This is a genomic window from Chromobacterium sp. CCUG 30098, assembly GCF_059916605.1.
The window spans coordinates 671,473-783,704 of record NZ_JAUCGS010000001.1 but is presented as its reverse complement, the minus strand read 5'-3'; the positions used below and the strand labels follow the sequence as shown (position 1 = coordinate 783,704).

Here is a 112,232-nt window from a genome sequence, read left to right as displayed (position 1 = left end):
GTCTATGCCCAACATCAATTGCCGCATGGCGTGCCGGCGGCGGCCCTCGTCCGGCAGCAGCTCCAGCACCTCGGCCTGCACTTTCAGCGCCGCCAGCGGCGTGCGCAGCTCGTGCGCGGCGTCGGCGGTGAAGCGGCGCTCGTGTTCCAGCGTGGCCGCGATGCGGGCGAACAAGGCGTTCAGCGCGTCCACCAGCGGCAGCACCTCCCGCGGCACCTCCCGCGACACCGGCTCGCTGTCGTCCGGCGCGCGCTGGGCGATGCCGGCAGCCAGGCGCTTGAGCGGCCCCAGCTCGCGGCGCACCGCCAGCAGGATCAGCAGCAGCATCACCGGCAGGCCCACCAGCCACGGCAGCAGTTGGGCGGACACCACCTTCAACACCATCTCGTGGCGCAAGCCCTGTTTCTGTCCCACCGCCACCAGCCGCGAACCGTCCGGCGCGGCCAGATAGATCAGCCGCCAGTTGTGATCGCTGTCCTTGCCGCGGTAATCGTAGAAGCCGCGCCGCTCCGGCTCGAAGTCGAAGCGACGGCCGCGGCCGTCGCTAAGCAAGAGATTGCCGCGACGGTCCCAGACCGCCAGGCCGAAATCGTCGTTTTCCAGCTGCCCCTTGTCGGCGTGCTTGAGCAGGTGCTTGAGCTTGGGCAGCTCGATCAGCGAATTCTCGCTGACCTCCACCAGCAACAGCTGGCGGGCGAACTGCCCCATCTGGGTGTCGAACAGCTCGTCCACCTCCTCGTGCGCCAGCCAGGCCGCGGTGGCGGAAGCCACCAGCCAGATGGCCGGCACGATCAGCAACAGCAGCAGCAATAGCCGCGCCTGCAGGCTGCGCGGTCCCCTCATGCCGGATCTCCCAGGGTGTAGCCCACGCCGCGCAGGGTGCGGATGAAGGCGCTGCCCAGCTTCTTGCGCAAATGGTGCACATGCACCTCCACCGCATTGCTTTCCAGCTCCTGGCCCCAGCCGTAGAGCTTGTCCTCGATCAGCTCGCGCGGCAGCACCCGCCCCTTGTGGCTGAGCAGCAACTCAAGCAGCGCCAGTTCGCGCGCGGTCAGCTCCAGCGGCGCGCCGTCCAGCGTGGCCGCGCGCGCCACCGGATCCAGACAAAGGCGGCCGTGCCGCCATTCCGGGTGGCTCTGGCCGTGGCGGCGCCTATGCAGCGCGCGCAGCCGCGCCGCCACCTCGCTCAGCGCGAACGGTTTGACCAGATAATCGTCGGCGCCGGCGTCCAGGCCGCCGACGCGGTCCGCCAGCGCGTCGCGCGCGGTCAACACCAGCACCGGCACGTCCTGGCCGCCGCGCCGCCAGGCGGACAGGATGTCCATGCCGTCCATGCCCGGCAGCCCCAGGTCCAGCACCACCGCGTCGTAGGGCGCGGCGCTCAGCGCCGCCAGCCCCTGCTTGCCGTCGCGAAACCAGTCCGCGACAAAACCCAGCTGCTCCAGGCCGATTTTCAACCCGTCGCCGATCTGAGCGTCGTCCTCCACCACCAAAACCCGCATATCCGTCTCCCCGTCGCCGGGCGTTCAAGGTCCCGGCAGCCTAGCGCGCTCTCGCCACCGTCACAAGCGCCGCCGCAAAGCCCGATTGCAACAGAGCGCGCTTAAGACAATCTTAAAGGCCCCGCTCAAGAAATTTCATCGCGTCGTCACCGAAATCTCACGCGACTGTCACCTGCCGCTGTCAGCATCGCCAGCAGTCCACAGGCCGACGGAGCCGCCATGCAGCCAGACCCCGCCCCCGACAGCGCCCGACAACTGCGCGCGATCTGGATTTCCGACGTCCACCTCGGCACCTCCGGCTGCCGCGCCGACCACCTGTTGGACTTCCTGCGCTGCCACGAATCCGAATACCTGTACCTGGTCGGCGACATCGTCGACGGCTGGCAGCTGAAAAAATCCTGGTACTGGAAGCAGAGCCACAACGACGTGGTGCAAAAAGTGCTGCGCAAGGCGCGCAAGGGCACCAAGGTGATCTACGTGCCCGGCAACCACGACGAGGCGGCGCGCCAGTACGCCGGGCTGGACTTCGGCGGCATCGCCATCCGTCAGGAGGCCGAGCACCGCACCGCCGACGGCAAGCGGCTGCTGATCCTGCACGGCGACGAATTCGACGGCGTGATCCAGTACGCCAAATGGCTGGCCTATGTCGGCGACACCCTCTACACCCTGATCCTGGAACTGAACCGCGGCTTCAACTGGGCGCGGCTGAAACTGGGCCTGCCGTACTGGTCGCTGTCGCAGTACCTGAAACACAAGGTCAAAAACGCGGTCAACTTCATCAGCAATTTCGAAACCATTCTCGCCGGCGAAGCGCGCCGGCGCGGCTACGACGGCGTGATCTGCGGCCACATCCACAAGGCCGAGGTGCGCGACATCGACGGCATTCTCTACGGCAACAGCGGCGACTGGGTGGAAAGCCTGTCCGCGCTGGTGGAACACGCCGACGGCCGGCTGGAAGTGCTGTACTGGACCCAAATGGGACAGCCGGCCGCCGCCTTGCAAGCCCAAACGGCGCAAGCCGACCACAAGGAGACGACATGCGCATCCTGATTGTCACCGACGCCTGGCTGCCCCAGGTCAACGGCGTGGTCCGTTCGCTGACCGAAACCGCGCGCGAACTGGCCGGCTTCGGACACCAGGTGGAAATGATCACCCCGCAGGCCTTCCGCACCCTGCCCTGCCCCACCTACCCCGACATCCGCCTGTCGCTGTTTCCCTACCGCAAAGTGGCCGACCGCATCGCCGCCTTCGCGCCGGACGCCATCCACATCGCCACCGAAGGGCCGCTGGGCCTGGCCGCGCGCCGTTATTGCCTGCGCCACGGCCTGGCTTTCTCCACCGCCTATCACACCCGCTTTCCGGAATACGTGCACGCCCGCTGCCGGCTGCCGCTGGCGCTCAGCTACGCCTGGATGCGCCGCTTCCACAACGCCGCCCATTGCGTGATGGTGCCCACCCAGTCCATCGCCGACGATCTGAGCGCCCGCGGCTTTCACAACGTCAAGCTGTGGAGCCGCGGCGTGGACACCGCGCTGTTCAGCCCCGGCCCGCGCGAGCGGCTGGACGGCACCGCGCCGCCGCGCTTCGTCTACATCGGCCGGGTGGCGGTGGAAAAGAACATCGAAGCCTTTCTCAAGCTGGAGCTGCCGGGCAGCAAATGGGTGGTGGGCGACGGCCCGCAGCTGGCGCGGCTGAAGCAGCACTATCAGGACGTCCACTTCGCCGGCATCTTTCCCCAGCACGAGCTGGCGCGCTTCTACCGCGCCGCCGACGTCTTCGTGTTTCCCAGCCTGACCGACACCTTCGGCCTGGTGCTGCTGGAGGCGATGGCCTGCGGCACGCCGGTGGCCGCCTACCCGGTGGCCGGGCCGCTGGACGTGGTGGGCGACAGCGGCGCCGGCGTGCTGGACGCCGACCTGCGCGTCGCCTGCCTGAAGGCGCTGGAACTGGACCGCGGCCATGTACGCGCCGTCGCCGAGCGCTACTCCTGGCAGGCCGCCAGCCGCCAGTTCGAACAACATCTGCGCCCCGCTCGGCTGGCGCTGGACGCGCCGCTGGCCGACCCTAAGGTCAGTTGAGGCCGCCGCCCGCCGGCTTGCATTGGGAACGGCAGCGTCTATAGTGGAATGGTCAACACGACAGGGAGGGTTCCGAATGCTTTCATGGCAGTATGCCGGCGGCCATCCAGTTTTCCACGCGTTGAGCATTGGCCAATAAACACGGCCAGCCAAATCGGCACAGTCCGCAACGCCAAGCCAGCCTCCAAGACGGAGCGCATGCAACACCGGCCAGGCCGGTCCGCCAAATCCAGAGTCAATAAACTTGTGATTACCGTTTGTCGATTTGCCCATTAAGAAAGAAGCGGTTGGTCTTTCTGTGATGTCCATCAAGGACACGGTGCGCGGCAAGCTGCCATGATGGCGGCGCCGCCACGACACGGCATCGTCGTAGCGCTGTCTTGTACAGCCCGCTCTTTGGTAACGGCCTTGCGGTAAAGCGGTGGTCGTGCGGTTCTGCAAGGGTAAAGCGCATAGTCTTTCTCTGTAAGTTGTCCGAGAGGGCGTCCCGCCACGGTGACGCCCTCTTTCATTGCGTCGCGGACAAATAACGCGCAGCGATAAACACATCAGAAAACAATCGTTCGGCGGCGACGGCAATGTCGGTTAACATGCTGTTCCAATTGAATTTAACGTCGATATCGCCGGCCTTGCCCAGTAAGAACAAGCGGCGAAGCGACAAACCGGTTAAAATCGGCCCCATACTTTTCGAGCTTCTACTTCATAAATTAGCGAGCAGCAAACCTTATGTCCTCTCCCAACCTGACCTCCGAAAAGGTCCTGTCCGTCCATCACTGGAACGACACCCTGTTCAGCTTCACCTGCACCCGCGACGCCGGCCTGCGCTTCATCAACGGCCAGTTCGTGATGATAGGTCTGGAAGTCAACGGCAAGCCGCTGATGCGCGCCTACTCCATCGTCAGCTCCAACTACGAAGAACACATGGAGTTCTACAGCATCAAGGTGCAGGACGGTCCGCTGACCTCCCGCCTGCAGCACCTGAAGGTGGGCGACACCGTGATGATCAGCAAGAAGCCCACCGGCACCCTGGTGCAGGACAATCTGCTGCCCGGCAAAAACCTCTATCTGCTGTCCACCGGCACCGGCCTCGCCCCCTTCATGTCCATCATCAAAGACCCGGACGTGTACGAGCGCTACGACAAAGTGATCCTGACCCACGGCGTGCGCTGGGTCAGCGAGCTGGGCTACCACGACTACATCACCAAAGAACTGCCGGAAAACGAATTCTTCGGCGAGATGGTGCGCGAGAAACTGATCTACTACCCGACCGTGACCCGCGAGCCCTTCCGCAATCAGGGCCGGCTGACCGACCTGATCACCAGCGGCAAGCTGTGCGCCGACATCGGCCTGCCGCAAATGAACCCGGAACACGACCGCGCGCTGATCTGCGGCAGCCCGTCCATGCTGCACGATCTGTGCGAGATCCTGAACGGCATGGGCTTCAAGGAATCCCCGCGCATGGGCGAACCGGCCGACTACGCGATCGAACGCGCCTTCGTCGAAAAATAAGCCGATCCGCCTCCCGCGGCAGCAAAAACGCCATCCTTCGCGGATGGCGTTTTTCATCTCCCGGCGGCGCGGCGCGCGCTGACTCGCGCCCGCCGGACACCGGCCGCGCTTACTTCAACACGCTCTCCAGCGCCTTCAGGCACAGCGCCACGTTCTCGCGGCGCGCACCGTAGCCCATCAGGCCGATGCGCCAGGCCTTGCCGGCCAGATCGCCCAGGCCGCCGCCTATCTCCAGGTTGTACTCCTGCAACAGACGATTGCGCGTGGCCGCGTCGTCTATGCCCTCGGGAATATAAACCGCGTTCAGCTGCGGCAAGCGCGCCGCGGCGTCCACCACGAACCTCAGCCCCAGCTTCTCCAGGCCGTCGCGCAGAATCAGATGCATGTCGCGGTGGCGCCGCCAAGCCGCCTCCAGGCCCTCGCCGGCCAGCTGGCGCAGCGATTCGTGCAGCGCGTACAAGGCGTTCACCGGCGCGGTGTGATGGTAGCTGCGCTTGCCGCCGCCCCAGTAGGCCATCACCAGGGTCTGGTCCAGGAACCAGCTGGGCACCGGGCTTTGCCGCGCCTGCAGCTTGTCCACCGCCGCCGGCGAAAAAGACAAGGGCGACAAGCCGGGCACGCAGGACAGACACTTCTGGCTGCCGGAATACACCGCGTCCACGCCCCATTCGTCCACGCGCAGCTCCACCCCGCCCAGCGAGGTCACCGCGTCGACGATGCTCAGGCAGCCGTGGCGTTTGGCCAGCGCGCACAGCGTCTTGGCGTCGGACAGCGCGCCGGTGGAAGTCTCGGCGTGAACGAAGGCCAGGAAGCGCGCGTCCGGATTGGCTTTCAAGGCGCTCTCCACCGCGTCCGGATCCACCGGCTGGCCCCAGGGGCTGTCCACCAGCACCGGCACCGCGCCCAGCCGCACCACGTTCTGGCGCATGCGCTCGCCGAACACGCCGTTGCGGCAGACGATGACCTTCTCGCCCGGCTCCACCAGGTTGACGAAGCAGGCTTCCATGCCGGCCGAACCCGGCGCCGACAGCGCCACCGTCATCGGGTTTGCGGTCTGGAACGCGTATTGCAGCAGGCTTTTCACCTCGTCCATCATGCCGACGAACAGCGGGTCCAGATGGCCGACGGTGGGGCGGGCCTGGGCGGCCAGCACTTCCGGATAAACGTCGGACGGGCCCGGCCCCATCAGAATGCGGCGCGGCGGCAGGAAGGCGGAAACTTGCGGGGCGGCTAGCATGGAAGCTCCTTAAGCGCGAAATCAATGGACGAAAGCGGTTTCAAGCCGGGGGCATGCGGCCGGCATCGAAGCGTTTGAGTGTAACAGCATAAGGCCGCCGGGCGCGCCTGTCCTGCCGGCGGTCCCGTTCAAAAAGAAAAAGGAGGCCGCGGCCTCCTTTGAGTCTTGGCCTCCCTGAGGGGCCTGTTTTTTTTAGCGAGCCAGACGCGAGGTCCGGTTTATTTGGCAGCCGATGCAGCGGCCTTCTTGGCCTTGCCGGCGTGCTTCTTGTGTTGAGCGGCCTTTTTCTCTACTTTCTTGGCCGGAGCGGAGGCCTCGGCCTTGGCGGCCTGGGCTTTCTGCGCCGGAGCGGAAGCGGCTTTTTTAGCGTGCTTGGCGTGCGGCTTTTTAGCGGCGTGCTTCTTGGCCGGAGCGGAAGCTTCAGCCTTGGCGGCCTGGGCTTTCTGGGCGGCGGCGGAAGCGGCCTTCTTCGCATGCTTGGCGTGCGGCTTCTTGGCGGCGTGCTTGGCCTTGGCCGGAGCGGACGCTTCAGCCTTGGCGGCCTGGGCTTTTTGCGCCGGAGCGGAAGCGGCTACCTTTTCGCCTTTCTTGGCGTGGTGGATCTTGGCCGGGTGCTTTTCAGCTTTCTTGGCGGCCGGAGCCATTTTGGCTGCCGGAGCGGAAGCGGCCGGCTTGGCGGTTTCGGCGGCGAAACCAGCGGCGGAGCTCAGGCCGAAAGCGGCGGTCAGGGCAAGCAGAGTCAGTTTGTTCATGATGCATCTCCAGTTTCAGGCTTGGGAGCCTTGGGCTCCCGTTCACCGATCACATCGCGCCGGATTCGGCGCTTCCTTGAGACGTATCCTAGCCCTGCCCCCGTCCCGGGTCTGTTAGTCGCTTGTAAGCCCGTGTAACGTCAAGTACGGCGCGCCCTCAAGGCTTCCTCTTCGCCGTCGTCACCTGGTACACCCCGCCGAACAGGGTGCGCTTGCTCCAGTCGAAGCCGTCCGCCTCTTGCGCGTAGTCGCGAATCTCATGGTTCCACAAGGCCTCGGCGAACGGCTCCAGCACGCGGTTCACCCATTTGAGCAGCCAGCCTATCGGCTGCCACGGCTTGGGCCTATGGTAGTCGACGAAGACCGCGCGGCCGCCGGCCGGCACCTGGGACAGCATATTGTCGACGATGGCGCGCTTCAGATGATCCGGCACCTCATGCAGCAGGAAGAAACTGCAGATCAAGTTGAAATCGTCGGACTCCAGCCGGTGATTGCCGGCGTTGGCGCGCACCACCGCGGCTTGGGGGCGATCGCGCAGCTTGCGCTCGGCGTGCTCTATCTGCACCGGCGTGATGTCGGTGAGCACGAAGCGCCCGTCCCCGCCCACCCGGTCCGCCGCGCGCTGCACCAGGTCGCCGTAGACATGGGCCACCTGCCACACCTTGTCGCCGGGGCGGATCTGCTCCAGATAGGCGCGCATCAGCCTTTGATCGTTGAAGAACAACAAGACGCGCACCACCAGGTTGCGATCCAGCCAGCCGGCCTTGCGCGGGTTGACGTAAGCCCAGTCGTACACCTGGGTCATGTATTCCGGTACGCCCTCGTAATACGGGTCTACCGGCAGTTTGGGGTGGTTTTGGGTCATCGCGCAGCCATCTGAAAGCAAGAAAGCTCCAGACTAGCAAAACCGGCCGGCGATATTTTTGAGGCAAGCCAAGAAAGCTGGCGGATAGGCCGGCCGCGGCCGGCCTTTAGGCTCAATCGGCCAGGGTCAGCACCACCGGAGTGTGGTCGGACGGACGCTCCCATTTGCGCGGCGCCTTGTCGATCACGCATTCCAGCGCGCGCGGCTTCAAGGCGTCGCTGACCAGGATGTGGTCGATACGCACGCCCTTGTTGCGACGGAACATCATCGCGCGGTAATCCCACCAGCTGTACTGTTTCTCCTCCTGATTGAACAGGCGGAAGCTGTCGCTCAGGCCCAGCGCGATCAGGCGGCGGAAGGATTCGCGTTCCGGCGTGCTGCACAACACTTGTTCGTGCCAGCTTTCCGGGTCGTACACATCGCGGTCTTCCGGCGCGATATTGTAATCGCCCAACAGCAGCAACTGCGGGTGGCGTTGCAGCTCCGCGGCGACATAGCGCTCCAGATTGGCCAGCCACTCCAGCTTGTACGGATACTTGGGCGAATCCACCGCCTCGCCGTTGACGAAATAGCCGCAGATCACGCGGATGCCGTTCACCGTGGCGGCGATCACCCGGCGCTGCTCGTCGCCGTAATCGGGGATGCCGAGCACCACGTCTTCCAGCTCCAGCGGCGCGCGCACCAGAATGGCCACGCCGTTGTAAGTTTTCTGGCCGAACCAGGCCGCGCGGTAGCCGGCCGCTTCGATCTCGGCCAAGGGAAACACGTCCTGATCCATTTTCAGCTCTTGCAGACAGAGCACGTCCACCGGGCTGTCCGACAGCCATTGGATCACCTGCGGCAGGCGGACCTTGAGGGAATTGACGTTCCAGGTGGCAAAACGCATCGACGGGCTCTCCAAATGTTTTTCATGCAAAGGCCGACACCATAACCGCAGCGCGCGGCACTGCCAAGCTTTGGGCGGCGACAGTCGATGGCGTCGATTATTTGATGCTTGATTAAACAAAAGTGTTTAAACAAATAAACAACAGCCGGACGACGGGAATTTGCCAAGGCCCGGAACCACGGCCTATGATCGAAAGCGTCGTCGTAACCGGAGCAAGTTCTTGACTATCAAGCACAAGCAGCACGACGCGCAACAGGCATTATGCCCGACGCGCAACCCCAACCGCCCTCGTCTGGCGCCGTTGACCCCGCCGTTCTCGATGCGGACCCCTACCTTCCAGCACCGCCACACCCTGCAGCCGCTGACGCCGCCCGCCAAACCAGAGCGGGACGACTGAATCTTTTTAGCCGCGCGATCCGCGGCAAAAAAAAAGGCGCCTCCGTCTACACGGAGGCGCGCAATAGACACTATATCAATCTACCCTGATATGCGTCTGGCTCGCTTGCTGCTCTGGAGATAACCCACTGAGCAAAAAATTAGAGCCGCGGCGCTTCACAAGAGTTCCGACAAAGCCCGGAATATTTTTCCCTCAGCATAAAACGGCCGTTTCAAACTGTTTCCACCATGCCGGAATGGCGCAGCAAGGCGTCGATCTGCGGATCGCGGCCGCGGAAGGCGCGGAAGGATTCCAGCGCCGGACGGCTGCCGCCCACCGCCAGGATTTCGTCCCAGAAGCGCTTGCCGGTGTCCGCATTGGCGCCGCCGGCCTCCTCGAAAGCCGCGTAGGCGTCCGCGGACAGCACTTCCGCCCACTTGTAGCTGTAATAGCCGGCCGAATAGCCGCCGGCGAAAATGTGGCTGAAGCTGTTGGGGAAGCGGTTGTAGGCCGGCGGGAAGTTCACCGCCACCTCGCCGCGCACCTCTTCCAACAGGGCCAGCCAATCGCCCTTGTCGGCGTCGAAAACGCTGTACAGCTGCAGGTCGAACAGCGCGAACTCCAGCTGGCGCACCGTGGCCATGCCGCTCTGGAAGTTCTTGGCCGCCAGCATCTTGTCGAACAGCTCGCGCGGCAAGGTCGCGCCGCTGTCCACATGACGGGTCATGCCCTGCACCACGTCCCATTCCCAGGCAAAGTTCTCCAGGAACTGGCTGGGCAGCTCCACCGCGTCCCATTCCACGCCGTTGATGCCGGCCACGCCCAGTTCGTCGACGCGGGTCAGCATATGATGCAGGCCATGGCCGAACTCGTGGAACAAGGTGATCACTTCGTCGTGGGTGAACAGCGCCGGCTTGTCGCCCACCGGGCGGGTGAAGTTGCAGGTCAGATAGGCGATCGGGGTCTGCACCTGGCCACTCTTGCGGCGGCGGCCGCGCGCGTCATCCATCCAGGCGCCGGAGCGCTTGCCGTCGCGGGCGTACAGGTCGAAATAAAAGCTGCCGACCAGTTGGCCGTCCTTGTGGATGTCGAAGAAGCGCACGTCCTGATGCCAGACCGGCGCGCTGCTAGGCCGCACCTCGATGCCGAACAGCGTGGACACCACGCCGAACAGGCCGGGCAGCACCTTGCTTTCCGGGAAGTACTGCTTCACTTCTTGCTCGGAGAAGGCGTAACGCGCCACCCGCAGCTTTTCCGCGGCGTAGGCCAGATCCCAGGCTTCCAGCTTGGCCAGGCCCAGTTCGGCGGCGGCGAAGGCCTCCAGCTCCTGGCGGTCCTTGACCGCGAACGGCTTGGCGCGCGCGGCCAGATCGCGCAGGAAGGCGATCACCTGTTCCGGGCTTTCCGCCATCTTGGTGAACAAGGACAGTTCGGCGAAGTTGGCGAAGCCCAGCAGCTGGGCCTCCTCGCGCGCCAGCTTCAGCTTTTCGCGGATGATGGGGCTGTTGTCGCGTTCGGCCGGGCCGAACTCCGACGCGCGCTGCACATTGGCCTGGTACAGCTTTTCGCGCAGCGCGCGGTTGTCCGCGTACTGCAGCACCGGGAAGTAGAACGGGAATTGCAGCGTGATCTTGTAGCCGCTCTTGTCGTCGCCGGCCGCGGCGGCGGCGAACAGTTCCAGCGAATCCTCGGGCACGCCGGACAGCTCGGCCTTGTCCTCGATATACAGGCTGAAGGCGTCGGTGGCGTCCAGCACGTTCTGCTCGAACTTGGCGGACAGCTCCGCCAGCCTCGTCTGGATGGCGGCGAAGCGCTCTTTTTCCGCCTGCGGCAATTCCGCGCCGGACAGGCGGAAATCGCGCAGATCGTTGGATACGATCTTCTTGCGCGCCGCGCTGTAGCCGGCGTGCTCCGGGCTGGCCGCCAGCGCCTTGAAGCGGGCGAACAGCTCCAGGTTCTGGCCCATCTCGGTCCAGAACTCGGAAATTCTCGGGATATTGCTGTTGTAGGCCTCGCGCAGCTCCGGCGTGTTCACCACCGCGTTCAGATGGCCCACCACGCCCCAGGCGCGGCCCAGATGCTCGGTGGCGTCGGTCAGCGGATCGACGAAGCTTTCCCAGCTGGGCGCGCCCTGCTCCGCGGTCAGCCGCGCCACCGCGGCGCGCGCGGCGGACAGCAATTCGTCGATGGCGGGGGAAATGTGCTCCGGCTTGATCTCCGCGAAACGGGTCAGTCCGGAAAAGTCCAGCAAGGGGTTCTGGCTCATATTGGCATCCTGTGGGGGTATGATAGGAACTTTACCCGATTTCAGATGAGGACAGACCGATGAAAAGCAATATCCGCCCTTATGACGGGCATCAGCCGCAGATCCACGACAGCTGCTACATCGACCCGGCTGCCGTGGTCATCGGCGAAGTCTCGTTGGCGGAGGGCGCGTCGGTCTGGCCCTGTGCGGTGATACGCGGCGACGTCAACGCCATCAGCATAGGCGAGAACTCCAACATCCAGGACTTCGCCATGCTGCACGTCAGCCACAGAAGCGCAGCGGACCCCGTCGGCGCGCCGCTGGTGATAGGCCGCAACGTCACCATCGGCCACCACGTCACCCTGCACGGCTGCACCATAGGCGACGAAGTGCTGGTCGGCATCGGCAGCATCGTGCTGGACCGCGCGCTGATAGAACCGCGAGTGCTGATCGGGGCCGGCAGCCTGGTGCCGCCGGGCAAGCGGCTGGAGTCCGGCTATCTTTATCTGGGCAACCCGGTCAAGCAGGCGCGGCCGCTGACCGACAAAGAGCTGGCCTATTTCCAATACTCCGCCGAACACTATCTGCGCGTGGCGGCCAAGCACAAACCCAATCTGGAGGATTGAAGATGCAAGACGGCGCGGAAGAACTGGAATACGTCGGCTTCTGGCTGCGGGTGCTGGCCAGCCTGATCGACACCCTGCTGCTGTGCCTGGCGCTGGCGCCGGCGATCTGGCTGCTGGCCGGCGGCGGCGGCGAAACCCGCCGCGTGGCGGAAAGCGGCGACGGCTGGATGATGCAGGCCTTCATGATGCAAGGCGGCTTCGAATTGAGCCCGCTGGCCGGCCTGATGGTCAACTGGGTGCTGCCGGCGGCGGCGGTGCTGGCTTTCTGGTGGTTCAAGAGCAGCACGCCGGGCAAGATGCTGCTGGGCGCGCGCATCGTGGACGCCAAAACCGGCGCGCCGATGACGCCGATGCAGGCGGCGCTGCGCTATCTCGGCTACTTCGTATCCTGCTTCCCCTTCTTGCTGGGCCTGATCTGGGTGGGCCTGGACGCGCGCAAACAGGGCTGGCACGACAAGATCGCCGGCACCGTGGTGGTGCGGGCCAAGCGCCTGGGCAAACAGCCTGTGCGCTTTGAGCAACAAGCCTGATTTTCCCTCGCACCGCCGGCCCCGGCGGCGCGCTTTCCTGCCCCTTCCCTCCCTAAGCCCGCGCGCAAGCCCCATCTCCTCTTTATTTCCAACTGCCATTAAGTACGGCAGAAAATAAAATCAAAGGTTATATAACTACAGGGCAGCAGCGGTTACCGCCGCGGCTCGCACATCGCCATTGGGCCTGGGCGTCCCACCGGGCGCTCCAACTTCTCTGATGTTATTGATCTCAAGGAGTCCAAACATGACTATCGATCGCGATCAAAAATCCGGCCTGTTCATCGTCAGCTACAACGTCAACAAACCCGGCCAGGCGGGCGGCCTGAACCTGCGGCTGGATCTGACCGTGTACACCCCGTCGCGCCATATCACCGGCCGCGCCACCATCACCCACGCCACGCTGCAGCCGCTGGTGTTCGAGCACCCGATCCAGGGCCGCTACGAAGAGCAGGGCCGCGATATCGAACTGCATCTGGTGGGCGCGCCGCGCCTGCACGAGCAGCACGCGCAAAACCAGGCCCACGCGGCCGGCCACGCGCTGCTGGAACAGTTCTTCTTCGACGGCCAACTGAAAGACGGCTGGCAAGCCGGCAACAACTCCAAGGCGCGCTACGCCTTCTTCCAGAACCAGCAATGGCACGAGCAGCTGGGTCAGGAAGTGCGCCTGGCGGATGAAATCAACAACGCGATCAAAGCGTTGAACCTGCGCTAAGCGCATGCGCCCGGCCCATGGCCGGGCCATCCATCAGTACCCGAAGCCCGCCCCCAGGCGGGCTTTGGGCGTCTTGACGCGGACTCAGGGACGAAGCGGCAAGCGGCAGCGCAGTCATGGCCGGGCCTCCTCAGAGTGCGGAGACGGCAAGGGGGACGGTAATAAGAAATGAGACAAATAGCGGATGAGCATGGGGCCTCCTTCTTCGAAAAGATCGGCCCGGCACCCGTTTCCACTCGGGTGGCGGGCAGGCGGCAGGGGTGGAAAACCGACAAGAAGGCAATCGGCAGGCGCTAGGCCTCCCTGCCACCCCCCGCCTTACAGACGTGGAATGGCTCAGACGCGCGCATACAACGCGTCTGCCTTCTTAACAGCAATACGGGTTTCCACTCCCGGTGCTGCTATGGCGGCAGCACGGCAAGGATTGTTGCTTGCCTGTCCATCAGGGTCAAGGCCATGGCGGCCACTGTTCCCGGCTAAGCAGCGAGAACTCCACCACACATGGGGAAAAACAGGCACGTGACAGGGTTAGCGAACCGGCGCACTGAGAACCGGCAGACCATCAAGGTCTCCCTGCCACTGCCTGCCATAGGAAACACAACTACGTTGCTTTAAATAGATGCGAGAAAACCACTCTCGACAAAGGAATCAATACATTTAGGGCGCCAAATCCGGTTCCGCCAATTGAACGACACGACCAAGATTGTACTTGCCGGTTCATCAGGGCCAAAGCCATGGCGATCAGCGTAAAAATAACACCCCGCCTGGGCGGGGTGTTGGCCTGCAATGGACGAAGGGGCGCGGGAGTCCTTTACCCGTCGCCCTCTTCCCGTCCATCCTCGACATCGTCCTGAGCCGGGAAGAACACATGCTTGAAGACGGCCAGCCGCACCGGGTCCAGCCGCCTTTCCGCGACGCCCAGCACCGCCTCGGGATCGAAGTCATCGCTGGCCTCGTAAACGAAAAACGGCTCCTCATCGTCAAGCTCGTACACCGCAATCCGCAAAACGCCGTTCGGGCGCAGTTCCAGCTTGAGTTGCGCCATGGGGATGGCGCTGCTCACCAAATCGCGTTCTTCCATTTCAAACCCGCTTTCCCACAACGCTCATGCCTCCCTCTCAGCATAGGCCAGAGGCGGCGGGACGCCATCCGCCGTCCAAGCGCGACCCGCCGCGCAAACGCCTCATCAGCGCTTTCTCGCCGCCCGGCCTTAAGGACTGGCATGCGGCGCTTGCTGATAGCCTCGCGCTCGCCTATCTTCACAATCCAAATGGCATTTAAAGACGAAAGATAATTGCCATTTGTATAAATAGGCGACATTTAAGCGCCATTTCACGACGCTAACGCCTCGCCGGCAAGGCCGCTCGCTTGCCGACGGTTCTCAACCATCACCCAAAGGAGCGCCATGCATCCCCCACTCAACTTCCTGTTCCGCCGCGTCGCGGCCTTGCTCGCCGTCAGCGCGCTGTCGCTGACCGCCGGCGGAGCGCTGGCAGCCAATATCAGCGGCAGCCTGCCCAATTACAAGGACAGCGGCATCACCTTCAACTATGTGGAGCAAAAAAGCGGCGGCTCCGGCCCCGGCGCGCGCGGCATTCGCATTTACATCGCCGGCGGCCGCGACCAGAGCTATAAGTTCAGCCCCAATCCCCACGACGATCCCTGGTACAACAAGAACCAGATCAAGTTCTACCGGCAAGCGGCCGAGGCGCTGGCGGACGCCTACCTCGCCAAGAAGCCGAACCCGGCCTTCCCGCGCTACGGCTTCAAGTCCACGATCAACGGCATCGAGTACAGCTACAACCAGCCGTGAGCGACGGCAATGCCCCCAGTTCATCAGCCTGTTTGAGATGACAAGCCATTGGTGGGTATCGCCTGCGGCTCCACCCACCCTACGCGCCGCTCGCCGTAGGGTGGGTGGAGCGAAGCGATACCCACGCGGAAACGCGCTCAACATCGCCGGCCTGTTTGATTACCGATCATTGGCGGGCATCGCCTACGGCTCCGCCCACCCTACGCGCCGCTCGCCGTAGGGTGGGCGGAGCGAAGCGATACCCACGCGGAAACATGCTCGACGCCGCCAGCCTGTTTGATCGCTGATCATTGGCGGGCATCGCCTGCAGCTCCGCCCACCCTACGCGCCGCTCGCCCTAGGGTGGGCGGAGCGAAGCGATACCCACGCGGAAACATGCTCAACGCCGCCGGCCTGTTTGATTGCTAATCATTGGCGGGTATCGCCTGCGGCTCCGCCGACCCCACGCACCGCTCGCCGTAGGGTGGGTGGAGCGAAGCGATACCCACGCGGAAACGCGCTCAACATCGCCAGCCTGTTTGATTGTGAATCATTGGCGGGCATCGCCTACGGCTCCTCCCTCCCTACGCGCCGCTCGCAGTGGCGAGGATGGAGCGCAATCGTACGGAAGCTGGGTCTATCTACTCACTCCTTGTGATCGAATCCCCTCGCTCCCCAAACTCGGCGCCCTCGCCATCTCCCCCGGCCCAATCTTCCGGCAACACGCCATGCCTCACGTAACGATGGAAGGAAGACCATGGCCAGTCCGCAAGTGCGGAGACGTAGCCATGTTTGAGCGGGTTGTTGTGGATGTAATCGATATGGCGGGCAAAGTCTTGCTCATCCCGCAAACGGTGCTCCCAATAACGCCGCTGCCAAACATGTCGCTCGCCCTTGCCACGGCGCGAAGCGGAGATCCGCTCTACCGCCGGCAATGATCGGGTAAACATGGTTTTGATCAAACGCCAACGCAGAGGGTAATCCACGTCAGCAGCCGGCAGAGTCCACACCGTATGCAGGTGGTCGGGCATGATCACGATGGCCTCAACCCGGAAGGGATGGCGGCACAAGGTGTAACGGAAAGCTTCACGCAGGGCCTCAACATGGTCGAGCAGCAAACGCTGTCGCCTATCAGCCAAGTTGACGGTGAAGAACCAGCTGCCGCCGGCGCTGCGGTCGCGTCGATAATTGGACATGGGCTCTCCTGACAGAGCTAGGGTCTGTCCATGCTAACAAGCAAAAGCCGCCCCTAGGGGCGGCTGCGCAGTCTGCTCAAACCGGTTCGCCGCCGTCCGCGCGGCGGCGGGTTTGCAGAATGGGCGGCGCCCATTGCTCTCCCGGCCGCTTCTTGCGGGTGGCCAGCGTCAGCTCCGACGGCGCGAAGATATTGATGTTGTGGGTGTTGGGCGTGGTGATCAGGTACTGCGCCTCGGTGGCTTTGAGGAAGCCGGCGACGCGGTCGATGTTGAAGATGTCCAGGTGGGCGAACGGCTCGTCGATGAAGACGAAGCCGGACGGGTTGGACTCGTCCATCATCAGGCCGATCAGCAGGATCAGCGACTTCATCACCTGCTGACCGCCGGAGGCTTCGCCGTCGTTCATGCCCATCAGGCCCTTCTGGTCGAAGTTGAACTTGAGCACCAGGCCGGCCTGGGCCAGCGCCGCGTCGTCGTTGGACAGCTGCGGCAGTTCCACTTCCACCTGGATGCCGGCCAGTTCGCCCAGGCGCTTGACGTTCTGACCGTAGACGCGGACGGTGGCGCGCAGCTTGCCCATATAGGCGGCGCGCGCTTCGTCGGTGAGTTCGCGCGAACGGTCCACTTCGCTTTGGCGGCGCTGACGCTCGCGGTCCAGGCCGGTCAGGTCTTCCACCAGTTTGTCCTTCAGGGCCAACACGGCTTCGTCCTGCTCCCAGTCTCCGCTTTGCAGCCGCTCTTCCAAGTAATTGAGCTGGTGCTTGGCGTCGGCGGCGGTGTCGAACTCGCTTTCGAGCGCCGCGACGTTATCCGCCGCCAGCGCCGCATCGGGCAAGCGCTCCGCCCATTCGCGCAGCTCGGACAGCAGGCGGCGCACTTGGCGGCGCGCCTGCTCCACTTCCTGCTGTTTTTGGCGGAAGGCGGCCAGGCTGTCCTGTTCGCGCTGGCAGACGCGGTCGTGTGCCAGCCTTGCGTCGCTGTAGCGTTGGTCGGCGGCTTCCTTCTCCGCGCTGACCAGGCCCAGCGCCGCGCCCAGGCGGGCGATTTCGCTTTCCAGTCCCTGCTTGCGCGTTTCCAGCGCGGCGAACTCTTCGGCGCGGCTGTCCAGCTGGCGGATGGCGTCCATGCCGCCCAGGTATTCGGCCAGGCCGGCGGCTTCGCGCGTGGCGGCCACCAGCCGCTCTTCATCGGCCAGGATGCGGGTGTTCAGCGCTTTCAATGCCTCGCGCACCGCCAGCAGCCGCGATTGGCGGGCGGCTTCGCCGAAGGCGAACTCATGCGCCGGCACGCCGATGTGGCGCGCGCCGCGGCGTTCGCGGAAATAGCCGTCGCGGGTGATCCAGTCGCCGCTGACGTCGGCGCCCTGCTCGGCGTCGTCGACGCGGCTGACGCTGTTCAATTGCCGATACAGCCATTCCGGCGCGTCGGCGGAGAAGCGCACCACTTCCATCAGGCTGCCGGCGTTGGCGCGCGGCGGGCTGCTGCGCTCCGGCACCACGAAGTGGCGGTAGCGCAGTTTCTCGCCGATGCGCCAGGCTTCGCGGCGGTCGGATTCGCGCTCCAGCAGCACCACGTGGCGATAGCCGCGCAACAGCGCTTCCACCGCCGCCTGCCAGTTGGGGTCCAGCACTTCCACGATGTCGGACAACATCAGGTGGCCGATGCCGGCCTCGTCCAGCGCGGCCTTGAACTGGCGCACGTCTTCCGGCGCGCGGCCGCGGCCTATCTCCAGCGCCTCCAGGTGCTGGGAGCTATCCTGGCGCTGCTTTTTCAGTTCGCGCAGGCCGTCTTTCAATTGCTCGGCTTCGCCGCGCAAGGCGGAGAGCTTGTCGGCCAGTTGGGCGGCGTCGGCGCCGTATTCCTTGCTGGCCAAGGCTTGCAGCCGGTCGCGTTCCTTGAGCTGGCCGGCCACGCCGGCGTGTTCGCCCTTGGCCGCCATAAAGGCTTCCTGCGCGCCGACGCGGGCGGTTTCGGCCGCCTTGCGCGAGGCGTCGGCGGCCACTTCCGCCGCCTTGAGCTTGGCCACCAGTTGCAGGGTGTCGGCGTGCTCGCCCTGGGCCTGGTTCAGCGTGTGGAAGTTGCCGCGGTAGTTTTTCCAGACATTGCCGAGCGCGGACTTGGCGTCCAGATAGGCCAGCACCGGCAGCGCCTCGTCGCGCAGCCGGGCGATGCCGGTTTGCAACTGCCGCCATTCCAGATAGCGGTTGGCGCGGGTCTTCATGGTTTCCACCCGCGTCTGCAGCGCTTCTTCCTGACGGCTCAGCGATTCCAGCTCCAGCTCGGTGGCGCGCTGCTCGTCGCGGGCGCGCTGGTAGTTGTCCAACACGTCCTTGTCGCCGAAGACCTGAAACACCAGGTCCAGCAGTTGGCGCGGGCTGTATTCGGTGAGCTTGTCGGTGTCGCCCTGTTCCAGCGCCAGCACTTCGGCCACCGCCGGGGTCAGGCCGGCCATTTCCAGCCGGCGGCGGTATTCCTGCACGCCCATCCATTGGGCCTGGCCTTCGGCCAGCTCCAGCGGCACGTCGCCGTCCAGGATGGCGTAGTGGCGCACCCAGTCCCCGCCCTGTTTCTTGACCCGGCACAGCAGGGTGACGGCGTCCGCGACGATGGGGAAGAAGGGGGTCGGATACAGGCCGCCGCTGGGGCGGCGCGGATTGTCCACCACGCCGCGCAGATAGGCGAAGGGTTCCTTATTGTTGCGAACGTAGCGCTTGTAATCGCGCTTGCCCGAGCATTTGATCGCCAGCAGGGTGCGCATCGCGTCCAGCAAGGTGGTCTTGCCGGAGCCGTTGGGGCCGATGATGGTGACGATCTGCGCGTCCAGCGGCACGGTCAGCCGCTGCCAGAAGTCCCAGTGCACCATTTCCACCGATTTCATCTGGAACATCAGCGCGTCTCCTCGTGGGCCGCGTCCTCGTCCGGCGGCAGGTCAAACAGCGGGCCGGCGGAGTCGTCCGCCTCCGCGGCGGCGTCCAGGCCGTCCTCGGCCGCTTCCGCGCGCTTGTCGGCCAGCGCGTCGCGGCCTTCGCGGCGCAGCAGCACGTCGGCCAGCGCGCCTTCGATGATGCGCGGCGCCAGCTGGGCGTAGTCGATCATCAGGTCCAGCATCGGCCCTTCGTCCAGCCAGCGGTTGCGGCGCACGATGAAGCCCAGGTTGACCAGGCGGCCCAGGTTGGCGTTGAAGCGGGTGCGGCCGCCCAGCGCCTTGCCGAAGTCCGCGTAGAGCGCGTCCTCGGACACCCCGGTGGACACGGCCTCGCCGGTTTCCAGCGGCTTTTGCGCGCCGAACATATCGCTCTGGTTTTCCTTGCCGGCTTCCACGCGGGCGATCTGGCGTTCGCGCTTGGGCAGGATGATCAAGGACCACAGGATGACCAGCAGCGCCACGCCGTCGCGCGGCAGGCCCAGATTATTGTTGAGCCAGGCGTCGCCGGAGCCGAACACCGGTTCGGTCATTTCCGGCAGCAAGGCCACGGCGAGGTGTTCGGCGTAGGGGTTCTCCACCAGGCGCAGGCCGACGGCCGCCAGGCTCTTGTCCAATTCCAGGCGGAAGCTGTCGTCCAGCAGCGCCTTCTTCGCCAGCGCGTCGCCGCGCGGCACCACCCGATGCGCCAGCAGACGGGCGGTCAGGGTTTTGATTTCTGTTTCCATTAAGAACCTTTTTGGGCCGCGGCCACCAGTCTCGCGTCGGACAGCGACGCCACTTCCGGGTGGTCCGGCTCGATCACGCTCTCGCCGCCTTGCAGCCTGAACGGCAGCTTGGCCAGCGCGGCGACGATGCTTTGGTCGTTGCTGGTTTCCGGATCCCCGATCAGGGACAGCAGCGACAGCCGATAGGCGGTTTCGTTGTAGCTGTCGGCCAGCACCGCCTGGCTGATGTGGGCGTCGGCCGCGCCGGACATGCCCAGTTCCAGCAAGGCGTCGTACATGGCCTCGGCCTCCAGCAGGCGCTCCATTTCCGGCGCGTCGGCCAGCGGCGCGGCTTCTCCGCCCGGCAGCGTCATGGAGCCGGCCTTGGCGCGCTCGCGCGCCAGCAGTTCGAATTCGGCCACGTCGGCCAGCTCCGGCGTGGACAGGAAGGCGGGCTCGGGGGCGATGGACAGACAGGCGTCCAGCTTGTGCGCCAGCTGGCCGGCCGCCATGCGGCGCAGCCAGTCGGCGATGTCGGTGGAGGTCAGGCCGGAGCCGCCCAGATGCACGCGCTGCGCGGCCAATTGCGCCAGCCGGCGCTCAAACGTGCCGGCCAGGGCCAGCATGCGGCTTTGCGCCAGCGCGATGGCCTGGGCCTGGTTGAGCACCAGCAGGCTCAGCGTGTCGTCCTGGGTCAAGCTCTTGACCACCTCGGTGGATTTGGCCACCCAGCGCCATACCGCTTCCAGGCGGTGCTGGGCGGCGCGGATGCGGAATTCCGACTGCGATTCCAGCGCTTCTTCAAATTCCGCGTACAGCTCGTTCAGGCGCGCCAGCAGGTGTTTGAGCGCTTCGTCGGAAACCTGGCCCACCGCCTGGCCGGCGGCCACCTGGCTGGTCAGATAGCCCAGCTCCACGTCGTCGCCGGCGAAATCCACCATGGTGGCCAGCGCCGCCAGCGCGACGCGCGCGCCTTCGGACAACTGGTAGACGCCGCCGTCGCTGTCGTAGACCAGCAGGCCGCCTTCGCGCAACCGGCCCAGGATGGTGGCCAGCTTGGTGTCGTTCAGATAGGCGAAACGCTGGGCGATTTCCTGCGGCGTCCATAGCGGCGCTTCGGCGCGGCCGCCCAGTTCCCGCAACACCAGCAGCCGCATCAGCACTTCTTCGTCGCCGCCGCGGAACAGGGTGACGAAGACGGCGAGATAAGGCCAGGCGCCGGTCAGGCGCGACACCGCCTGCAAGGAGGCGGGCTCGATGCCGGGCTGGAAGAAGTCGGAGAGAGAATCCAAAGGCACTCCACCACGCGCGCGGGCGTGGAATGGCAAAAGCCATGATTGTCCGGGGGGCATGCTCGTTCGTCAACGCATGTCCGCTCGGCGGCCCTATCTTGCCCGGGCCGGTTTGGCATAAGATTCGACGACAGAGCCGCACACCGCAAGAGGAGAACCCATGTACACCCACCGCCAGCCCTTGCTGTCGCCCAGCCTGGGCAGCCAGCGCGACCTGACCAGCTTCCATTTCGGCGTGCCGCAAAGCGGCCAGAAAATCTATATCCAGGCCAGCCTGCATGCCGACGAGCTGCCCGGCATGCTGACCGCCTGGCATTTGAAGCAAGGCTTGCAGCGGCTGGACGCCGCCGGCCTGCTGCGCGGCGAGGTGATCCTGGTGCCGGTGGCCAACCCCATAGGCCTGAACCAGAACCAGAGCGAGAAGCCGCTGGGACGTTTCGACCTGCAAAGCGGTCAGAACTTCAACCGCTATTACCCGGTGCTGTCCGAGCCCATTTTCGAGGCGGTGAAAGCGCAGCTGGGCCGCGACGGCAAGGCCAACACCGCCTTGATCCGCGCGGAGGCGCGCCAGCAATTGGGCGCGCTGCGCGCCGACAGCGAGCTGCAATCGCTGCGCCACACGCTGATGAAGCTGGCTTTCGACGCCGACGTGGTGCTGGATCTGCATTGCGACTGCCGCGCCGGCCTGCACCTGTACACCGGCACCCCGCTGTGGGAACAGTGCGAGCCGCTGTCGCGCTATCTGGGCGCTTGCGCCACCTTGCTGGCCACCGATTCCGGCGACCATCCCTTCGACGAAGCCTGCGGCCAGCTGTGGTGGCAGCTGCGCGACCTGGCGGCGGCCGAGGGCCTGGACGTCCAGATCGACATGGCCTGCCTGGCGGTGACGGTGGAACTGCGCGGCGAAATCGACGTCCATCACGATTACGCGCGCCGGGACGCGGAAGGCATCCTCAACTTCCTGCGCCACCGCGGCGTGATCGCCGAAGCCGCGCCGCCGCAGCCGGAACTGCCCTTCCCGGCCACCCCGCTGGCCGGCTCGGAAAACCTGTACGCGCCGCACGCCGGCGTGGTGGTCTACCACGCCCAACCGGGCAGCGAGGTGGCCAGCGGCGAACTGCTGGCCGAGGTGATAGACCCGATAGGCGACCGCTGCAGCGAGATCCGCGCCAACCGCCCCGGCATGTTGTACGCCACCAGCGCCCGCACCTACACCACCACCGGCCTGTCGCTGGCCAAGGTGGCCAGCCGCGAGGCCTTCAAATCCGGCAAGCTGTTGTCGGCCTGATACTGAAAGGAAAACCGCATGAGAATCTTGATATGCGCCGCCGCGCTCTTGGGCCTGAGCGCCTGCAGCCAGACCAAGCCGCCGGAGCGCCCCGCGGTGGGCATGGCCAATCCGGCCTCCGTGTATTGCGGGGAAAAGGGCGGCAAGCTGTTGCCGCAAAAAGACGCCCAGGGCAATGAGTACGCGCTGTGCCAGCTGCCGGACGGCCGCACGGTGGAGGAATGGACGCTGTTCCGCGCCGATCATCCCCAGTAAACCGGCTTATCCACAGCCAACGGCCAAACTCAAACTTATCCACAAAAGCCAAACCCGCCGGCCATCGCGCGCCGGCGGGTTTGCTCTTTCTTCAGCGGGGCCGGGCTAGGCTTACTTCAGGCTGCCCGACAGGAAGGCCTTCAAGCGCTCGCTCTTGGTGTTGCCGAACACCTCGTCCGGGCAGCCCTCCTCCTCCACCCGTCCCTGGTGCAGGAACATCACGTGATTGGACACATTGCGGGCAAAGCCCATCTCGTGGGTGACCACGATCATGGTGCGGCCCTCCTCGGCCAAGGCCTGCATCACTTTCAGCACCTCGCCCACCAGCTCCGGGTCCAGCGCCGAGGTGGGTTCGTCGAACAGCATCACTTCCGGCTCCATCGCCAGCGCGCGCGCAATCGCCACCCGCTGTTGCTGACCGCCGGACAGATGCGCCGGGTACTTGTCCTGCGCGCGCTCGTCCAGGCCCACTTTGCGCAGGTATTTGACCGCGCGCTGGGTGGCCTCCTCCTTGGAAATCCCCAGCACGTGCACCGGCGCCTCGATGACGTTTTCCAGCACCGTCATGTGCGCCCACAGATTGAAGTGCTGGAACACCATGGCCAGCTTGGTGCGCATGCCCTGCAATTGCTTCTGGTCCGCCGGCGTCAGTTCGCCGTTCTTGGTGGCGGCCAGACGGATGGGCTCGCCATTGAGGCTGATGCTGCCCTGGTTCGGTTTTTCCAGGAAGTTGATGCAACGCAGAAAGGTGCTTTTGCCGGAGCCGGATGAGCCGATGATGCTGATCACGTCGCCGGCCTTGGCGGTCAGCGAAACGCCCTTGAGCACTTCGTGGCTGCCGTAGCTCTTGTAGATGTTCTGGATATTCAGCTTGTCCATCTTCTAGTCCGTTTCTCAGGTTTTCGCCGGCTGCAAATAAGCCAGCCATCTGGTCTCGGCCTTGCGGAACAGGCCCACCAGGATGAAGGTGACGCCCAGATAGATCAAGGCGGCCAGGCCGAAGGCGTTGAAGGAGTCATAGGTGGCGGCGTTGACGTCGCGCGCCACTTTCAGAATGTCCGGCACGGTGGCGGTGAAGGCCACGGTGGTGGCGTGCAGCATCAGGATCACTTCATTGCTGTACGCCGGCAACGCGCGGCGCAGCGCGGACGGGATGATCACTCTTCGGTAAAGAGTGAACTTGCTCATGCCGTAGGCGCGCCCGGCCTCGATTTCGCCGTAAGGGGTGGCCTTGATCGCGCCGGCGAAGATCTCGGTGGTGTAAGCGCAGGTGTTGAGCGCGAACGCCAGGATGGTGCAGTTGTAGCCTTCCCGGAAAAAGTGGTTGAGGAAGCCCACTTCCCGCACCACGTCCAGGCTGTACATGCCGGTGTAGAAGAACAGCAGCTGCACGTAGAGCGGCGTGCCGCGGAACACATAGGTGTAAAACCAGACGCTGCGCGCCAGCCATTTGACCTTGGACACCCGCGCCACCGCCAGCGGGATGGACACGATGAAGCCAAAGGCGATGGACAGCACCAGCAGCCACATGGTGACGGCGAGGCCGGACAAATGGTAGCCGTCCGACCACAGGAAGGGACGCCAGTATTGCTGAATGATGTCTATCATAGCTCGGCCTCCCGCACGCCCATGGAATAACGGCGTTCCAGCCACATCAACACGAAGTTGGACACCGTGGTGAGCAACAGATAGATCGCCCCGGCCACCAGGGTGAAGAAGAACACTTTGTAAGTGCTCTTGCCGGCGTCTATCGACACTTTGACCACGTCGGTCAGGCCGATGATGGACACCAGGGCGGTGGCTTTCAGCATCACCTGCCAGTTATTGGAAATGCCGGGCAACGCGAAACGCATCATCTGCGGGAACTGGACGCGGGAAAACACCTGCCAATGGCTCATGCCGTAAGCGGTGCCGGCTTCCAGCTGGCCCTTGGGCACGGAGATGAAGGCGCCGCGCAGCGTTTCGGTGAAATAAGCGCCGTAGATAAAGCCCAGGGTCACCACGCCGGACACGAAGGGATTGAGGTCAATCCGTTCCATGCCCTGCCATTCGGTCAGATGATTGATGCCGATCTGCAGGCTGTAAAAAATCAGCAGCATCAGCACCAGATCCGGCACGCCGCGAATCAGCGTGGTGTACAAGGTGGACACGCCGCTCAGCAAGGGATTGCTGGACAGCTTGGCCCCGGCCCCGATAAGGCCGATGAGGAAGGCCAGCAACAATGACAACACCGCCAACTCCAGCGTCACCAGCGTGCCGTCCCAGATAATGGAACCGAATCCATGCAAAAACATGCTCTTCCCCTTTCAGGGCGGCGGCGCGCGCCGAACCGGCCCTGACTTGCGCAAAAGACGAGCCGCCGACAAAACGGATGGCCCACTCCGGCCACGGAGGCGCTGCGGGTTCCAATGCAGCGGTTTTGTCGGCGGCTTGCGGCTTAGAACATGTTTACGATCCGCGGCGCGTCGTGGACGCCTTAGGCGATGAGGACTCTGGCTCGCAAGATCGTAAACACACTCTTAGAGCCCGTTCAAAGCCTGCCGCGCGGCGGCCTTGCATGCTTGAACGGGCCCTTGCCGTTTACTTGCCGTAAACGTCGAAGTTGAAGTATTTCTTTTCAAGCTTCTTGTAGGTGCCGTCTTTGAGCATGCCGGCGATGGCCTTGTCGATATCGGCCTTCAGTTCCTTGTCTTCCTTGCGCAAGCCGATGGCGGCGCCTTCGCCCAGGGTCTGCGGGTCAACCAGCTCTTTGCCGGCAAAGGCGAAGCCCTTGCCTTCCGGCTTCTTCAGGAAGCCTTCGTCCGCCTGCACCGCGTCTTGCAACGATGCGTCCAGACGGCCGGCCCCCAGGTCGGACAGCACTTGGGTCTGGTTCTGATAAGGCACCACTTCCACGCCGGCCGGCGCCCAGTGTTTCTTGGCGTAGGCTTCCTGGATGGTGCCTTGCTCCACGCCCACGCGCTTGCCCTTCAGCGAAGCCGGAGTCGGCATCAGGCCGGAACCGGTCTTGGCCACCATGCGGGTAGGCGTGTTGAACAATTTGGCGGAGAAGCTGATTTCCTTCATCCGGGCTTCGGTCACCGACATCGAGGACAGCACGCCGTCGAACTTCTTGGCTTTCAAAGCCGGGATCATGCCGTCGAAATCGTTTTCCACCCACACGCACTTGGCTTTCAGGCGCTTACAGATTTCATTGCCCAGATCAATGTCGAAGCCCACCAACTGGCCGTTGGGCGCCTTGGATTCAAACGGCGCGTAACTGGCGTCCACCCCGAAGCGGACTTCCTTCCAATCCTTGGCCCATGCGCCGATAGACGCGGTCATCAGACCCAAAGCCATCACAGCCAATGCTTTCTTCATTTGCTTCTCCTCATAGACTTCATCTACAGCCAACGGTGAAAATCCCGAGCCGACAGCCGGGCATATGCATTTCACAAGTTAAAGCGCACGGGGCTTTTCGCCCTCTGATCCGGCATCGCCCCCGTGGGGGCTGAGCGCTTCATGTTATATAAATAGAGCAATTTGTCTATACCGTCTCCGCCGCCCGCCGCCCACGCCGCTCTTATCTAAGCTTACGTCATGCCGTCATGGAAAATTAATGACTTGGTATTTCAGCGCCAGGGCGAATTTGCGGCTTGTTGAGGACAAAATACAACATCCAGACACCCACTCAAGTAACGCTTGGTATCGGAATGGGTGTACCTGCAAGTGAAAAAGTCTTCATATGAACAAGCCGCTTCCACCCGCCGAAGCGGCTGTTCAAATGGCAGACAAGGACAAGGCGGACCGGGAAGAACGCGGGAAGGGTAATGGGCCGCAGCCCTGAAGAATGCGGGAAGGGACAAGCGCCGGCTCAGCGCATGGCTGCACCGTGGCGCCGTCTTTGTCTCGGCCGATCGGCTCAGGCCAGCTTGCGCACCTCGGTGGCCTCGGGCGCCAGTTCGACGCCGTCCACGTCCCTGGGCGACATCAAGGGCACGGGCTGGCCGGTCCGCTTGTCTATCAACAGCGAATGGCCTTCGCCCGCCTCGAACAAATGCCCTTCGCCCCACTGGCGCAAGGCCAGCACCACCGCGAACAGGCTTTCCCCCTTGGCCGTCAACACATACTCCTGGTAAGCGGAGCCGTCCGAGGCCGCCTGGGTGGCGAGCACCTCGGCGTCCACCAGCTTGCGCAGCCGGTCGGACAGGATGTTGCGGGCCATGCCCAGGCCGCGCTGGAAATCGCCGAAGCGGCGCACGCCGTCGAAGGCGTCGCGCACGATCAACAAGGACCAGCGATCCCCGATCACGTCGACGCTGCGCGCCACCGGACATGGCTCCTGATTCATGGTGTTGTGGCGCGTCATGGGCTCTCCTTGGGTTCTGCGGCGGCGGGATCAATCAGTTGCATTTTAAAACTACCTGCCCTAGCATTCAATCGGTTTCATTTTGCAACCAGATTGAACGGACTCGGAACCATGAACGCCAGGCACGCCCCATCGCCACTCTTGAAACACAAGCCAGCGAACACACCCGCCGGCCTGGTATGGCTGTTCGCCGTCGCCAGCGGCCTGAGCGTGGCCAACGTCTATTACGCTCAACCCCTGCTGGACGCGCTGGCTCGGGACTTTTCCATCCACCAGGCGGCGGTGGGCGGCGTAATCACCGCCACCCAGATAGGCTGCGCGCTGGCCCTGCTGCTGCTGGTGCCGCTGGGCGATCTGCTGGAGCGCCGCCGCCTGATGGCGGCGCAACTGCTGGCGCTGGCCGCCGCGCTGACGGCGGTGGCCATGGCGCGCTCCACCCCGGCGCTGCTGGCCGGCATGCTCGCGGTCGGACTGCTGGGCACGGCGATGACGCAGGGGCTGATCGCCTACGCGGCCAGCGCCGCCGCGCCGCATGAGCAAGGGCGCGTCGTCGGCACGGCGCAAAGCGGCGTCTTCATCGGCCTGCTCCTGGCGCGGGCGTTCTCCGGCGCCGTCAGCGACCTGGCCGGCTGGCGCGGCGTCTACCTCGCCGCCGCCGGGCTGATGCTGGCGATTGCGCTGCCGCTGTGGCGACGCTTGCCGCCGCTCCCCGTCGCCGCAAACGCGATGCGCTACCCCACGCTGCTGGCCTCCATGCTGGACTTACTGCGACGAGAAAAAACGCTGCAAGCGCGCGGCATGCTGGCGCTGCTGATGTTCGCCGCCTTCAACGTCTTCTGGAGCGCGCTGGCGCTGCCTTTGAGCGCGCCGCCCCACGGCTACTCCCGCACCGCCATCGGCGCCTTCGGCCTGGCGGGCGCGATAGGCGCGCTGGCCGCCGCCCGCGCCGGACGCTGGGCCGACGGCGGACATGGCCAGCGCACCAGCGCGGCGGCGCTGGCTTTATTGCTGCTGGCCTGGTGGCCGCTGTCGCTGATGCAGCAGTCGCTGGGCGCGCTGCTGATCGGCATCGTGCTGCTGGACCTGGGCGGCCAGGCGCTGCACGTCACCAACCAGAGCCTGATTTTCCGCGCCCGGCCAGCAGCCCATAGCCGGCTGGTGGGCCTTTACATGCTGTTCTACGCCGTTGGCAGCGGGCTGGGCGCCATCGGCGCAACGGCGGCCTACGCCCATGCCGGCTGGCAAGCCGTATGCTTGCTGGGCGCCGCCGTCAGCCTGCTGGCCCTGCTGTTCTGGTGGGCGACGCGCGGCGTCACCCCCGCGGCGGCGGACTGAAATGAAAAAGGCCAGTCGCGTGACTGGCCTTCTTGCTTGCCGTGGATGCCGGCGCCTGGATGAAAGAACCCACCCAAAGTCTAGCGGGTTAGAACGAGACAAGGCGAAAACGCACTCACCGCGTCACATCTCTCGACGCCCAGCAGATCGTAAACAGGCGCTTATTCTTCCGTCGTGTCCTGATGCATCGCCGCATCCGGAGTAATCATGGTCTGACGCGCGGCGGCGGCTTGCTGCTGCGCCTCTTCCACCTGCTTGCGCTGCTCCGCGCGCACCACGTCCAGATAGGACATGATGGCGAAGGTCAGCTCGCGGGTGCCTTCGTGGTTCAGCGCGGAAATGCTGAACACGCGCGGCGCCTTGAGATCGAAGCCGAAACGGTCGTCCGGCTGCTCTTCCGGCCAGCCGTAGGCCTTGAGGAAGGCGGACACCGTCAGCTCGCGTTCGTCCGGCGGCAGCATGTCCACCTTGTTCAACACCAGCCAGCGCGGCTTGCCGTGCAGTTCGTCGTCGTACTTCTTCAGCTCCTCGACGATGGCGCGCGCCTCGCGCACCGGGTCCACGTCGGGATCAAACGGCGCCACGTCCACCACGTGCAGCAACAGGCCGGTGCGCTGCAAATGCTTGAGGAAGCGGTGGCCCAGGCCGGCGCCTTCCGCCGCGCCTTCGATCAGGCCGGGAATGTCGGCGATCACGAAGCTGCGGGTATCGTCCATGCGCACCACGCCCAGATTGGGGTGCAGCGTGGTGAACGGATAATCCGCCACCTTGGGACGCGCCGCCGACACCGCGCGGATGAAGGTGGACTTGCCGGCGTTGGGCATGCCCAGCAGGCCCACGTCGGCCAGCACTTTCAGCTCCAGCTTCAGCGTGCGCTGCTCGCCCTGCTCGCCCGGCGTGCATTGACGCGGCGCGCGGTTGGTGGAGGATTTGAAATGGATGTTGCCCAGGCCGCCCTTGCCGCCGCGCGCAATCATGATGCGCTGGCCGTGATGGGTCAGGTCCGCCACCAGCTCGCCGGTGTCATGGTCGGTGATCACCGTGCCCACCGGCATTTTCAGGTCGATGTCGTCGCCGCCCTTGCCGTAGCAATCGGCGCCGCGGCCGCGCTCGCCGTGTTCGGCCAGGTATTTCTTGACGAAGCGGAACTCCACCAGGGTGTTGACGTTCTCGTCCGCCACCGCGTACACGCTGCCGCCCTTGCCGCCGTCGCCGCCGTCCGGGCCGCCGAAGGGCACGAACTTCTCGCGACGGAAACTGGCCACGCCGTTGCCGCCGCGTCCCGCGAATACTTCAATGCGGGCTTCATCGATAAATTTCATGTTTTCAACCTCTGTCTTGCGAGGAGTCAGGGGTCAGGATGGACTCGCGGCCACCCTCACGCCTTGCCCCTCAGGGTATGAAAAAAGCCCTATCGCAGGATAGGGCTTTCTCGGTCACTAGAAAGCGAAAAATTATTCGCCGTCTACGCCGGTGTACGGAACCACATTAACGATCTTGCGCTTCATTGCACCTTTAATGGTGAATTCAACGTAACCGTCAACCTTGGCGAACAAGGTGTGATCCTTGCCCTGACCAACGTTTTCACCTGCGTGGAAGCGGGTGCCGCGCTGACGCACGATGATGGAACCTGCCGGAATCAGTTCGCTGCCGTAAACCTTAACGCCCAGGCGTTTGGCTTCGGAGTCACGACCGTTGCGGGAGCTACCGCCTGCTTTTTTGTGTGCCATGACTGTTTATCCTTACTTCGAAATCGCGTCGATGCGGATTTCGGTGAAGTTTTGACGATGACCCTGATGTTTCTGGTAGTGCTTGCGACGACGCATCTTGAAGATGCGGATCTTGTCGCCACGACCGTGGGAAACAACGGTGGCCTTAACAGTGGCGCCGGCAATCATCGGGGCGCCTACAACAACCTGTTCACCGTCAGCAATCATCAGCACTTCTTCAAGTACGATCTGGCTGTCGACGTCTGCAGGTATCTGTTCTACTTTGAGTTTTTCACCAACGACAACTTTGTACTGCTTGCCGCCGGTTTTTATGACCGCATACATTCGCATGAGCTCCTGAATATAAAAATCTCGCCGCCTATTGCGGGAGAACGCGAAACTATACGGACACCCCGTCAACTTGTCAATGATTTCATCGACTTAGTCCTAAGGAGTACGCCCCGTGGCGGCTGGAGGGGCTTTTCTGGTAACATTCCAGCCTTTGGCGTACCCATCTCAAATAACTGGTTGAAATCGTGTCCACCCCGCTTTTCCGTACACTGATAGCCGACGACATGCAGGCCGTAGACCGCGTCATCCGCGCCCGGCTGCACTCCGACGTCGTCCTGATCCGCCAGGTAGCTGAATACATCATCTCCGCCGGCGGCAAACGCCTGCGCCCGGTGTTGACGCTGCTGTCCGGCCGCGCGCTGGGTCATAGCGGCGAACAACTGCACGAGCTGGCGGCGATGATCGAATTCATCCACACCGCCACCTTGCTGCACGACGACGTGGTGGACGAGTCCGACCTGCGCCGCGGCCGCGAAACCGCCAACGCGCTGTTCGGCAACGCCGCCAGCGTGCTGGTGGGCGACTTCCTCTACACCCGCGCCTTCCAGATGATGGTGACCACCCGCAATATGGACATCCTGGCGGTGATGGCGGAAGCCACCAACATCATCGCCGAGGGCGAGGTGCTGCAGCTGCTCAACATCGGCAACACCGACGTCACCGAAGACGAATACCTGCGCGTGATCAAGTACAAGACCGCCAAGCTGTTTGAAGCCTCCGCCCGCGTGGGCGCGCTCAGCGCCGGCGCCAGCGCCGAGCAAGTGCAGGCGATGGCCGACTACGGCATGTACCTGGGCACCGCCTTCCAGATCATCGACGACGTGCTGGACTACAGCGGCGACGCCGACACCATAGGCAAGAGCCTGGGCGACGACCTGGCCGAAGGCAAACCAACGCTGCCGCTGATCTACACCATGCGCAACGGCAATCCGGAAGCCTCCGCCACCGTGCGCGACGCGCTGGAACACGCCAGCCGCGATCGTTTCCAGGACGTGCTGGCTGCGGTACAATCCTGCGGCGCTCTGGACTACGCCCGGGCCGAAGCGGTCAAAGTGGCCGAACAGGCCGTGGCCGCGCTGGCGCCGATTCCGGAATCGGACACCCGCCAGGCCTTGGTGGAATTGGCCCGTTTGTCAGTCGACCGCAGCGCCTGACCCAGCAGTTTCTCTAAGCGTCTCCGTAGTTAAATGGATATAACGGCCCCCTCCTAAGGGGCAGTTACAGGTTCGATTCCTGTCGGGGGCGCCACTTACACTTCCAAAATCGTCCGAGAAAGTCTACAAACCCGCACCAAATAAGGCTTTGCGGGTTTTTTTACGTCCAAAGCCGTCCAAACAGCTCCATTGAAATCCGGGGGCACATGGGGGCATACTTGGGGGAATCACTAAAGGGGGCACATTTCGATGCCCCCAAATGCACCTGAGAACGCCCCCATGCCCCTGACCGATACTGCTTGCAAGACGGCCAAACAGAGAGAGGACGGCAAGCCGCTTCGCCTGTCCGACGAAAAAGGCATGTACTTGGAAGTTATGCCCAACGGCTCCAAATACTGGCGGCTGAAATACCGCTTCAATGCCAAGGAAAAGCGCCTAGCCCTGGGCGTCTACCCGGAAACCACGCTGAAAGAAGCCCGCAAGAAGCGAGACGACGCACGCCGACAGCTGTCCAATGGCAAAGACCCAGGCGAACAGCGTAAGCTGGAAAAAATGCTGAAGCAGACCGCGGCTGCGAACACATTTGCAGCCATAGCGCTGGAGTGGCATGAAAGGGAAAGCCACGAATGGTCCTCCGCCCACAGCGAGCGCGTCCTCTCGGCTATGAAGACCCACATCTTCCCCTACATTGGCGATAGGCCAATAAACGAGATTCGTCCACTGGAGCTGCTGGAAGTGCTGCGCAAAGTGGAGAACGCTGGCAACATCGACACCACTAAGCGCCTGCGGCAACGCTGCTCAGCAGTCTTCCGCCTCGCAATCCTGACCGGCCGATGTGACAGCGATCCTGCGGCACCGCTGACCGATGCCCTAAAGAGCCAGCAATCCACCCCACGCAAAGCGCTGATGCGGGAAGACATTCCCACCTTTCTGGAAGCGCTGGAGAAATATGACGGTAGCGTGCAAACTAAGTTAATGATGAGGCTAATGCTGCTGACCTTCACCCGAGTCGGAGAAATGGCCATGGCAAGGTGGGAAGAGATCGACTTCGACAAGGCGCTGTGGACCATCCCACCAGAACATCGCAAGTTGCCGGAAAAATCTAAGAAAACAGCACCCCCACAATTTGTACCACTTTCATTACAAGCAATAGAAGTACTAAAACAGCTACATGGCATATCCGGTGGGCGCGAACACTTATTTCCAAATCGCAACAGCCCACGCCGCCCGATGTCACCAGAAACTTTGCGCCGTGCACTGCACAACATGGGTTTTAAGGGTAAAGCAGATGTGCATGGGTTTCGCTCTACCGCCTCAACCATTCTAAATGAACAAGGATTCAATCCAGATGCTATTGAACGACAACTTTCCCATATTGAAACCAATAAGGTGAGGGCTACCTACAATCGAGCTGAATATATGGAAGAACGAAATAGAATGATGCAATGGTGGGCCAATTTTATTGACGCATCTGCAAAATAGACTACTACCGATCAAAATAAAGAGACATGCAATTCACTTACAAAAATTTTTGGAAAACATGTACGATTAGCACAATTTAGATAGAACATGCACTTATTACTTTACCCCATTTCTTTGCCAGAATTCATGACAAAGCACAAAACACCCGCCCTTTAATTGCATATTAAAATTGATATTTACACCCCATGCCATGCCAAACAATCGCTAAATTTAAGGCTTAGCCCAAGCACAATATCTCAAAAAAACACATTCTCAAAAATGAAAAATATTATCCTACAGCACAACAATTCAGAGATTAACGAAACCTCACGAGATGAATACAAGTATGGACTCGCGCTGACGAGTCAATTTTACTTTTGCAGTCTACCGCTAAGACTCGACACTTACTCAAAGTGTTCATTTCAGTGCTGTTATTGTTTTGCTCACACAAGAGGAGGAGCACACCGGGACATCAAGGCCCAAGTATACTCAGCAGAAAAATTAGCCAGAAGATTCGAAAAAATTAATCGCGGCATGATAAGTGGCCCTATTGACGAGTTAATTTCAAATAGACAACCCATTCACTTCGGAGGAATGTCAGACCCATTCCCTCCTCTAGAAAAAAAATACCGTGCAAGTTTAAAATGCATGCAAGTACTTGCAGAAAACAATCACCCAACAATCATCAGCACTAAAGCAGATTTACTCGCAAGTGACGAATATATAAAAATATTAAAAGAAGGCAATTTTTTAGTTCAAGTATCACTAACATCTACTGACGACAAATTGATTGAGAAGATAGACAGGGGCACTGCAGGACCTAGAAGGATTGAAAAGATGCTGCACCTTCTTCACAAGGAAGGAATCCCAACAAGTTGTCGAATACAGCCCTTACTACCAGCCTATGAACATCACGCCAAAGATGTAATTAACATGTGCGCTGAAAATGGGGTCCATCACGTTGCCATTGAACATTTAAAGCTTGGAATAGAGAAAAACTGGGATGGGAAATTAAAACTATCTGAAGCTCTTGACATCGATATAAATAAATATTTTGAGGAACACCACGCCAAAAGAATTGGGCGAGAATGGATTCTCGATGTTTCACATAGAGTTGAAACAACAGCAGAACTAAGAAAATACACTCATAAGAACAAAATGACATTTGGAGCTGCCGATAGCGATCTACTCTTGCTAAGCGACGGAGGGTGCTGCTGCAGCGGAGCTGATTTTATAGTAGGGTTTGAGAATTATTACAAACATAACTACCTTGGTGCAGCTCAATCTGGATTAGAAAAAAGAGAAATTTCATACAAGCTTATTTCAAAAACATGGGCACCCTCTTCAAGCATTGCTCGCTTCATGAACTCCACCTCTCGTCTAAAAGCAGCTCCTTCACAAGGTGCAGGAATTAAAGACTACATCATCCAGAATTGGAACGGGAGCCTGAACGGCAATTCAATTGACTCTTTTTACGGAATAAAAAAAACAGATCAAATAGATGAAAATGGGTTGGCCATATACACAACAACAAATGAGCTACACGATGCAATAAAATCTTCATCATTTCAAAAGGAAAATCAAAATGAGTTTTAAAAAAAAAGCTCCAAGATGGGAAACATTCAAATTCCTATTCAACATCACAATATTTAGATACCTTGTATTATGGTTTTCCATAGTACCTATCTTGGCCTCACTCTTCAAAAGCTCTGTATTCGAAATAAGAACAGATCAACTAACAATTTCCATGTTTAAAGAATCAAGCCTCCCATTCCCTTGGGAACTCCTTTGGCTATCGTCATTTATTTTTTTACTAGCATACATGTTTTACCAATTAAGATGCCCAGGATTTATAAAGCAATATAACTCATATGGTGAGTATGAGGTTTATGGTCATGATCCACGTTGGTTGGCACGGCTCGCAGCGGATGTACTAAAAGACAAGAGCGTACTCAATTTATTTCACGAAAGATGTTCCACAAAAAATTTTTCGACAAGAGAGTTTAAAAACACCGAAACCTTCAATGGTAACGACAACGATCTAGCTATAAAAGTATTAAAAGAACAAACAGTGATGAGATATAGATACGAGGGTGAATGGTGGTATTTTGCAATGCCCTTAGCAGGAAACTCGGAACCACACCAGGATGCTGAAAAGGGAGTCTTTTGGGAAATATTCGGGCGATACTCAGACTCAAGAAACAAATCAAGATGGACCATACTTTTCTTGTTAATTGCAAGCGCAATACCATTCATATTCGTATTGTTTATGCACATTTATGCTGGAATGAAGGCAGTCGTCTTATTTAGCTGACTATAAATCCAGCCTTTCCCAAAGCATAACCAATATTAATTAAGGCCCGCCAGCTTCGGGCCTTATTTTTTGCATTATCAACAAATACCATCTAATTACATGATGCTAGTTCCCTAGTATTCACTTCACCCTTCAACATTCCACCAAAATGCTGTAAGCATTGCCTTAGCACAAACCCTGCGGTCAATCACATTACACCTCACCAGCAACCCGTTGCCCCCAGCGCGCGCTATCGAAGCCCCGCCTCGCCCCCGCACTTCATGGGCCGCTAATCATGCAGCTGCATGAACCCGTGCCAGGCCCTTGCCGTATGGCCTGGCGCGCCCTTGTCCCCCTGCCCGGATTCATGCGTTTTCATGCACGCTATGCATGCAGTCGCCCTGTTCGCTGACCGTCCCCGCTTCGCGTTTTCCTGCCTTCCCCCGTTTCCTTGCCGCTGAGTTCGTCCTAGCCCGTCCAACGCCATCCGATGCCGTTCCGTGGCGAGCCATTTTGCGCCCGCGTCCCTGTTTTCCCGCCCATCGTCAATAGCAAAATCCGCGTTTTTTTGGCATTTCAAATTTTTTTGTTGTGTGGGAGCGCGGCACAACCCAACCCCAAAACCCCGTTTGTAATTTCCGCAATACTGCGTTCGCTGATCGGCGTATCCGATGCCATCCACTGATATCCACCTCCACCGACAAGGACGCTTCATGACCGCTGTTGCCGCTTCGCCCTCTTCTCAACCGCTGCGCTTCCTGCGCTTGCCGGAAGTCATCGCCACTTGCGGCCTGTCCCGCTCGTCGGTGTACGACGCCATCAAGCAGGGCCGTTTCCCGGCACCGGTGCCGCTGGGCGGCAAGAGCGTGGCCTGGCTGTCCTCTGAAATCGAGAGCTGGATGGCAGGACGCATCGCGGCCCGCCGCGCCTAACCCCGCAACTTCCCGGACTCAGACCATGCATATCCAGAACCCCACCACCCAAACCCGCCTCGCCGCGGCCGTGGCCGAACTGGCCGAACGCCAGACCGCTTTTGAACACGCGCTCGACGCTTGGCAGCAGTTGACCAGCCAGACCACCCGCCGCGAGCACACCGCCGCCGCGCTGCGTATGGAGGCCGAGCAGGCGCGCAAGGATTGCCGTCACGCGATGCGCTCGACCTTGGGCATTCCCACCAAGGCGGTGCGCGAGTTGAAGCACAAGGAGATGGCCAACCTGGAATTGGCCGAAGAAACGCTGAAGATCGCCGAGGAAGAGAAGATTCAAGCCGAGATCCAGCATGAAGCGCTGTTCGAGCAGCGCAAGGCGCTGGCCGAGGCGCGCGATGCGCTGCAGCGCCAGTACTGGGACGCGGTGCTCGACGATCACCTGCCCCAATGGGGCGAGCAACTGCCGGTACTGACGCTGCTGCTGACCCAAGCGCCGCCGGCCTGCATCGAGCGCGTGTTCGGCAGCGCCGACTGGCACCGCGAGGAAGAGCAAGTCCATGCCGTGCTCAAGCCCGGCGCGCTGCAGCAGACGCTGTGCAACGCTGCCCCGGCGGCCCCGGACGACCTGCTCGCCCGCTTGAACCAGCCGCTGCCGCCGTTGGCCACCCCGCCGCTACAGCAACACAACGTGATTGCCCGACAGCGATACCAAGCCCAGCGCGACGCGCAGTACCAAGCCCTGATCAACCGCTAACCGAGACGACAACATGCAGAACCCCACCCGCCACGCGCTGAACCAGTTCATCGACCGCTATTACCATGAGCTGGAGCAGTACCGCGCCCAGGACAGCCTGTTCGCCACCCCCACGCCCCAAGCGGCACAAGCCCGCCTCAACGCACTGAAGGCCCGCAGCCGGCTGCTGTCCGCCATCAACCTGCTCGGCGTCTCCGAGATCCGCGGGCAGGCCAAGCACTTCGATCTCGCCGGCACCTTGGCCGCCACCGTCGACACCCAGCGCCATGAACGCCAGCCGGCCGGCAAGACCTGGCGGCCGGCGCAATACCACTGCCAGCAAACCAACTTCGACGCCGCTTTCAGTTACGACACGCTGGACGCCTGGTGGAGCGAGAGCCAGACACCGACCGGCTTTGAAGCCCGCGCGCGGCAGGCACTGGAACGCCGCATTCTGCTGGACCGCATCATGATCGGCTTCCACGGTCTGCAGCGCGCGCAGAACTCGAACCGGGAGACCCATCCGCTGTTGGAAGACGTCAATATCGGCTGGCTGCAGCAGATCCGCGAGCAAGCGCCGCAACACTGGATCGAGGGCGCTCGCATCGGCGAGAGCGAACGCTTCCGCTCGTTGCATCGCCTGGTGCGCTATGCGCTCAAGCAGCGGCTAGCGCCGGCTTGGCGCGATGACCCCGGCCTGGTGGTCCTGGTGGGCGCGGACTTGCTGCCGGATGCGGTCTGCGACGCGAACCCGCAAGCCGAAGGCGACGACCTGGTGTTGCACAAACAGCGCCTGGGCGGGCTGCAGGCCGCCAGCGCCGCCTTCTTCCCTGGTAACGCCCTATTGATTACCCGGCTGGACAACCTGTCGCTGTACTTCAATCCACACGCCAGCCGCTACCACTACCACGAAGAGCCGTCGTTGAACCGGGTGGAGTTCTATCACGCCAGCCACGACGCCTACGTCGTCGAAAACCTCGCCGCCTGCGTGCTGATTGACGCCGTGGAAATCGTCGACTGAAGGAGACTGCAATATGGCCTTCCCTTGCCCCTTATGCGGCGCGGTGTCGCGGGTGCGGACCAGCCGCATGCTCAGCGCCGCGACCAAGGAGATTTACTACAACTGCAGCAACGATGACTGCTGCCACCAGTACAAGACGCTGGAGGGCGAGCCGATCACCCTGGCCCAGCCCCTCCACGGCGGCGCGCGGATTCCGCCGGAGCGGCTGCGCCCCTTGCCGGGCCTGTCGCCCTCGCCTCGGCAAGCGCTGATCGTGACGCCCGGCCGCGTGCGTCATCGCGTCCTGGGCTAAACGCCATGGCTCGCCGGCCGGCGGGCCATGTAGCCCCCTGAAATTGACCTTGAATAGCGTCGGCTGAAATGGATTTAATTTACTTATTTAATATTGAATGACGGATTTATTAATATGCCCGCTAAAACCCGGCCCCATTCCCGATGACCCCGCTCCACGCTTTAGAAATATCCACCCCGATGAACTGCGCGAACCCGATTTCCCACCCCCGCCAGCGAATTGACAAGCCCGCTCGATTGCTGCACCATCTTTACGTCGCATCTAAAACAGCGACCGGGATTGGCGTCCCGATTACGAAGGCGGATGGCCGCCTATTGCGGCATTTTTTACGTCCGTCACACACCCTTGGTGCGTCTTCTTCTATGGCGGGCCTCGGTGGGAGCGTGCATGCACGCGCCGGTTCCTTCGTATCGGTACGCCAATCCCGCCCTGTGCCTGCCACCCCCGATTGGCGTCGGGATGGCAAGCGTAACGCTTACGAAGGAGGCCTCCATGCCTAGCATCACCCTACGCGCTTTCCGCGCCCTATTTCCACGCACCACCCGTCCCGTTTCCACGCTGCCCAACGAAGCCGAAGCCCGCGCGCTGGCCGCCTTGCTGGTCGCCCAGGGGCAACGCGCCTTGATTCATCGCACCGCCGCCGGTTTCGCCGTGGAGGTGCTGGCATGAACGCCCTGATCCTGTCCGCCGTCCATCACCAACTGGCCCAGCTGCAGCAGCTGGCCGACACCCCCGAACATGCCGAGCTGCGCGAACCGCTGAGCCAACTGGCCAGCCTGTGCCGCCGCATCGAACACACCGTCAGCGCCGGCGTCTCGCGCCTGACACGCACCGGCGACGGCCTGCAGGGCTTGGTCGAGCTGCTGGACCACGCCGAGAACCAACCGCTGCCGGCGCAACGCCTGGCCGGGCTGCTGGCGCCGCTGCAGCAACAAGTCATCGACGCCAGCGCCGACATCGGCCAGCTGCTCTAAGGACCCGACCATGACCGCAAGAATTCCTCTCCCGCGTACCGGGCGAGACGCCCCCGGCTTGTCTGGCGTCATCGATGGGGAGGCCCAATCATGAGGCTCGATCTCGCGCAATTGCGCCAGCAGGCCCGCGACCGCTGGCCGGACATCCTGATGGCCTTGGGCATTCCGGCCGAGGTCTTTACCAAGCGCCGTAATCAGCCTTGCCCGGCCTGCGGCGGTAACGACCGTTTCGAGTGGATCGACAAGGGCAGCGGCCGCTTCGTCTGCCGCGCCCTGGACAGCCTGGGCGGCGACGGCTTTGTCTTGGCGCAGCATTGGCTAGGCGGTGACTTCTTCCACGCGGCGCAGGCCGTCGCCCAGGTCTTGAACGGGGCGAAGGGGGAGCCGGCGCGCGTGGCGGCCGCCCCTGCGACCACGCCTCCACAACGCGACCAACGCGAGCGCCTGGCGCAGCTGTGGCGCGCGGCGCAGCCAGTGAAGGCTGATGACCCGGTGGGCCGCTATCTGATGCGCCGAGGCTTGAGCCTGACGACTTACCCTAGCGCCCTGCGCTATCACCCGGCCTTGGCCTACTGGATCACGCTGCACGGCCGGCCGCAGCGGCTGGGCCATTTCCCGGCGATGCTGGCGCTGGTGACATCGCCACAGGGTATCAATGTGGGCTTGCATCGCACCTGGCTGACCTTTGACGGGCACAAAGCCGCCTTGCGCCACCCCGTCAGCGGCGAAGCGCTGCCAGCCAAGAAACTGGCCTTGGGCCGTTCCGGCGATCTGTCCGGCGCGGCAGTCCGCTTGTACCCGCCCACAGACGGCCGGCTAGCGCTGGCAGAAGGCATTGAAACCGCGCTGGCGGTGCGCGAGGGCAGCGGGCTGCCGTGCTGGGCGGCGCTGTCGGCCTGGGGGCTGTCGCATGCGGTGTTGCCGGATGAAGTCACCGATCTGTTTGTGATGGCCGACAACGACGCCAACCAGGCCGGCCAGAACGCCGCTCGGCGCTTGGCGCGGCGGATGCAGGACGATGGCCGACAAGTCCATCTGCTGATACCCGAGCGGCCGGACAGCGATTGGCTGGATGTGTTGAACGAACAAGGAGAATCCCATGGGCAGCGCTGACAAGCAGGCTTTGGCGATGGCCGCGAAGGCCCCGGCGCTGGCCATTGGCCCGCGTTATGACGTGAACCGCGACGGCGTGCATTACATCGCCGTCAAACGCGACCGCGATACCGGCGAGCTGTTGGAGCAGCCGCCGGAATGGCTCAGCGACAAGATGGAACTGCTGGGCTGCGGGACGGATGCGGACGGCAACCATCACCGCATCGTCAAATGGCAGCGCCAGGGCAATGGCGAAGTCATGACCACCGCCTTGCCCAGCGCCGACATCGGCGAGCGCGCCGGCTGGGCGCTGCTGCGCAAAGGCGGCCTAACGCTGACCACTGACCGCGGCGGCCAGGCGCGGCTGGCCCACTGGTTGCAGCGCGAAGGCTCCACCGAGTGGCACGACATCGTCAATATGTCCGGCTGGCAACATGGCGCGTTTGTGCTGCCGAACGGCGACATCATCGGCCGCCCCAACCGCAAGATGCATTTCAACGGCCGCCCCAAGGACGCCAGCGCCTACCATCCGGCCGGCAGCCTGACGGACTGGCAAAGCACGGTCGGCGCGCTGGCGCTGGGCAATCCGCTGGCGATGACGACCATCGCCTGCGCGCTGGCCGGCCCGCTGTTGGCCTTGTGCGGAGCGCGGGACGGCATCGGCCTGCACCTGTACACCAATTCTTCGTCCGGCAAGAGCACCTGCGCCGATACCGCCGCCAGCATCTGGGGCGATCCGCAGCGCACCTTGCACACCTGGTCCGGCACCGCGCTAGGGCTGACCAATGAGGCCGAAGCCAGCAACGACATGATGATCTATCTGGATGAAGTCGGTTCTGGCGACGCACGCAAGATCGGCCCGGCCATTTACAGCATGCTGAACGGCGTGTCCAAGCTGCAAGGCGCGAAGGAAGGCGGCAACCGCGCCGCCCGTTCGTGGAAGCTGACCATGATTTCGACTGGCGAAGTGGCAATGAGCCAGTACCTGACCGAAGGCGGCCAGACGCCGCGCGGCGGTCAGGAAATCCGCCTGCTCGACATCCCGGCCGATACGGGCCCTTATCGCGCCTTCGACCACATCCACGGCCGCAGCAATGGCGAAGTGTTCGCCGACGAGCTGACCCGGCATGCCCGCAGCCATTACGGCACCGTCGGCCGCGCCTTCGTCGCCTGGCTGCAGGACAACCGGGCGGCGGCAGTGCAGTGGGTGGAAAAATCGCAACAGCGCATGCTGGCGGCCGTACCAGAGGGAGCCGCCCCCACCGTACGCCGCGCCACGCGCAAATTCGCCATTCTGTCGGCAGCCGCCGAGATGGCCAGCCATGCCGGCCTGACCGGCTGGACGGTGGAACAGGCGATTCAAGGGGTGGAAACCACCTGGCAGCGCTGGATGCAGGCTTTCGGCATCGAAGACCGCGACGACGCGCGCCTGATCGACCAGGCCGCCGCCGTATTGCAGGCCAGCCAGTACGCCCGCTTCGTGCTGCTGCCGATGAATGACAGCGACCCGCTGGTGCCCAATCTGATGGGCTACAAGCGCTACACGCTGGAGGGCGAAGCGGTGTTTCTGGTGACGCCGGGCGCGTTCAAGGGCGAAGTCATCGCCGGCTATGAAGTGCGGCATGCCTGCGAAGTGCTGTACCGGGCGGGGATGTTGCAACGGCCAAAAGGTCGAGCCGGTTGGACCGTGCATGGCGGCAAAGGCGTGGGTCAGGTCTACCGCATGCAGTTGCAACCGCACGACGGCGAAGCGGAAGAGTAAGCGCAAAATCTCTCACGTGAGGCCAAACCCACTGCCAACACTGCCAACTCTGCCAACACCTCTCCAATAGACTGATTTATATAGTTTTATCTGTTGGCAGTGAGTTGGCAGTGTTGGCAGTCAATTGGCAGTGAAGCCACCCCATCCCGCCCAGTTGGCAGTTTGCCCCTGCCAGTTGGCAGTGCTTTAGTCGCCACTGCCAACAACTAAACCCATACTAATCAGCAACTTAGAGACGAGTTGGCAGTGTTGGCAGCGTTGGCAGTGGTTTTTGCTACATGCGTAAGAAAAAAGCGCAGTTTAAAATCAATAGGCATATCATTTAAGGTACATTGCGTCAGCCTAGACAAAGGACATCACATGACGAAGATACGCTACACCCACTATCAACTGAACCGCACCAAGCCCCGATCGGTTTGGAATGAGCCAATGTGCAGCCCTTTGCTGGAGAGGGACCGAACCAGCTCCCTGGTATCAACCGCTACCTAAAAGGCACAAGAACAAAAATGCCATAAGGATTTAAATGTCCATGTTAGTTAGCATAATAGTTAGAAAATTTCATGCCCATTAATTACTTCATCGAAACCCATGATAAGTTCGCCATCCAGATGGCGTACAACCTCTCTGTATAAATTTGAGCTTTATGAGTCTTGATAGAACAGCTACCATTAGAACTAGTAAATTTTCTATCCTTTAGACAGCGCTCACCACATGCCAATGTGGTTGCGCAAATATTAATTAAATTCATTATTAAAACCTCAATACGTTTATATTTGCAAAGACCACTCCCAGTATAAATTAGGTATTTTTTATAAATATACTTTCAATAACAAACCGAATCCATGAATAACGTGCTTAACGAGAAAGACATAAAAGCGGCAGTAATACAAAAAATACGGTCTCGTATTAAAGGAGAAGAATTTACCTTAATTAATGAAATGGTTTTCAAAGATAAATCGCGAAGAGCCGATTTAGTAATAGCAGCCAAAAATCTACATGCATTTGAGATTAAAAGTGATGTCGACACTCTTAAACGCTTAGATGGACAAATGGGTGACTACTTAGAAACTTTCGATAAAGTCACGCTAGTTGTTTCATCTAAATATGTCACTGACGCCTTAAGCTTTAATCAACGAGTCGGAGTCTGGGAAGCTTACCAAAAAAAGAATGGCACAATCGCCATCCGCGTGTTACGTGCAGGGAAGACACAACCGATATCATCATATAATATCCTGTGCAACTTCCTATTAAAGCAAGAGCTTATTGAACTTGTACGCGCAAGCATCGGCAAGTTAGACTTAAGAAACTATTCGAGAGAAGATTTAATTCAACTATGTGACCAGCTCCCTCTTTCCACAATTAGAAAGGCTGCATTAAATGCAGTAACATGCCGCTATCAAGACCTGAGTCATATGTTCTTGGAAAAATGCTCAAATACTGTAACACCTGCAGACTTGTGCAATCTAAGCAAATCTAAAACAAAAAAACGACTCATTGAAGAGTCGTTAAGGGATTCAAAAAGGGAAAGACCCACCACCCAATTAAGAGCAATTAATTTAGAACGCTTTTTCCCATCGGGTGATGTCCCAGATAGCATTCCTCGCTTTATTCTGGTTCCTGAATTTTAAAGAATCCAGTCTTCATCATTTTCCTGATTATCTTTATTGTCAAAATTACGTAGCTGATAATCTATATGTAAATTTACCCTAACAGATATAGCAGTAACAGGGGAGTTTATTGTCACTCCTGCCCCACTCGCAGTATTTTTTATCATTTCAGCCCCCCAGCACATATTATCTGAAATATCCGGATGAGCTTCTAATAACTTCTGAGCGGCATCAATGAACCCCTCACTCTTTGTTCTAGGCCGCCTCTCAAAATACCAATATCCATCCTTAGGTAGGTCTATCCGCGGCAAGAAAACCCCACCACCCTCATCATAAACTACAGAATGTATCGAAGCATGATCACCATAGATAACAATATCGGATCCTATTTCATCAAAAAGAAGGTTTTCTAAGATATCAATCTTCCCAGAGGTCTCGCTTCCTTTATTTAGAAAGGCAGTAACTGATCTTGGAAAGCTAGTCCCAGCTAAAACACGTGGCACTTCAGGTACTTCATCAACTATTGTATTTATAGTATTTAATACACTCTCCAAAACCCCTGGCTTTATCAAATTTGTCGACAGATCACGGATATATGCTGCATCAATTACAATTAAAGCATTTTCTGGCCTTTGTAAGGCATAGAGTGATCTAAGAGTATTTTGCACATCCCCCCTAAATTCTTTTATTCTAAAAACCAAGGGCCTACCAAGTTTCTCCAAAGCAACCGCTTGCTGAACCGTCTCACGACCAGTCGCCCCGGATACAAACTGGACAATTGGAATTACAGATTTATTTTTTTCGACAAAATTAACCCAATTAGAAAAATTCCCATCTGGGTTCATCAATGCCTTTACCGCTTCATTTTGATGTTGCAATTCCTTTGTCAAATCCAATATATATCTTCTATCACCAACACATTCAGATATTTTCGCAACAGCTTTATCGCAATCCTCCGAGTTTCTCCACTTACCTAGTGTGACTATAGGGAGCAATAAATCTTTTGCTTCATTACTAAGATGAGAGTAACCAGCCAACTCCGCTTGTCTCGTTCTAATAATTGGGAAATAATTATAACTCTTAAAATCAATTTTCATTTTTACCCCTCGCTTCCTGCTCTTGTGGATTTGCCGTATACGCTGCGGATGACAACTTTGCTCTAATTGTATCCCTTATAGGAGCTGGATCAATAACAGATGATAAAGATGCCGATATATTTCTGTATGTAATTAGATCATTCTGAACAGCAAATAAATCGTCCTTATATTTAATAGAACTTTCTTGCGCCTTCACCAAATCAGATTCGATCTTCTCCAATGTTCTATATGCAGTAGAGCTTATGCAAATAGTAATTATTGCAGATGCGATCCACCCAGAGAGCGAAACAATATTTACATTACTATCTGGTTTAGACAAATAAATACCCATCGCAATACTTACCAAACCGATTAAAAGACTTATTATTGAAACAACTCTATCAAGATTTTTCGTCATCACCTACCACCAAAGCTGACAATGTCATAACCCTACTCTATTCACTCTCGTTTGCATATATTTTTCATATAGATTTTTTATTTCAATAATGTATCGATCAGACAGCGTCGCTCCATGTGTATAGATTTATTGTTGCAGCGCGAACATCCATTACATGAAGGACTTCAAGAGAACATTTCGAGAGAGACTCTAGCAGTAGCTAGAAGGGGACACTATGCACGGCTTAGTTGTTTCTGAGTGAAACGTCACAACATGCGATGATCGGAGTTGAGGAGCTTGCACTCCACCGTTGCGTTGGACATCAGCTTCTAAGATTTTTGAATGACCGCTTAAGCTCGAAAGTTAACACTCATTGTTTATATGGACTCACTCCTGGGGGCATCATCGGGGGCACACCCACATTTACCAAAAAATATAATTATTAAATATCAATTATTTAAAACATTACTTTGGCTCCTGTCGGGCCGCCACTTCTGCCTACAAAGCAGCAAGCGCCACAAATCAAAAAGCCGCTCCCGGCAACGGTGCGGCTTTTTTGCGTCCTGCTCGGCCCGTGGATCAGGGCGATGGCCGCCCCGGCTGCGGCCAGCTCAGCTCGAAGCGGCTGCCGCCGCCCGCCGGAATGCAGCGCGCCTCGCCGCCGTGGGCGCGGGCGATGGCGGCCACTACCGCCAACCCCAGGCCGCTGCCGCCCTTGCCGCTTTGGCGCGCCGCGTCGGCGCGGCGGAAGGCCTCGAACACATGCGGCGCGAAGTCCTCGGGAATGCCCGGGCCCTCGTCCTCCACCCGCAAACGGCACTGGCCGCCCGCCAGGCTCAACTGCACCCGCAGCAGGCCGGGCTGGGCGTAGCGGCGCGCATTGTCCAGCAAAGCCAGCAGCGCCTGGCGGATGCGCACCGGGTCGCAATGCGCCGGGCGCTCGTCCAGGTCCAGCACCGCCTGCAAGCCGGCCGCCAGCAACGCATCCTCAAACACCTCCACCACCGCGCGCACTTCGGCGGCCAGCTTGGTGTCCCGCATCTCGATGTCCAGATGCCCGCTTTCCTCCAGGCTGACCACCCGCAGGTCTTCGATCAGGTGGGCCAGGCTTTCCACCTGGGCCAGCAGCCGGCGAAACTGGTTCTCGTCCGGGGTGAACACCCCTTCCGCCAGCCCTTGCAGCCGGCCGCGCAGCACCGTCACCGGGGTGCGCAGCTCATGGGCGATGGCGGCGTTCCAGAACGCCTGCTCCTTGGTCATGCGCTGCAATTGGTCCGCCAGCGCATTGAAGTCGTCGGCCAGCGTCGCCGCCTCGCGCAGCGAACGGTCGCCGGCCGCCGCGCGCGCGTCCAGATCGCCCTGGGCGACCCGGCGTATGCCCTCCGCCACCGAGTTGAGCGGCACCAGGATGCGGCGCGCCAGGCGCAGGCCCATCACCACCGACAACGCCAGGCCCGCCACCGTGCTGGAAATCAGCCACACCCATTCCGGCATCGTCATCTTCCAGCCCGGCGATTCGAAATGCACCGGCCAGTAGGTCATCGCCACATAGTAGAAAGTGAAGCCGGTCACCACCACCAGCACGGTCACGCAGAAAGCCATCGTCGCCATCGACAGCGCGATCTGCCGGCTCAGCCCCGCCAGCCTCATTCCGCGCCCCACAGCTTGTAACCCACGCCGCGCACGCCCACCGGCACGCCGTCCACGCCGCACTCCTCCAGCTTCTTGCGCAGCTTGCTGATATGGCTGTCCACGGTGCGCTCCAGCGCGTCGCCTTCCGGCAGGCAGGCGGCCAGCAGCTCGGCGCGGCTGAACACCTTCCGCGGCGCGCGCGCCAATTGCGCCAGCAGTTTGAATTCGGTCAGGGTCAGCGTCAGCACATGGCGCTGCTTGCCGGCCAGCACCGCCACCTCGTGATTTTCCAGGTCGATCTCGAACGGCGCCGCGCGCAGCACCTGCGGCTCCGCCTGGCGCTCGCGGGACATGGAGCGGCGCAGCACCGCCTGGGTGCGCGCCACCACCTCGGCGGGGTTGAAGGGCTTGACCACGTAGTCGTCGGCGCCGATGCGCAGGCCCATCAGCTTGTCGATGTCCTGGTCCAGCGCCGTCAGCATGATCACCGGCGTGTCGCCGCGATGGCGGATTTCCGCCAGCACCTGCCAGCCGTCGGCGCGCGGCATCTGCACATCCAGCAGCACCAGGTCCGGCTTCAGCGACAGGTGCAGCTCCAGCGCCTGCCGGCCGTCCGCCGCGTGCGCGCAGCGCATGCCGCTGCGCGTCAGATAGGCGGTGAGTATCTCCGCGATCTCGGGTTCGTCTTCAGCGACGAGGATCAAGGCCTGGCGGTCTTGGCCCGCGCCGGGCGGTCGCATTGTCTGAGTCATGGCGCCGATTTCGCATCCTGTTTGCATCTCCATCGAATCTCCATGCTACCACACGGGAACCCCCATCCAGCCCCGGCATACTGCCGCCTGACTTTATACGGGCGGCCTGCCGTCCATGCTTGATTGGAGTGGAAATGAAGAGTAAACGAGCCAGCCTCTACGGCGGCGGCTGCCTGTTGGCGGCGGCGCTGCTAAGCGCTTGCGGCCAAGCCGAAACCCATACGCCGCCGCCGGCTATCCCGGTGCGCACCCTGACCGCGGCCCCGGCCCCGCTCAAGCTGAGCGAAGACCTGCCCGGCCGCGTGGCCGCGGTGCGGGTGGCGGAAATCCGGCCGCAAGTCAGCGGCATCGTGCTGCGCCGCCAGTTTGAGCAAGGCACCGAAGTGCGCGCCGGCCAGCCGCTGTTCCAGATCAACCCGGCGCCGTTCAAGGCGGAGGTGGACACCGCCGCCGCCGCGCTGCAACGCGCCGAAGCCGCGCTGGCGCGCGCGAAAGTGCAAACCGCCCGCCTCAAGCCGCTGGTGGAGAGCGACGCCATCAGCCGCCAGGTCTACGACGACGCCGCGTCCCAACGCGACCAGGCCGCCGCCGACGTGGCCCAGGCGCGCGCCACGCTGGCCCGCCGCCAGCTGGACTTGAAATTCTCCCGCGTCGAAGCGCCCATCGCCGGCCGCATCGACCAGGCCCTGGTCACCGAGGGCGCGCTGGTGGGCGGCGGCGACGCCGCCCCGATGGCGCGCATCCAGCAGATAGACCAAGTCTATGTGGACGTGCGCCAGCCGGCGGCGGCGCTGGAAGCCGTGCGCCAAAGCCTGGCCGCCCAGCCGGACAGCCCCGGCCACGGCCTGCCGGTGTCCATATTGCGCGACGACGGCGCGCCCTACGGCCTCAACGGCCGCATCCTGTTCTCCGGCGTCAACGTGGACGCCGGCACCGGCGACGTGCTGCTGCGCGTGCTGGTGGACAACCCCGAGCGGCGGCTGCTGCCCGGCATGTTCGTGCGCGCCCGGGTGCCGCGCGCCAGCTACACGGCGGCGCTGACCGTGCCGCAGCAGGCGGTGGTGCGCATCGGCGGCAAGACCCAGCTGTGGACCGTGGACGCCAAGAACCAGGCGCGGCTGAACGTGGTGGAGCTGGGCGAACTGGCCCACCGCCAGTACCGCATCCGCACCGGCCTGCGCGCCGGGCAAAAGGTCGTGGTCGAGGGCATGGAACGCCTCGCCGACGGCGCGGCGGTGGCCGCCAGCGAAGCCGCGCCCGCGGCCGCCAAAAGCTGAGCGGGGAAGATAGCCATGTCTCAATTCTTCATCCGCCGCCCGGTGTTCGCCTGGGTGATCGCCCTGTTCATCATCCTGCTGGGGCTGATCGCCATCCCGCAGCTGCCGATCGCGCGCTATCCCTCGGTGGCGCCGCCCTCGGTCACCATCACCGCCAGCTATCCCGGCGCCACGCCGCAGACCATGAGCGACGGCGTGCTCAGCCTGATCGAGCGCGAGCTGTCCGGCGTCAAGAACCTGCTGTACTTCGAATCCTCGGCCGACACCTCCGGCGTCGCCCAGATCACCGTCACCTTCAAGCCGGGCACGGACCCGGAACTGGCGCAGGTGGACGTGCAGAACAAGCTCAAGGCGGTGGAACCGCGGCTGCCCGCCCCGGTGCGCCAGAACGGCGTGATGGTGGAATCCGCCTCCTCCGGCTTCCTGATGCTGATCGGCCTGCGCTCGGACAGCGGTCGCTTTGACGAAGGCGCGCTCAGCGACTACCTGTCGCGCAATATCGCCGAAGAACTGCGCCGCATCGAAGGCGTGGGCCGCGTGCAGCAGTTCGGCACCGAGCAAGCGATGCGCGTATGGGTGGACCCGGCCAAGCTGATCACCTACGGCCTGTCCATGAGCGAGCTCACCGCCGCCATCGCCCAACAAAACGTCCAGATCGCCCCCGGCAGCCTGGGCGCCGCGCCGGCGCTGCCCGGCCAGCGCGTCACCGTGCCGCTCACCGTGCAGGGCCAGCTGACCGCGCCGGAAGAGTTCGCCGCCATCGTGCTGCGCGCCAACGCCAACGGCTCCAAAGTGGTGCTGGGCGACGTGGCGCGGGTGGAGATAGGCTCCCAGGGCTATTCCTTCGTCAGCCGCGAAAACGGCAAGCCCGCCTCCTTCGCCGGCGTGCAGCTGGCGCCGGGCGCCAACGCGGTGAAAACCGCGGAAGCGGTGCGGGCGCGGCTGGCCGAGTTGAGCAAATCCATGCCGGCCGGCATCAGCTACTCGGTGCCCTTCGACACCGCGCCCTTCGTCAAGATCTCCATCGAAAAAGTGATCTACACCCTGCTGGAAGCCATGGTGCTGGTCTTCCTGGTGATGTATCTGTTCCTGCAAAACGCGCGTTACACGCTGATCCCGGCCATCGTCGCTCCGGTGGCCATGCTGGGCACCTTCGCCGTGATGCTGGCCACTGGCTTCTCCATCAATGTGCTGACCATGTTCGGCATGGTGCTGGCCATCGGCATCATCGTGGACGACGCCATCGTGGTGGTGGAAAACGTGGAACGGCTGATGGCGGAAGAAGGCCTGTCGCCGCGCGACGCCACCTCCAAGGCGATGAAGGAAATCACCGGCGCCATCGTCGGCATCACCCTGGTGCTCACCGCCGTCTTCATCCCCATGGCGCTGTCCAGCGGCTCCGTCGGCGTCATCTACCAACAGTTCTCGCTGTCCATGGCCGTGGCCATCCTGTTCTCCGCGCTGCTGGCGCTGACGCTGACCCCGGCGCTGTGCGCCACCATGCTCAAGCCCATCCCGCAGGGACACCATGAAAAGCGCGGCTTCTTTGGCTGGTTCAACCGCCGCTTCGCCCAGCTCACCGCCTGGTACGAAACCCGCGTCGGCCGGCTGATAGGCCGCGCCGGCCGCGTGATGCTGCTGTTCCTGGCCATCTCCGGCGCGCTGGCCGCCGGCTTCAAGGCGCTGCCCTCCTCCTTCCTGCCGGAAGAAGACCAAGGCTATTTCATGACCAGCTTTCTCCTGCCCGCGGACGCCACCGTCGAGCGCACCCGCGACGTGGTTAAAACGCTCGATGACCATCTGGCGACGCGCCCTGCGCTCCAGTCCAGCATCTCCATCATCGGTTACGGCTTCTCCGGCTCCGGCCCCAACGCGGCGCTGAACTTCGCCGTGCTCAAAGACTGGAAACAACGCGGCGGCGCCAGCACCCTGGAAGAAGCCATGCTCGCCCAACAGCGCCTGTCCACCACCACCGAAGGCGCGGCGATGAGCCTGCTGCCGCCGGCCATTGACGAACTGGGCACCAGCTCCGGCTTCAGCCTGCGGTTGCAAGACCGCGCCAACCAGGGCCACGCCGCGCTGAAAGCGGCCGAAGCCAAACTGCTGGAGCTGGCCTCCCGCAGCAAGATCGTCCAGGGCGTCTACCCGGACAGCCTGCCGGCCGGCACCAGCGTGCGCCTGGATATAGACCGACAAAAGGCCGAAGCGCTGGGCGTGTCCTTCAGCAGCGTCAGCGACACCCTGTCCACCGCCATGGGCTCCACCTACGTCAACGACTTCCCGCACGCCGGCCGCATGCAGCAAGTCATCATCCAGGCCGACGCGCCGGCGCGCATGCAGCTGGACAATGTGCTCAAGCTCTACGTGCGCAACGCCAGCGGCGGCATGGTGCCGCTGGCGGAAGTGGTGCGCCCGGCCTGGTCCGAAACCCCGCTGCAACTGGTGCGCTTCCAGGGCTACCCGTCCGCCCGCCTCTCCGGCGGCGCCGCGCCCGGCTACTCCAGCGGCGCGGCCATGGCCGAGATGGAACGGCTGGCCGAGCAACTGCCGCCCGGCTTCGCGCTGGCCTGGACCGGCCAATCGCTGCAAGAACGCCAGTCCGCGTCCCAGGCGCCGATGCTGATGGCGCTGTCCATGATCGTGGTGTTCCTGGTGCTGGCCGCGCTGTACGAAAGCTGGGCCATCCCGCTGTCCGTGATGCTGGTGGTGCCGCTGGGCCTGATCGGCGCCATCGGCGCGGTAATGCTGCGCGGCATGCCCAACGACGTGTTCTTCAAAGTGGGCCTGATCACCGTGATTGGCCTGTCCGCCAAGAACGCCATCCTGATCATCGAGTTCGCCAAACAACTGCATGAAGAAGGCAAGAGCCTGGTGGAAGCCGCGGTGCAAGCCTCCCGCCTGCGGCTGCGCCCCATCCTGATGACCTCGCTGGCCTTCGGCCTGGGCGTGCTGCCGCTGATGCTGGCCACCGGCGCCAGCGCCGAAACTCAGAACGCCATCGGCACCGGCGTGTTTGGCGGCATGGTCACCGCCACCGTGCTGGCCATCTTCTTCGTACCCGTGTTCTTCGTGGTGGTGATGAGCGCGCAAGCGCGCCTCGCCAGCTGGCGCAAGCCGCGTCCGGCCCCGGCCCCCACCCCGGAACAGAAAGTAGAACCATGAGATTGCCCCTCCTCCCCCTGTCCTTGAGCGTGGCGCTGGCGCTGAGCGTCTCCGCCTGCTCGCTGACCCAGCCCTTGCGCAAGCCGGAGCCGCCGGTGCCGGCCCGCTACGCGGCGACGGCCGACGCGGCCGACCTCAACGCCAACGCCGCGGACCTGGGCTGGCGCACCATGTTCGGCGACCGCCGGCTGCAAAGCCTGATCGAACTGGCGCTGCGCAACAACCGCGACCTGCGCCTGGCGGCTCTCAACGTGGAAGCCGCCGAAGCCCAGTACGGCATCCAGCGCGCCGCGCGGCTGCCGTCCGTGGACGCCGGCGCCGGCCTCACCCGCCAGCGCACCCCGGCCAACCGCGAAACCGATCCGATCACCCCGGCAGCCGTGCAAAATCAGTACGGCGTCAACCTGGGCGTCAGCGCGTTTGAGATCGACCTGTTCGGCCGCGTGCGCTCCCTGTCAGACGCCGCCTTCGCCCGCTACCTGGCCACCGACCACGGCCGCCGCGCCGCGCAAATCGCCCTGGTGGGCGCGGTGGCGGACGCCTATTTCGCGGAACGGCTGGCGCGCGAACAACTGGCGCTGGCGGAACGCACCCAGGCGGACTGGCGGCAATCGCTGGCGCTGGCGCGCCGGCTCAAAAACGCGCAACAGGCCGGCGGCCTGGACGTGGCCCAGGCCGAAGGCCAGGTGGCCAGCGCCGATGCCGACCTGGAAGCGCGCACCCGCGCCGCGGACCAGGCGCGCAACGCGCTGCGCCTGCTGCTGGGCGCGGAACCGCCAGAAGACCTGCCCGAGCCGCTGCCGCTGGACCGCCAGCCGGTGGTGACCCGGCTGGCCGCCGGCCTGCCCTCGGAACTGCTGTTCCGCCGCCCGGACATCCTGCAAGCCGAACAACAACTGGAAGCCGCCAACGCCGACATCGGCGCCGCGCGCGCCGCCTTCTTCCCGCGGCTGTCGCTGAGCACCTCCGCCGGCTTCCTCAGCCCCGGCCTGCGCAATCTGTTCGACGGCGGCCAACACGTGTGGAGCTTTGCGCCGCAAATCAACATCCCGCTGTTCCAAGGCGGCCGGCTGCGCGCCGAACTGCGGCTGGCGGAAGTGCGCAAATCCAGCGCCGTGGCCGAATACGAACGCGCCATCCAGATCGCCTTCCGCGAAGTGGCCGACGGCCTGGCCGGCCGCGAAACCTTCAGCCGCCAGATCGACGCCCAGGCGCGAGTGGTGGCCAGCGCGGAACGCCGCGCGGACCTGTCCAGCCTGCGCTACCGCGCCGGCGTGGACGGCCGGCTGGAACTGCTGGACGCCCAGCGCCAGCTCTACGCGGCGCAACAAGCGCTGCTGGACCTGCGCCGCAGCCAGCTGAGCAACGCCATAGCCTTGTACAAGGCGCTGGGCGGCGGCCTCACCGAAACGTAAGAACCTGTTTACGATCTGCTGCGCGTCGGCAGGATGGATAGAAAAGGGCGTTGAAACCCGCTTCGAAATGCTCATGTACCGCTCGTACATTCCGCTTTTTCGCTAGTTTTCGCCTTGTCTCGCCTTAGCTCGCGAAATCGTAAACACGTTCTAAGAGCGGCGAACAAACCCCTGATGCGGCGTTGCGCCGCCGGCCAGCGCCCACCCCTTGTCCCCTCCTTTCGCGCGGCCCACGCGGCCGCGCTCTTTTTTACCCCGCCCCCCGCCTTGCAATCCCGCGCCCGTGGATACAAACATAAAGCTGTACCCCCCCATTGGCCGCACCAAGATGAAGCTTCTCTCCCACCTCTGGCCGCGCAGTTTCCGGCTGCGGCTCAGCCTGCTGTTTGGCGGCCTGTTCCTGCTGGCCTCCTTGCTGGACACCGCGCTGGAACCGCGGATAAACCAGGGCCTGCTGCAAGACAAGGGCGAAGCCTTGCAAGCCACCGCGCGCGGCATCGCCAAATCCCTGGCCGCCGGCCTCAGCCAACGGCGGCGAGAACTGGCGCTGCACACGCAAACCCCGGTCCTCCTCAACGCGCCGCTGGACAGCCCGGCGCTGCGCAGCGGCCTGGAACGGATCAGGCTGCACAACCCGGACTACGCCTGGCTGGGCGTGATTGCCCCGGACGGCCGCATTGTCTCCGCCAGCGGCGCCGCGCCGTCCCCCCGCATCGAATTCGCCGCCCCGCTGCACGACGAAGCCGGCAAGCTGCGCGGCGCGCTGGCCGCCCAAAGCGCCTGGGCCTGGGTGGCAAAGCTGATCGACGAACGTCTGCCGCTCAACAGCGCCGGGGACGCGCCGCAAGTCTTCATCGTCAATCAGAACAACGCCCCGCTGTTTCCGCCCGGCGCGCCGGACCAAGCCGGCATGCCCGCGCCGCTGAGCGGGCCGGGCTACCAACAGGGCGACTGGGCCGACGGCGAAACCTACCTCTACGCCGACGCCAAGATAGACGACGCCCCCGGCCTCGGCTGGCGCGTCATCGTCCGCCAAACACCCCCGCAAGCGCCGGCCACGCTCAACCGGCTGCGCTCCGCGCTAAGCCTGCCCGGCTGGATCGTCACCCTGTTGCTGATGATCGTGGTCTACCGGCTGGCCGCCGCCTTCAGCCGCCCGCTGGAAACCCTGGCCCACACCGCCCAGCGCGTCAGCGCCGGCGACGAACAGGCGGACTGGAGCTTGCGCAGCGGCGCCCGCGAACTGCAACAACTGTCCCAAGCCATGCAGCAGATGACCGCCACCCTGCTGGCGCGCCGCGGCGAACTGGCCGCCGCCAACGCCGGCCTGGAACAAAAAGTGGAGGAACGCACCGAAGCGCTGAGCGAAGCCAAGCGCCAACTGGAGGAAAGAGCGGCGCTATTGGAACAACTGGCGCGCAGCGACGCGCTGACCGGCCTGGGCAACCGCATGGCCGCCGCGGAATGGCTGACCGCGGAATACCAACGCTACCACCGCAGCCGCGCGCCCTACTCCGTGCTGCTGCTGGACGTCGACCACTTCAAGCGCGTCAACGACAACCACGGCCACGCGGTGGGCGACCAGGTGCTGCAACAGATTGCCGCCACCCTGCACGCGGCGGCGCGCGCCACCGACTTTGCCGCCCGCTACGGCGGCGAAGAGTTTCTGCTGCTGCTGCCGGATACCGACGCCGAAGGCGCGCTGGTGCTGGCCGAGCGCGTGCGCGCGGCGGTGTCCGCCGCCGCCGACACCGCTGCCGGCGTGGTCACTGTCAGCATAGGCGCGGCCAGCGCGCATGACGACGATGCCAGCCACGAAACCATCGTCCAGCGTGCGGACGAGGCTTTGTATCGGGCCAAGGCGAATGGGCGGAATCGGGTGGAGGGGGCGGGGTGAGGGATTGACGTGATTTTTTGTGAACGCTTGCCGGCCGAAGTGGCCAGATATGCTTTTATGCTAGCATGACTGCTATCGGCCAAAAGCTGCCCTTCATCACGGACAGCTAGCAGCCAGGAGCGGAAATTCACAGATCGAAACGCTTAATCCACAGCCGACCATAGACATGCTATCCATAGATTGCGTAGCCTCAGGGAACGCCTTGTCGCTTCTGCTCCATTGCTGGTTGGCTCATTTCAAGCGTTTAGCACAATGAAATAAATTGACTGCAAATGGATGAGGAAGATTTCATCACAGATGTGGCCCAATCAATTTAGTTACCAATATTAAATAAAGAAGATGCTGATAATGAAAGAAACCCTTGGCAGGCTATATCTATGGCAAATAGCCCTCGATAGAATCATTCAACTTCTGGCACTTAGGCAGCGAGTTGACCGATTCTACAAAACTGGTCGACCACTGCACATTACCGAAGCATATGACAAAGAGCGCATAAGATTAAAAACTGGCCTTCAACTTGAGGGGGAGGCATTAGATCGCTTCGAAGAGGAACATGGCTCTTTATTTCCCGACATTCATGACACCCATCTTATTAATGAGCTATTAACTGAAGAAATAATTATTAAATTTTGCACTATTTTTAACAGCGGCCATGGGAAAAATGGGATTATTGCCAACAACAAGAAAGGATTTTGGGAACCGGTTATCGACGAGATAGTTTCAGAAGCATTCCCTGATGATATTAAAGTTAAATTTATTGAATTTATAGAAGATGCCAAAGCATACCGCGACAAGCGTGGCGCTCACTTTGACCAAGAAAGCTTTAACATGGAACATGGTAGTAAAAAACCCGATGAAGACGGGATTGTTTATAGCGTAGGCTGGAGTAGCGCCCTACTTGAATTTAACTGGGACTTTGCAAATGACACCCTCCCTGCCTTTGGTAAATCCTTGAATTGCTATATTAAAAAACTACAAAAAGAAGCTGAAATAATTTAGAGGATGATTTCGAAGTATAGCGATTTGCCAAATGGTTTCCTCCGCTCACGGGATTCGGCTAAAGCTTGCCTCCCAACCAAAAGTTATAGAGGCGTCCTCTTCAAATAGATCATCAGCTATTAGACAACAGCTATGGGCCGTAAGCCACCACACCCAAACCACAACTTGACTGTTCGTTTCGGACCCGAACCATCACCTATTATCGAGAAGGCATCCCTAATCAAAGGTTATATTCATTGTCAAAAAAAGCCTCTATCTGCCTCTGAGTCCATCACACTACAAATCTGTTTAAAAAGCACATCCTACCACTTTGCAGCAAGCATATAAAATCAACACATGACTTTGATCATCGGGTTGAATACAGGCTCAACCACAACACTTATGCTTCCAGCTCCTTAACAGGCATCCCAAAATTGAGTGCAGCCTCAAGCACTTCTTTAGCCAACAAGTCATCTTCAATGATCAAGGCATGCTTTGTCTGCTCATTAAATAGGTGATAAACCGGCCCATCCTGAACAAGCTCCTGTACCTCCAAGCCTTTTTCTCTACAGGCAACCACAATACGGCGTCCTTCTCGGCTCTCGAACCTTCCCAAATCTATAAGAGCCTTCCCCCGTAAGCGAGACATCACCTCTGTTGCTGATAGCAAAGAATATTCTGGCAGCACTGACCTCATGGCCTTGATATCTTGCACAGTAGGTCCCTCTCTTGAGAAAGCAAGCGAAAGGGCAAGCCGCTGTTTACGAACACAGAGTACTACCCAGCCCGGCTCTGTCCCGTTCCATAGATACTCATACTCCCTCATGAATCCATCTTCAGCCTTCTTAAATAACAAGCCTTGACTCCCTCAAAAATTGTATTAATAGCAAAACCAGATTCTTCTGCTGATGAAAATGAAAATCCAAATGAACGATGCACTATTCAATACCATTAAGACGAATAGTTAGCCCTATAACAACACCGCCCCTCATCGAGGAAGTGAAAAAATCATACAACCTCACAGGACCACTTATCAATTCCTGCAAATACAAAGAACATCACACCCAATCCGAATCACATGACAATACTTATGATATTGCAGTACACTTTCGTTAATTAAACAACTCAGGCACTCCAAAAAAAACATGGATAAACAACTTGCGCAACTAATCGCCGATTATCAACGAGCTGTTGGCACTATCGCTTCACTAATGTCGAAATCGGGCATCGAACCTCTATCCCAGATTAGTGAATCACTTAACTCTAACGTCCCTATTCAAGGAGAACTAAATGGAGGAGTTAGGTATTTTAAAAATGAGCACGGCTATTGCGTACATTTACCCGAAGGCGAAATTAATTTCAGCTTTGGCCAACAGGGCGAAATTGACGAATTTAATGAATGGCATTTGTGGAAATTCTGCCAGCGCCAGCCAAACATCTATGCATTTGACTCTCAGCAATCTCTCCTAAATTGTGTTGAACAAGCCCTCCAAAAAAGAATGCTTTTCGCCACCCCCAACACAACCTACTACGTGGTTGACTCAATAAAGTTACTGGGGGTAGAGGCTGCTCGTATCTTAGCCACCGGCAATGCTCTCCCCCATAGGACCCGAGATAGCATACTGATGCTTTCCTCTCAGTGCTTTGATTCTGCAAACCTGATGTTCGAGCACTACGACGCAGTTAACCGTCTTTTGACAAAGAGGCAGAACCTCAGCGACTCCAGCAGACTGAAGTTCCGTGTATACCTCCTTTCTTGGTTAGGGTATCTACACACAACTGTTGAAGGATTTGAACATGCAGGAATGCGGCTCCTTTTACAAAACAAGCGCCCGGAGAGCTTTCTGGAACTGATTCCCAAAAGCGATAAGATCGGTAAGCTAGTTAAGCGACATGCTAACGATCTCCGGGTATTGCGCAATGACATTTTCCATCTTCGGACCGACAACGAAGCACTCAAGCAATTCTTCCATGACGATGGCAAACGAATGGAATGGGCTAAAGAACTACATTCTACATTCGCGTCCTTCTTCTCTGCCTACAGAGTTCTAGCCGAAGTGGAGTATTTATACAGCGGGCGCTTTGATGAGAGCCAGATACGGCAAGAGAACATAAAACGCAGGATAAAGAAGGCAGAGAAGAGCACAACGAAACTGCCACTCGCAAAGTAAACATAAGGTTTCCTGCTCAATCACATACACCTCCCCCACCTTGACGCCCCCTCCCAGCCTGTTTAGGCTTGGTCCCGCGTCGTGCCCAATACGCGACGCAGGGCTTGCAAACCCAAAATCGTTTAACCGCAGACTAAATCGTGTCCGCTTTGGCACCGTTACGTCTGCTGCCACGCCGTACCCATTCGGGGCGGGCCGTGGCAGGGAGCCTCTCGGGGCTGCCGGTCTATTGGTTAAACGAACCGGTTTTGCAACCTTGTCATGTGCCTGCCCCAGCCTCGCCTGGGCAGGTTTCCACAGATGACATGGAGACCGTGATGACCTTCTCTACCTTTCCCCCCGCCATGCCGCCGCCCGCCTGCCCCCATTGCGCAGGCCAAGCCGCCACACCCTCCGCTGCACCCTTGATGGAGCAGTTGCACCGCTGTTCAAAGCGCTTGCCCGCCGTTGCCGGCGATATGGTGCAGCTGGGCGAACTGGGCCAGCAGCTAAACCATTGCTATGTCGAACTGGACACCGCGCTGCTGTGCGGCCTGATGGACATGCGCGCCGCCCACACCGGCTTACAAGCCTTGATCACCTTGTTGGAACGCCGCGACGAGCCAGTGCTGTTCACCAGCGAGGATGCGCTGGCCTTGCTGGAACCGATACAGCAACGTTTGCAACGCGGCCTGGAGCACGTCAATGGCTTACTGTGACGACCGGAGAGGGAGGCTGGCCATGATGCAACTGCTAGTCCAGCACAACGAGGCGCTGAAACGCGCGGCGCGCTTGATTGTGGATTACGAGATGCGCCTGGGGGTGATTGCGTTGACGGACGACGACCCGGCGGCGGCCATCTTGCCGGAGATCCAGCAGGCGCTGGCGGCTTTCCATCATTGGCACAAATGGCAAGGCAAGCACGAACAAGCCCGCGCCGTCTTGTTGCAAATGTGGGCGTCCGGCAAGTGGACCAACCGCGACACCTGTGCGCGGCTGTGTTACCGGCAGGCCGGTTTCAGCAATATGGCCATTGCCCGCCAGGCGCTGGTGGGCGCGCCCGCGCCGGAGCTGTCGGCCGAGCGGAGGCAACGCGTGGTGTGGATAGAACCGTAGGCATACCCGGTCAGTAGCCGGCTATCCAAACGGTTGAGGCGGGGCGCGCTAAGAACCTGTTCTAAGAGCGTGTTTACGATCTCGCGAGCTAGGACGAGACAAGGCGAAACCGGCTGAGAAAGCGGAATGTACAAGTGGTACATGAGCATTTCGAAGCGGGTTTCAACGCCGTATCGCCGACGCGCAGCAGATCGTAAACAGGTTCTAAGCGCAGTTGCCAAACGCTTTCAAGCGCTCCACATCCACCAGCGTGATGTCGCGCCCGTCCACCTGGATCAGCTCCGCCTCGATCAACTGGTGCAGCATGCGCGAGAAGGTTTCCGGCGTCAGGTTGAGCCGGGAGGCGATCAGGCTTTTGTTCACCGGCAGCGATACCTGCGGCGTCAGGCTGTCGCCGTCTTCCGGGATGTGTTGCAGCAGATAGCCAATCACCCGCTGCAAGGAGCTTTCGATGGAGTAGCGCTCCACGTCCCGCACCAGGCCGTGCAGGCGCAGCGACAGGCCGGCCAGCAAGCGCCGGGCGAAGGCCGGGTCGTGGTCTATCGCTTGCAGGATGCCGGCCGCCTCCACCTTGAGCAGCATGCCGTCTTCCAGAAACTGGGCCATCACCGGGCAGGGCCGGCCCAGGAACATCACCGCCTCGGCAAAGCTTTGGCCGGGGTGGATGATTTCCATCACTTTTTCACTGCCCTGCGCCGAGGACAGCGCCAGTTTCACCCGGCCGTACACCACCAGGAACATGCCGTCGCAGGGGTCGCCCTTCTGGAAGATCACCTGGCCCTTGAGGCCGCGCAGTTCTTGGGTGTGCGGCACCAGCGCCTGGATCTGTTCCGGGGAGAGTTGCTGAAACAGCGGCTGGTGGCGCAGGAAGGAAGGGATGTCCAGATGGCTCATGACGGTGTGGCTCGATGATGGGGTAGGTTCTCACTATAAAAGCGCGTTCCGCCAACGACCATGCGCCATTGGCAGCAGCCGCCTAGTTCGATGTGATTAGAAAAAGGCCGGCAGCTTCAATATGTTGAAGCGTTGCATGGATACCTGGGAAACCGCGTGTTCGACGTTTTGAACCATCATCCCTCTCAAAGAGATCGTAAACAGGCTCTACGGCGCTCGCCTCAATGTCGGGCCTCCCGGCTCCACGGCGTCAGCGCCGGCCGCGCGTGGCGGCCCGGCTCCACGCCGATTTCCGCGTCGCTCAGATAACAGGCCGGGTCCGCCGCCCAGAAATCCCCGCTCAGCTCCCAGGCGCGCACCCGGGTGTTGCCGTTGCAGATGTCCAGGTGGCCGCAAGCGCCGCAGCGGCCAGCCACCGGGCGCGGGGATTGGCGCAGGCCGCTCATCAAGGGGTGATGCGGCTGTTGCCAGATCGTAGAAAACGGCCGTTCCCGCACATTGCCCAGCGTCACCTTCCACCACATGGTGTCCGGGTGCACATTGCCCAGGTTGTCGATATTGGCGATGTGGACGCCGCTGGCGTTGCCGCCCCAGCGCCGCAGCGCCCGCAGCAGCGCGTCGGCGCGCTCCGGATAATGCCGGCGCGCCCAGTGCAGCAGGTAGACGCCGTCCGCGTCGTTGTTGCCGGTGACGAAGTCCCTCGGCCGGCCGGCGTCCAGCTGGGCCATCGCCTGCTGGATCAGCAGTTCCAGCGCCCAGCGGCTGCGGACGTGGCGGGCGTCGTCGGCGCGGTGCTTGTTGCCGCGTCCGGCGTAGTTGAGGTGGGAGAAGTAGAACTTGTCGATGTCTTCGTCCGCCATCAGTTGCAGCAGCGCCGGCAGGTCCGCGGCGTTGTCATTGGTCATGGTGTAGCGGATGCCCACTTTCAGGCCGGCGTCGCGCGCCAGCCGCAGGCCCTGCAAGGCCAGATCAAAGCCGCCGTCCAGCCGCCGGAAGCGGTCATGGGTGGCGCCGATGCCGTCCAGGCTGACGCCCACGTAGTCAAAGCCGATATCCGCCAGCGTGGCGGCGGCGGCCGGGTCTATCAGGGTGCCGTTGCTGGACAGGCCGATATAGAAGCCCAGCGCCTTGGCGCGCCGGGCGATGGCCGGCAGGTCCGGCCGCAACAGCGGTTCGCCGCCGGACAGGATCAGCACGCGCACGCCGTAGGCGTGGAGATCGTCCAGCACCGCATAGGCTTCTTCGGTGCTCAGTTCGCCGGCGAAGTCGCGGTTGGCGGAGGTGGAGTAGCAGTGCTGGCAGGTGAGGTTGCAGCGGCGGATCAGGTTCCAGATCACCACTGGGCCTTGCGGGCCGACGGGCATGGCGCGGCCCGGCGGTTGGGACGCCGCCGGCTCGCGCAGCAGGCGCAGGTATTGGGTTAATCGCAACATGGCCGGCTCCGCCGCGGGAAGATGGCTCAGTGTGCGGCCGGGGGCGGCGGCGGCTCCTTGACGCGGGTCAATGGAATCTGGGCAAGCAAACTTGATTTGCACAAGGTCGAGGACGCCGCTGGCGAAACGTCACCGCCAGCGCGTATCCGACGCGCCCCCACTCCCTTCAAGCCTGCCGTCGGGTGGCAGGCCCGAGGTCTTAAGCGGCTGCCCTGTTTGAGCGATTTGACGTTAGCAAATCGCGAGTTCAGCCGCGCCTCGGGCCTGACGGGACCCGCCGGGAAGCCGCAGGCCAGGCTTGCAGGGCGGCCTTTAGGGTAAAGGGAGATTTGGCCGCGCAAATCTTCCTTTCCGTTTGCCGGGCGGAACCGGCCCTAAATCATCATCCGCGCAGCGGATTCAAAACCACAAAGCCCAAAACTCGGCCCTCACAATCTCAATCCCGTTTTCTTCAAAATCCGACTGGAAAACAGCACTTCGTGGCCGCGGCAGGCCTCGCCCAGCAAGGCGCGCGCGTCGTCCACCGCGGCCAGCACCGCCGGCCGCTCGCTGCCGTGCAGCATGGCGAACAGATTGTACGGCCAGCCCGGCCGGCGCGGACGGCGGTAGCAGTGGCTGACCGCGTCCAGGCCGCCCAACTGCGCGCCCAGCGCGTCCACTTGCTCGTCGGCCACGTCGAACACCGCCATGCCGTTGGCGCGGTAGCCGATGGCGTAATGATTGGGCACCGCGCCGATGCGGCGTACCACGCCCTGCTCCAGCCAGCGCGTCAGCCGCGCCGTCACTTCGGCCTCCGCCCAGCCCAGTTGCCGCGCAATGTCGCGGTAAGGGTAGCGGCACAGCGGCAGGCCGGCCTGGGTGGCGCGGATCAGCCGCCGGTCGTCTTCGCTCAACGCGGCCGGTTCGCCCGTGCCCCGCGCGCCGGCGGCCGCGCCCACCGGAGCCGCGCCGCCCACCTGAAAACGCATGCCGACAAAGTATTCCCGCTCTTTGGGAAACAGGTGCACTTCCAGGCCGGTCACCAGTTCGATGCCGCGCCGGGCGGCGTCGATGGCGGCGGCGCTGTCCGCGGCCAGCACAAACCACATATTGAGCCGGTGCTCGCGGCGGTAGTTGTGCGCCACCGCCGGCAGCGCGTTGACGGCGGCGGCCACTTCGTCAAAGCGCGCTTCCGGCGCGGCCAAGGCGGCCAGCACGAAGCGGCCGCCCAGGCGTTCTATCTGGTACATCGGCCCAAAGCGGCTGAGCACACCGGCGTGCAGCAGTGCGCGCAAGCGGCGGATCAGGCCGTCTTCGCCCAGGCCCAGGCTGCGCCCGGCCGCCGCGTAGGGGCGCGAGGCCAGCGGGAAGCCGCCTTGCAGCCGGTCTATCAGCCGCGCGTCCAAGGCGTCCAGCATTGCCAGCGCTTCAGGCGTATCCATAACAGGCTCCGGTTTGTTTGTAGCGCCGGGTGGAGCGCAGCACCGCCTGCGGCAGCCGTTCCAGGCCGTGCCGGCGGCGGATGTCCGCCAGCGCGGCGTCCAGGCTCTGCGCGTCGCGGGCGTGAACCATGGTGAACAGTTGGTAAGGCCAGTCCGGCGGCCGCGGCGGCCGTTCGTAGCACAGGGTGACGGCCGGCTCCGCCGCCAGCGCCAGCGCCACGCGCTCGCGTTCGGCGTCGTCGTCTATCCGCCACACCCACATGGCGTTGGCGCGGTAGCCCAGTTCCTGGTGACGCACCACCATGCCGAAGCGGCGGATGACGCCTTGCTGCCGCCAGTGGGCGATTTGCGCCAGGGTCTGGGCTTCGCTCAGCGCGCATTGCGCGCCCAGCGCTTGATAAGGCCGTGGGATTAGCGGCAAGCCCGGCGACAGCGCCGCCAGCAGCCGCTGGCGCTGGCCGGCGGCCAGGCCGGGGTCGTCCGCCGCTGGCGGCGCGTCCGTTTCCGCCGCTGCGGCGTCCGCCAGGAAGGAGAAGCCCAGGTCGATGTGGTATTCGCGCAGCAGCGGCAGGTCCAGCGGCGGGATGCCGGTGGCCAGCCGGATGCGGCTCAGCGCCGCGGCCACGCCGGCCGAGGAGGAGGAGGCGACGACGAACCACAGGTTGTAATGATGATCGCGGCGGTAGTTGTGGTTGACCTCGCGCTGGCGGCTGACGAAAGCGGCCACTTCTTCCAGCCGCTCCGCCGGCACCGCCATCGCCGCCAGGGTGCTGTTGCCCACGGTGTTGGGCGCGAACACCGCGCCGACGCGGGCCAGCAGGCCGGCCACCTGGGCGTCTTGCAGCGCGGCCAGCAGCCGGGCTTCGCCCCAGCCCTGGCCCATGCCGGCGGCGAGCGCGGCGAAGGGACGCGGCAGCAGCGGAAAACCGCGCTGGCAGCGGTTGATCAGCCGCAGCAGGACTGGATCGGCGTCTGAAATGGCCATGGCTACATTCCGATGCGGCTGGCGCGCCAGCTGAAGAAGATGCCGGACGGGCTCCGCGCCGGCAGTTCGCGCAGCACTTTGAGGCTGGCGGTGTCCACCACCACCAGCTTGTCGTCGTCGCGGCTGGACAGCCACACCGCGTCGCCGCGCGGGGTGAACTCCATGTGCAGGATGGCCTTGCCCGGCTTCAGGGTGGCGATCACGCTGCGCGTGGGCACGTCGATGACTTGCACCTTGTCGTTGTCCGGGAAGGCGAAGTTGACCCAGACCCGCCGCCCGGACGGTTCCGCCATCACAAACACCGGCTGACCCAACACCGGGATGGCGGCCAGTTGCGCCCAGCTGCGGTTGTCCGCCAGCAGCACTTCGTGGCGGCCGATGGCGGGCAGGAAGGCGTAATCGCCGGCCAGCGCCCAGCCGCGCAGATGCGGCATCTTGTACACCGGCAGCGGCTGCTGGCCGCGGCCGTAGCCGGCCAGGATGCGGCGCACGCCTTGTTCCGGCCGCCAGGTGTCCAGCAGGGACAGGCCGTCTTCGCCGTACAACCCGGCCAGGAAGTAGCGGCCGTCCATGCTGGCCAGGCCGTCGTAGGGGCGCTTGCCGGCGTCGCGGTAGCGGGTCAGTTTCGGCTGGGCCGGGTCCGCGGCGTCCAGCACGTCGATTTCGTCGGCGTCGAACAGCGCGTAAACAAAGCGCCGGCCCGGCAGGTCCGCCAGGCCCACCACGCGCGAGGGCTTGCCGTCCGCGCCCGGCGCGGCGGGCACCGAGGCCAGCGGCGCCAGCGTGGCGGCGTCGAACAGCCGCACGCCGCCCGGCTGGTAGTTTTGCGCGGCCAGCACGCGGCCGTCCGAGGAGATGGCGCCGCCTATGCTGTTGCCGGCCTGCACCACCCGCCGTTCCAGCCGCCGGCGCAGCAGGTCCACCTTGCTGATGGCGCCGTCGCGGCCAAACACGTAGGCGTAGCGCGCGTCGCGCGAGAACACCACCGAGGCGTGGGACAGATCGCCCAGCCCTTCCACCCGGCCCAGGCTTTCGGCGCGGGTGTTGTCCACCACTTGCACGCTGCCGCTGGCGCGTTCTATCACCACGCCCAGGTCGCCGGTGCCGCGCGGCGCGGCGCAGCCGCCCAGCAGCGCGGCCAAGGCCGGGATCAGGGCGGCGCGCCCTGCTTTAACCAGTAAACCAGCCATATCGCTTCTTCTTCCGTCAGAAAAGGCCGCCAGGGCGGCATCGGGGTGCCGGGCCGGCCGGCCAGGATCACGGCGGCCAGGCCGGCGTCCGGTTTGTCCTTGAGCGCCTCCGGCGTCAGCGGGCTGCCCAGGCCGCCGCGCAGGCTCAGCCCGTGGCAAGCGCCGCAGTCCTGACGCGCCAGGTGGCGCAGCTGGGCCGCCCGCTCCGGCGCGGGGGCCGCCGGCGCGGCGACGGCGGCGCCGCAGAGCAGCAGCAAGGCCGCCGCCGCGCCGCGGATCAGCGGTTCAGGATCCATTGCACCATGGCCTTGAGTTCGGCGTCCGGCACTTGCGGGTTGGGCGACATCGGCACCGGGCCGAAGCTGCCGGAGCCGCCCTTTTTCACCTTGTCCATCAGTTTGACGGCGGCGTCCTGCCCCTTGTATTTGGCGGCCACCTGTTGGTAGGACGGCCCCACCAGCTTGGCGTCCAGCGCGTGGCAGGCCAGGCAGTTGTGCTGCTTGAGCAGCGCTTCCGGCGCGGCGGCCGCGGCCGGCAGCGCGTGCAGCGCCAGGGCGGCGCAGGCCAGGATCAGGCTTGTTTTCATTGCGTTCTCCTCCGCCCGCCGGGACTGGCCCGGCAGGCGTGCTGGCGGGGTCAGTAGATGTCGTGCTGGGTGTTGTAGACGTTGAATTTGCCGGTGGGGGTGACCAGGCGCGGGTCCTTGATCACGGCCTTGAGCTTGCGGGTTTTGTCGTCCACCACCACGATGGCGGATTGCTTGTCCTTGGCGCTCCAGACCGAGAACCAGACTTCATCGCCTGCCTTGTTGAATTCCGGCTGCAACACGCGTTTGGCACCGTCGCTCAGGCCGGACCATTCGCCTATCGGCAGCATGGAGAAGCCCTTGTCCAGGTGCTTGATGTCGAACACCGCCACGCTCTGGCTGAGCTTGGCGTCCGGGTTGAACACGGTGTCCACCCACAGATTGGCGGATTGCGGATGGGTCTTGATGAAGAGCGAGCCGCCGCCCTGCCCTTTGAGCGTGCGCACCACCTTCCAGGCCTGAGCCTTGTGTTTTTCCGGATCGGTGCCCACCAGGCTGATGCTGTCGTCGCCCAGGTGGCTGGTGGCCCAGACCGGCCCGTATTGCGGATCGGTGAAGTTGGCGCCGCGGCCGGGGTGCGGGGTTTTGCCCACGTCCACCAGCGCCGCCAGCTTGTCCAGCTTGGTGTCCACCACCGCCACTTTATTGGAGGCGTTGGCGGCCACCATGAAGTAGCGGCCGCTGGCGTCGAAGCCGCCGTCGTGCAGGAATTTGGCGGCGTCTATGGTGGTGGTCTTGAGGTTGGCCAAGTCGGAGTAGTCCACCATCATGATCTTGCCGGTTTCCTTGGCGTTGACCACGAACTCCGGTTTGTAATGGCTGGCCACGATGGAGGCCACGCGCGGTTCCGGGTGGTATTCGTTGTCCACCGTCATGCCGCGGGTGCCGACGATTTTCAGCGGCTTGAGGCTGGCGCCGTCCATGATCACGTATTGCGGCGGCCAGTAAGCACCGGCCACGGCCAGCTTGTCGTCGTAGCCGCGGTATTTGGAGGTTTCCACCGAGCGCGCTTCCAGGCCGATGCGGATTTCCGCCACGCTGTCCGGCTTGGCCATCCACAGGTCCACCAGATTGATCTTGCCGTCGCGGCCGATCACGTACAGATAGCGGCCGGATTTGGACAGCCGGGAGATGTGCACGGCGTAGCCGGTTTTGATCACGCTGACGATCTGTTTGCTGTGGCCGTCGATCAGCGCGATTTCGCCGGCGTCGCGCAGGGTGACGGAGAACAGGTTGGAGATGTCCAGCTGGTTTTCCTTGCGCCGCGGACGCTTGTCCACCGGCACTTGCACTTTCCAGGTGGCCAGCATGTCCTGCATGCCGAATTCCGGCGGGGTGGGCGGCTCTTGCTGCACGTAGCGCGCCATCAGGTCCACTTGCTGATCGTTGAATTCGCCGGAGGTGCCCCAGTTGGGCATGCCGGCCGGGGAGCCGTATTTGATGAAGGTTTTCAGGTATTCCGTGCCGCGCGCCAGGGTGATGTCCGGCGTCAGCGCCTTGCCGGTGGCGCCTTTGCGCAGCACGCCGTGACAGCCGGCGCAGCGTTCGAAGTAGATTTGCTTGCCGCGGGTGAATTCCGCCTCGGTCATCGGCGGGGCTTTGGCGTTGGCGTTCTGGTGCATCGCCTCGCCGGCGGGCGGGGCGGCGGTGTCCGCCCAGACGGGGGCCGCGGCCAACGGCAACAGGGCCAGCAATGCGCCCTTGGTGAACAGGGACTGCTTAGGAGACTTCATGGTAGCGCTCCAGCGTTAGGAATAACCCTTTTGCGAGCATGATCATCCCGGACGCATATGGACAGCCTTGATTCGAATCAACGCTTGCCGGAGCCGTCCTGTCCGGTGACCGGGGAATCTTCCAGGCCCCAGTCGCCGTATTGATACCAGTCGTCGCCCAGCACTTCCGCCGGATGTTGGGTGCGGCTGGAGCCGTTGCCGCATTGCAGGGAGTTGGCAGGGCAATAGAGGTCACAGCCCCAGCAGATGCGCTCGGGGTGGGCGGGGTGAAGCGGGAATTTTTTGGCCATGGGGGTCTTCGTTGTGGGCAGCTGGCATCTTGTCATGTGAGGCATAGGCAGGCTTGGCGCAACATCAAACAATGGCCATTCCGCCCACTAGAGCGGCTAACAAAATCCCTGAGGCAAGGCGCGCCGACGCAGACAGTACATTGAGTACGGCAAGTCGGCGCAACGCAGCATCAGGGGTTTTGTTTGCCGCGTTCATCCGGTAAGGCTGGCATACAGCCTGGTCAACGCCTGCGGCAACCTCTCCGCCTGCCGCACCAGCGCATAACCATTGCGGCCGAACAAATGCGGCAGGTAGTCGCCCGCCTCGCGGTCTATGGTCACGCAGAATGGCGTCAGGCCGGCGCGGCGGGCTTCCAGCACCGCCTGGCGCGTGTCTTCTATGCCGTAGCGGCCTTCGTAGTGGTCCAGATCGTTGGGCTTGCCGTCCGAGATCAGCAACAACAAACGGCGCTGCGCCGGCCGCTGGCTCAGGATGCGGGTGCACTGACGGATGGCCGCGCCCATGCGGGTGTAGTAGCCGGGCCGGATGGCGAGGATGCGGCCGCGGGCGGCGTCGTCGTAACGGTCGGCAAAGTCTTTGAGGATCTGCAAGCGCACTTCCTGCCGCCGCAGCGAGGAAAAGCCGTACAGGCCGAAGTCGTCGCCGCTGGCGGCCAGCGCTTCGGCGAACAGCAGCAGGCTGTCGCGAATCACGTCTATCACCCGGCCGGTTTCGCCCAGCCAGCTTTCGGTGGACAGCGACAGGTCGGCCAGGGTCAGGCAGGCCAGGCTGCGTTCGCCCGGCGGCCAGTCCTGATACAGCGCCGGCTCGCTCAGCGCCGCGCCGCCGCGCCGTTCCGCAAGGAAGCGGATCAGCCGGTCCAGGTCGATGTCCGGCCCGGCGGTTTCGCCGCTGCGCCGGCGGCGCTCCGGCGCCAGCGACTGGAATTGCCGCCGCAGCCGGCGCGCCAGCGGCTGCAAACGCTCCGGCAACGGGGCCGGCGCGGCGTCGCGCGGCAGCATCGGCCGCAGCAGGCAGTGGTCCTCCACCAGGCATTGCCGCTTCCAGTGCCATTCCGGCAGCTTGATGCCCGGCCCCAGCGGGGTGTCGTCGTAGGCGGCGGCCGGCAGGTCCAGGTCGAAACGCAGCCGGCTGCCGCGGGTATGAGCGTCCTGGCCCAGGGTCAGCCGGTTCATGTCCTCGGCGGCGATTTCGCCGTTGCCGTCATCGTCGTCGTCGTTGTGGCGGTTGACCTTGACGTATTCGTCCCAGGTGAACAGGCTTTCCGCGCGGAACACCATCAACATGCCGTTCTTGCGCTGGTCCTGCTCCATGCGCCGCGCGCGGTAGCGGCGGCGCTGGCGTTGGGCGTCCTTGCCGCCGCCGCGTTCGCCGTCGGCGTGGCGGCTGCCCTGCCCGTCCTCCTCCGTCAGCGGCGGCTCCGGATGCAGCCACAGCGGCACCGGCTGCGGCGGCCGGCTCAACGGCGGCAGCGTCACCGGCTGTTCCGGCCGGCTCAACGCCGCCTGGATCGCGCGCTCCGCCTCGGCTTCCGCCGGCGGCAGGCCGGCGGGGTCCGGCCGCTGCGCCAAGGCGGCCGCCGCCAGCCGGCGGTAAACAGCGGCCAGGCCCGGCATGTCCGCCAAGGCGCGCGCCGCGGCCAGGCGGTTGCGGCTCAGCCAGTCGCCGTCGTTGTCGGCCGCGTAGGCGGCCTGGGCCAGCAGCCAGAAATAGCAGTCGCGGTTGAGCGCGGCGCTGGGAAAGCAGTCGATACGCTCCGGCAGATAAAGCGCCTGGCTGTCGCGCCAGGCCAGTTCCACCCGCGCGCCGGTACCGGCCAGCCGTTGCAACCAGCCGCGGCGCGCGCCGTGCTCGGTGCCCACGGTGGTGCGCAGCGCCAACACCGGGTCGCCGCCCATGGCGCGGAAGAACAGCGGCGCTTGCGCCGTCACCTGCGCCAGCTCCGCCGCGCATTCCGGAAAGCCGCGCCGCGCCGCGCGCCGCGCCAGTTTGTCCCACCAGCCGCCGACAATGTCTTCCATGCCGCTCAGCCGGGGAATTGGGTCTGGATCACCGCCAGCAGCGCCGCCACGGTGTCGGCGTCGTCGCTCAGCGGTTCCGCCAGCGCGGTGCGGCAGGCTTGCCAGGGCGGCAGGCCTGCCTGGATCAGCTTGGCGGCGTACACCAGCAGCCGCGTGCTGGCGGCTTCTTCCAGGTCGTAGCCGGACAAGCGCCGCAGCTGGCCGGCCAGCGTCACCAGCTGGCGCGCCAGCGCTTCGCCTATCCCGCTTTCCAGCATCAGCACGCCGATTTCCACTTCCGGCGGCGGAAAATCGAAGCTTATGGCGACAAAACGCTGGCGGGTGCTGGGCTTCAGCGTTTTCAACACGTGTTGGTAGCCGGGGTTGTAGGACACCACCAGCATGAAGCCCGGCGGCGCTTGCAGCACTTCGCCGGTGCGTTCCACCGGCAGAATGCGGCGGTCGTCGGTCAGCGGGTGCAGCACCACGGTGGTGTCTTTGCGCGCTTCCACCACTTCGTCCAGATAGCAGATGCCGCCTATCCGCACCGCGCGGGTCAGCGGACCGTCGCACCAGACGGTGGCGCCGTCGGCGATCAGGTGGCGGCCCACCAGGTCGGCGGCGCTCAGGTCGTCGTGGCAGGAGACGGTGATCAACGGCAGGCCGAGCCGCGCCGCCATATGGGCGACGAAGCGGGTCTTGCCGCAGCCGGTGGGCCCCTTGATCAGTACCGGCAGTTGCTGACGCCAGGCGGCTTCGAACAGCTCGCACTCGGCGCCTTGCGGCTGGTAAAAGGGGATGGGGATAGTCAGGAGTTCAGGCGCGTTCATCGGCGTTCCTTCAGATAAAACTGAGCAGCAGCGCGGCCGACACCAGCGCCAGCCAGCCCTGCACCAGCGCGCGCAGCCAGCGAGGCGCGTCGCGCAAGCCCATATAGCGCTCCACCAGCAACACGCCCTTGAGCCAGGCCAGGCCCAGCGCGATCAGCGCCAGATGCGGCGGCCGGCCGCCTTCGGCCAGCCAGGCCGCCAGCAGGGTCAACCCGGACAACAGCAGCCACAGGCCGGTTTGAGCAAGAGGGGTGGGGTGAGTCATGAGGGCATGATGCCGATGCGGCGCGGCGGCCGCCTTGATGCGAAATAAGGCTTTGCGCGGCCGCTCTATCTCGCCACGTAGACCAGGGCGAACAACAGCAACCACACCAGATCCACCATATGCCAGTAGGCGGCGGCGGTTTCCAGCTCATCCATCGACCCGGGCTGGTAACGGCCGTCGCGGGCCAGCCGCCACACCGCCGCCACGATCACCATGCCCAACACCACGTGCAGGAAGTGAAACACCGTCAACGACAGGTAGAACATCCAGAAGTCGTTGCTGGACAAGGTAATCCCTTGCAAGGCCTTGCCCACCAGCTCATAGCCTTTCAAACCGAGAAAGCCGCCGCCGGCCAGCAAGGTCAAGGCCAGCCAGCGCCGTCCGGCGCGCTGCCGCCCGGCGGAAAAGGCGCTGAGCGCGGCCAGCATGGCGGCGCTGCCGGCCAGCAACAACAGGGTGTTAAGCGTGGGCAGGCCCAGCTCCAGCTCGCCCTGCCCGGCGGCGAACAGCGCCGGCTGCTGCCGGCGGGCCCAGGCGTAGGCCAGGAAGAACACGCCGAACACCGCCAGCTCGGCCAGGATGAAACACCACATCGCCAGATCGCCCGGCACGCGGCGCTCCGGCGGCGCGCTCAGCTCCATGCCAAGACCTCCCGCGTCGCCGTCCTTGCTTGCGCCGCCATCAATCCTCGCGCTTGCCGGTGACGAAGAAGCTGATCACGTACAACACCAGCCCGCAGAAGAAGCTGATGCCGAATACCCAGCGCCCCCAGTAGATGGGCATGATCCGTTCCTGCGTTTCCATGAAGGACAGCGGCGTGGCGGACATCCGCTGCAACCACACCTGCACCGCGCCGGCGGCGGTCAGGCACAGAGTGATGGCCACGATGGACAGGGTCATCACCCAGAACGCGGTTTTTTCCACCTTCTGCGCCTGCGCGCAATTGGCCTCGCGGCCGCGCAGCAGCGGCATGGTGTAGGAGATCATGGTCAGCACCACCATCACGTAAGCGCCGTAGAAGGCCATGTGGCCGTGGGAGGCGGTCACCTGGGTGCCGTGGGTGTAGTAGTTGACCACCGACAATGTGCCGATGAAGCCCCACACCCCGGCGCCCAGAAAGGACATCACCCCGGTGCCCAGCGCCCACAAGGTGGCGGCCTGGTTGGGGTGCTCGCGACGGCGGCGTTTGACCATATTGAAGGCGAACAGGGTCATCATGAAGAAGGGCACCGGCTCCAGCGCGGAGAAGATGGAGCCCCACAGCTGCCAGTAGGCCGGCACGCCTATCCAGAAATAATGGTGGCCGGTGCCGATGATGCCGGTGATCAGGGTCATGGCGATGATCAGGTACAGCCATTTTTCGATCACCTCGCGGTCCACCCCGGTCACTTTCACCAGGACGAAGGCCAGCATCGCGCCCATGATCAGTTCCCATACGCCTTCCACCCACAGGTGCACCACCCACCACCAGTAGTACTTGTCCAGCACCAGGTTGTTGGGGTTGACGAAGGAAAACAGGAAGAACACGGCCAGGCCCCACAGGCCCAGCATCATCACGATGCTGATGCTGGTCTTGCGGCCGGCCAGCAGGGTCATGGACAGGTTGTAGAGGAAGGACAGCGCCACCAGCACGATGCCCACCTTGGTGATCAGCGGCTGTTCCAGATAGCCGCGGCCCATGGTGGGCAGCAAATCATTGCCGGTGAGCCGGGCCAGCTCATGGTAGGGCAGGCCCAGGTAGCCAAGTATGGTCAGCGCGCCGGCCACCAGAAACACCCAGAAGGTGATGATGGCCAGCCGCGGGCTGTGCAGTTCGCGCTCGCTCTCCTCCGGGATCAGGTAGTAGCCGGCGCCCATGAAGCCGAACAGCAGCCAGACGATCAAGAGGTTGGTGTGCACCATGCGCGCGGTGCCGAAGGGCACGGCGGGAAACAGGAAATCGCCGATCACGTATTGCAGGCCGATGATCAGGCCAAACACGATCTGGCCGATGAACAGGCCGATGGCGGCGATGAAATAGGGTTTGGCCACGGCCTGCGAGCGGTAGCGCACCTGCGCGACGGCGGCGGTCGCGCCGCGCGGCGGCGTGGCCACGGTAGCGTTGCTCATTGTGTTCTCCAAAGATAAAGGGATGGGACGGGATCAGCCCTCGATATTGGGCGGCCAGTTATTGGTGTTGATCTGCGACGCGTACTTCAGGAAGGCCACCAGGTCGTCCAGTTCGGCCGGGTTCAGGTGGAACTGCGGCATCTGGCGGCGGCCCGGCGCGTTGGTCGGCATCGCCTGCATCCAGCCCTTGATGAATTCCGGGCCGCGGCGGACGTAGACGTTGCCCAGCTCCGGTCCGAAGTAGGCGCCTTCGCCCAGCAGGGTGTGGCAGCCGCCGCAGCTGCGCGTCTCCCAGATCTTCTTGCCGCGCACCGCTTGCTCGGTGAGTTGGGCCTTGGCGTTATGGCTGGGCAGGGCCAGGGTGGTGTCCAGGGTCAGCCCCAGAAACAACAGAAAAAAGAAAACCGAGCCGCCGTAAAAAATATTGCGGGCGGTCGATTTGGTGAAGCTCGCGCTCATCATGTCCTCCTCGAATGCTTGCACCGCCGGCGCGGTACTCGGGCCGAACTGTACGGATTCGGGCATCCCGGGAGCATTGATTCGAATCAACGATTTCCGGCCGTCCGGCTTCCTACACTGGCGCCATCCGCCATCGCCAACCGCAAGGAGGCCGCCATGATCCGCCCCGTCACCCCTCTTCCCCGCGCCGGACTGGACGCCGCCGCCGCGCCGCCCTTTCCGCCCGGCAGCGTCGCGCTGCTGGGCGCCGGCCCCGGCAGCGCCGACCTGCTCACCGTGCGCGCCGTGCAGCGCCTGGCCCAGGCCGACGCGGTGCTGTACGACCATTTGATCGCCCCCGACATTCTGCAACTGGCGCCGCCCTCGGCCCGGCGCGTCTGCGTTGGCAAGCGCGCCAGCCGCCACACCTTGCCGCAGGCGGAAATCAACCAATTGATGATCGCGCTGGCGCGCCAGGGCCTGCGCGTGGCGCGGCTGAAGGGCGGCGACCCCTTCATGTTCGGCCGCGGCGGCGAGGAGATGCGCGCGCTGCTGGCGGCCGGCATCCGCTGCGAGGCGGTGCCCGGCGTCAGCGCGGCGCTGGGCGCGGCGGCCAGCCTGGCGCTGCCGCTGACCCACCGCGACTACGCCCAGGGCTGCCGCTTCGTCACCGGCCATCGCCGCGAAGGCGCGTCGGCGCTGGCCTGGACCGCGGACAGCGGGCCGGACGAAACCGTGGTGGTTTATATGGGCTTGGGCGAGGCCGCCCATATCGCCGAGCAACTGCTGAGCCACGGCCGCGCGCCGGATACGCCGGTGGCCATCGTCGAGCAGGCCTGTATGCCGGGCGAACGCTGCGTCTGCGGCCGCTTGTCCGAACTGGGGCGGCTGGCGGAGCAATACCGGCTGCGCGCGCCGGCGCTGTTGATCATCGGCGGCGTGGTGCGTCTGCATCAGGAGCTGGCGGCGCTGCGCGCGGCGCTGGGCCATGGTTTGGGATTCCTTGATCCCGGTCATTCTGCCGTCCCCGCCGCCGCGGCCATACTGCGCGCTCCATCCCACGAGTACACGCCATGAGCGCCATCGACGCCCTTGTTGAGCAACACCGCGCCTGCGACGCGCGCTTCGCCGCCTGTGAAGCCGCGGCCCGCGCGCAGAACTGGGCCTTGGCCCTGAGCCATTTCCAGGCTTTCCGTCAAGACATGGAGGCGCATTTCGCCGTTGAAGAAGACGCGCTGTTCCCGGCTTTCGAAGCCGCCAGCGGCAGCAGCATGGGGCCGACCCGCATCATGCGCATGGAGCATCAGGACATGCGCGATTTGCTGGAGGACATGGGCGAGGCGCTGGCCGCGCAGCATCTGCAAGCTTTCCTGGGCCTGAACGACACCCTGCTGATCCTGATGCAGCAACACAATATGAAGGAAGAAAACGTGCTCTACCCCATGTGCGCGCAAGCGCTGCCGGAAATGGCGGAGTTGATTGCGGAGGGCGCGCAGCCATGACTCCGCAAGACCTGCGCCACCTGGCGCCGCCCGAACCGATGGAAATCATCCTGGACGCCGCCGAACAGATGCGGCCCGGCGACAGCCGCGCCTGGGTGCTGCCCCACCATCCCACCCCACTGCTGCCCATGCTGGAAAAGGCCGGCCTGCTGTATCGCTTGGAACTGTCGGGAGACGGCGGCGTCGTGCTAATCCTTAACCGGCCATGAGCCAGGCCTGGCTAGACTACCAACAGGCGCCGCCGCTGTGGCTGCCGCTGGCCCATATGCTGGCCGCGCCCTGCTGGCTGCTGGCACTGACGGCCTTGCTGGCGATGCTGCCGGACGGCGCGCCGTCGCGTTTTCTGCCCGAGGTGCTGGCGCTGACCCACGCGCTGGCGCTGGGCGTGCTGGGCAATGCGATGCTGGGGTCCTTGTGGCAGTTGCTGGCGGTGACGGCGGGAGTGCCGATTGCACATCCGCGCCGCTTGCTGCTGGCCTGCTTCCTGCCCTTGCAGGCCGGCTGCGCGCTATTGGTGGCTGGTTTCCAGCTGGGCCTGTCGCCGCTGTGGCTACAGGCGGGCGCCGCGCTGCTGACGCCGGCCTTGCTGACGCCGGCGCTGTTCGGCCTGCGCGGCTTGCGGCGCAGCCCGGCGCGGGACGCCGGCAGCCGGGGCCTACGGCTGGCGCTGTGCGCGCTGGCGCTCGCCGTCGGCTTTGGCGCTTCTCTGGTGTTGTTGCTGGGCGGCCGCGTCACGCTGCCCTTGGGCCCCTTGCTGGACAACCATGTGCTGTGGGCGACGCTGGGCTGGCTCTTATTACTAGTGCTGTCGGTGGCGCGCACGGTGATCCCGATGTTTCTGGTCACGCCGCCGCCGGCAACAGGGCGGCTGCCGCGGGAGACGTTGTTGTTCGGCCTGCTGTGCCTGAGCGGCGTCGCGCTGATCTGGGACGCGCCCGCCGTCGTCTCCAGCCTGCTGGCCGCCTTGGCGCTGTTCGTGCTGTGGCAGGGCCTGTGGCAATTGGACGCGCTGCGGCGCAGCCAGCGCCGCGCCGACCCCCTGCGCCACGGCTGGCGAGCCAGCCTGATCTGGATGACGGCGGCCGCGCCCTGCGCGCTCGCCGCGCGCCTGCTGCCGCTGTCGGAAACGCCGCCCATGCTGGCCGGCTGGCTCTGGCTGGGCGGCTTCGGCCTGGGGTCCGTATTGAGCATGCAGGGCAAGATCCTGCCCTTCCTCGCCTGGCTGGACCTGAAACAGCGCGGCCTGCCCAGGCGGCAATTGCCGGCCACCCATGAATTGCTGGGCGAGGCCGCGCACCGCCGGCTGCTGGGCCTGCACGGCGTCTGGGTCGGCTGCGGCCTGGCCTGGATCGTCGGCGGCTATCGCCTGCCGCTGTTCGCCGCCGCGCTGGGACTGGGACTTTACTGGGTCTGGCTGGCGGCGGCCTTGTTGCGTCGCTATCTCGCCGGCCGGCGCGCCTTGGCCTGAGAACCTGTTTACGATCTGCTGCGCGTCGGCGATACGGCGTTGAAAACCGCTTCGAAATGCTCATGTACCACGCGTACATTCCGCTTTCTCAGCCGTTTTCGCCTTGTCTCGCCTTAGCTCGCGAGATCGTAAACAAGCTCTGAGAGCCTGTTCAAAGTCTGCTGCGCTTCGGCGATACGGCGTTGAACAGGTTCCGGAGCCGCGCCCCAAAAACAAACCCGCGCCGGCAAAGCGGGCGCGGGTGAGGGCGATGGCTCAGCCTATCGTCAGTCCCACTGCAAAGCGCCCTTCTTCCATTCATAGATGAAGCCGACGACCAGCACGCCCAGGAACACCGCCATCGCGCCCAGGCCGAAGCCGCCCAGCTCCTTCAGCGTCACCGCCCAGGGAATCATGAAAGCGACTTCCAGATCGAAGAGGATGAACAGGATGGCCACCAGGTAGTAGCGGACGTCGAAGCGCATGCGCGCGTCTTCGAAGGCCTCGAAGCCGCACTCGTACGGCGACAGCTTTTCCGGATCCGGCCGGTTTGGCCCCAGCAACTTGCCCATCAGCAGCGGCACCACGCCCACCAGCAGTCCGACGACGATGAATAACAGGATGGGAAAGTAATTCTGCAGCATGGGGCCTACTCCTCCGGATGGTTTGGAAAATGAGATAGACCTCCGCCAAGCGCCAAGTTTGCACCTTGAGGGAAATATACCGTTGGAAAGCTGGCTGTCATGACGACCAGGCGCGGGAGGCGCTTGCGCGGATATCGGTTACACTGGCCTTTCCCGCCCACCCGGCCACCCCGAACGGCGCGGCTCCCGGCCCCGCCTCCGATCGGACGCTCCCGCCTTCGCCGCCATGCGGCAACCTGCCCGCTACCCGCGGCCAGGCAAACATACCACCGCTTCGCCGGACACCTCGCTCACAACTCATATCAAGCTTCGGCGCTGCGGACCGCTCTTTACCCGACCCATGACAACACAGGGCCGCCGACGCCTGCGCGGCCCGCCAGACCAAAGGTCTTGTCCATGCATCATGCTCTGCAAACTTTATTGGACCGGGTCCGCCTGCGCGACCCGGAACAGTTCGAATTCCATCAGGCGGCGGCGGAAGTGCTGCACAGCCTGGACGATTTCCTCAGCCGCCATCCGCACCACTTCGACCATGGCCTGCTGGAACGGCTGCTGGAGCCGGAGCGCGTCATTCTGTTCCGCGTGTCCTGGGTGGACGATCACGGCCGCGTCCAGGTCAACCGCGGCTACCGGGTGCAGATGAACAGCGCGCTGGGGCCGTACAAGGGCGGTCTGCGCTTTCATCCCTCGGTGACGCTGGGCACGCTGAAATTCCTGGCTTTCGAACAAACCTTCAAGAACGCCTTGACCGGCCTGCCGCTGGGCGGCGCCAAGGGCGGCGCGGACTTCGACCCCAAGGGCAAGAGCGAGGGCGAGGTGATGCGTTTTTGCCAGGCTTTCGCCAGCGAGCTGTTCCGCCACATCGGCGCCGAGACCGATGTGCCGGCCGGCGACATCGGCGTCGGCGCGCGCGAGATCGGCTATCTGTTCGGGCAGCACAAGCGGCTGAGCAATCAGTTTTCCGGCGTCTTCACCGGCAAAGGCCCCAGCTACGGCGGCAGCCTGATGCGGCCGGAGGCCACCGGCTACGGCTTGGCGTATTTCGTCGAACGCATGCTGGCCACGCGCGGGCAGACGCTGGCCGGCAAACGCGCGGCCTTGTCCGGCTCCGGCAACGTCGCGCTGTACGCGGCGGAAAAACTGCTGGCGCTGGGCGTCCGGGTGGTCAGCTTGTCGGATTCGGAAGGCGCGCTCAGCCTGCCGGACGGCCTGAGCCCGGACTTGCTGGCGGCCTTGATCGAGCATAAGCATCAGCGCCGCGGCCGGCTGGCCGCCTTCGCCGCCGACCATGGCCTGGACTTTCTCGTTGGGCAGCGGCCATGGCGTCTGCGCTGCGACATCGCCCTGCCCTGCGCCACGCAAAACGAGCTGGACGCCGACGACGCGGAGGCCTTGCTGACCAATGGCTGCTGCTGCGTGGCGGAAGGGGCCAATATGCCTTGCACCGCCCAGGCGGCGCAGCGCTTCCAGCGGGCCGGCGCGCTGTACGCGCCCGGCAAGGCGTCCAACGCCGGCGGCGTGGCGGTGTCCGGCCTGGAAATGAGCCAGAACGCCACCCACCTGCCCTGGAGCGCTCAGGAGGTGGACGCCCGGCTGCGCCGGATCATGGAGGAGATTCACGAGGCCTGCGTGCGGCATGGCGGCCAGCCGGACGGCGCGGTCGACTACGCCCGCGGCGCCAATGTGGCGGCCTTCGGCAAGGTGGCCGCGGCGATGCTGGCGCAAGGCGTGATCTGAGCCGACGCCAAGAAAAAGCCCCGCCGGAAGGCGGGGCTATGCAGCATTGAATGGAACACGTTTTTAGAACCTGTTTACGATCTGCTGCGCGTCAGCGATGCTGCGTTGAAAACTGCTTCGAAATGCTCATGTACCGTATGTACATTCCGCTTCCTCAGCCGTTTTCGCCTTGTCTCGCCTTAGCTCGCGAAATCGTAAACACGTTCTTAGAACAGCTGGTCTTTGACGTTCTCCACCGCATCCTGAGCAGCCGGCTTGTCCGGCGTCTCGCTGGCGCCGCCGCTGGCGTCGCCGCCTGCGCCCGGCACCGCGCCGTGGTTGTCCACTTTCAGCTCCGGATTGGTCTTCTGGAACTCTTCGTAGTAGTACTCGTCGCCGCCGCGCTGGCCGGCGCCGGCCTTGACCACGAGGCCTTCCGGCACCGGCATGTCTACTTCCGGCTGGCCCTTGAGCGCGTTGGCCATGTAATTGATCCATACCGGCAGCGCCGCGGTGCCGCCGTAGCCGTAACGGCCCAGCGAGCGCGGCTGATCGAAGCCCACCCAGGCCGCGGCCACCAGATTGGGGTTGTAGCCGACGAACCAGGCGTCCTTCCAATCCGAGGTGGTGCCGGTCTTGCCGGCCAGATCGGTGCGGCCCAGGCTCATCGCGCGGTAGCCGGTGCCGTAGCGCACCACGTCCTTGAGCATGGAGCTCATGATGAAGGCGTTGCGCGGGTCTATCGCCTGCGGCGCGTTCTGACCGGCGACGGTGGGCACGGTCTTGGCCAGCACGCGGCCGGACTGGTCTTCGATGCGGTCGATGAAATAGCCTTTGCTGCGGTAACCGCCGTTGGCGAACACCGAGTAGCCCTCCACCATTTGCAGCGGCGTCACCGCGCCGGCGCCCAGCGCCATGGTTAGATAGGCCGGATGCTGCTTGGCGGCGAAGCCGAAACGCTGGATGTACTGCTGGGCGTAATCAGTGCCGGTGGCCATCAGCACCCGCACCGACACCAGGTTTTTGGACTGGGTCAGGCCGGTGCGCATGGTGATCATGCCGGCGAATTTGCCGTTGTCGTTCTTGGGCTCCCAGCGCTGACCGTCCGCGCCCACCACCGACAGCGGCGCGTCGTTTATCATCGTGGACGGCGTCAGGCCGCGCTCGATGCCGGCGGAGTAGATGAAGGGCTTGAAGGTGGAACCGGGCTGACGCCAGGCCTGGGTCACATGGTTGAAGCTGCGACGGTTGAAGTCGAAGCCGCCCACCAAGGCGCGGATCGCGCCGCTGCGGGTGTCCATGGACACGAAGGCACCTTCCACTTCCGGCATCTGCACGATTTCCCAATAGCCTTTTTCATGCGCGCGGATGCGGATCACCGAACCGCGGCGGATCTGCTGCGCGGCGCTGACCTTGCCGCCCAGCGCGCGGCGCGCGAAGTCCAGGCCGTTGCCCTTGATCACCGCCACCTTGCCGCCGCGCATATAGGCGCGCACTTCCGACGGACTGGCGGACAGCACGATGGCCGGCAGCATGTCGCCGCTGTCGCGCAGTTCGCTGATGGCGTCGTCCAGCGCTTCGGTCTGCTGCTCGCCTTCGGCGCCGGACAGTTCCACCGTGCTTTCCGGGCCGCGATAGCCCATTTTGCGGTCGTAATCCACCAGGCCGGCGCGCAGGGCGTCGTACGCCCATTTCTGATGACGGCTGTCCAGGGTGGTGTAGACCTTGAAGCCTTCGGTATACGCCGATTCGCGGTAGCGCTCGTACATCGCCTGGCGCACCATTTCCGCCACATACTGCGCCGGCTGGCTGCTGCTGTCGGCGCTCTGGCTGGCCAGCTTCATCGGCTCGGCCAAGGCGGCGTCGTATTGCTCCTGGGTGATGAAATTAAGCTCGCGCATCCGGCGCAACACGTATTGCTGACGCAGACGGGCGCGGTCCGGATTGACGATGGGGTTGTAGGCGGACGGGGCCTTGGGCAGGCCGGCCAGCATCGCCATTTCCGCCACGGACAGATCCGCCAGCGGCTTGCCGTAATAGGCCTGCGCCGCGGCGGAGAAGCCGTAGGCGCGCTGGCCCAGATAGATCTGGTTGAAGTACAGCTCCAGGATCTGGTCCTTGCTCAGCGTGTGTTCGATCTTGAAGGCCAGCAGCGCTTCGTTGAACTTGCGGGTAAAGGTTTTCTCGCTGGACAGGAAGAAGTTCTTGGCCACCTGCATGGTGATGGTGCTGGCGCCGGAACGGGCGTGTCCGGACACCAGATTGCCGACCGCGGCGCGCACCACGCCGACGTAATCGACGCCGCTGTGCTGGTAGAAACGCTCGTCTTCGGCCGCCATCACCGCCTGCTTCATCAGCTGCGGCACTTCGTGGATGCGGGAGAAGGAACGACGCTCTTCGCCGAATTCGCCTATCAGTTGATTGTCGGCGGAATATACGCGAAGGGGAATTTTCGGACGATAGTCCGTCAGTACATCAAGACTCGGCAAGCGCGGGTAGGTTATGATGATTGCAATGGCGCCTGCGCCAGCAACCAATACGGCTCCACCTAGAAACAGACCTGCAAGTATTGCAAGGATTCGTCTTAGCATATTTACAATGGGCTTTCACTGGAAACCGGATTATAACGTCTTGTGAAAGCACGCAAGACAAACAATGGCAGCGACAGGCCAAAAAACTGTCGCATAGGACCAATCGAGGCACCTGATGCTCATCGACAAACTCAAAGCCGCCCCTCCCTGGCTAGAACAACTTGGATTGGCTAAGGCTAAAAATGTTCCAATGTTGGGACTGGATATCAGCAGCACCGCCGTCAAACTGGTGGAGCTTTCACGCTCGGGGAAAAACTGCCAGGTCGAACGCTATGTGATCGAAGCCTTGCCCAAGGACGCGATCAGCGACGGCAATCTGGTGGATATCGAGGGCATCGCGGAAACCCTGCGCCGCGCCTGGAAACGGCTGGGCAGCCCCACCCGCCACGTCGCCATCGCCATCCCCACGGCGATGGCGATTTACAAGAAGCTGCTGGTGCCGGTCAGCCAGACCGACAACCTGGCGGAATTGATCGAATCCGAAGCCAATCAGAGCATTCCCTTCCCGCTGGAAGAGGTGAATCTGGACCATCAGGTGCTGGGACCGGCGCCGTCCAGCATCGACGATCTGGAAGTGCTGCTCTGCGCCGCCCGCAAAGAGAAGGTGGAGGAGCGCGTGGCGGTGGTGGAGATGGCCGGCCTGCGCGCCCAGGTGGTGGACGTCGAATCCTTCGCCATGATGACGGCCTTCGAGCAGGTCGAACAGCAATTGCCGGAACAGGGCATGAACCAGACCTTCGCCCTGTTCGACATCGGCGCCACCCGCATCCACTGCAACGTCATCCGCAACAACCAGCAAGTCTATTATCGCGAACAAGTGTTCGGCGGCCAGCAACTGACGCGCGACATCCAGCGCCGCTACGGCATCAGCTATGAAGAGGCGGAAAGCGGCAAACGCGGGATGAGCCTGCCGGACGGCTATGAATCCGAACTGATGCATCCCTTCGTCGATTCTCTGGCCCAGGAGATACAGCGCGCGCTGCAGTTCTTCTACACCACGGTCAGCGTGTCGCAATACCTGCGCGTCGACTACATCCTGCTGGCCGGCGGCTGCAGCATGCTGCCGGGCCTGGACGACGCGGTGGCCGGCCGCACCCAGATCAGCACCATGATCGCCAATCCGTTCAGCACCATGGTGCAGTCCAGCCACATCCGCCTCAAGGAATTGCTGATGGACGCGCCGGCCTTGCTGGTGGCCTGCGGCCTGGCCATGCGGAGGTTCGACTGATGATACGCATCAACCTCCTCCCCCACCGCGAACAGAAAAAAGCCGCGCACCGGCTGCGCTTCCAGGTGATGCTGGGCCTGACGCTGGTGGCTTCGCTGGCCCTGGTGGTGCTCAGCTATCTGATCATCGGCGGCCGCCTATCCCATCAGCAGCAGCGCAATGATTTCCTGCAGGGCGAAATCGCCAAGCTGGACAACCAGATCAAGAATATCGGCACCTTGAAGAAGCAGCGCGACGATCTGCTGTCGCGCAAACAGCTGGTGGAACGGCTGGAACAGGGCCGCAACGAAGGCGTGCACGTCTTCGACCAACTGGTGCGCCAAACCCCGGACGGCGTCTATCTGAAAAGCTTCAAGCAGGCAGGCAACCAGTTCACGCTGTCCGGCTACGCCTTGTCGGGCGCGCGGGTCTCCCACTATATGCGCAGCCTGGCCCAATCCAATGTTTTTGACGCGCCGGTGCTGGTCGAAGTGAAAGCCGCCAGCGTCAACGGCCAGCGCGCCAACGAATTCACCCTGAACTGCAGCCTGCGCGAAGCCGCCCCGCCCAAAGCCGGCAAGCCCGCCTCACCCGGAGCCAAGCCATGACGCTGGACGAATTGCGCACACTGGATCCCAAGGACATCACCAACTGGCCGTTGCAAGGCCAGGCCATCGCGCTGGCGCTGCTGGTCGCCTGTTTCGTCGGCCTCGGTTATTTCTTCGTGCTCAGCGAGGAACTGGACCGCCTCAACGCCGCCAAGCAACAGGAAGAGCAGCTCAAGCAGACTTATGTCGACAAGAAGCGCCAGGCGGTCAACCTGGACGCGCTGCAACAACAGTTGAAGGAAATCGACGCCTCCTTCGGCGCCCTGCTCAAGCAGCTGCCGACCAAGTCGAACATGGACACGCTGTTGACCGAGATCAACCAGGCCGGCATCGGCCGCGGGCTACAGTTCGAGCTGTTCCGGCCCAACCCGGAAATCAAGACGGCCGAGATGGCGGAAGTGCCGATCACCATTCGCCTGACCGGCAGCTATAACGACCTGGCCGCCTTCGTCAGCGATGTGGCGCAGTTGTCCCGCATCGTCACCATAGCCGACATCAGCCTGACGCCGGATCCCAAGGGCGCGCGCCTGACCATGGACGCCACCGCCAAGACTTTCCGCGCGCTGGAGCCCGAGGAGCGGACCGCGCAGCCGGCCCCTCCCAACAAGTGAGCCGCACAGCCCATGACAAGAACTCTCGCTTGCTTACTGCCCTTGCTGCTTGCCGCCTGCGGCAGCGGCGACACCGACGATCTGCGCCAGTGGATGCAAACCAGCACCCAGGGCCTGCGCGGCCAGATCGAACCGCTGCCCCAGGCGCAGTCCTACCAGCCGTTCGCCTACCAGGCCTTCGACCTGCTCGACCCCTTCAACGCGCAGAAGCTCGCCGCGGCCAAGAATCAGAACCTGGCGAACGCGCCGGATATGAAACGGCCGCGCGAGGCGCTGGAAAACTACGATCTGGACAAGTTGAAAATTGTCGGCGTCATCCGCCGCGGCGGCGCCAACTACGGCCTGGTGCGCACGCCCGAAGGCTCGATTTACCGCGTTCAGGCCGGCAATTTCGTCGGCCCCAATTTCGGCCAGATCAAGAAAGTCGGCGACACGGACATCCAGTTGACTGAGACCGTGGAAGATTTGAACGGAGAATGGGTGCAGCGCAACACCAGCATGTACCTGGACGAACAAGGGCAAAACAAATGAGCAAGCACTCCATCAAACTGTTGTCGGGGCTGGGCCTGTCCCTGCTGTTCGGTTTCGCCTACGCCGGCCCGGCGATCACCGCGATCCAGCTGGCCAACGGCGACGGCGACCAGCAGGTGCTGCAGGTCAGCTTTGACGGCCCCGCCGTCCAGCCCAACAGCTTCGCCATCGCCAACCCGCCGCGCATCGCCTTCGACTTCGCCGGCGCCAGCGTCAAGCTGGCCAAGCCGCAGCAGGACTTCGGCGGCCCGCTGGTCAAATCCGCGGTGGCGGTGGAGGCCAACGGCCGCTCCCGGCTGGTTCTGAGCCTGAGCCGCAACGCGCTGTACAGCAGCAGCGTGTCCGGCAACACGCTGCGGGTTACGCTGAACCCGAATCTCGGCAGCGCCGCCCAGGCCGCCACGCCGGTGGAGCGCCCCGCCGCCAGCGCGCAAAGCGCCGCGCGCCCAAGCCCGGTCCAGATCGCCGGCGCCCAGCCGCTGGCGCTGGACTTCCGCCGCGGCAAGAACGGCGAAGGCCGGGTGGAGATCAAACTGCCGTCCGCCAACACCCCGGTCGACATCCGCCGCGAAGGCAAGCAATTGCTGGTGGACGTGCTGGGCACTCAGCTGGACAGGCAGAACCAGCGCCGGCTGGACGTTGCCGACTTCGGCACCCCGGTATCCAAGATCGACGCCCGCAACCAGGGCGGCAACAGCCGCATCCAGATTCAGCCACAGGGAGACTGGGACTTCTCCTCCTACCAGACCGACGGGCAGCTGGTCGTTGAAATCCGCCGGCCGGCGCCGGAGTCCGCGGCCAGCGCCGACAACAACCAGAAACCGCAGTACAAGGGCGACAAGCTGTCGCTGAACTTCCAAAACATCGAAGTGCGCACCGTCCTGCAGGTGATCGCCGAATTCACCGGCCTCAACATCGTCACCAGCGATTCCGTCAACGGCAATATCACGCTGCGGCTGAAAGACGTGCCCTGGGACCAGGCGCTGGACCTGATCCTGCAAACCAAGGGCCTGGACCAGCGCCGCGCCGGCAACATCATCCAGATCGCGCCGCGCGAAGAACTGCTGGCGCGCGACAAGCAGGTGCAGGAGGCCAGGCAGCAACTGGCCACGCTGGAGCCGGTGCGCTCGGAAACCTTCGTGCTGCGCTACCGCTCGGCGGAGGACTTCAAGAAGGTGCTGGACGGCAGCAATACCACCGGCAAGAAGGAAAGCATCCTGACCGAGCGCGGCAGCGCGCTGATCGATCCCAAGACCAATACCCTGATCATCAACGACACCGGCAGCACCATAGACAAGATCCGCGACATCATCGGCAAGACCGATGTGCCGGTGAAACAGGTGCTGATCGAGGCGCGCATCGTCGAGGCCACCGACAACTGGAGCCGCAACCTGGGCGTCAAGCTGTCTTATGACCGCTTTACCAGCAACGGCATCATTTCCGGCGGCGGCCTGGATAACGCCATCACCAACGCCAATGGCCGCCTGAACAATGCGACGGCCAGCCCCTATGTCATCAAACCCGGCATCAATCTGCCGATCACCAACCCGGCGGGCTCTTTGACCGCGCTGTACACCGTTGGCAAATCCGCCATCATCGGCCTGGAATTGCAGGCGCTGCAGACCGAGAACAAAGGCCGGGTGATTTCCAGCCCGCGCATCATGACCGCCGACCGGCAGGAAGCCACCATCGAGCAGGGCACCGAGATTCCCTACCAGGAAGCCTCGTCCAGCGGCGCCACCTCCACCTCGTTCAAAAAGGCGGTGCTCAGCCTGAACGTCAAACCGCAGATCACGCCGGACAATCACGTGATGCTGGACATCAAGGTGAACAAGGACAGCGTCAGCCCCAATCTAACCGTGGGCGGCACCCCGGCCTTGGACACCAAGAAGGTCACCACCCAGGTGCTGGTGGAGAATGGCGGCACGGTGGTGATCGGCGGCATCTACCAGCAGCAGATCAGCGATGTCGTCAATAAAGTGCCGCTGCTCGGCGACATTCCGGTGCTGGGCGCGCTGTTCCGCAGCTCGCAAAAGTACGATAACCGCACCGAGTTGCTGGTCTTCATCACGCCGCGCGTGGTGGAAGACCTTAGCGGCAATAATCAATAAAACCCCGGCTGCGCAGCGCCCCCGGCGCTGCTGCAACGCCGAAAGACAGCGCGGCCAAGCTCGGCTACAATGCCTGCCATGGAGAAACCGGCAGGCAATTTTTTTCTGGTCGGCTTGATGGGCGCGGGCAAGACCACGGTAGGCCGAGCTTTGGCGCGGCGCACCGACAAAACCTTTTACGACTCTGACCACGAGATCGAGGCCAGGACCGGCGTACGCGTCGCGACCATCTTCGATATCGAGGGCGAGTTGCGCTTCCGCGACCGGGAAACCTCGGTCATCGCCGACCTCGCCCGCCTGGACAACATCGTGCTGGCCACCGGCGGCGGCGCCATCATCCGTCCGCAAAACCGCGCCTGCCTGGCGGCGCACGGCACCGTCATCTATCTGCGCGCCACGATAGACGATTTGCTGGCCCGCACTCTGCACGACAAGAACCGTCCCCTGCTGCAGATCGCCGACCCCAGGGCCAAGCTGGAAAGCCTGTTCCAGGAGCGAGACCCCTTATATCGCGAGGTGGCCGACATCGTCGTCGACACCACGCAGCAGAATGTCAGCCTGCTGGTTGCCCGCCTGATGGAGCAATTGGCCGGCCTCCCCCCCAAACACCGCCCCGAACAAGGAAGCTGATTGTGATTACCCTCGACCTGATCCTGCCCGACACCCGTTACCCGATTCACATTGGCCGGGACTTGCTGGAACAGGTCGAGTTGCTGCTTCCCCATCTGCCCCTGCCCAAGGTCGCCATCGTCAGCAACGAGACCGTGGCGCCGCTGTACCTGTCCCGGCTGCAACAGGCGCTGGCCAAACACCGGATTGACTCCTTCAGCGTCGTCTTGCCGGATGGCGAGCGGCACAAGGACTGGAGCACGCTCAACCTGATTTTCGACGCGCTGCTGTCGCGCAACGCCGAACGCAAGACCACCCTGATCGCGCTGGGCGGCGGCGTCATCGGCGACATGACCGGCTTCGCCGCCGCCTGCTATCAACGCGGCGCGCCCTTCATCCAGATCCCCACCACCTTGCTGGCGCAGGTCGACTCCTCGGTCGGCGGCAAGACCGCGATCAACCATCCGCAGGGCAAGAACATGGTAGGCGCGTTCTACCAGCCCAAGGCGGTGATCGCCGATATGTCCCTGCTGGATACGCTGCCGGAACGCGAGCTGTCCGCCGGCCTCGCCGAGGTGATCAAGTACGGCCTGCTGGGCGATGCCGCCTTCCTCGGCTGGCTGGAGGACAATATGCCGCGCCTGCGCGCGCGCGATCCCGACGCGCTGCAGCACGCGGTCAAGCGCAGCTGCGAGATGAAGGCGGACATCGTCGGCCAGGATGAAAAAGAGCACGGCGTGCGCGCGCTGCTCAACCTGGGCCACACCTTCGGCCACGCCATCGAGGCCGGCCTGGGCTACGGCGTCTGGCTGCATGGCGAAGCCATAGGCGCCGGCATGGTGCTGGCCGCCGCCGCGTCCGCCGAATTGGGCTGGCTGTCCGCCGCCGACGTCGAACGCGTGCGCAGCCTGGTGGCCGCCGCCGGCCTGCCGGTCAAGAGCCCGCAGATGCCGCTGGCGCGCTGGCTGGAGCTGATGAGCCACGACAAGAAGGTGGAAGCCGGCACCATCCGGTTCGTGCTATTGCAACAACTGGGCCAAGCCGCTATTCAGGCCGGCCTGCCCTCTGCGATACTCGAGAAAATACTGAACAACAATAGTTAGCGTTCAAACGGCATCGGTACAGATTCAATAAGGATTTCTACGGATTGCCGCTTGCGCCGCTTCATCAGAATAATGAATCTACTGGAGATGGAGAAGGCCGGCAGGGACACCCCGCGCAAAGCTTGAAGCCAGAGCGCACAATGTCGGGGAGCCGCCGGCGAGGCCAAGTCGTTGCAAAGCGGAAGGGGAGAAGCCACATGGTAGCGTTGAGCGCGTTTGCCGCCAGTTTTGGACTGATGGCGGGATATTACGCCCTGCGATTCTTATGGAAGAAAGTACGTTACACCAAGCCGTGCCAACGCGGCATCGATCCGGTGGGCGAGGCGGAGGTTTTTCTCGCCTACGGCCGCACCCGCGACGCGGTGCGGGTGCTGAAAGATTCGCTGCGAGACAATCCGGACGATCTGCCGGCCAAGGTCACCTTGTTGCGGGCCTATTCCAGCGAATGCAATCGCGAAGCCTATTGCTCGCTGGCGCGCGACGTTCAATCCCAAGTGCAAGGCCAGCCGGTCTGGCACACCATTCAGGAAAACGGTCGTCGGCTGGCGCCGCAAGATCCGCTGTTTGAAATCAAACTCTGACGTCTTAGCTTGCGAGTCTTAAACGCGTTCTGAGTCCTCGATGCAGTCAAGCCGGCCATGGCTCCCGCCCTGGCCGGCTTGATTTCGTCGCAGCCTCCGCTCAATCCGCGGCGGCGTCCTCGTCCTTGAACTGCAGGCTGTGCAGCTTGGCGTAGAGCCCGTCGCGCGCGAGCAACTGAGCGTGCGAGCCCTCTTCGGCGATCTCGCCCTGATGCATCACCACGATGCGGTCGGCGTTCTCTATCGTCGACAGCCGATGGGCGATCACAATGGTGGTGCGGTTCTTCATCAGATTTTCCAGCGCGCTCTGCACCAGCCGCTCGGACTGGGTATCCAGCGCCGAAGTCGCCTCGTCCAGAATCAGCAAGGGCGCGTTCTTCAACAAAGCGCGGGCAATCGCCAGCCGCTGACGCTGTCCGCCGGACAGACGCACGCCGTTTTCGCCGATCAGGGTGTCGAACCCTTCCGGCATCGCCTCGATGAACTCCTGCGCATTGGCCGCGCGCGCGGCCTCCTCCACCGCCTCGCGACTGAACGAGGCTTCGCCGTAGGCGATATTGGCCGCCACGCTGTCGTTGAACAGCACCACGTCCTGGCTGACCATGGCGATATGCCGGCGTAGATCGCTCAAGGGCATGTCCTGCAGGCGCACATCGTCCAGACGGATCTCGCCGCCGTCCGGATCGTAAAACCGCGGAATCAAGCTGACCAAGGTGGTTTTGCCGCTGCCGGACGAGCCCACCAGGGCGACGGTCTCGCCGGGATGGACCTGCAGATTGATGTCGCGCAGCACCTGCCGCTCCGCCGTCGGATAGCGGAAGTTCACTCCCGAGAGCTGCAGCTTGCCGCGCGTGCGCGGCAAGGCGGTGCGGCCGTGATCGGGCTCTTCCGGCAGATCGAGAAAATCGAAGACCGACTCCGCCGCCGCCAAGCCGCGTTGCATCGCCTGGGCAATGCCGGTGATGCGCTTGACCGGCGCGAACAACAACATCATCGCGGTCAGAAAGGACATGAAATCGCCGGCGGTGAAAGCGCCGCTCTGGGCGCGCAGCGTGGCGAAATACAGGATGGCGGCCAGCGCGCAGGCAATCATCAACTGCGTGATGCCGGTGTTGGCGGACGTGGCCGCGCTCTGCTTGACCGCGTTGCGGCGGATGGCCGCCGCCGCCTGCTGAAAACGCTCACTCTCGCGCGCTTCGCCGCCATAGACCTTGATCACGCGCTGACAGCTGATGCCCTCGCCCAGCACCTGGGTCAACATGGCCATATTCTGCTGGTTCTCGCGCGATAGATTGCGCAGGCGCTTGCCCACCACCCGCATGCACAGGGACACAATCGGCAGCACCAGCAAGCAGATCAAGGTCAGTTGCCAGTCTATATACAGCAGCCAGGCCAGCAGGCTGACCGCGGTGACGCCGTCCTTGACCGTGACCGTGATCACGCTGAAGCCGGCTTCGGTCACCTGGTTGACGTCGTAGGAAATCCGCGACACCAGACGGCCGGACTGGTTGTCGGCATAGTATTGCACCGGCAGACGCAGCATCTTGGCGAACATCTGTTCGCGCAGCGTCTGCACCAAGTGGCCGGTCAACCAGCTGGAGGTGTATTCATTGATAAAGCTGGTGACGCCGCGCACCGCGAACACGCCGATGATGGCCAAGGGCACCCAGGCGATCGCATGCGGATCACGGTTGACGAAACCGCTGTCGATCAAGGGCTTCATCAGGCGGGCGAAGGCCGGCTCGGTCAAGGCCGCCACCGTCATCGACACCAGCGAGATCAGGAAGACCTTCCAGTAACGGCCCAAATATCCCAGCAAACGGCGATAAATCGCCCAGTTGCTTTGCAAAGAATTCTTCATTCGTTCCTATCATCCAACGCCCGCGTCCGCGGGCGGTCATCAATCCGAGCGTCAAATCCCCGGCGCATCCAGGCCGCTGAGTTCCAGGATCCGCCGCACGTTCCGCTCCGGCGCGAAGCGGGAGCGCACATCGACGCGCCCGGCTTGCGCCCAGGCTTTCATCATCTCCGGCCGGCTCAGCGCCTGGTCGATCGCCGCGGCCCAGGCGGCGCTGTCCTCCGGCGGCGCCAACACGCCGGTTTCGCCATTGCGCATGGTCTCGGGAATGCCGCCGGTGTCGCTGGCGATCACCGGTACGCCCAAGCCCAGCGCCTCGATCTGCGACATGCCCAGCGGCTCGTAGCTGGACGGCATCAACACCAGGTCGGCGCGCGCCAACAAGGCGGCCACCGGACTCACCACGCCGACCAACAACACTCTATCCTGCAAACCCAACTGCCGCGCCAGCCCGGCGATCGCCTGCTGCTCCGGCCCTTCTCCGGCAATCAGATAACGCGCGTCCGGCCACTTGTCTCTCAGCAAGTCCAAGGCCGCCAACACCGTCCTGTGTCCCTTCTCGCCGCGCAACATCGCCGCCTGCACCAGCAGAGGGCCGGAAGAACGGGACAGCCATTGCTCCAGCTCCGCCGGCAAGGGCTGCGCGGCGGCCTGATCCAAGGCGGAGAAATCGATGCCGGGATAGACCACATGCAGCTTTTCAGGGCGGATGGCCGGATTCTCCAGCAAACAACGCTTCAGATAGGCGCTGGGCAACATGGTCGCGTCCATCAGCTGGTTATAGCTCCAGGCCGACGCCTGACCCGGCTGATAAGTGCGCGAGCGCAGCAGAAAGGGCCGGCCGCGCCCCATTAGCCGCGCTGCAATGGCCAGATTATTGCTGTCGTGGCCACTGTGGCAAATGGCCAGCCGCGGACGATGACGGCGCATCCAAGCGCTCAAGGCCAAGATGGATGGCATGTGGAGGCTGTTGCGAAAGCGCAGCGGCAGCACCTCCAGCCCGCGCTGACAAGCCACCTCCATCACTCGCGTCTGCGGCCGGCAGGCCAGCACCGTACGAAAACCGCGCTCTCCCAGCAGGCGCATCTGCTGCATCAACTGCAGTTCCTGCCCGCCAACATTGGGGGAAGACTCGGTGAACAACACCCAATCACGCATGCGCGGCGCCTTTCTCCCGCTGTCTCAACTCCGCCAGCAAGGCGGCGGCGGTGAACAAGAAGAGATGCAGCATATGATCCTTGTTCACGCTTTCCAGCAACATGCGTCCGAGAAAGCCGCAGGTTACCAACATCAAGACCAGACCCAAGGTGTCGCGACGCAGACGGAAGGCCCGATAGCCGGTCCAGATCAGCACGCCGCAAAACGCCAGCCACAGCGCGACGCCGATCACGCCCAGGCCCACGCCAAGGTCGATGAAGCCGCTGTGGCTGTGGCCCACCTGATTGGGATGCCCCGTCGCCGTCAGTGCATTGGTGAAGGCGTTGCGGCTATAGCCATAACCCATGGGCTTGGCTGCGATGAGGTCCAGGCCGCTGTGAATCCAGGCCACCCTCTCATAGGCGGAACCATCAACCGGCATGCCATTTGACAACTTGGGCTGAGGCTCCATCCGTAACCAGGCTTTAGTATCGGCATAGTGCCAACCTGCAGAGGCGGACTCAAAGAAGATCTGATTGCGGCTGTCTTGTCGCACAGTGTAAATCGTAATGCTACTGGCAGCGACCACCACCAGCGCCCCAATCGCCAAAGCCTTACTCCAACCAATCTTGACGCCTTCAAACACCGTATAGACAAGCAGCATCGACAGCATCAGATAGACAAGACCGATCATCCCATTGCGCGCCCCAGCCTTCAGGCTAACAAACAGGATCAAAACCGCCGCGCAACACAGCCCCCAGTTGGGGATCTGAGTAATCTTTCGTCTGGCGCCCCGCCCCAAACAATACGCCGCGACGATAAACGCCAGCACAAAATTCATAAAGAAGGTGAATTCAAGCTTGGTGGCCGTGGTAAAAACCTCCATATACGGCCACTGCCCGGCAGTCAGATAGACGTAAGCGCCATGGGCGAACTCCACCAAAGCCAAGATACAACCAGCGAAAATGACCAAGTCGGAAATCATCCAGCGCCGAGGGGGGCGGAACAAAGCCAGGCCGGCCACAAACCACAAGCCTCCCATCAATAACTGGCTGCGGAACTCGCCTACGGAGGCTTCCGGCCACATCGAGAGCGACACGCTATGCAGCAAGGCGAACAACAGGAACGCGCCGATGGCCGCGACAGGCCCGCGCTGCTCGCGCCAGTGGCGTTTGAGTTCGGGATAGTCTTTCGCCACCAGAACCAGCATCAACAACAGGATCACATAACGCAGCGCAATCGTATGAGACACGCTGGCCAAGGTCAGAAACAACAAGGACAGGCCGATAGCCAAACGGCTATGCCAGCGCGGCTCTATGCTCAGATGATCATTCATGCAGAAGTTTTTCCAAAGTTTCGGCTACCTGCCCGGCAGGCAGCGCCGCCATACACTGCGCCTGGCGGCATTCGCCGGCCTGATCGCCAAATTTTCTGAAACAACGCAAGGCCCAATCGACATCGCGATAATGCACGCTGCGCTGATTGCGGCAAGGAAACCACGCCGGGCCGACGCCGACGCAGGTGAAGCCGGCGAAAAACCGGCTCGCGCCGAACAAGGTCTCGCTGCCCGGCCCGAACAACATCAGCAAGGGCGAGCCCGCCACTTTGGCCAGATGCGCGATGCCGGTGTCCGGACACACGCAGGCGCGAGCGCGGCTCAAGACGGCGCGCAATTGCGCCAGGCTCAGCGTGCCGGCCATGACGATATCGTCCGGCCCCAGCTCGACGGCCGATAGCAGATGCTGCTCCCCCGGCCCGCACGACCACAACACCACGCAACGGCAAGCCCGAGCTGTGGCCGCGACCTGATTCCAACTGGCCGCGGGCCAGAAGCGGGTCGCCGAACTCGCGCCCACGTGCAGTACGACGAAACGCGGCGGCAAGGGCGGCAGCCCTTCAGCCGCGACCGGCCAATCCCGCAAACGAAACGGCTGGGGCTCGGGTCCGTCGATCAAGCGCGCGGCGGTATCGGTCCAGGCTTCCGGCTGCCCGGCGTACGCCACCGCCTCGTCCAGCAGCCAGTTTTTATAGCGCGGCGTTTCGCCGGCAAAGCCCACGATCCAGCGGGCGCCTATCGCGCGGGCGAGAAAGCTGAGCCGGTTTTCGCCCATCATGTAAGCGATATCGAAGCGCGCTTCGGCGAACAAGCGCCGAATCGAGGCGAAGTCGCGCGGCTGCCAGGGCAGCGGCCGAATGCCGTACGGCCGCGACGCATACAGCGGCGCTTGTCCCGGCGGACAGGCCAGCACGATCTCCGCCTTGGGAAAACGCTCGCGCGCCTTGGCCAACAGACTGGTCGCCATCAAGGCGTCGCCCAGCAGAAACTGATGCAGGATCAATACCCGGCGCGTGCGCTCGGGATCCGGCTTGCGGCGCAGCCATTGCCAGGGCAGCCTCAGCAACAGCGCCGTGAAAATCAGCAAGCGTCCGGGAAAGCGTCCCGGCCTCATTCTCCGGCCCCGCCTTCGCCGTCGCCAAGCGACAGCTCCCGGTACAAAGCCAGCATCTGCGCCACCATAGCGCCCTCGCTCAAACCCGCCACCCGCGCGCGCGCAAGCTCGCCGCTACGCGGCCAGTCCGCGCGCGCGGCCAGCCAGGCCGCCACATTGTCTTGCCAGGCGGCGGCGTCTCCCGCCGCGGCCAACCAGCCGGTGACGCCCGGCTCCAGCAGCTCCGCGCCACCGCAACGCGTGCTGGTCAGCACCGGCAAACCGCAGGCCATCGCTTCAATCACCACCGACCCAAACGGCTCGTACAGCGTCGGCAGGATGAAGCCGTCCGCCAGCCCGTAATGGCTGCGCACATCGCGCTGCGGACCGGTGAAGTGTACGCGCTCGGACAAACCCAGCCGGGCCGCCAGCCGCTGATAGCGCGCCAGCTTCTTGTCTCCGCCCACCACCACCAGATGCACGGCGGCGTGCGGCGCGACGGCGCGCAGCGCCTGCGCCACGCCCTTGCGCTCGAAACCGGACCCCACGTAGACCAGCGTCGGCGCCTCCGGCGGAATGCCGTAACGCTCGCGCAGCGCCGCCCTCTGCTCGCGCGCCGCCGCCGGATTGAAAAACCCGCTGTCCACGCCGTTGTGGATCACCGCGCAGCGCTTCGGATCCACGCCGAAACGGCCGACCACGTCGTCGCGCACCAAGGTCGAATTGCAAATCACCGCGCGCAAGGCCGGATGCCGGAACATCGCGCGCTCGGTGCGCAGCATGAAATGGTGGTAAGGATTGCAAAAGGTGCTCAGCCGCCGCCACCAGGGCCGGCCTTCCAGCCGCGCGTCCAGCCAGGCCGCGTGCACGCCGTCGCCGGCGCGGAACACATGGCAGCCGGGAATGCGCTCGTGCGATTGCACCAGATCGGCGCCGGCCTGCGTCCACGCGGCGCGCGCGGCGCGGGCGAAGCTCCAGTCGCGCCAGACGCTGCCCAGATAAAACGGCCTGACCCGCAGCGTTTCCACGCCCGGCAGGCTCTCCCAATTGCGGCTGATCAATAGCGGACGGAACTCCCCGCCGGTCTGCAATTGCTTGACGATGGCGCTGACGATGCGTTCCGCGCCGCCCGCCGGATTGTACTTCTGCCGGATAATCGCCAGCCGCTTCATGCGCTTTCCTTCAAGACCGCATCCACCGCCGCCAGCACTGTGTCCACATCGATGCGCTGCAGGCATTCGCTTTGCCAGCCTCCGCCGCAACCGGCGTTGCCGCAGGGGCGACAGGGCATGGGCTCGGACACCACGCGGTGCGGCACCTGCCACGGCCCCCATTCGACATCCCCCGACGGGCCGAACAAGGCCACGCACGGCGTTTTCATCGCCGAGGCGATATGCATGGGCACCGAATCCACGCCGATGTACAAACGCGCCTGGTCTATCGCCGCCGCCAACTCCTTCAAGCTCAGCGCGCCGGCCAGGCTGGCCACCGGCCGTTCCAGCCGCGCTTCGATGTCGGCGATCATCGCCATTTCTTCCGCGCCCGGCGCGGCCGACAGCACCAGTTGCTCGCCACGCGCGCTCAAGGCGTCGATCAAGGCGCTCATTTTTTCCGCCGGCCAGCTCTTGAACGACCAGCGTGAGGTCGGGTGCACCAGGATGTAGGCGCCGGGCCGCAGTCCGCGCTCGGCCAACTTGGCCGTCAGCGTGGCCTCGGCGTTGTGCCCCGGCACCAACACCAGCTCACGCTGGCTTTCATTCGGATAAACGCCGATCCGCCTCAAAGCGTCCAAATGGATTTCAATGGTGTGGCGGCGGTTGCCCGGCACCTGCAGATAGCGGTGGGTGAAGCTCTTTTTGAAGAAGCGCCCGTAAGGGCCTTGCGGCCCCACCGACCAGCGCGGCGCGAGCAGGCGCGCCAGCCAGGCCCCGCGATTATGCTCGGTCAGCGTGATCACAAGATCATAACCGCGAGCGCGCAAACGGCTCAGCAAGCCCAGCTCGGCGCGACACTGGCCCAGCGGCCCCAGTTTTTTCCAGTTGCGGTCTATGGTGTGCAGTTGCGCAATAGCCGGGTGAAGACTCAGCATTTCCCGGGTGTCGTGGTAGACCAGCGCATCGATCTCCAGATGCGGCGCTTGCTGTTGCAGCGCGGAAAACAGCGGCGAAGTCAGCAGCACGTCGCCGTGGTGGCGCAGCTTGATGACCAGCACCCGCCGCACGGCGTTCAGGTCGATGGGATCGTTCAGCATAAGAAAGGAAAAAGCCGGATCAGACACCCGGCTCGGCATTCAATTGTTGCAAAAGATCGGCGATTTTATCAGGGTCTTCGCTTCTAAGCATGCGCGCCGTAATCGGCGCGATCTGATCCAGGTGGGTATTGAGCACCTGTTGCTTGACCGCCAGCAGGTTGGCCGGATGCATGGAGAACTTGCGCAGGCCCATGCCCAGCAGCAAACGCGTCAGCCGGGCGTCGCCGGCCATCTCGCCGCACACCGACACCGGCACCCCGCCCTTGATGCCGGCCTTGATGGTGTGCAGGATCAGTTTCAGCACCGCCGGATGGATGGGGTCGTACAGATGACTGACCGAGTCGTCGTTGCGGTCGATCGCCAGCGTGTACTGGATCAAATCGTTGGTGCCCACCGAGAGAAAATCGATGTGCTTGAGAAAGCTGCCCACCACCAGCGCCGCCGACGGGATTTCAATCATCGCGCCCACTTCGATGTCCTCGGCGTAGGCGATGTTTTCCTCGCGCAGCTCCTGCTTCGCGTATTCGAACTGCGCCAGCGCCTGCTTCAGCTCCGGCAAGGAATTGACCATGGGGAACAGAACCTTGATCTTGCCGTGCACCGAGGCGCGCAGCAGCGCCCGCAGCTGCGCGCGGAACATCAGCGGCTCGGCCAGGCATAGACGGATGCCGGTCAGGCCCAGCGCCGGATTGTCCGCCACCGCGTGGTTCAGCCATTTCGGATTCTTGTCCGCGCCCAGATCCATGGTGCGTATGGTCACCGGCAAACCCTTCAGGGTTTCCGCCACGTGCCGGTAGGCCTCGTACTGCTCGTCCTCGTCCGGCAAGGTGTCGCGCCCCAGAAACAGGAATTCGCTGCGGAACAGGCCCACGCCCACCGCGCCGGACTTGCGCACGTCTTCCACGTCCTGCGGCAGCTCGATATTGGCCAGCAGTTCGATCGCGGTGCCGTCCTGGGTCTTGGCGTTGGATTTGCGGATGGACGACAGCTTGCGCCTTGCGTCGCGCCAGGCGCGCAGCCGGCGTCGATACTCCGCCAGCACCAAATCGTCCGGATTGATGATCACCACGCCTTGCAAACCGTCGACGACGATCAGTTCGTCTTCGCGGATCAGTTCGCGCGAATGATGCAGGGCGATCACCGACGGCAGGTCCAGGCTGCGCCCCAGAATCGCGGTATGCGAAGTGGCGCCGCCCACGTCGGTGATGAAGGCGGCGAAGTTGGAATCCTTGAAATAAACCATGTCGGCCGGCGACAGATCGTGCGCCACCAGAATGTGGTCGTCGACCAGATCCTCCGGCGCCGGCAGCTGCGGCACGTCGCCGTCCAGGTTCTTGAAGATGCGCTCCACCACTTGCAGCACATCGTTCTTGCGTTCGCGCAGATAGTCTTCCTCGATCGCGTCGAATTGCTCGACCAAGGACTCGCATTGCAGCTTCAACGCCCACTCGGCGTTGCAACGCTGTTTCTCTATGATTTCGCGCGGCTCGCGCGAGATGGTGACGTCGCCCAACAGCATGATGTGCAAAGACAGGAAGGCGCCCAACTCCGCCGGCGCGTTCTCAGGAATGCTGCCCCACAGCATTTCCAGCTCTTTGCGGGTGTCGCGAATCGCTTCGTCGAAACGCGCCAATTCCGCCGGGACTTCCTCGTCGTCCAGCAGATAATGCGCGACATCGTCCATGCTGCGCGAAATCAAATGGGCGCGGCCAATGGCAATGCCGCCGCCTATGGCCACCCCGTGCAGGATGATGCTCATCGTCCCATCCTCAGACTCCGGCTTATTCGGCCTCGTCGAACCGGTTGTTGATCAGGGCCACCAGGGCGTCCAACGCCACTTGCTCATCCTCCCCGCTCACTTCCAGTTCCACGGTCGCGCCCTTGGCCGCCGCCAGCATCATCACGCCCATGATGCTCTTGCCGTTGACCCGGCGATTGTTGCGCGCGATGAAGATATCGCTTTTATAGCGGCTGGCCAATTGGGTGAACTTGCTGGAAGCGCGTGCATGCAGGCCGAGCTTGTTGATGATTTCGACTTCAATTCGCAGCATTGCCTTCCCCCGGAATAATATAAAGCACGCCCTCCAGGCCGCCGGTGATCGCCTTGCTGACGACGATCTCCAACGGCTGGCTGCTATAGCACAAGGCTCGGACCACCATGGGCAGGCTCGCCCCGGCCACCGCCTCCACCCGCCCCGGCCGGATCAGCCGGCTGGCGATATTGGACGGCGTGCCGCCATACATATCGGTCAGGATCACCACCCCGTCGCCCGCGTCCAGCCTGTCCACCAACAACTGGGCTTCGGCTTGCTTGCTTTCCGGGTCATCGGTCTTGTCGACCGCCATCACCGCCAGATTTTCCGGCTCTCGGCCCAGGATATGCCTGGCGCAATCCGCCAGACTGCGCCCCAGGTCGCCATGCGCGATTATCAATACACCTACCATGCCTGATTCTTCATGTTGGCAGCGTCGTCGGCGCAGAGCCGGGACGCTGAAGCAAAAAGGTTGATCAACACGTCAGTCCGCCATTGTATCAGCAGTATTCCGCCAGAGGCGGCCGGCGTCAGCTTTAAACCGCGGCCCTCCGCCTTGTATAGCGCGCTTTTCTCGGCCAGCGCAACGGCAAAAAAACGTCAGCACACCCGGCTCCGGTACCAGCCCAGCTTATCCGCCAAGCCCACCACCTCGCCGACGATGATCAGGGCGGGCGACGCGATATGATGTTTGGACATCAGTTCCGGCAGGTCTTCCAGCGTGCCCGCCACCGTGCGCTGACGCTCGGTGGTGGCCCACTCCACCGCGGCGGCCGGCGTCGTCGCCGGCTTGCCGTGTTCGATGAAGGCCCGGCACAACTCCTGGGCGGTGGAAACCCCCATGTAGACTACTACGGTCTGGGCCGGCCGAGTCAACGCCGGCCAGTCAAGGTGAATGCTGCCATCCTGCTTGTGGCCGGTGACGAAGGTCACCGACTGCGCGTAGTCGCGATGAGTCAGCGGGATGCCGGCGTACGCCGCCGCCCCGCTGGCGGAGGTGATGCCGGGCACCACTTCGAAGGCGACGCCGTGCGCCGCCAGCGTCTCGATCTCCTCGCCGCCGCGGCCGAAGGTGAACGGATCGCCGCCCTTGAGCCGCAGCACCCGCTTGCCTTGTTGCGCCAGTTCTACCATCAAAAGATTGATGTCGCCTTGCGGCAACGCATGGTTGGCCCTGGCCTTGCCCACGTAAATGCGCTCGGCGTCGCGCCGCACCAGTTCCAGCAGTTCCGGCGCCACCAGATTGTCGTGCAAGACCACGTCGGCCTGCTGCATCAAGCGCAACGCGCGGAAGGTCAGCAAATCCGGATTGCCCGGCCCCGCGCCCACCAGATAGACCGCACCCTGCGCCGTCTGCGCGTCGGCGTTCTCCAAGCGTCGCTCCATCGCCTGCTCGGCGGCGGCTTCGTCGCCGTTGATCACCGCCTCGGCCAGCGGCCCTTCCAGCACCGACTCCCAAAACACCCGCCGCCGCTCGACGTCGGGAATGCCGGCCTTGACCCGGTCGCGAAACCCGGCGGCAAAGCGCGCCAGACGGCCGAAGCCGCTGGGAATCAGGCTTTCCAGCCGGCCGCGAATCAAGCGCGCCAACACTGGCACGCCGCCGCCGGAGGAGACGGCGATCAGCAGGGGGGAACGATCCACGATGGCCGGGGTGATGTAGCTGGACAATTCCGGGTCGTCCACCACATTGACCGGTATATTCAAGGCCTGGCAGGACATCGACACTTGGCGGTTGATCTCGCGGTCGTTAGTGGCGGCCACCACCAGGCGCCGGCCCCGTACTTGGGCCGGCTCGAAACAGGCGCTCAAATGCGTCAACTGCCCCTGCCGCGCCATCTCGGCCAGCTCCGGCGTCAACTCCGGCGCCGCCACCGTCAGCTCCGCGCCGGCGGACAGCAAAAGCCTCGCCTTGCGCAGCGCCACCTCGCCGCCGCCCACCAGCAAACAGGAAGCGCCTTGCAATTTAAGGAAGATCGGGAAGTAATCCATATGGCCAGCTCCGCAACAATGTTTGCAGCATACTGCATTTGTTGCATAAAAACGACGCTGGCGAATGCTATCAATATTACGAAAAGCGCCCTGTTTTGCGCCTGGTGCCATCATGGCAGCTTTGCGCGCCATCGCGCCTCCGGAGATCTGTTTGAACCCAGCCTTACGCCGCCGGGCCAGCCCGCGTCGCCGCCTGTTCGCCACCGCGGGCTCGCTATGCCTGTTCGGGGCCGACTACGCGCACGCCGCGGCCTCGGACTGGCTCGCCGGCTGGCCCTTGCTCGTCCCCATGCTGGCGTTGTTGGGCCTGCCGCTCTGGCGGCGCCGGCGGCAACTGAGCGCGCTCCGCCGCCAGGTCAGCGACAGCCGGCAAGCGCTGGCGCTGTGCGACGCCGCCGGCCGCCTGCTCGCCGTCTCCGGCCATGCGCCCGCGCCCACGCGCCAGGACGGCGGCCTGAGCGGCTACGGCTTCAGCCCGCACGATCTCGCTTTGCTGCTGGACCCGACTCATCCCGGCCATCGCGACGGCCTGCTGGCGGCCCACGCCGATTTGCTGGCTTTTCCGCTGCCCTGCCCGCTCCCCGGGCATCTCTTGCTGCGCCTGCAGCCGCCGCCCGCCATTCACGGCCCCGGCGGCGATTGGGGCGGCTGGCGGCTGGCGCTGCAGGACGCGCGGCTGGGCTTGCTGGAATTCGACCTGGCCGGCCAAGCGGTGCGCGGCGCGCCGCAAACCCTGCACGCCCTGCTGGGCCTGCCGGCCGACGCCGAACGCCTGGCGTTCTCGCGCTGGCTGGAACTGTTGCACCCGGAGGACCGTTCGCTGTTCACCGCCCTGCTCAGCCATCCGGAGCAAAGGCAGGAAAGCGCCAGCGGCATGGAGTTCCGCGTGCGTCACGCCCACGGCCACTGGGAATGGCTGGAGCAACGCACCCAGTTCCACAAGGACGAGACGGGCCGCATCAGCCATATCCACGCGCTGTGCCAGATCGTCACCGCGCGCAAGCTGGCCGAGTCCGCGATGCTGCGGCGCGAACAGGAATTCCGCACCTTGGTGGAGAACTCGGAAGACGTCATCGCCCGCTACGACCTGGAGCTGCGCTGCCAATTCATCAACCGCAGCGTCAGCCGCTATTCGACGCTGACGCGCGAGGAACACCTCGGCCGCAGCGTCCACGACAAAGCCTGGCCAGAAGCCGCGCGCGCGCGCTTCGCCGAGGAGTGCGAACAACTGATCGCCGGCGGCGAGGCGCGCCGCTTCGAGCTGGAGCTGAGCCTTGGCCCTCGGCGCTGCATTTTCGAAGTGAGGCTGTTTCCCGAATTCGGACTGGGCGGCGAACTCCGCAGCATTTTGGCGGTGAAGCGGGAAATCACTCACAGCCGCCAGAGCGAACGTTTGCTGGCGGAGGAAAACGCGGTGATGGAGATGATCGCCGGCAATGCGCCGCTGCAAGACACCTTGAATCAGATCTGTCGGATGATGGAGTCGCAGCTGAATCGCGGCGTCTGCTCCATCATGCTGCTGGACCCTGCGGGGGAAACGCTGAGGCTGGCCGCCGGCCAAAGCCTGCCGGCCGGTTATCGCAAGCTGCTGGAACAGGTGCCGGTGGGCCCGGAGGCCGGCTCCTGCGGCACCGCCGTCCACCGTAAAAGCCTGGTCATCGTCGAAGACATCGCCAGCAGCCCGCTGTGGGCCGGCTACCGCGAGCGGGTGGCGCCCTTCGGCCTCAGCGCCTGCTGGTCCACCCCCATCTTCTCCAGCGACCGCCGCCTGCTCGGCGCCTTCGCCATCTACCATCCTGAGCCGCGCCAGCCCGAGCCGGAAGAACTGCAGCTGGCGCAGCGCAGCACCCACCTGATCGCCATCGCGCTGCAACGCGACGCCCACGAGAAAAAGCTCTATCAGCTCGCCACACTGGACGAGCTGACCGGCCTGTGCAACCGCCGCCAGTTCATTGCGCTGTCCAGCCGCGAGATCGAGCGCAACCGGCGTTACCAATTGTCCTTGACCGTGTTGATGATGGACCTGGACCACTTCAAGAACATCAACGACCGTTACGGCCACGCCAAGGGCGACGAGGTGATCGTCCACTTTGCCCAAAGCTGCCGCAATGTGTTGCGCAGCACCGACATCTGCGGCCGCCTGGGCGGCGAGGAGTTCGCCGCGGTGCTGCCTGACACGCGGATGGAAGACGCGCTGCTGGCGGCGGAACGCCTGCGCCGCGTCGTGGCGGAGGCCCGCCTGCCGGGCGGCGAGGCCGGCCCTCTGCAATACACGGTCAGCATCGGCGTCGCCGTGCTGCGCGCCGACGAGACCGACATCGACGAAGTATTGGGCCGCGCGGACAAACAGCTGTACCAGGCCAAACACAACGGCCGCAACTGCATCAGCGGCGAGGAATTGCTGCTATTGCGCTAAAATGCCGGCTTGAATCTCTCTCCCAAGATGTCCACCGTGAGCGCCTGGCAAACCGATTACCTCTCCCATCCGCTGTATCTGCCCGTCCGCGACGCCGCCGCGCTGATCGCCCCCGCCTCCTGGCCGGAGCAGGCGGATTACGACCAGTTGCTGCGACGCTATCGCCGGCAGCGCCCGGACGCGCTGCCGCCCGAGCTGCGCTTCGCCTGCGATCTGGAGCCGGAAGCCTATTACGAGATGCATATCGGCCATACCGGCGAGATTCCCACGCGCACCGGCAATTGGCACGACTGGTTCAACGCGCTGGCCTGGCTTGCCTGGCCGCTGAGCAAGCTGGCGCTGAACCGCCGCCACCTGCGCGCCATCGCCCGCGGCGAAACCAAGCGCGGACCACTGCGCGACGCCGCCACGCTATTGGACGAATGCGGCATCGTCGTCGCCGTCGCCGATCCCGACTTCAGCCGGATGCTGGACGATATGGAGTGGCAGCGCCTGTTTCTGAAACATCGCCAGGACTGGGGCCGGCGCATCGGCGTCCACGCCATCGGCCACGCGCTGTTCGAAGTCGGCCTGCGGCCGCATATCGGCTGGTGCGGCAAAGCCTTGCCACTGCAGGTGCCGGCGGAATTCTTTGCTTGGGAAGAGGCGCGCCGTCTGGCGCACTTGGACGAGGCGCTGGCGCGCCGGCTGGACGACGACGCCTTCATGCCGGCGCCGCGCGCGCTGTGGCCGCTGCCGCTGTTGGGCATTCCCGGCTGGTGGCCGGACAACGAAGACCCGGCCTTTTACGATAATCGCGATTATTTCCGGCCGACGCGGCGGGCGAAGTCCTCCAGCGTCACCGACTGAAGCTCGGCCGTCATCGGCCCCAGCAGGCTTTCCACCCCGGCGCCGACATCGTCGTCGCGGTAGTTGTCGCTGCGATAGACGAATAGTTCGAACAGCTCCACCATGCAGATGGCCGACAACTTCTTGCCCAGCACCCAGCCGTCGCGCTGGCTTTTCTGCACAAAGCCGCGGGAGCTCAACATGTCCAGCACCCAGCCCAGCTCGTCGTAGCCCACCTTCACCTGGCTGCGCAATTTCACCGGGCTCAACAATTCGCCGCGGTTCTGCGCCTCGTCCAGCAACAGCAGCACTTCCACCGCGTCGAGAAAGCGCCGCCTGGGCTCGAAGCGCCGCCGCCAGGCGTCGCCTTCCCAATAGGACAGCGAGGCGGTGAACACCGCGCCGCTGAGCACCACCATCCACAAGCAATACACCCACAGCAGGAAGATGGGGATGCTGGCGAAAGCGCCGTAGACCAGCTGATAATTGGCCACCTGGCCAATGTAGAAGCCGAACAAGGCGCGGGTGGCCTCCAGCAGGATCGCGGTCAGCAAGGCGCCGACGCTGGCGTGCTTGATCGGCACGAAGCGATTGGGCACGATGCGGTACAACAAGGACAACACCAAAGCGGTCAGCAGGATGGAGCCGCCGGCCTCGACCACATTGGCCAACACCGGCAGCGCGTGGTCGAACTTGCTGATCTTGAACAGGCTGCGCCAGGCCAGCAAGCTGCCGCCCAGCACCAGCGGCCCCAGGGTCAGCACCGTCCAGTACACCATGCTCTGCTGCAACAGCGGCCGCCCGCGGCGCACGCCCCAGATGGCGTTGAAAGTCCGGTCTATGGTGGACATCAGCATCAGCGCGGTCACGCCCAGCATCACGATGCCGGCGGCGGTCAGCTTTTCCGCATTGTCGGCGAACTGGCGCATGTAGACGGTGATCACCTTGCCGGCAAACTCCGGCACCAGCGTGGACAGCAGCATGATCTTGAAACGGGTGCTCAGATCGGAGAACACCGGAAACGCGGAAATCACCGTCAAAGCGATGGTGAACAAGGGCACCAGCGCCAGCAGCGTGGTGAAGGTCAGGCTGCCGGACACTTGCGCGACGCGATGGCTGCCCATGCGCCGGGCCAGAAAGCGGGCGAAGCCCAGATACGGTTCGATTCGACTCATTTGCATCCCGGCAAAATAATGGCAAAGCGCGGATCAGGCAAGCCGCGAAGACTTGCTTTATCATGCACCGGCTCGCGCAACGGCGCGCGCCTTATCGTTTTTTTGACCTCAGACGGAAGATTCCAAACCCATGCAAGACCTCTTGGTGCTCTATTACAGCCAGCACGGCGCCACCCGCGAACTGGCCCGCCTGATCGCCCGCGGCATAGAGAGCGTGCCCGGCTGCCAGGCCCGGCTGCGCACCGTGCCCAAGGTGTCCGCGGTCTGCGAGGCCACCGAGGCAGCCGTCCCCGAGTCCGGCGCGCCCTATGTCGAAGCCGCGGACCTCGCCGAGTGCATCGGTCTGGCGCTGGGCAGCCCCACCCGCTTCGGCAATATGGCGGCGGCGGTGAAATATTTCCTGGACGGCACCAGCCCGGAATGGATGCAGGGCGCGCTGGCCGGCAAGCCCGCCTGCGTGTTCACCAGCAGCGCCTCGCTGCACGGCGGCCAGGAATCCACGCTGCTGACCATGATGGTGCCCTTGCTGCACCACGGCATGGTGATGGTGGGTCTGCCCTATACCGAAACCGCGCTGACCCAGACCCGCAGCGGCGGCACCCCCTACGGCGTCAGCCATGTCGCCGGCGTGCGCAATGAGCAGCCGATCAGCGACGATGAAAAACAACTGGCGCTGGCCCAGGGCCGCCGGCTGGCGGAGATGGCGCTGAAGCTGGCCGCTCCGATTTAAACCTCCGGCGCATCGAAGAAAGCGCTGGGCGACGCGCCCAGCTCGCGCTTGAACATTGTCGCGAAGGCGCTGGGACTGGCGTAGCCCAGATCCAGCGCCACCTCCAGCACGCTGGCGCCGCGCGCCAGACGTTCCAAGGCCGCGATCAGCCGCGCCTGCCGCCGCCACTGTCCGAAGCTGAGCCCGGTCTCGCGCTGAAAACGGCGCTGCAAAGTGCGCGGGTCCATCGCCGCCTGCGCCGCCCACTCGGCGACGCCGCGCGCGTCGCCGGGCTGACCGAGCAGTTGCCGGCACAGCTGGTCCAGCGCCGGCGACGCCGGCTGCGGCAGGGACAAAGCCAGGCTGGGCAGGCTGCGGATCTCATCCAGAATCAAGCCCATCACCCGCTCCGCGCGGCTATCCGGCGGATAAGGCACGGCAATGCCGGTCGCCGCCTGGATCAGCTCGCGCAACAAGGGCGACACCGCCAGCACGCAGCACGTCTCAGGCAAGCCGTTCAAGGCGTCGCCGCGCACGTACACCGTGCGCATCCGCACCCGGCTCAGCATGTTCACCTGATGCCAGGTGGCGATGGGCAGCCAGATGCCGCGCGTCGGCGGCACGATCCAGCGCCCCTGATCGGTGGTGACCATCATCACGCCCTCCACCGCGTACAACAGTTGGGCGGTGGGATGGGCGTGCCGCGGAGATACGCCGCCGGCCGCGTAATCGCGCGCCTTGCCCACCACCGGCGCCGCGCCGCCGTCGTAGTCATGCAAATGATCAAAATCCGTCATAACGCCTCTTTTGCAAAGATGCCTGCCCTATTTTCGCAGGACGGGCGTTGCTTTGCTCGCTAGTATGACTTCACCCACTAGCTGAATGATTCTCAAGCCCATGACTACCGCCGCCGCCTCCGCGCCAGATCAAGACAGCACCCGTTTCCGCGTGCTGGGCGCCATCAGTTTCTCCCATTTTCTCAACGACATGCTGCAATCGCTGCTGCTGGCGATCTACCCGCTGCTCAAGGGCAATTACCAGCTCAGCTTCGCCGAGATCGGCCTGATGACCTTGACCTATCAGTGCACCGCCTCGCTGCTGCAGCCGCTGGTCGGGCTCTATACCGACAAGAAGCCGATGCCGTATTCGCTGGTGCTGGGCATGGGCGCCACCCTGTGCGGCCTGCTGCTGCTGTCCAGCGCCGGCAGCTTCCCGCTATTGCTGCTGGCCGCGGCGCTGGTGGGCACCGGCTCCTCGGTGTTCCATCCGGAATCGTCGCGGGTGGCGCGCATGGCCTCCGGCGGCCGTCCCGGTCTGGCGCAATCCATCTTTCAGGTGGGCGGCAACGCCGGCAGCGCCAGCGGGCCGCTGCTGGCGGCCTTGATCGTCATCCCCCTGGGCCAGGGCAGCATCGCCTGGTTCGGTCTCGCCGCCTTGCTGGCGATGGCGGTCTTGTTCAAGATCGGCCAGTGGTACAGCCATCAGCAGCGCAAGGCCAAAGCCGCCGCCGCCGTTACGCCGCCGCCGCTGTCGCCGGCGCGCGTGAAGCTGACGCTGTTCGCCTTGCTGGTGCTGCTGTTCTCCAAATACTTCTACACCGCCAGCATCACCAGCTACTTCACCTTCTATCTGATTCAGCATTTCGGCCTGGGCGTGCAAGCCGCGCAGCTGCATTTATTCCTGTTCCTGCTCGCGGTCGCGCTGGGCACCATCTTCGGCGGGCCGATAGGCGACGCCATCGGCCGCAAGCGGGTGATCTGGTTCTCCATCCTCGGCATCGCGCCGCTGACCCTGATACTGCCCTACGTCAATCTGTTCTGGACCAGCGTGCTGTCGCTGGGCATAGGCTTTGTGCTGGCCTCCGCCTTTCCCGCCATCATCATTTACGCGCAGGAACTGTTGCCGGGCCGGGTGGGCATGGTGTCCGGCATGTTCTACGGCTTCGCCTTCGGCATCGGCGGCATAGGGGCCGCGGTGCTGGGCCAGCTGGCCGACAGCCACGGCATCGAATTCGTCTATCGCTTGTGCGCCTTCCTGCCGCTGCTGGGCCTGGTGGCCGCCCTATTGCCGGATCTGCGCGGCGACAAGGTTTGACACTGGCGCCGCCCTGCCCGGATACTTCCGCCATTCAATTTTTCCAACGCGCCTGCGGCGCCGTCCGAGCGCTCGGCGGCTTGCCGGGCGCGTTGCCCATTCGGACAGAAAATCATGTGTGGAATCGCCGGCTTCTTCTCTCAACGCCCCGCCGCCGCGGCCACCGCCCAGGCCATGTTGACGGAGCTGGGCCGGCGCGGACCCGACGCCGCCAATCAATTATTGCTGAACGCGGACTGGCAGCCTGCGGCGGACGGCGACATCCACAACGCGCTGCTGCACGCGCGGCTGTCCATCATCGACCCGCGGCCCATCGCCAATCAGCCCATGGCCAGCGACGACGGCCAGGTCTGGATCTGCTACAACGGCGAAGTCTACGACTGGGCCGCCGACAAGGCCGAACTGGAAGCCGGCGGCGCGCGCTTCGCCACCCACTCCGATACCGAGTTCATTCTGCGCGGCTACCAGGCCTGGGGCATTGAAACCCTGCTGCAGCGGCTGCGCGGCATGTTCGCCTTCGCCATCCTGGATTTGAAACAGCGCAAAGTGCATCTGGCGCGCGACCGGATGGGCGAGAAGCCGCTGGTCTATTCGCTGCTGGACGGCGATTTCGCCTTCGGCTCGCTGGTGCGCTCGGTGCTGCCCTTCCTGCCGCCGCAGCGACGAGGCTTCTCCGCCGACGCCATCGACGCCTATCTGGCTCACCGCTACATTCCGGCGCCCGCCACCTTGTTCAGCCATATCCAGCGTCTGGAGAACGGCCACCGGCTGGAGTTCGATCTGGATACCCGTTCCTTACGCAAACTGCGCTACTGGCAGCCGGCCAAGGACGGCGGCGACTGGCTTCAGGAACTGGACCGCGCGGTGGCGATGCGCACCGTCGCCGACCGCCCGCTGGGCGTGCTCTTGTCCGGCGGCATAGACTCCACCGTGATCGCCAGCCGGCTGGCCACGCAGCAACTGACGCAATTCAGCAGCTTCACCGCCGCCTTCCCCGGCTCCAAGCTGGACGAGGCCGCCGACGCCGCCGATTCCGCGCGCAGAATGGGCCTCGCCAACCTGGCGGTGCAGATGCCGGACAATCTGGCGGCCGACTTCGAACGCATCGTCGCCGACCTCGACCAACCCTTCGCCGATCCGTCCAGCTTCCCCACCTGGTATCTGTCGCGCGAAGTCAGCCGCCACGTCAAAGTGGTGCTGGTGGGCGACGGCGGCGATGAACTGCTGGCCGGCTACAAGCGGATCAACAAGCATTTGCGCACCCGCTGGCGCAGCCTGATCAAGCTGCCGCTGGCGATCAAACCGTCGCTGGACGGCAAAGGCGCCGGCAAACTCGCCACCGAGTTGGCGATGAGTTGGCAAGACGCCTATTCGCTGCGTTTTTCCGGCTTCACCCCCGGCCAGCGCCTGTTCCTGCAAAGCAATCGGCCGCTGTCGCGGCTCTGCCACTGGCGCGCGCCGGACGACATCGGCCCGCCGCCGGCCAATGCGCCGGCCGGTCTGCATCATTTGCTGGCGATAGACTTCGCCAACTATCTGCCGGACTACATTCTGCAAAAGTCCGACCTGTGCACCATGGCCCACGGCCTGGAGGGCCGCGCCCCACTGGTGGATCACCGCTTCTATCAGACTTTGCTGGCGGTGGACGGCAAACAGCGCTTCACCCAGCCTGCCAAGCTGATCTTCCGCCGCGCTATCCACCCGGCGCTGCCGGCGGACTTCTTCCAGCGCAAGAAGCGCGGCTTCAATCCGCCGCTGTCCGGCTGGCTGAAAACCAGCCTGGCCCCGCGCATGGACGGCCTGGGCGAGCGCCTGGCCCGCTTGAGCGGCGGCCAGCTGGACGCCGCCGCGGTGGACGCCTTCGCCGCCGCCTACCGCGACGGCGCGGAGCACCTGGCCGAGCAGATGCTGCAATTGCTGATCCTGGACGAAAGCCTGGCGCAGCTCAGCCGGCTGGCGGCGCAGGACTGAGAGTCGCCCGGAATCCAAGCCGGCGGAGGAAACCGAATGCTCAAGGAGTTGACGACGCTTTCAAGGCCGCCTCGTCAACGCGCGCCAACACTACGGACGGGCGCTGAGCGACGCCGCGACGCATGCCATACCTATGGCCAGCGCCGCCCGGCGTCGCATCTGCTACATTCGACAACACATTTTCGTTTGAAAACGATAATGATTAGCATTAGTATTTTTAGGCAAGCCAAGCAAACAAAAATAAAGCGCTTACCCGCCAGGCTGGCGCCTTCAAGCGCCAAGCGGCCCGCTCGGGCCAAGCAGTGCCCTACTCAATTGAAACCAAAAGGAAACACTATGCGTCGCTTTGTTCAACTGGCTATCGCCACCGCAGCACTGACCGCTTCCGCCGCCGCCATGGCCAAGGAATACCCGATCGGCAAGCCGGCCCTGAAAAACGGCATGGAGATCGGCGCGGTCTACCTGCAGCCGACCAAGATGGAACCGGAAGGCATGATGCGCAAGGCCGAGGAGTCCGACATCCACCTGGAGGCCGACATCCACGCCACCAAGAACAATCCGAACGGCTTCGAAGAAGGCGCATGGATGCCCTATCTGGTGGTCAAGTACGAGTTGAGCAAAGTCGGCGGCAAGGAAGTGCTCAAGGGCGATCTGATGCCGATGGTGGCCAACGACGGCCCGCACTACGGCGACAACATCAAGCTGCAAGGCCCGGGCAAATACAAGCTGAAATACACCATCCTGCCGCCGTCGGCCAATCAGCACGCCCACTTCGGCCGTCACATCGACAAGGAAACCGGCGTGGGCCCGTGGTTCAAGCCTTTCGAACTGAACTATGAGTTCACTTATGCCGGCATCGGCAAAAAAGGCGGCTATTAATCCCGTTGTTCTTGTAAAAACAGGATTAATGCGAATGAGAATGTAAACGCCAGTCATTCTCATGCGTTAAAATAAGACAGCGCATGCCCTCGCCTGCGCTGTTTTCAATCCGGAGACCCTTTCCGATGAAGTTCGCGCGCATGCTCCTGGCCGCCCTCGCGGCCTGCCTAGTGTCAATGTCCGTCCTCGCCGACGAGATGCCGGTGTTCAAGCTGGTGATGAAGGACGGCGTGTTCACGCCCGCCCGCCTGGTGGTGCCGGCCGGCAAGAAGTTCAAGGTTGAAGTGATCAACGCCGGCAAAACGCCGGCCGAATTCGAAAGCACGCCGCTGCGCAAGGAAAAAGTGCTGGGCCCCGGCGCGGAATCCTTTCTGGTGTTCCAGCCGCTGTCCCCCGGCGAGTACAAGTTTTTTGACGAATTTCACATGAAGACCGGCCAAGGCGTCATCGTCGCCAAGTAAACGCGGCCCGTCCGCCGTTTAAGGCCGTATTCAGGAGTGCACCTCATGGGACAAGTCCTATTCATTGTTTGGCGTGAAAGCGTCGAAGCCTTGCTGGTCGTCGGCATCCTGAATGCCTGGATGAACCAGAACCCGGCCGGCGCCGCCGGCAAACGTTATCTGTGGGCCGGCGTGGCGCTGGGCCTGTTCGCCGCCGTCGGCCTGGCCGTGGCCCTGTTCGCCGCCAGCAGCCTGATGGCCGGCGCGCAAGACGTGTTCCAGACGGTGATGGTGTTCACCGCCGCCGCGCTAATCGTACATATGGTGCTGTGGATGCGCGAGCATGGCCGCACGCTGAAGAAAGAACTGGAGGCCGGCCTCCGCGAGAACGCCAGCAGCGCCAACTGGTGGGGCGTCACCTTGCTGGCCGCCATCGCCATCGCCCGAGAAGGCAGCGAAACCGTGGTCTTCCTCTACGGCATGCTGGCCGAGGCCGACGGCTCCACGCTGGCCAGCATGAGCTTCGCCGCCTTGATCGGCCTGGGCCTGGCCTTCCTGACCTTCTATCTCTTGCAGCTGGGCGGCAAATACCTGTCCTGGCGCTTGTTCTTCCGCATCACCGAAATCATGCTGCTGCTGCTCGGCGCCTCGCTCTTCCTCAGCGGCGTGGAAAAGCTGATCTCGATGGACATTCTGCCGGCGCTGATCGATCCGCTGTGGGACAGCTCCGCGCTGCTTGACGATATGAGCCCCGCCGGCGGCGTCGTCGCCTCGCTCACCGGCTATCGCGCCCACCCCGCCCTGATGAGCCTGATCGCCTACGCGCTGTTCTGGGCGACAATCTGGGCGCTGTTCCAGTGGCGCAACCGCAAGCAGACGCTGGCCGTATGAAATCCGCCC

109 protein-coding genes and 1 tRNA gene (2 of these 110 only partly in view) are annotated in these 112,232 nt (G+C 63.2%); 55 read left to right on the top strand and 55 right to left on the bottom strand.

What is annotated here, in order from left to right; translation table 11 throughout:
* Together QUG03_RS03740 and QUG03_RS03735 are read right to left on the bottom strand one after the other, a co-directional pair.
* Positions 1-843, bottom strand: partial view of an ATP-binding protein gene (locus tag QUG03_RS03740; RefSeq protein ID WP_235086338.1) — the 5' portion only. 510 nt of this gene lie to the left of the window's left edge; 843 of the gene's 1,353 nt are visible here — the first part of the coding sequence; the start codon lies at positions 841-843; its stop codon lies off the left edge, out of view.
* Positions 840-1,502, bottom strand: coding sequence for a response regulator (locus QUG03_RS03735; protein ID WP_107800668.1), 663 nt, complete (start codon positions 1,500-1,502; stop codon positions 840-842). Before QUG03_RS03735 ends, QUG03_RS03740 begins: the two co-directional genes overlap by 4 nt.
* Before the next feature lie 219 nt (positions 1,503-1,721).
* Here QUG03_RS03735 and QUG03_RS03730 point away from each other — a divergent pair, with 219 nt between their 5' ends.
* Together QUG03_RS03730 and QUG03_RS03725 are read left to right on the top strand one after the other, a co-directional pair.
* The gene (locus QUG03_RS03730; protein ID WP_107800669.1) at positions 1,722-2,552 is read left to right on the top strand and encodes a UDP-2,3-diacylglucosamine diphosphatase; all 831 of its coding nucleotides are present in this window, start codon (positions 1,722-1,724) and stop codon (positions 2,550-2,552) included.
* Entirely contained in the window at positions 2,540-3,580 is a 1,041-nt protein-coding gene (locus tag QUG03_RS03725) for a glycosyltransferase family 4 protein (RefSeq protein ID WP_253313677.1), read from the top strand. The genes QUG03_RS03730 and QUG03_RS03725 overlap by 13 nt, the downstream gene beginning before the upstream one ends.
* 508 nt (positions 3,581-4,088) lie before the next feature.
* Here the strand turns inward: QUG03_RS03725 and QUG03_RS03720 are convergent.
* Complete coding sequence (locus QUG03_RS03720) at positions 4,089-4,262, bottom strand: hypothetical protein (RefSeq protein WP_158274344.1); 174 nt, start codon at positions 4,260-4,262, stop codon at positions 4,089-4,091.
* 44 nt (positions 4,263-4,306) lie between these two features.
* Between QUG03_RS03720 and QUG03_RS03715 the strand changes: the two genes are divergently transcribed.
* Positions 4,307-5,089, top strand: a complete 783-nt coding sequence (locus QUG03_RS03715; RefSeq protein ID WP_019104206.1) for a ferredoxin--NADP reductase — start codon at positions 4,307-4,309, stop codon at positions 5,087-5,089.
* 109 nt (positions 5,090-5,198) lie between these two features.
* Here QUG03_RS03715 and QUG03_RS03710 read toward each other — a convergent pair whose 3' ends face one another.
* The 4 genes from QUG03_RS03710 to xth form a co-directional block, all read right to left on the bottom strand.
* Entirely contained in the window at positions 5,199-6,326 is a 1,128-nt protein-coding gene (locus QUG03_RS03710; RefSeq protein ID WP_227105079.1) for a pyridoxal-phosphate-dependent aminotransferase family protein, read from the bottom strand.
* 218 nt (positions 6,327-6,544) lie between these two features.
* Positions 6,545-7,078 (bottom strand): acid-shock protein, encoded by a 534-nt coding sequence (locus QUG03_RS03705; protein WP_107800672.1) that lies wholly within the window; start codon positions 7,076-7,078, stop codon positions 6,545-6,547.
* A gap of 157 nt (positions 7,079-7,235) precedes the next feature.
* Positions 7,236-7,943, bottom strand: coding sequence for a rhodoquinone biosynthesis methyltransferase RquA (gene rquA, locus QUG03_RS03700; RefSeq protein WP_500819400.1), 708 nt, complete (start codon positions 7,941-7,943; stop codon positions 7,236-7,238).
* Positions 7,944-8,055: 112 nt separating this feature from the next.
* On the bottom strand, positions 8,056-8,829 hold the full coding sequence (gene xth, locus QUG03_RS03695; protein ID WP_107801970.1) for an exodeoxyribonuclease III: 774 nt from the start codon (positions 8,827-8,829) through the stop codon (positions 8,056-8,058).
* A 220-nt stretch (positions 8,830-9,049) separates the two neighbouring features.
* On the opposite strand from xth, the gene QUG03_RS03690 reads away from it, so the two are divergent.
* A complete protein-coding gene (locus QUG03_RS03690) occupies positions 9,050-9,226 on the top strand; it encodes a hypothetical protein (protein ID WP_158274345.1) in 177 nt (58 codons plus the stop codon).
* A gap of 211 nt (positions 9,227-9,437) precedes the next feature.
* Here the strand turns inward: QUG03_RS03690 and QUG03_RS03685 are convergent, their stop codons facing one another.
* A complete protein-coding gene (locus QUG03_RS03685) occupies positions 9,438-11,471 on the bottom strand; it encodes a M3 family metallopeptidase (protein ID WP_107800674.1) in 2,034 nt (677 codons plus the stop codon).
* Positions 11,472-11,530: 59 nt separating this feature from the next.
* On the opposite strand from QUG03_RS03685, the gene QUG03_RS03680 reads away from it, so the two are divergent.
* The 3 genes from QUG03_RS03680 to QUG03_RS03670 all read left to right on the top strand — a co-directional run bounded on the left by QUG03_RS03680 (position 11,531) and on the right by QUG03_RS03670 (position 13,318).
* On the top strand, positions 11,531-12,076 hold the full coding sequence (locus tag QUG03_RS03680) for a gamma carbonic anhydrase family protein (protein WP_500819399.1): 546 nt from the start codon (positions 11,531-11,533) through the stop codon (positions 12,074-12,076).
* Positions 12,077-12,078: 2 nt separating this feature from the next.
* Positions 12,079-12,606, top strand: a complete 528-nt coding sequence (locus QUG03_RS03675; RefSeq protein ID WP_227105085.1) for an RDD family protein — start codon at positions 12,079-12,081, stop codon at positions 12,604-12,606.
* A 244-nt stretch (positions 12,607-12,850) separates the two neighbouring features.
* Positions 12,851-13,318, top strand: a complete 468-nt coding sequence (locus QUG03_RS03670) for a DUF1842 domain-containing protein (protein WP_043589836.1) — start codon at positions 12,851-12,853, stop codon at positions 13,316-13,318.
* An 811-nt stretch (positions 13,319-14,129) separates the two neighbouring features.
* Here QUG03_RS03670 and QUG03_RS03665 read toward each other — a convergent pair.
* Positions 14,130-14,399, bottom strand: a complete 270-nt coding sequence (locus QUG03_RS03665) for a hypothetical protein (RefSeq protein ID WP_227105086.1) — start codon at positions 14,397-14,399, stop codon at positions 14,130-14,132.
* A 324-nt stretch (positions 14,400-14,723) separates the two neighbouring features.
* Here QUG03_RS03665 and QUG03_RS03660 point away from each other — a divergent pair, with 324 nt between their 5' ends.
* A complete protein-coding gene (locus tag QUG03_RS03660; protein ID WP_107800679.1) occupies positions 14,724-15,131 on the top strand; it encodes a hypothetical protein in 408 nt (135 codons plus the stop codon).
* Positions 15,132-15,751: 620 nt separating this feature from the next.
* Here QUG03_RS03660 and QUG03_RS03655 read toward each other — a convergent pair.
* The 4 genes from QUG03_RS03655 to QUG03_RS03640 all read right to left on the bottom strand — a co-directional run bounded on the left by QUG03_RS03655 (position 15,752) and on the right by QUG03_RS03640 (position 21,234).
* Complete coding sequence (locus QUG03_RS03655; protein ID WP_500819398.1) at positions 15,752-16,306, bottom strand: REP-associated tyrosine transposase; 555 nt, start codon at positions 16,304-16,306, stop codon at positions 15,752-15,754.
* Positions 16,307-16,382: 76 nt separating this feature from the next.
* Entirely contained in the window at positions 16,383-19,193 is a 2,811-nt protein-coding gene (locus QUG03_RS03650; protein WP_500819396.1) for an ATP-binding protein, read from the bottom strand.
* Positions 19,193-19,957, bottom strand: coding sequence for a hypothetical protein (locus QUG03_RS03645; protein ID WP_107800682.1), 765 nt, complete (start codon positions 19,955-19,957; stop codon positions 19,193-19,195). The genes QUG03_RS03650 and QUG03_RS03645 overlap by 1 nt, the downstream gene beginning before the upstream one ends.
* The gene (locus tag QUG03_RS03640) at positions 19,957-21,234 is read right to left on the bottom strand and encodes a hypothetical protein (RefSeq protein ID WP_500819395.1); all 1,278 of its coding nucleotides are present in this window, start codon (positions 21,232-21,234) and stop codon (positions 19,957-19,959) included. The genes QUG03_RS03645 and QUG03_RS03640 overlap by 1 nt, the downstream gene beginning before the upstream one ends.
* A 154-nt stretch (positions 21,235-21,388) precedes the next feature.
* Between QUG03_RS03640 and QUG03_RS03635 the strand changes: the two genes are divergently transcribed.
* Together QUG03_RS03635 and QUG03_RS03630 are read left to right on the top strand one after the other, a co-directional pair.
* Complete coding sequence (locus tag QUG03_RS03635; RefSeq protein ID WP_107800684.1) at positions 21,389-22,516, top strand: succinylglutamate desuccinylase/aspartoacylase family protein; 1,128 nt, start codon at positions 21,389-21,391, stop codon at positions 22,514-22,516.
* An 18-nt stretch (positions 22,517-22,534) separates the two neighbouring features.
* Positions 22,535-22,771, top strand: a complete 237-nt coding sequence (locus tag QUG03_RS03630) for a putative hemolysin (protein ID WP_166453390.1) — start codon at positions 22,535-22,537, stop codon at positions 22,769-22,771.
* Between the two features lie 111 nt (positions 22,772-22,882).
* On the opposite strand, the gene QUG03_RS03625 is transcribed toward QUG03_RS03630, so the two are convergent.
* The 5 genes from QUG03_RS03625 to QUG03_RS03605 form a co-directional block, all read right to left on the bottom strand.
* A complete protein-coding gene (locus QUG03_RS03625) occupies positions 22,883-23,650 on the bottom strand; it encodes an ABC transporter ATP-binding protein (protein WP_107800686.1) in 768 nt (255 codons plus the stop codon).
* Between the two features lie 15 nt (positions 23,651-23,665).
* A complete protein-coding gene (locus tag QUG03_RS03620) occupies positions 23,666-24,379 on the bottom strand; it encodes an ABC transporter permease (RefSeq protein WP_107800687.1) in 714 nt (237 codons plus the stop codon).
* On the bottom strand, positions 24,376-25,065 hold the full coding sequence (locus QUG03_RS03615; RefSeq protein WP_107800688.1) for an ABC transporter permease: 690 nt from the start codon (positions 25,063-25,065) through the stop codon (positions 24,376-24,378). Before QUG03_RS03615 ends, QUG03_RS03620 begins: the two co-directional genes overlap by 4 nt.
* Positions 25,066-25,351: 286 nt before the next feature.
* Complete coding sequence (locus tag QUG03_RS03610; protein WP_107800689.1) at positions 25,352-26,131, bottom strand: ABC transporter substrate-binding protein; 780 nt, start codon at positions 26,129-26,131, stop codon at positions 25,352-25,354.
* A 541-nt stretch (positions 26,132-26,672) separates the two neighbouring features.
* The gene (locus QUG03_RS03605; RefSeq protein WP_107800690.1) at positions 26,673-27,119 is read right to left on the bottom strand and encodes a winged helix-turn-helix transcriptional regulator; all 447 of its coding nucleotides are present in this window, start codon (positions 27,117-27,119) and stop codon (positions 26,673-26,675) included.
* Positions 27,120-27,230: 111 nt separating this feature from the next.
* On the opposite strand from QUG03_RS03605, the gene QUG03_RS03600 reads away from it, so the two are divergent.
* Positions 27,231-28,454: an MFS transporter gene (locus QUG03_RS03600; RefSeq protein WP_500819393.1), complete on the top strand. Its 1,224-nt coding sequence runs from the start codon at positions 27,231-27,233 to the stop codon at positions 28,452-28,454.
* 161 nt (positions 28,455-28,615) lie between these two features.
* Here QUG03_RS03600 and obgE read toward each other — a convergent pair whose 3' ends face one another.
* The 3 genes from obgE to rplU all read right to left on the bottom strand — a co-directional run bounded on the left by obgE (position 28,616) and on the right by rplU (position 30,508).
* Positions 28,616-29,776 carry a GTPase ObgE gene (obgE, locus tag QUG03_RS03595; protein ID WP_107800692.1) on the bottom strand — a complete coding sequence of 387 codons (1,161 nt, stop codon included), beginning with the start codon at positions 29,774-29,776 and terminating at the stop codon, positions 28,616-28,618.
* Between the two features lie 132 nt (positions 29,777-29,908).
* The gene (gene rpmA, locus QUG03_RS03590; RefSeq protein WP_019099926.1) at positions 29,909-30,184 is read right to left on the bottom strand and encodes a 50S ribosomal protein L27; all 276 of its coding nucleotides are present in this window, start codon (positions 30,182-30,184) and stop codon (positions 29,909-29,911) included.
* A 12-nt stretch (positions 30,185-30,196) separates the two neighbouring features.
* Positions 30,197-30,508, bottom strand: coding sequence for a 50S ribosomal protein L21 (rplU, locus tag QUG03_RS03585; protein WP_039753142.1), 312 nt, complete (start codon positions 30,506-30,508; stop codon positions 30,197-30,199).
* Between the two features lie 230 nt (positions 30,509-30,738).
* Here rplU and ispB point away from each other — a divergent pair, with 230 nt between their 5' ends.
* From ispB to QUG03_RS03515, 14 genes are all read left to right on the top strand, one after another.
* Positions 30,739-31,668: an octaprenyl diphosphate synthase gene (ispB, locus tag QUG03_RS03580; RefSeq protein WP_500819391.1), complete on the top strand. Its 930-nt coding sequence runs from the start codon at positions 30,739-30,741 to the stop codon at positions 31,666-31,668.
* A gap of 19 nt (positions 31,669-31,687) precedes the next feature.
* Positions 31,688-31,762, top strand: a tRNA-Arg gene (locus QUG03_RS03575).
* 185 nt (positions 31,763-31,947) lie between these two features.
* Positions 31,948-33,150 (top strand): tyrosine-type recombinase/integrase, encoded by a 1,203-nt coding sequence (locus QUG03_RS03570; protein WP_500819390.1) that lies wholly within the window; start codon positions 31,948-31,950, stop codon positions 33,148-33,150.
* Between the two features lie 258 nt (positions 33,151-33,408).
* Complete coding sequence (locus tag QUG03_RS03565; protein WP_500819389.1) at positions 33,409-34,725, top strand: SPL family radical SAM protein; 1,317 nt, start codon at positions 33,409-33,411, stop codon at positions 34,723-34,725.
* The gene (locus tag QUG03_RS03560) at positions 34,715-35,443 is read left to right on the top strand and encodes a hypothetical protein (RefSeq protein WP_500819388.1); all 729 of its coding nucleotides are present in this window, start codon (positions 34,715-34,717) and stop codon (positions 35,441-35,443) included. The genes QUG03_RS03565 and QUG03_RS03560 overlap by 11 nt, the downstream gene beginning before the upstream one ends.
* Positions 35,444-36,135: 692 nt before the next feature.
* The gene (locus QUG03_RS03555) at positions 36,136-36,354 is read left to right on the top strand and encodes a helix-turn-helix transcriptional regulator (protein WP_081557029.1); all 219 of its coding nucleotides are present in this window, start codon (positions 36,136-36,138) and stop codon (positions 36,352-36,354) included.
* A 25-nt stretch (positions 36,355-36,379) separates the two neighbouring features.
* Positions 36,380-37,105 (top strand): hypothetical protein, encoded by a 726-nt coding sequence (locus tag QUG03_RS03550; protein WP_500819386.1) that lies wholly within the window; start codon positions 36,380-36,382, stop codon positions 37,103-37,105.
* Positions 37,106-37,118: 13 nt separating this feature from the next.
* Positions 37,119-38,105 carry a P2 family phage major capsid protein gene (locus QUG03_RS03545; RefSeq protein WP_500819385.1) on the top strand — a complete coding sequence of 329 codons (987 nt, stop codon included), beginning with the start codon at positions 37,119-37,121 and terminating at the stop codon, positions 38,103-38,105.
* Positions 38,106-38,118: 13 nt separating this feature from the next.
* A complete protein-coding gene (locus tag QUG03_RS03540; protein WP_500819384.1) occupies positions 38,119-38,397 on the top strand; it encodes an Ogr/Delta-like zinc finger protein in 279 nt (92 codons plus the stop codon).
* 492 nt (positions 38,398-38,889) lie between these two features.
* Complete coding sequence (locus QUG03_RS03535; RefSeq protein ID WP_162897132.1) at positions 38,890-39,066, top strand: hypothetical protein; 177 nt, start codon at positions 38,890-38,892, stop codon at positions 39,064-39,066.
* Entirely contained in the window at positions 39,063-39,371 is a 309-nt protein-coding gene (locus QUG03_RS03530) for a DUF1484 family protein (protein WP_043592556.1), read from the top strand. The genes QUG03_RS03535 and QUG03_RS03530 overlap by 4 nt, the downstream gene beginning before the upstream one ends.
* A gap of 90 nt (positions 39,372-39,461) precedes the next feature.
* Positions 39,462-40,484, top strand: a complete 1,023-nt coding sequence (locus tag QUG03_RS03525) for a DUF7146 domain-containing protein (protein ID WP_500819382.1) — start codon at positions 39,462-39,464, stop codon at positions 40,482-40,484.
* Positions 40,471-42,225 (top strand): DUF927 domain-containing protein, encoded by a 1,755-nt coding sequence (locus tag QUG03_RS03520; protein WP_500819381.1) that lies wholly within the window; start codon positions 40,471-40,473, stop codon positions 42,223-42,225. The genes QUG03_RS03525 and QUG03_RS03520 overlap by 14 nt, the downstream gene beginning before the upstream one ends.
* A gap of 842 nt (positions 42,226-43,067) precedes the next feature.
* Positions 43,068-43,853, top strand: coding sequence for a sce7726 family protein (locus QUG03_RS03515; protein ID WP_500819380.1), 786 nt, complete (start codon positions 43,068-43,070; stop codon positions 43,851-43,853).
* Here the strand turns inward: QUG03_RS03515 and QUG03_RS03510 are convergent.
* The 4 genes from QUG03_RS03510 to QUG03_RS03495 form a co-directional block, all read right to left on the bottom strand.
* Complete coding sequence (locus tag QUG03_RS03510; RefSeq protein WP_500819379.1) at positions 43,850-44,929, bottom strand: beta family protein; 1,080 nt, start codon at positions 44,927-44,929, stop codon at positions 43,850-43,852. The genes QUG03_RS03515 and QUG03_RS03510 overlap by 4 nt on opposite strands.
* Positions 44,919-45,326 (bottom strand): hypothetical protein, encoded by a 408-nt coding sequence (locus QUG03_RS03505; RefSeq protein WP_500819377.1) that lies wholly within the window; start codon positions 45,324-45,326, stop codon positions 44,919-44,921. The genes QUG03_RS03510 and QUG03_RS03505 overlap by 11 nt, the downstream gene beginning before the upstream one ends.
* 558 nt (positions 45,327-45,884) lie before the next feature.
* Positions 45,885-46,955: an ATP-binding protein gene (locus QUG03_RS03500; RefSeq protein ID WP_500819375.1), complete on the bottom strand. Its 1,071-nt coding sequence runs from the start codon at positions 46,953-46,955 to the stop codon at positions 45,885-45,887.
* Complete coding sequence (locus QUG03_RS03495) at positions 46,952-47,689, bottom strand: response regulator (protein ID WP_500819374.1); 738 nt, start codon at positions 47,687-47,689, stop codon at positions 46,952-46,954. Before QUG03_RS03495 ends, QUG03_RS03500 begins: the two co-directional genes overlap by 4 nt.
* Before the next feature lie 134 nt (positions 47,690-47,823).
* Here QUG03_RS03495 and QUG03_RS03490 point away from each other — a divergent pair, with 134 nt between their 5' ends.
* The 5 genes from QUG03_RS03490 to QUG03_RS03470 all read left to right on the top strand — a co-directional run bounded on the left by QUG03_RS03490 (position 47,824) and on the right by QUG03_RS03470 (position 56,439).
* Complete coding sequence (locus tag QUG03_RS03490; RefSeq protein ID WP_500819372.1) at positions 47,824-48,966, top strand: efflux RND transporter periplasmic adaptor subunit; 1,143 nt, start codon at positions 47,824-47,826, stop codon at positions 48,964-48,966.
* Between the two features lie 15 nt (positions 48,967-48,981).
* The gene (locus QUG03_RS03485) at positions 48,982-52,128 is read left to right on the top strand and encodes a multidrug efflux RND transporter permease subunit (RefSeq protein ID WP_500819370.1); all 3,147 of its coding nucleotides are present in this window, start codon (positions 48,982-48,984) and stop codon (positions 52,126-52,128) included.
* Entirely contained in the window at positions 52,125-53,543 is a 1,419-nt protein-coding gene (locus QUG03_RS03480) for an efflux transporter outer membrane subunit (RefSeq protein ID WP_500819369.1), read from the top strand. The genes QUG03_RS03485 and QUG03_RS03480 overlap by 4 nt, the downstream gene beginning before the upstream one ends.
* Before the next feature lie 328 nt (positions 53,544-53,871).
* On the top strand, positions 53,872-55,440 hold the full coding sequence (locus QUG03_RS03475) for a sensor domain-containing diguanylate cyclase (protein WP_500819368.1): 1,569 nt from the start codon (positions 53,872-53,874) through the stop codon (positions 55,438-55,440).
* A 348-nt stretch (positions 55,441-55,788) separates the two neighbouring features.
* Positions 55,789-56,439 (top strand): hypothetical protein, encoded by a 651-nt coding sequence (locus tag QUG03_RS03470; protein WP_500819367.1) that lies wholly within the window; start codon positions 55,789-55,791, stop codon positions 56,437-56,439.
* 379 nt (positions 56,440-56,818) lie between these two features.
* Here the strand turns inward: QUG03_RS03470 and QUG03_RS03465 are convergent, their stop codons facing one another.
* Positions 56,819-57,133: a hypothetical protein gene (locus QUG03_RS03465; RefSeq protein ID WP_500819366.1), complete on the bottom strand. Its 315-nt coding sequence runs from the start codon at positions 57,131-57,133 to the stop codon at positions 56,819-56,821.
* Positions 57,134-57,563: 430 nt separating this feature from the next.
* Here QUG03_RS03465 and QUG03_RS03460 point away from each other — a divergent pair, with 430 nt between their 5' ends.
* From QUG03_RS03460 to QUG03_RS03450, 3 genes are all read left to right on the top strand, one after another.
* Positions 57,564-58,589 (top strand): DUF6896 domain-containing protein, encoded by a 1,026-nt coding sequence (locus QUG03_RS03460; protein ID WP_500819364.1) that lies wholly within the window; start codon positions 57,564-57,566, stop codon positions 58,587-58,589.
* A 317-nt stretch (positions 58,590-58,906) separates the two neighbouring features.
* Positions 58,907-59,287, top strand: a complete 381-nt coding sequence (locus QUG03_RS03455; RefSeq protein WP_500819363.1) for a hypothetical protein — start codon at positions 58,907-58,909, stop codon at positions 59,285-59,287.
* Positions 59,288-59,309: 22 nt separating this feature from the next.
* Complete coding sequence (locus QUG03_RS03450) at positions 59,310-59,684, top strand: hypothetical protein (RefSeq protein ID WP_500819361.1); 375 nt, start codon at positions 59,310-59,312, stop codon at positions 59,682-59,684.
* 204 nt (positions 59,685-59,888) lie between these two features.
* Here the strand turns inward: QUG03_RS03450 and QUG03_RS03445 are convergent, their stop codons facing one another.
* The 15 genes from QUG03_RS03445 to QUG03_RS03375 all read right to left on the bottom strand — a co-directional run bounded on the left by QUG03_RS03445 (position 59,889) and on the right by QUG03_RS03375 (position 73,946).
* Positions 59,889-60,578: a Crp/Fnr family transcriptional regulator gene (locus QUG03_RS03445; RefSeq protein ID WP_500819360.1), complete on the bottom strand. Its 690-nt coding sequence runs from the start codon at positions 60,576-60,578 to the stop codon at positions 59,889-59,891.
* A 221-nt stretch (positions 60,579-60,799) separates the two neighbouring features.
* Complete coding sequence (gene nirJ / locus QUG03_RS03440) at positions 60,800-62,011, bottom strand: heme d1 biosynthesis radical SAM protein NirJ (RefSeq protein ID WP_500819359.1); 1,212 nt, start codon at positions 62,009-62,011, stop codon at positions 60,800-60,802.
* Positions 62,012-62,439: 428 nt separating this feature from the next.
* The gene (gene ahbB, locus QUG03_RS03435) at positions 62,440-63,432 is read right to left on the bottom strand and encodes a siroheme decarboxylase subunit beta (protein ID WP_500819358.1); all 993 of its coding nucleotides are present in this window, start codon (positions 63,430-63,432) and stop codon (positions 62,440-62,442) included.
* Positions 63,419-64,417, bottom strand: a complete 999-nt coding sequence (gene ahbB, locus QUG03_RS03430) for a siroheme decarboxylase subunit beta (protein ID WP_500819357.1) — start codon at positions 64,415-64,417, stop codon at positions 63,419-63,421. The genes ahbB (QUG03_RS03435) and ahbB (QUG03_RS03430) overlap by 14 nt, the downstream gene beginning before the upstream one ends.
* Before the next feature lie 2 nt (positions 64,418-64,419).
* Positions 64,420-65,607, bottom strand: a complete 1,188-nt coding sequence (locus QUG03_RS03425) for a cytochrome D1 domain-containing protein (RefSeq protein ID WP_500819356.1) — start codon at positions 65,605-65,607, stop codon at positions 64,420-64,422.
* Positions 65,568-65,903, bottom strand: coding sequence for a c-type cytochrome (locus QUG03_RS03420; protein ID WP_227105248.1), 336 nt, complete (start codon positions 65,901-65,903; stop codon positions 65,568-65,570). Before QUG03_RS03420 ends, QUG03_RS03425 begins: the two co-directional genes overlap by 40 nt.
* Entirely contained in the window at positions 65,885-66,193 is a 309-nt protein-coding gene (locus QUG03_RS03415; RefSeq protein ID WP_107800710.1) for a c-type cytochrome, read from the bottom strand. Before QUG03_RS03415 ends, QUG03_RS03420 begins: the two co-directional genes overlap by 19 nt.
* A 50-nt stretch (positions 66,194-66,243) precedes the next feature.
* A complete protein-coding gene (locus QUG03_RS03410; RefSeq protein ID WP_500819354.1) occupies positions 66,244-67,926 on the bottom strand; it encodes a cytochrome D1 domain-containing protein in 1,683 nt (560 codons plus the stop codon).
* Between the two features lie 77 nt (positions 67,927-68,003).
* Positions 68,004-68,216: a DUF3079 domain-containing protein gene (locus tag QUG03_RS03405; protein WP_048410854.1), complete on the bottom strand. Its 213-nt coding sequence runs from the start codon at positions 68,214-68,216 to the stop codon at positions 68,004-68,006.
* A gap of 192 nt (positions 68,217-68,408) precedes the next feature.
* The gene (locus tag QUG03_RS03400) at positions 68,409-70,238 is read right to left on the bottom strand and encodes a nitric oxide reductase activation protein NorD (RefSeq protein WP_500819353.1); all 1,830 of its coding nucleotides are present in this window, start codon (positions 70,236-70,238) and stop codon (positions 68,409-68,411) included.
* Positions 70,239-70,243: 5 nt separating this feature from the next.
* Positions 70,244-71,047 carry a CbbQ/NirQ/NorQ/GpvN family protein gene (locus QUG03_RS03395; RefSeq protein ID WP_500819352.1) on the bottom strand — a complete coding sequence of 268 codons (804 nt, stop codon included), beginning with the start codon at positions 71,045-71,047 and terminating at the stop codon, positions 70,244-70,246.
* Positions 71,048-71,057: 10 nt separating this feature from the next.
* Entirely contained in the window at positions 71,058-71,312 is a 255-nt protein-coding gene (locus QUG03_RS03390) for a cytochrome C oxidase subunit IV family protein (protein WP_048414063.1), read from the bottom strand.
* Positions 71,313-71,377: 65 nt separating this feature from the next.
* Positions 71,378-71,953, bottom strand: a complete 576-nt coding sequence (locus QUG03_RS03385; RefSeq protein ID WP_107731495.1) for a cytochrome c oxidase subunit 3 — start codon at positions 71,951-71,953, stop codon at positions 71,378-71,380.
* Between the two features lie 40 nt (positions 71,954-71,993).
* Positions 71,994-73,421, bottom strand: a complete 1,428-nt coding sequence (locus QUG03_RS03380) for a cbb3-type cytochrome c oxidase subunit I (protein ID WP_048409438.1) — start codon at positions 73,419-73,421, stop codon at positions 71,994-71,996.
* 33 nt (positions 73,422-73,454) lie between these two features.
* Complete coding sequence (locus QUG03_RS03375; RefSeq protein ID WP_269473792.1) at positions 73,455-73,946, bottom strand: c-type cytochrome; 492 nt, start codon at positions 73,944-73,946, stop codon at positions 73,455-73,457.
* Between the two features lie 90 nt (positions 73,947-74,036).
* On the opposite strand from QUG03_RS03375, the gene cobA reads away from it, so the two are divergent.
* From cobA to QUG03_RS03355, 4 genes are read left to right on the top strand one after another with little or no spacing between them, the layout of a single operon-like run.
* On the top strand, positions 74,037-74,936 hold the full coding sequence (gene cobA / locus QUG03_RS03370; RefSeq protein WP_500819349.1) for a uroporphyrinogen-III C-methyltransferase: 900 nt from the start codon (positions 74,037-74,039) through the stop codon (positions 74,934-74,936).
* Positions 74,933-75,361 (top strand): hemerythrin domain-containing protein, encoded by a 429-nt coding sequence (locus tag QUG03_RS03365; protein ID WP_500819348.1) that lies wholly within the window; start codon positions 74,933-74,935, stop codon positions 75,359-75,361. The genes cobA and QUG03_RS03365 overlap by 4 nt, the downstream gene beginning before the upstream one ends.
* A complete protein-coding gene (locus tag QUG03_RS03360) occupies positions 75,358-75,570 on the top strand; it encodes a DUF2249 domain-containing protein (RefSeq protein WP_500819347.1) in 213 nt (70 codons plus the stop codon). The genes QUG03_RS03365 and QUG03_RS03360 overlap by 4 nt, the downstream gene beginning before the upstream one ends.
* On the top strand, positions 75,567-76,829 hold the full coding sequence (locus QUG03_RS03355; protein ID WP_500819346.1) for a hypothetical protein: 1,263 nt from the start codon (positions 75,567-75,569) through the stop codon (positions 76,827-76,829). The genes QUG03_RS03360 and QUG03_RS03355 overlap by 4 nt, the downstream gene beginning before the upstream one ends.
* A 266-nt stretch (positions 76,830-77,095) precedes the next feature.
* Here the strand turns inward: QUG03_RS03355 and QUG03_RS03350 are convergent, their stop codons facing one another.
* Positions 77,096-77,452, bottom strand: a complete 357-nt coding sequence (locus QUG03_RS03350) for an NADH-quinone oxidoreductase subunit A (protein WP_019103334.1) — start codon at positions 77,450-77,452, stop codon at positions 77,096-77,098.
* A gap of 396 nt (positions 77,453-77,848) precedes the next feature.
* On the opposite strand from QUG03_RS03350, the gene gdhA reads away from it, so the two are divergent.
* Positions 77,849-79,189 (top strand): NADP-specific glutamate dehydrogenase, encoded by a 1,341-nt coding sequence (gene gdhA, locus QUG03_RS03345; RefSeq protein WP_500819345.1) that lies wholly within the window; start codon positions 77,849-77,851, stop codon positions 79,187-79,189.
* 206 nt (positions 79,190-79,395) lie between these two features.
* Here gdhA and QUG03_RS03340 read toward each other — a convergent pair whose 3' ends face one another.
* The gene (locus QUG03_RS03340; protein WP_488906142.1) at positions 79,396-81,759 is read right to left on the bottom strand and encodes a penicillin-binding protein 1A; all 2,364 of its coding nucleotides are present in this window, start codon (positions 81,757-81,759) and stop codon (positions 79,396-79,398) included.
* Positions 81,760-81,949: 190 nt separating this feature from the next.
* Between QUG03_RS03340 and QUG03_RS03335 the strand changes: the two genes are divergently transcribed.
* The 8 genes from QUG03_RS03335 to QUG03_RS03300 all read left to right on the top strand — a co-directional run bounded on the left by QUG03_RS03335 (position 81,950) and on the right by QUG03_RS03300 (position 89,120).
* The gene (locus tag QUG03_RS03335; protein ID WP_227105261.1) at positions 81,950-82,987 is read left to right on the top strand and encodes a pilus assembly protein PilM; all 1,038 of its coding nucleotides are present in this window, start codon (positions 81,950-81,952) and stop codon (positions 82,985-82,987) included.
* Positions 82,987-83,574: a PilN domain-containing protein gene (locus QUG03_RS03330; RefSeq protein WP_500819344.1), complete on the top strand. Its 588-nt coding sequence runs from the start codon at positions 82,987-82,989 to the stop codon at positions 83,572-83,574. Before QUG03_RS03335 ends, QUG03_RS03330 begins: the two co-directional genes overlap by 1 nt.
* A complete protein-coding gene (locus QUG03_RS03325) occupies positions 83,571-84,185 on the top strand; it encodes a type IV pilus inner membrane component PilO (RefSeq protein ID WP_227105262.1) in 615 nt (204 codons plus the stop codon). The genes QUG03_RS03330 and QUG03_RS03325 overlap by 4 nt, the downstream gene beginning before the upstream one ends.
* A 12-nt stretch (positions 84,186-84,197) precedes the next feature.
* Positions 84,198-84,716 carry a pilus assembly protein PilP gene (locus QUG03_RS03320; protein ID WP_107800725.1) on the top strand — a complete coding sequence of 173 codons (519 nt, stop codon included), beginning with the start codon at positions 84,198-84,200 and terminating at the stop codon, positions 84,714-84,716.
* Complete coding sequence (locus tag QUG03_RS03315) at positions 84,713-86,827, top strand: type IV pilus secretin PilQ (RefSeq protein WP_500819343.1); 2,115 nt, start codon at positions 84,713-84,715, stop codon at positions 86,825-86,827. Before QUG03_RS03320 ends, QUG03_RS03315 begins: the two co-directional genes overlap by 4 nt.
* Positions 86,828-86,896: 69 nt before the next feature.
* Entirely contained in the window at positions 86,897-87,457 is a 561-nt protein-coding gene (aroK, locus tag QUG03_RS03310; RefSeq protein WP_227105266.1) for a shikimate kinase AroK, read from the top strand.
* A 2-nt stretch (positions 87,458-87,459) separates the two neighbouring features.
* A complete protein-coding gene (gene aroB / locus QUG03_RS03305) occupies positions 87,460-88,539 on the top strand; it encodes a 3-dehydroquinate synthase (RefSeq protein WP_486635952.1) in 1,080 nt (359 codons plus the stop codon).
* A gap of 197 nt (positions 88,540-88,736) precedes the next feature.
* The gene (locus QUG03_RS03300; protein WP_227105271.1) at positions 88,737-89,120 is read left to right on the top strand and encodes a type IV pilus assembly protein FimV; all 384 of its coding nucleotides are present in this window, start codon (positions 88,737-88,739) and stop codon (positions 89,118-89,120) included.
* Between the two features lie 100 nt (positions 89,121-89,220).
* Here QUG03_RS03300 and msbA read toward each other — a convergent pair whose 3' ends face one another.
* The 10 genes from msbA to cysG all read right to left on the bottom strand — a co-directional run bounded on the left by msbA (position 89,221) and on the right by cysG (position 100,820).
* Complete coding sequence (gene msbA, locus QUG03_RS03295; RefSeq protein WP_500819342.1) at positions 89,221-90,981, bottom strand: lipid A export permease/ATP-binding protein MsbA; 1,761 nt, start codon at positions 90,979-90,981, stop codon at positions 89,221-89,223.
* A gap of 51 nt (positions 90,982-91,032) precedes the next feature.
* The gene (locus QUG03_RS03290) at positions 91,033-92,136 is read right to left on the bottom strand and encodes a glycosyltransferase family 4 protein (protein WP_500819341.1); all 1,104 of its coding nucleotides are present in this window, start codon (positions 92,134-92,136) and stop codon (positions 91,033-91,035) included.
* A complete protein-coding gene (locus QUG03_RS03285) occupies positions 92,129-93,451 on the bottom strand; it encodes an O-antigen ligase family protein (protein WP_500819340.1) in 1,323 nt (440 codons plus the stop codon). Before QUG03_RS03285 ends, QUG03_RS03290 begins: the two co-directional genes overlap by 8 nt.
* A complete protein-coding gene (locus QUG03_RS03280) occupies positions 93,444-94,565 on the bottom strand; it encodes a glycosyltransferase family 9 protein (protein ID WP_500819339.1) in 1,122 nt (373 codons plus the stop codon). Before QUG03_RS03280 ends, QUG03_RS03285 begins: the two co-directional genes overlap by 8 nt.
* On the bottom strand, positions 94,562-95,716 hold the full coding sequence (locus QUG03_RS03275) for a glycosyltransferase family 4 protein (RefSeq protein ID WP_500819338.1): 1,155 nt from the start codon (positions 95,714-95,716) through the stop codon (positions 94,562-94,564). The genes QUG03_RS03280 and QUG03_RS03275 overlap by 4 nt, the downstream gene beginning before the upstream one ends.
* Positions 95,713-96,795, bottom strand: a complete 1,083-nt coding sequence (rfaQ, locus tag QUG03_RS03270) for a putative lipopolysaccharide heptosyltransferase III (RefSeq protein ID WP_500819337.1) — start codon at positions 96,793-96,795, stop codon at positions 95,713-95,715. Before rfaQ ends, QUG03_RS03275 begins: the two co-directional genes overlap by 4 nt.
* Positions 96,796-96,814: 19 nt before the next feature.
* Entirely contained in the window at positions 96,815-98,554 is a 1,740-nt protein-coding gene (gene ptsP / locus QUG03_RS03265; protein WP_107800734.1) for a phosphoenolpyruvate--protein phosphotransferase, read from the bottom strand.
* A gap of 22 nt (positions 98,555-98,576) precedes the next feature.
* Positions 98,577-98,846: an HPr family phosphocarrier protein gene (locus QUG03_RS03260; RefSeq protein ID WP_019100446.1), complete on the bottom strand. Its 270-nt coding sequence runs from the start codon at positions 98,844-98,846 to the stop codon at positions 98,577-98,579.
* A complete protein-coding gene (locus tag QUG03_RS03255; protein WP_253314210.1) occupies positions 98,833-99,228 on the bottom strand; it encodes a PTS sugar transporter subunit IIA in 396 nt (131 codons plus the stop codon). Before QUG03_RS03255 ends, QUG03_RS03260 begins: the two co-directional genes overlap by 14 nt.
* A gap of 200 nt (positions 99,229-99,428) precedes the next feature.
* Positions 99,429-100,820, bottom strand: coding sequence for a siroheme synthase CysG (cysG, locus tag QUG03_RS03250; RefSeq protein ID WP_227105279.1), 1,392 nt, complete (start codon positions 100,818-100,820; stop codon positions 99,429-99,431).
* A 151-nt stretch (positions 100,821-100,971) separates the two neighbouring features.
* On the opposite strand from cysG, the gene QUG03_RS03245 reads away from it, so the two are divergent.
* Entirely contained in the window at positions 100,972-103,236 is a 2,265-nt protein-coding gene (locus QUG03_RS03245; RefSeq protein WP_500819336.1) for a sensor domain-containing diguanylate cyclase, read from the top strand.
* A 27-nt stretch (positions 103,237-103,263) separates the two neighbouring features.
* Positions 103,264-104,085, top strand: a complete 822-nt coding sequence (locus QUG03_RS03240; RefSeq protein WP_500819335.1) for a DUF3025 domain-containing protein — start codon at positions 103,264-103,266, stop codon at positions 104,083-104,085.
* On the opposite strand, the gene QUG03_RS03235 is transcribed toward QUG03_RS03240, so the two are convergent.
* Positions 104,037-105,239: a YihY family inner membrane protein gene (locus QUG03_RS03235; protein WP_082158910.1), complete on the bottom strand. Its 1,203-nt coding sequence runs from the start codon at positions 105,237-105,239 to the stop codon at positions 104,037-104,039. The two genes, QUG03_RS03240 and QUG03_RS03235, sit on opposite strands and share 49 nt — an antisense overlap.
* Positions 105,240-105,369: 130 nt before the next feature.
* On the opposite strand from QUG03_RS03235, the gene wrbA reads away from it, so the two are divergent.
* The gene (gene wrbA, locus QUG03_RS03230) at positions 105,370-105,969 is read left to right on the top strand and encodes an NAD(P)H:quinone oxidoreductase (protein ID WP_235086219.1); all 600 of its coding nucleotides are present in this window, start codon (positions 105,370-105,372) and stop codon (positions 105,967-105,969) included.
* Here wrbA and QUG03_RS03225 read toward each other — a convergent pair.
* On the bottom strand, positions 105,966-106,745 hold the full coding sequence (locus QUG03_RS03225; RefSeq protein ID WP_227105284.1) for an AraC family transcriptional regulator: 780 nt from the start codon (positions 106,743-106,745) through the stop codon (positions 105,966-105,968). The two genes, wrbA and QUG03_RS03225, sit on opposite strands and share 4 nt — an antisense overlap.
* Before the next feature lie 100 nt (positions 106,746-106,845).
* Here QUG03_RS03225 and QUG03_RS03220 point away from each other — a divergent pair, with 100 nt between their 5' ends.
* The 6 genes from QUG03_RS03220 to QUG03_RS03195 all read left to right on the top strand — a co-directional run.
* Positions 106,846-108,042, top strand: a complete 1,197-nt coding sequence (locus QUG03_RS03220) for an MFS transporter (RefSeq protein ID WP_305883548.1) — start codon at positions 106,846-106,848, stop codon at positions 108,040-108,042.
* 114 nt (positions 108,043-108,156) lie between these two features.
* A complete protein-coding gene (asnB, locus tag QUG03_RS03215) occupies positions 108,157-110,013 on the top strand; it encodes an asparagine synthase (glutamine-hydrolyzing) (protein ID WP_500819334.1) in 1,857 nt (618 codons plus the stop codon).
* 336 nt (positions 110,014-110,349) lie between these two features.
* The gene (locus QUG03_RS03210) at positions 110,350-110,892 is read left to right on the top strand and encodes an iron transporter (RefSeq protein WP_019100457.1); all 543 of its coding nucleotides are present in this window, start codon (positions 110,350-110,352) and stop codon (positions 110,890-110,892) included.
* 83 nt (positions 110,893-110,975) lie between these two features.
* Positions 110,976-111,353: a cupredoxin domain-containing protein gene (locus tag QUG03_RS03205; protein WP_488876654.1), complete on the top strand. Its 378-nt coding sequence runs from the start codon at positions 110,976-110,978 to the stop codon at positions 111,351-111,353.
* 45 nt (positions 111,354-111,398) lie between these two features.
* Positions 111,399-112,223, top strand: coding sequence for an FTR1 family iron permease (locus QUG03_RS03200; protein ID WP_107800743.1), 825 nt, complete (start codon positions 111,399-111,401; stop codon positions 112,221-112,223).
* Positions 112,220-112,232, top strand: partial view of a 4Fe-4S binding protein gene (locus QUG03_RS03195; protein ID WP_253314202.1) — the start only. It continues 1,430 nt past the right edge of the window; the window shows 13 of its 1,443 coding nt (coding positions 1-13); the start codon lies at positions 112,220-112,222; the stop codon falls past the right edge of the window. Before QUG03_RS03200 ends, QUG03_RS03195 begins: the two co-directional genes overlap by 4 nt.

Coding starts and splice junctions, on each gene's coding strand:
- QUG03_RS03450 (WP_500819361.1), top strand. CDS start 59,310: ATGATGCAACTGCTAGTCCAGCACAACGAGGCGCTGAAACGCGCGGCG.
- QUG03_RS03540 (WP_500819384.1), top strand. CDS start 38,119: ATGGCCTTCCCTTGCCCCTTATGCGGCGCGGTGTCGCGGGTGCGGACC.
- QUG03_RS03625 (WP_107800686.1), bottom strand. CDS start 23,650: ATGGACAAGCTGAATATCCAGAACATCTACAAGAGCTACGGCAGCCAC.
- QUG03_RS03475 (WP_500819368.1), top strand. CDS start 53,872: ATGAAGCTTCTCTCCCACCTCTGGCCGCGCAGTTTCCGGCTGCGGCTC.
- QUG03_RS03415 (WP_107800710.1), bottom strand. CDS start 66,193: ATGAAAACAAGCCTGATCCTGGCCTGCGCCGCCCTGGCGCTGCACGCG.
- QUG03_RS03520 (WP_500819381.1), top strand. CDS start 40,471: ATGGGCAGCGCTGACAAGCAGGCTTTGGCGATGGCCGCGAAGGCCCCG.
- nirJ (WP_500819359.1), bottom strand. CDS start 62,011: ATGTTGCGATTAACCCAATACCTGCGCCTGCTGCGCGAGCCGGCGGCG.
- QUG03_RS03385 (WP_107731495.1), bottom strand. CDS start 71,953: ATGGAGCTGAGCGCGCCGCCGGAGCGCCGCGTGCCGGGCGATCTGGCG.
- QUG03_RS03355 (WP_500819346.1), top strand. CDS start 75,567: ATGAGCCAGGCCTGGCTAGACTACCAACAGGCGCCGCCGCTGTGGCTG.
- rpmA (WP_019099926.1), bottom strand. CDS start 30,184: ATGGCACACAAAAAAGCAGGCGGTAGCTCCCGCAACGGTCGTGACTCC.
- ptsP (WP_107800734.1), bottom strand. CDS start 98,554: ATGAGCATCATCCTGCACGGGGTGGCCATAGGCGGCGGCATTGCCATT.
- gdhA (WP_500819345.1), top strand. CDS start 77,849: ATGCATCATGCTCTGCAAACTTTATTGGACCGGGTCCGCCTGCGCGAC.
- QUG03_RS03340 (WP_488906142.1), bottom strand. CDS start 81,759: ATGCTAAGACGAATCCTTGCAATACTTGCAGGTCTGTTTCTAGGTGGA.
- QUG03_RS03525 (WP_500819382.1), top strand. CDS start 39,462: ATGAGGCTCGATCTCGCGCAATTGCGCCAGCAGGCCCGCGACCGCTGG.
- QUG03_RS03565 (WP_500819389.1), top strand. CDS start 33,409: ATGAAAAATATTATCCTACAGCACAACAATTCAGAGATTAACGAAACC.
- rfaQ (WP_500819337.1), bottom strand. CDS start 96,795: ATGCTGAACGATCCCATCGACCTGAACGCCGTGCGGCGGGTGCTGGTC.
- QUG03_RS03260 (WP_019100446.1), bottom strand. CDS start 98,846: ATGCTGCGAATTGAAGTCGAAATCATCAACAAGCTCGGCCTGCATGCA.
- QUG03_RS03405 (WP_048410854.1), bottom strand. CDS start 68,216: ATGGCCAAAAAATTCCCGCTTCACCCCGCCCACCCCGAGCGCATCTGC.
- QUG03_RS03680 (WP_500819399.1), top strand. CDS start 11,531: ATGAAAAGCAATATCCGCCCTTATGACGGGCATCAGCCGCAGATCCAC.
- QUG03_RS03570 (WP_500819390.1), top strand. CDS start 31,948: ATGCCCCTGACCGATACTGCTTGCAAGACGGCCAAACAGAGAGAGGAC.
- QUG03_RS03280 (WP_500819339.1), bottom strand. CDS start 94,565: ATGAGGCCGGGACGCTTTCCCGGACGCTTGCTGATTTTCACGGCGCTG.
- cobA (WP_500819349.1), top strand. CDS start 74,037: ATGATCCGCCCCGTCACCCCTCTTCCCCGCGCCGGACTGGACGCCGCC.
- QUG03_RS03530 (WP_043592556.1), top strand. CDS start 39,063: ATGAACGCCCTGATCCTGTCCGCCGTCCATCACCAACTGGCCCAGCTG.
- QUG03_RS03735 (WP_107800668.1), bottom strand. CDS start 1,502: ATGCGGGTTTTGGTGGTGGAGGACGACGCTCAGATCGGCGACGGGTTG.
- rquA (WP_500819400.1), bottom strand. CDS start 7,943: ATGACCCAAAACCACCCCAAACTGCCGGTAGACCCGTATTACGAGGGC.
- wrbA (WP_235086219.1), top strand. CDS start 105,370: ATGCAAGACCTCTTGGTGCTCTATTACAGCCAGCACGGCGCCACCCGC.
- QUG03_RS03715 (WP_019104206.1), top strand. CDS start 4,307: ATGTCCTCTCCCAACCTGACCTCCGAAAAGGTCCTGTCCGTCCATCAC.
- QUG03_RS03375 (WP_269473792.1), bottom strand. CDS start 73,946: ATGCCCGAATCCGTACAGTTCGGCCCGAGTACCGCGCCGGCGGTGCAA.
- QUG03_RS03235 (WP_082158910.1), bottom strand. CDS start 105,239: ATGAGTCGAATCGAACCGTATCTGGGCTTCGCCCGCTTTCTGGCCCGG.
- QUG03_RS03220 (WP_305883548.1), top strand. CDS start 106,846: ATGACTACCGCCGCCGCCTCCGCGCCAGATCAAGACAGCACCCGTTTC.
- QUG03_RS03455 (WP_500819363.1), top strand. CDS start 58,907: ATGACCTTCTCTACCTTTCCCCCCGCCATGCCGCCGCCCGCCTGCCCC.
- QUG03_RS03400 (WP_500819353.1), bottom strand. CDS start 70,238: ATGGAAGACATTGTCGGCGGCTGGTGGGACAAACTGGCGCGGCGCGCG.
- QUG03_RS03240 (WP_500819335.1), top strand. CDS start 103,264: ATGTCCACCGTGAGCGCCTGGCAAACCGATTACCTCTCCCATCCGCTG.
- QUG03_RS03200 (WP_107800743.1), top strand. CDS start 111,399: ATGGGACAAGTCCTATTCATTGTTTGGCGTGAAAGCGTCGAAGCCTTG.
- QUG03_RS03480 (WP_500819369.1), top strand. CDS start 52,125: ATGAGATTGCCCCTCCTCCCCCTGTCCTTGAGCGTGGCGCTGGCGCTG.
- obgE (WP_107800692.1), bottom strand. CDS start 29,776: ATGAAATTTATCGATGAAGCCCGCATTGAAGTATTCGCGGGACGCGGC.
- QUG03_RS03610 (WP_107800689.1), bottom strand. CDS start 26,131: ATGAAGAAAGCATTGGCTGTGATGGCTTTGGGTCTGATGACCGCGTCT.
- ahbB (WP_500819357.1), bottom strand. CDS start 64,417: ATGGCCATTTCAGACGCCGATCCAGTCCTGCTGCGGCTGATCAACCGC.
- QUG03_RS03460 (WP_500819364.1), top strand. CDS start 57,564: ATGGATAAACAACTTGCGCAACTAATCGCCGATTATCAACGAGCTGTT.
- QUG03_RS03660 (WP_107800679.1), top strand. CDS start 14,724: ATGCATCCCCCACTCAACTTCCTGTTCCGCCGCGTCGCGGCCTTGCTC.
- QUG03_RS03560 (WP_500819388.1), top strand. CDS start 34,715: ATGAGTTTTAAAAAAAAAGCTCCAAGATGGGAAACATTCAAATTCCTA.
- QUG03_RS03605 (WP_107800690.1), bottom strand. CDS start 27,119: ATGACGCGCCACAACACCATGAATCAGGAGCCATGTCCGGTGGCGCGC.
- QUG03_RS03390 (WP_048414063.1), bottom strand. CDS start 71,312: ATGACTCACCCCACCCCTCTTGCTCAAACCGGCCTGTGGCTGCTGTTG.
- QUG03_RS03515 (WP_500819380.1), top strand. CDS start 43,068: ATGAATAACGTGCTTAACGAGAAAGACATAAAAGCGGCAGTAATACAA.
- QUG03_RS03315 (WP_500819343.1), top strand. CDS start 84,713: ATGAGCAAGCACTCCATCAAACTGTTGTCGGGGCTGGGCCTGTCCCTG.
- QUG03_RS03490 (WP_500819372.1), top strand. CDS start 47,824: ATGAAGAGTAAACGAGCCAGCCTCTACGGCGGCGGCTGCCTGTTGGCG.
- QUG03_RS03485 (WP_500819370.1), top strand. CDS start 48,982: ATGTCTCAATTCTTCATCCGCCGCCCGGTGTTCGCCTGGGTGATCGCC.
- QUG03_RS03705 (WP_107800672.1), bottom strand. CDS start 7,078: ATGAACAAACTGACTCTGCTTGCCCTGACCGCCGCTTTCGGCCTGAGC.
- cysG (WP_227105279.1), bottom strand. CDS start 100,820: ATGGATTACTTCCCGATCTTCCTTAAATTGCAAGGCGCTTCCTGTTTG.
- QUG03_RS03205 (WP_488876654.1), top strand. CDS start 110,976: ATGCCCTCGCCTGCGCTGTTTTCAATCCGGAGACCCTTTCCGATGAAG.
- QUG03_RS03275 (WP_500819338.1), bottom strand. CDS start 95,716: ATGAAGCGGCTGGCGATTATCCGGCAGAAGTACAATCCGGCGGGCGGC.
- QUG03_RS03410 (WP_500819354.1), bottom strand. CDS start 67,926: ATGAAGTCTCCTAAGCAGTCCCTGTTCACCAAGGGCGCATTGCTGGCC.
- ispB (WP_500819391.1), top strand. CDS start 30,739: ATGCAGGCCGTAGACCGCGTCATCCGCGCCCGGCTGCACTCCGACGTC.
- QUG03_RS03210 (WP_019100457.1), top strand. CDS start 110,350: ATGCGTCGCTTTGTTCAACTGGCTATCGCCACCGCAGCACTGACCGCT.
- QUG03_RS03535 (WP_162897132.1), top strand. CDS start 38,890: ATGCCTAGCATCACCCTACGCGCTTTCCGCGCCCTATTTCCACGCACC.
- QUG03_RS03630 (WP_166453390.1), top strand. CDS start 22,535: ATGAGAATCTTGATATGCGCCGCCGCGCTCTTGGGCCTGAGCGCCTGC.
- QUG03_RS03395 (WP_500819352.1), bottom strand. CDS start 71,047: ATGAACGCGCCTGAACTCCTGACTATCCCCATCCCCTTTTACCAGCCG.
- QUG03_RS03500 (WP_500819375.1), bottom strand. CDS start 46,955: ATGAGGCTGGCGGGGCTGAGCCGGCAGATCGCGCTGTCGATGGCGACG.
- QUG03_RS03470 (WP_500819367.1), top strand. CDS start 55,789: ATGAAAGAAACCCTTGGCAGGCTATATCTATGGCAAATAGCCCTCGAT.
- QUG03_RS03555 (WP_081557029.1), top strand. CDS start 36,136: ATGACCGCTGTTGCCGCTTCGCCCTCTTCTCAACCGCTGCGCTTCCTG.
- QUG03_RS03665 (WP_227105086.1), bottom strand. CDS start 14,399: ATGGAAGAACGCGATTTGGTGAGCAGCGCCATCCCCATGGCGCAACTC.
- QUG03_RS03710 (WP_227105079.1), bottom strand. CDS start 6,326: ATGCTAGCCGCCCCGCAAGTTTCCGCCTTCCTGCCGCCGCGCCGCATT.
- QUG03_RS03285 (WP_500819340.1), bottom strand. CDS start 93,451: ATGAATGATCATCTGAGCATAGAGCCGCGCTGGCATAGCCGTTTGGCT.
- QUG03_RS03730 (WP_107800669.1), top strand. CDS start 1,722: ATGCAGCCAGACCCCGCCCCCGACAGCGCCCGACAACTGCGCGCGATC.
- QUG03_RS03635 (WP_107800684.1), top strand. CDS start 21,389: ATGTACACCCACCGCCAGCCCTTGCTGTCGCCCAGCCTGGGCAGCCAG.
- msbA (WP_500819342.1), bottom strand. CDS start 90,981: ATGAAGAATTCTTTGCAAAGCAACTGGGCGATTTATCGCCGTTTGCTG.
- QUG03_RS03335 (WP_227105261.1), top strand. CDS start 81,950: ATGTTGGGACTGGATATCAGCAGCACCGCCGTCAAACTGGTGGAGCTT.
- aroK (WP_227105266.1), top strand. CDS start 86,897: ATGCCTGCCATGGAGAAACCGGCAGGCAATTTTTTTCTGGTCGGCTTG.
- QUG03_RS03350 (WP_019103334.1), bottom strand. CDS start 77,452: ATGCTGCAGAATTACTTTCCCATCCTGTTATTCATCGTCGTCGGACTG.
- QUG03_RS03550 (WP_500819386.1), top strand. CDS start 36,380: ATGCATATCCAGAACCCCACCACCCAAACCCGCCTCGCCGCGGCCGTG.
- QUG03_RS03675 (WP_227105085.1), top strand. CDS start 12,079: ATGCAAGACGGCGCGGAAGAACTGGAATACGTCGGCTTCTGGCTGCGG.
- QUG03_RS03325 (WP_227105262.1), top strand. CDS start 83,571: ATGACGCTGGACGAATTGCGCACACTGGATCCCAAGGACATCACCAAC.
- QUG03_RS03420 (WP_227105248.1), bottom strand. CDS start 65,903: ATGGATCCTGAACCGCTGATCCGCGGCGCGGCGGCGGCCTTGCTGCTG.
- xth (WP_107801970.1), bottom strand. CDS start 8,829: ATGCGTTTTGCCACCTGGAACGTCAATTCCCTCAAGGTCCGCCTGCCG.
- QUG03_RS03360 (WP_500819347.1), top strand. CDS start 75,358: ATGACTCCGCAAGACCTGCGCCACCTGGCGCCGCCCGAACCGATGGAA.
- QUG03_RS03425 (WP_500819356.1), bottom strand. CDS start 65,607: ATGGCTGGTTTACTGGTTAAAGCAGGGCGCGCCGCCCTGATCCCGGCC.
- QUG03_RS03380 (WP_048409438.1), bottom strand. CDS start 73,421: ATGAGCAACGCTACCGTGGCCACGCCGCCGCGCGGCGCGACCGCCGCC.
- QUG03_RS03510 (WP_500819379.1), bottom strand. CDS start 44,929: ATGAAAATTGATTTTAAGAGTTATAATTATTTCCCAATTATTAGAACG.
- asnB (WP_500819334.1), top strand. CDS start 108,157: ATGTGTGGAATCGCCGGCTTCTTCTCTCAACGCCCCGCCGCCGCGGCC.
- QUG03_RS03645 (WP_107800682.1), bottom strand. CDS start 19,957: ATGGAAACAGAAATCAAAACCCTGACCGCCCGTCTGCTGGCGCATCGG.
- QUG03_RS03620 (WP_107800687.1), bottom strand. CDS start 24,379: ATGATAGACATCATTCAGCAATACTGGCGTCCCTTCCTGTGGTCGGAC.
- QUG03_RS03300 (WP_227105271.1), top strand. CDS start 88,737: ATGGTAGCGTTGAGCGCGTTTGCCGCCAGTTTTGGACTGATGGCGGGA.
- QUG03_RS03670 (WP_043589836.1), top strand. CDS start 12,851: ATGACTATCGATCGCGATCAAAAATCCGGCCTGTTCATCGTCAGCTAC.
- QUG03_RS03365 (WP_500819348.1), top strand. CDS start 74,933: ATGAGCGCCATCGACGCCCTTGTTGAGCAACACCGCGCCTGCGACGCG.
- QUG03_RS03685 (WP_107800674.1), bottom strand. CDS start 11,471: ATGAGCCAGAACCCCTTGCTGGACTTTTCCGGACTGACCCGTTTCGCG.
- QUG03_RS03505 (WP_500819377.1), bottom strand. CDS start 45,326: ATGACGAAAAATCTTGATAGAGTTGTTTCAATAATAAGTCTTTTAATC.
- QUG03_RS03330 (WP_500819344.1), top strand. CDS start 82,987: ATGATACGCATCAACCTCCTCCCCCACCGCGAACAGAAAAAAGCCGCG.
- QUG03_RS03445 (WP_500819360.1), bottom strand. CDS start 60,578: ATGAGCCATCTGGACATCCCTTCCTTCCTGCGCCACCAGCCGCTGTTT.
- QUG03_RS03320 (WP_107800725.1), top strand. CDS start 84,198: ATGACAAGAACTCTCGCTTGCTTACTGCCCTTGCTGCTTGCCGCCTGC.
- rplU (WP_039753142.1), bottom strand. CDS start 30,508: ATGTATGCGGTCATAAAAACCGGCGGCAAGCAGTACAAAGTTGTCGTT.
- QUG03_RS03655 (WP_500819398.1), bottom strand. CDS start 16,306: ATGTCCAATTATCGACGCGACCGCAGCGCCGGCGGCAGCTGGTTCTTC.
- QUG03_RS03545 (WP_500819385.1), top strand. CDS start 37,119: ATGCAGAACCCCACCCGCCACGCGCTGAACCAGTTCATCGACCGCTAT.
- ahbB (WP_500819358.1), bottom strand. CDS start 63,432: ATGGATACGCCTGAAGCGCTGGCAATGCTGGACGCCTTGGACGCGCGG.
- QUG03_RS03495 (WP_500819374.1), bottom strand. CDS start 47,689: ATGACTCAGACAATGCGACCGCCCGGCGCGGGCCAAGACCGCCAGGCC.
- QUG03_RS03225 (WP_227105284.1), bottom strand. CDS start 106,745: ATGACGGATTTTGATCATTTGCATGACTACGACGGCGGCGCGGCGCCG.
- QUG03_RS03600 (WP_500819393.1), top strand. CDS start 27,231: ATGAACGCCAGGCACGCCCCATCGCCACTCTTGAAACACAAGCCAGCG.
- QUG03_RS03725 (WP_253313677.1), top strand. CDS start 2,540: ATGCGCATCCTGATTGTCACCGACGCCTGGCTGCCCCAGGTCAACGGC.
- QUG03_RS03720 (WP_158274344.1), bottom strand. CDS start 4,262: ATGGGGCCGATTTTAACCGGTTTGTCGCTTCGCCGCTTGTTCTTACTG.
- QUG03_RS03650 (WP_500819396.1), bottom strand. CDS start 19,193: ATGTTCCAGATGAAATCGGTGGAAATGGTGCACTGGGACTTCTGGCAG.
- QUG03_RS03615 (WP_107800688.1), bottom strand. CDS start 25,065: ATGTTTTTGCATGGATTCGGTTCCATTATCTGGGACGGCACGCTGGTG.
- QUG03_RS03290 (WP_500819341.1), bottom strand. CDS start 92,136: ATGCGTGATTGGGTGTTGTTCACCGAGTCTTCCCCCAATGTTGGCGGG.